Annotated in this window: 79 protein-coding genes and 6 tRNA genes (1 of these 85 running past the window's edge); 41 read left to right on the forward strand and 44 right to left on the reverse strand. The window is 45.0% G+C overall.

Annotated features, from left to right (window positions below; genetic code table 11):
- Both glnS and nagE read right to left on the reverse strand, forming a co-directional pair.
- Positions 1–168 carry the 5' portion of a glutamine--tRNA ligase gene (gene glnS / locus V1U08_RS18985; RefSeq protein ID WP_329346398.1) on the reverse strand. 1,503 nt of this gene lie to the left of the window's left edge, so the window shows 168 of its 1,671 coding nt (coding positions 1–168); its start codon is at positions 166–168; its stop codon lies off the left edge, out of view.
- Between the two features lie 235 nt (positions 169–403).
- A complete protein-coding gene (gene nagE, locus V1U08_RS18990) occupies positions 404–1,975 on the reverse strand; it encodes an N-acetylglucosamine-specific PTS transporter subunit IIBC (RefSeq protein ID WP_014231135.1) in 1,572 nt (523 codons plus the stop codon).
- Positions 1,976–2,467: 492 nt separating this feature from the next.
- Between nagE and nagA the strand changes: the two genes are divergently transcribed.
- The 4 genes from nagA (at position 2,468) to asnB (ending at position 8,468) form a co-directional block, all read left to right on the forward strand.
- Positions 2,468–3,604: an N-acetylglucosamine-6-phosphate deacetylase gene (gene nagA / locus V1U08_RS18995; RefSeq protein ID WP_014231134.1), complete on the forward strand. Its 1,137-nt coding sequence runs from the start codon at positions 2,468–2,470 to the stop codon at positions 3,602–3,604.
- A gap of 2 nt (positions 3,605–3,606) precedes the next feature.
- Positions 3,607–4,821, forward strand: a complete 1,215-nt coding sequence (nagC, locus tag V1U08_RS19000) for a DNA-binding transcriptional regulator NagC (RefSeq protein ID WP_020333369.1) — start codon at positions 3,607–3,609, stop codon at positions 4,819–4,821.
- 163 nt (positions 4,822–4,984) lie between these two features.
- Positions 4,985–6,574, forward strand: coding sequence for a cation:proton antiporter family protein (locus V1U08_RS19005; protein WP_065296489.1), 1,590 nt, complete (start codon positions 4,985–4,987; stop codon positions 6,572–6,574).
- A gap of 229 nt (positions 6,575–6,803) precedes the next feature.
- Positions 6,804–8,468, forward strand: a complete 1,665-nt coding sequence (gene asnB / locus V1U08_RS19010; RefSeq protein WP_065296488.1) for an asparagine synthase B — start codon at positions 6,804–6,806, stop codon at positions 8,466–8,468.
- A gap of 66 nt (positions 8,469–8,534) precedes the next feature.
- Here the strand turns inward: asnB and rfaH are convergent, their stop codons facing one another.
- Entirely contained in the window at positions 8,535–9,035 is a 501-nt protein-coding gene (gene rfaH / locus V1U08_RS19015; RefSeq protein WP_014231130.1) for a transcription/translation regulatory transformer protein RfaH, read from the reverse strand.
- A 327-nt stretch (positions 9,036–9,362) separates the two neighbouring features.
- Here rfaH and V1U08_RS19020 point away from each other — a divergent pair, with 327 nt between their 5' ends.
- A complete protein-coding gene (locus tag V1U08_RS19020; protein WP_330471251.1) occupies positions 9,363–10,751 on the forward strand; it encodes a peptide MFS transporter in 1,389 nt (462 codons plus the stop codon).
- Between the two features lie 67 nt (positions 10,752–10,818).
- Here V1U08_RS19020 and hemH read toward each other — a convergent pair whose 3' ends face one another.
- The 3 genes from hemH to htpG form a co-directional block, all read right to left on the reverse strand.
- Positions 10,819–11,781 (reverse strand): ferrochelatase, encoded by a 963-nt coding sequence (hemH, locus tag V1U08_RS19025; protein ID WP_014231128.1) that lies wholly within the window; start codon positions 11,779–11,781, stop codon positions 10,819–10,821.
- A gap of 163 nt (positions 11,782–11,944) precedes the next feature.
- Complete coding sequence (adk, locus tag V1U08_RS19030) at positions 11,945–12,589, reverse strand: adenylate kinase (RefSeq protein WP_014231127.1); 645 nt, start codon at positions 12,587–12,589, stop codon at positions 11,945–11,947.
- A 317-nt stretch (positions 12,590–12,906) separates the two neighbouring features.
- Complete coding sequence (htpG, locus tag V1U08_RS19035; protein ID WP_065296486.1) at positions 12,907–14,811, reverse strand: molecular chaperone HtpG; 1,905 nt, start codon at positions 14,809–14,811, stop codon at positions 12,907–12,909.
- Between the two features lie 273 nt (positions 14,812–15,084).
- Here htpG and V1U08_RS19040 point away from each other — a divergent pair, with 273 nt between their 5' ends.
- From V1U08_RS19040 to V1U08_RS19055, 4 genes are read left to right on the forward strand one after another with little or no spacing between them, the layout of a single operon-like run.
- Positions 15,085–15,960 carry a transcriptional regulator gene (locus tag V1U08_RS19040; protein WP_330471252.1) on the forward strand — a complete coding sequence of 292 codons (876 nt, stop codon included), beginning with the start codon at positions 15,085–15,087 and terminating at the stop codon, positions 15,958–15,960.
- 12 nt (positions 15,961–15,972) lie between these two features.
- Positions 15,973–16,488, forward strand: a complete 516-nt coding sequence (locus V1U08_RS19045; RefSeq protein WP_014231124.1) for a regulatory protein ToxS — start codon at positions 15,973–15,975, stop codon at positions 16,486–16,488.
- A 42-nt stretch (positions 16,489–16,530) separates the two neighbouring features.
- The gene (locus V1U08_RS19050; RefSeq protein WP_330471253.1) at positions 16,531–17,286 is read left to right on the forward strand and encodes a sulfite exporter TauE/SafE family protein; all 756 of its coding nucleotides are present in this window, start codon (positions 16,531–16,533) and stop codon (positions 17,284–17,286) included.
- Between the two features lie 48 nt (positions 17,287–17,334).
- Entirely contained in the window at positions 17,335–17,613 is a 279-nt protein-coding gene (locus tag V1U08_RS19055) for a SelT/SelW/SelH family protein (RefSeq protein ID WP_020333362.1), read from the forward strand.
- Positions 17,614–17,674: 61 nt separating this feature from the next.
- Here V1U08_RS19055 and yfcE read toward each other — a convergent pair whose 3' ends face one another.
- The 6 genes from yfcE to V1U08_RS19085 all read right to left on the reverse strand — a co-directional run bounded on the left by yfcE (position 17,675) and on the right by V1U08_RS19085 (position 20,896).
- On the reverse strand, positions 17,675–18,220 hold the full coding sequence (yfcE, locus tag V1U08_RS19060) for a phosphodiesterase (protein WP_014231121.1): 546 nt from the start codon (positions 18,218–18,220) through the stop codon (positions 17,675–17,677).
- A gap of 58 nt (positions 18,221–18,278) precedes the next feature.
- The gene (locus V1U08_RS19065) at positions 18,279–18,488 is read right to left on the reverse strand and encodes a hypothetical protein (protein WP_014231120.1); all 210 of its coding nucleotides are present in this window, start codon (positions 18,486–18,488) and stop codon (positions 18,279–18,281) included.
- A 147-nt stretch (positions 18,489–18,635) separates the two neighbouring features.
- Positions 18,636–19,037 carry a CBS domain-containing protein gene (locus V1U08_RS19070; RefSeq protein WP_014231119.1) on the reverse strand — a complete coding sequence of 134 codons (402 nt, stop codon included), beginning with the start codon at positions 19,035–19,037 and terminating at the stop codon, positions 18,636–18,638.
- Positions 19,034–19,384, reverse strand: coding sequence for a P-II family nitrogen regulator (locus V1U08_RS19075; RefSeq protein WP_014231118.1), 351 nt, complete (start codon positions 19,382–19,384; stop codon positions 19,034–19,036). Before V1U08_RS19075 ends, V1U08_RS19070 begins: the two co-directional genes overlap by 4 nt.
- Positions 19,374–20,165, reverse strand: coding sequence for a DUF1538 domain-containing protein (locus V1U08_RS19080; protein ID WP_330471254.1), 792 nt, complete (start codon positions 20,163–20,165; stop codon positions 19,374–19,376). Before V1U08_RS19080 ends, V1U08_RS19075 begins: the two co-directional genes overlap by 11 nt.
- A complete protein-coding gene (locus V1U08_RS19085) occupies positions 20,162–20,896 on the reverse strand; it encodes a DUF1538 domain-containing protein (protein ID WP_014231116.1) in 735 nt (244 codons plus the stop codon). Before V1U08_RS19085 ends, V1U08_RS19080 begins: the two co-directional genes overlap by 4 nt.
- Positions 20,897–21,173: 277 nt before the next feature.
- Between V1U08_RS19085 and V1U08_RS19090 the strand changes: the two genes are divergently transcribed.
- The 6 genes from V1U08_RS19090 (at position 21,174) to V1U08_RS19115 (ending at position 26,601) form a co-directional block, all read left to right on the forward strand.
- The gene (locus tag V1U08_RS19090; RefSeq protein WP_239949879.1) at positions 21,174–22,091 is read left to right on the forward strand and encodes a TIGR01777 family oxidoreductase; all 918 of its coding nucleotides are present in this window, start codon (positions 21,174–21,176) and stop codon (positions 22,089–22,091) included.
- Positions 22,092–22,129: 38 nt separating this feature from the next.
- The gene (locus tag V1U08_RS19095; RefSeq protein ID WP_330471255.1) at positions 22,130–22,957 is read left to right on the forward strand and encodes an SDR family oxidoreductase; all 828 of its coding nucleotides are present in this window, start codon (positions 22,130–22,132) and stop codon (positions 22,955–22,957) included.
- Between the two features lie 488 nt (positions 22,958–23,445).
- Complete coding sequence (locus tag V1U08_RS19100) at positions 23,446–24,300, forward strand: co-chaperone YbbN (protein WP_330471256.1); 855 nt, start codon at positions 23,446–23,448, stop codon at positions 24,298–24,300.
- 156 nt (positions 24,301–24,456) lie between these two features.
- On the forward strand, positions 24,457–25,374 hold the full coding sequence (locus tag V1U08_RS19105; RefSeq protein WP_014231112.1) for an SPFH domain-containing protein: 918 nt from the start codon (positions 24,457–24,459) through the stop codon (positions 25,372–25,374).
- Between the two features lie 9 nt (positions 25,375–25,383).
- Complete coding sequence (locus tag V1U08_RS19110; RefSeq protein WP_330471257.1) at positions 25,384–25,845, forward strand: NfeD family protein; 462 nt, start codon at positions 25,384–25,386, stop codon at positions 25,843–25,845.
- A gap of 582 nt (positions 25,846–26,427) precedes the next feature.
- Positions 26,428–26,601, forward strand: coding sequence for a hypothetical protein (locus tag V1U08_RS19115; protein ID WP_014231110.1), 174 nt, complete (start codon positions 26,428–26,430; stop codon positions 26,599–26,601).
- A gap of 101 nt (positions 26,602–26,702) precedes the next feature.
- On the opposite strand, the gene V1U08_RS19120 is transcribed toward V1U08_RS19115, so the two are convergent.
- The 4 genes from V1U08_RS19120 to zipA form a co-directional block, all read right to left on the reverse strand.
- The gene (locus V1U08_RS19120) at positions 26,703–27,065 is read right to left on the reverse strand and encodes a DUF2799 domain-containing protein (RefSeq protein ID WP_014231109.1); all 363 of its coding nucleotides are present in this window, start codon (positions 27,063–27,065) and stop codon (positions 26,703–26,705) included.
- A gap of 98 nt (positions 27,066–27,163) precedes the next feature.
- Positions 27,164–28,561, reverse strand: a complete 1,398-nt coding sequence (locus V1U08_RS19125) for a multidrug transporter (RefSeq protein ID WP_014231108.1) — start codon at positions 28,559–28,561, stop codon at positions 27,164–27,166.
- A gap of 508 nt (positions 28,562–29,069) precedes the next feature.
- A complete protein-coding gene (gene ligA / locus V1U08_RS19130) occupies positions 29,070–31,082 on the reverse strand; it encodes an NAD-dependent DNA ligase LigA (protein WP_330471258.1) in 2,013 nt (670 codons plus the stop codon).
- An 89-nt stretch (positions 31,083–31,171) separates the two neighbouring features.
- The gene (gene zipA / locus V1U08_RS19135; RefSeq protein ID WP_330471259.1) at positions 31,172–32,113 is read right to left on the reverse strand and encodes a cell division protein ZipA; all 942 of its coding nucleotides are present in this window, start codon (positions 32,111–32,113) and stop codon (positions 31,172–31,174) included.
- 250 nt (positions 32,114–32,363) lie between these two features.
- On the opposite strand from zipA, the gene cysZ reads away from it, so the two are divergent.
- The 5 genes from cysZ to crr all read left to right on the forward strand — a co-directional run bounded on the left by cysZ (position 32,364) and on the right by crr (position 37,292).
- Positions 32,364–33,107 (forward strand): sulfate transporter CysZ, encoded by a 744-nt coding sequence (gene cysZ, locus V1U08_RS19140; RefSeq protein WP_118119745.1) that lies wholly within the window; start codon positions 32,364–32,366, stop codon positions 33,105–33,107.
- 164 nt (positions 33,108–33,271) lie between these two features.
- Positions 33,272–34,240 (forward strand): cysteine synthase A, encoded by a 969-nt coding sequence (gene cysK / locus V1U08_RS19145; RefSeq protein ID WP_061778637.1) that lies wholly within the window; start codon positions 33,272–33,274, stop codon positions 34,238–34,240.
- A gap of 297 nt (positions 34,241–34,537) precedes the next feature.
- On the forward strand, positions 34,538–34,795 hold the full coding sequence (locus V1U08_RS19150; RefSeq protein ID WP_005382043.1) for an HPr family phosphocarrier protein: 258 nt from the start codon (positions 34,538–34,540) through the stop codon (positions 34,793–34,795).
- A gap of 141 nt (positions 34,796–34,936) precedes the next feature.
- Positions 34,937–36,661: a phosphoenolpyruvate-protein phosphotransferase PtsI gene (gene ptsI / locus V1U08_RS19155; RefSeq protein ID WP_330471260.1), complete on the forward strand. Its 1,725-nt coding sequence runs from the start codon at positions 34,937–34,939 to the stop codon at positions 36,659–36,661.
- A gap of 121 nt (positions 36,662–36,782) precedes the next feature.
- Entirely contained in the window at positions 36,783–37,292 is a 510-nt protein-coding gene (gene crr / locus V1U08_RS19160) for a PTS glucose transporter subunit IIA (RefSeq protein ID WP_014231102.1), read from the forward strand.
- Between the two features lie 484 nt (positions 37,293–37,776).
- Here crr and V1U08_RS19165 read toward each other — a convergent pair whose 3' ends face one another.
- From V1U08_RS19165 to V1U08_RS19230, 14 genes are all read right to left on the reverse strand, one after another.
- On the reverse strand, positions 37,777–38,931 hold the full coding sequence (locus V1U08_RS19165; protein WP_330471261.1) for a flagellin: 1,155 nt from the start codon (positions 38,929–38,931) through the stop codon (positions 37,777–37,779).
- A 394-nt stretch (positions 38,932–39,325) separates the two neighbouring features.
- Positions 39,326–40,519, reverse strand: a complete 1,194-nt coding sequence (gene flgL, locus V1U08_RS19170; RefSeq protein WP_065302073.1) for a flagellar hook-associated protein FlgL — start codon at positions 40,517–40,519, stop codon at positions 39,326–39,328.
- A 13-nt stretch (positions 40,520–40,532) separates the two neighbouring features.
- Positions 40,533–42,473, reverse strand: a complete 1,941-nt coding sequence (gene flgK, locus V1U08_RS19175; protein ID WP_065296458.1) for a flagellar hook-associated protein FlgK — start codon at positions 42,471–42,473, stop codon at positions 40,533–40,535.
- Positions 42,474–42,626: 153 nt separating this feature from the next.
- Positions 42,627–43,571: a flagellar assembly peptidoglycan hydrolase FlgJ gene (gene flgJ / locus V1U08_RS19180; protein ID WP_330471262.1), complete on the reverse strand. Its 945-nt coding sequence runs from the start codon at positions 43,569–43,571 to the stop codon at positions 42,627–42,629.
- Between the two features lie 17 nt (positions 43,572–43,588).
- Positions 43,589–44,680, reverse strand: coding sequence for a flagellar basal body P-ring protein FlgI (locus tag V1U08_RS19185; protein WP_020333342.1), 1,092 nt, complete (start codon positions 44,678–44,680; stop codon positions 43,589–43,591).
- 42 nt (positions 44,681–44,722) lie between these two features.
- Positions 44,723–45,499, reverse strand: coding sequence for a flagellar basal body L-ring protein FlgH (gene flgH / locus V1U08_RS19190; protein WP_330471263.1), 777 nt, complete (start codon positions 45,497–45,499; stop codon positions 44,723–44,725).
- A 30-nt stretch (positions 45,500–45,529) separates the two neighbouring features.
- On the reverse strand, positions 45,530–46,318 hold the full coding sequence (flgG, locus tag V1U08_RS19195) for a flagellar basal-body rod protein FlgG (RefSeq protein WP_005382032.1): 789 nt from the start codon (positions 46,316–46,318) through the stop codon (positions 45,530–45,532).
- Positions 46,319–46,336: 18 nt separating this feature from the next.
- Entirely contained in the window at positions 46,337–47,086 is a 750-nt protein-coding gene (gene flgF, locus V1U08_RS19200; protein ID WP_330471264.1) for a flagellar basal-body rod protein FlgF, read from the reverse strand.
- Positions 47,087–47,388: 302 nt separating this feature from the next.
- Positions 47,389–48,720, reverse strand: a complete 1,332-nt coding sequence (gene flgE, locus V1U08_RS19205) for a flagellar hook protein FlgE (protein WP_330471265.1) — start codon at positions 48,718–48,720, stop codon at positions 47,389–47,391.
- Between the two features lie 31 nt (positions 48,721–48,751).
- Positions 48,752–49,459, reverse strand: a complete 708-nt coding sequence (gene flgD, locus V1U08_RS19210) for a flagellar hook assembly protein FlgD (RefSeq protein ID WP_014231093.1) — start codon at positions 49,457–49,459, stop codon at positions 48,752–48,754.
- Positions 49,460–49,476: 17 nt separating this feature from the next.
- Complete coding sequence (flgC, locus tag V1U08_RS19215) at positions 49,477–49,890, reverse strand: flagellar basal body rod protein FlgC (RefSeq protein WP_014231092.1); 414 nt, start codon at positions 49,888–49,890, stop codon at positions 49,477–49,479.
- A 5-nt stretch (positions 49,891–49,895) separates the two neighbouring features.
- Positions 49,896–50,291 carry a flagellar basal body rod protein FlgB gene (flgB, locus tag V1U08_RS19220; protein ID WP_014231091.1) on the reverse strand — a complete coding sequence of 132 codons (396 nt, stop codon included), beginning with the start codon at positions 50,289–50,291 and terminating at the stop codon, positions 49,896–49,898.
- Positions 50,292–50,552: 261 nt separating this feature from the next.
- Positions 50,553–51,380, reverse strand: a complete 828-nt coding sequence (locus tag V1U08_RS19225) for a protein-glutamate O-methyltransferase (protein ID WP_020333339.1) — start codon at positions 51,378–51,380, stop codon at positions 50,553–50,555.
- A gap of 10 nt (positions 51,381–51,390) precedes the next feature.
- On the reverse strand, positions 51,391–52,317 hold the full coding sequence (locus V1U08_RS19230) for a chemotaxis protein (RefSeq protein WP_239949900.1): 927 nt from the start codon (positions 52,315–52,317) through the stop codon (positions 51,391–51,393).
- A gap of 76 nt (positions 52,318–52,393) precedes the next feature.
- Between V1U08_RS19230 and flgA the strand changes: the two genes are divergently transcribed.
- From flgA to V1U08_RS19245, 3 genes are all read left to right on the forward strand, one after another.
- Positions 52,394–53,140 carry a flagellar basal body P-ring formation chaperone FlgA gene (flgA, locus tag V1U08_RS19235; protein ID WP_243976222.1) on the forward strand — a complete coding sequence of 249 codons (747 nt, stop codon included), beginning with the start codon at positions 52,394–52,396 and terminating at the stop codon, positions 53,138–53,140.
- A 123-nt stretch (positions 53,141–53,263) separates the two neighbouring features.
- Positions 53,264–53,581 carry a flagellar biosynthesis anti-sigma factor FlgM gene (gene flgM, locus V1U08_RS19240; protein WP_020333337.1) on the forward strand — a complete coding sequence of 106 codons (318 nt, stop codon included), beginning with the start codon at positions 53,264–53,266 and terminating at the stop codon, positions 53,579–53,581.
- A 26-nt stretch (positions 53,582–53,607) separates the two neighbouring features.
- Positions 53,608–54,033, forward strand: coding sequence for a flagella synthesis protein FlgN (locus V1U08_RS19245; RefSeq protein ID WP_330471266.1), 426 nt, complete (start codon positions 53,608–53,610; stop codon positions 54,031–54,033).
- Positions 54,034–54,145: 112 nt separating this feature from the next.
- Here V1U08_RS19245 and flgP read toward each other — a convergent pair whose 3' ends face one another.
- Both flgP and V1U08_RS19255 read right to left on the reverse strand, forming a co-directional pair.
- Positions 54,146–54,577, reverse strand: coding sequence for a flagellar assembly lipoprotein FlgP (gene flgP / locus V1U08_RS19250; protein WP_330471267.1), 432 nt, complete (start codon positions 54,575–54,577; stop codon positions 54,146–54,148).
- A 9-nt stretch (positions 54,578–54,586) separates the two neighbouring features.
- Positions 54,587–55,225 (reverse strand): FlgO family outer membrane protein, encoded by a 639-nt coding sequence (locus tag V1U08_RS19255; RefSeq protein ID WP_014231084.1) that lies wholly within the window; start codon positions 55,223–55,225, stop codon positions 54,587–54,589.
- A gap of 169 nt (positions 55,226–55,394) precedes the next feature.
- Between V1U08_RS19255 and V1U08_RS19260 the strand changes: the two genes are divergently transcribed.
- From V1U08_RS19260 to V1U08_RS19270, 3 genes are all read left to right on the forward strand, one after another.
- On the forward strand, positions 55,395–56,528 hold the full coding sequence (locus V1U08_RS19260) for a flagellar assembly protein FlgT (protein ID WP_330471268.1): 1,134 nt from the start codon (positions 55,395–55,397) through the stop codon (positions 56,526–56,528).
- A gap of 92 nt (positions 56,529–56,620) precedes the next feature.
- Positions 56,621–56,697, forward strand: a tRNA-Arg gene (locus V1U08_RS19265).
- A 230-nt stretch (positions 56,698–56,927) separates the two neighbouring features.
- Positions 56,928–57,434: a hypothetical protein gene (locus V1U08_RS19270; protein ID WP_014231082.1), complete on the forward strand. Its 507-nt coding sequence runs from the start codon at positions 56,928–56,930 to the stop codon at positions 57,432–57,434.
- Between the two features lie 124 nt (positions 57,435–57,558).
- On the opposite strand, the gene V1U08_RS19275 is transcribed toward V1U08_RS19270, so the two are convergent.
- Both V1U08_RS19275 and gltX read right to left on the reverse strand, forming a co-directional pair.
- A complete protein-coding gene (locus V1U08_RS19275; RefSeq protein WP_330471269.1) occupies positions 57,559–58,509 on the reverse strand; it encodes an OmpA family protein in 951 nt (316 codons plus the stop codon).
- Between the two features lie 621 nt (positions 58,510–59,130).
- A complete protein-coding gene (gene gltX / locus V1U08_RS19280; RefSeq protein WP_330471270.1) occupies positions 59,131–60,558 on the reverse strand; it encodes a glutamate--tRNA ligase in 1,428 nt (475 codons plus the stop codon).
- A gap of 230 nt (positions 60,559–60,788) precedes the next feature.
- Between gltX and V1U08_RS19285 the strand changes: the two genes are divergently transcribed.
- The gene (locus tag V1U08_RS19285; protein WP_330471271.1) at positions 60,789–63,512 is read left to right on the forward strand and encodes a heavy metal translocating P-type ATPase; all 2,724 of its coding nucleotides are present in this window, start codon (positions 60,789–60,791) and stop codon (positions 63,510–63,512) included.
- 21 nt (positions 63,513–63,533) lie between these two features.
- Entirely contained in the window at positions 63,534–63,983 is a 450-nt protein-coding gene (locus tag V1U08_RS19290; RefSeq protein WP_014231078.1) for a DUF411 domain-containing protein, read from the forward strand.
- A 72-nt stretch (positions 63,984–64,055) separates the two neighbouring features.
- Here the strand turns inward: V1U08_RS19290 and V1U08_RS19295 are convergent, their stop codons facing one another.
- Positions 64,056–64,748 (reverse strand): oligogalacturonate-specific porin KdgM family protein, encoded by a 693-nt coding sequence (locus V1U08_RS19295; protein ID WP_014231077.1) that lies wholly within the window; start codon positions 64,746–64,748, stop codon positions 64,056–64,058.
- 585 nt (positions 64,749–65,333) lie between these two features.
- Between V1U08_RS19295 and V1U08_RS19300 the strand changes: the two genes are divergently transcribed.
- The gene (locus V1U08_RS19300; protein WP_330471272.1) at positions 65,334–66,215 is read left to right on the forward strand and encodes a TraB/GumN family protein; all 882 of its coding nucleotides are present in this window, start codon (positions 65,334–65,336) and stop codon (positions 66,213–66,215) included.
- A gap of 296 nt (positions 66,216–66,511) precedes the next feature.
- Here V1U08_RS19300 and V1U08_RS19305 read toward each other — a convergent pair.
- Positions 66,512–66,588: transfer RNA gene (locus V1U08_RS19305), tRNA-Pro, on the reverse strand.
- 354 nt (positions 66,589–66,942) lie between these two features.
- Here V1U08_RS19305 and V1U08_RS19310 point away from each other — a divergent pair.
- From V1U08_RS19310 to rluF, 3 genes are all read left to right on the forward strand, one after another.
- Positions 66,943–67,083 carry a DUF3149 domain-containing protein gene (locus V1U08_RS19310; RefSeq protein WP_014231074.1) on the forward strand — a complete coding sequence of 47 codons (141 nt, stop codon included), beginning with the start codon at positions 66,943–66,945 and terminating at the stop codon, positions 67,081–67,083.
- 131 nt (positions 67,084–67,214) lie between these two features.
- Positions 67,215–67,796: a DNA endonuclease SmrA gene (gene smrA / locus V1U08_RS19315; RefSeq protein WP_065299237.1), complete on the forward strand. Its 582-nt coding sequence runs from the start codon at positions 67,215–67,217 to the stop codon at positions 67,794–67,796.
- A 100-nt stretch (positions 67,797–67,896) separates the two neighbouring features.
- Entirely contained in the window at positions 67,897–68,973 is a 1,077-nt protein-coding gene (rluF, locus tag V1U08_RS19320) for a 23S rRNA pseudouridine(2604) synthase RluF (RefSeq protein ID WP_330471273.1), read from the forward strand.
- Positions 68,974–69,046: 73 nt separating this feature from the next.
- On the opposite strand, the gene ybaK is transcribed toward rluF, so the two are convergent.
- The 8 genes from ybaK to hemA all read right to left on the reverse strand — a co-directional run bounded on the left by ybaK (position 69,047) and on the right by hemA (position 76,921).
- A complete protein-coding gene (gene ybaK / locus V1U08_RS19325; protein ID WP_014231071.1) occupies positions 69,047–69,520 on the reverse strand; it encodes a Cys-tRNA(Pro) deacylase in 474 nt (157 codons plus the stop codon).
- Positions 69,521–69,628: 108 nt separating this feature from the next.
- Complete coding sequence (gene ushA / locus V1U08_RS19330; RefSeq protein ID WP_330471274.1) at positions 69,629–71,311, reverse strand: bifunctional UDP-sugar hydrolase/5'-nucleotidase UshA; 1,683 nt, start codon at positions 71,309–71,311, stop codon at positions 69,629–69,631.
- A gap of 232 nt (positions 71,312–71,543) precedes the next feature.
- Positions 71,544–72,395 carry a 3-deoxy-8-phosphooctulonate synthase gene (kdsA, locus tag V1U08_RS19335; protein WP_005384095.1) on the reverse strand — a complete coding sequence of 284 codons (852 nt, stop codon included), beginning with the start codon at positions 72,393–72,395 and terminating at the stop codon, positions 71,544–71,546.
- 52 nt (positions 72,396–72,447) lie between these two features.
- A complete protein-coding gene (locus V1U08_RS19340) occupies positions 72,448–73,257 on the reverse strand; it encodes a SirB1 family protein (protein WP_330471275.1) in 810 nt (269 codons plus the stop codon).
- 5 nt (positions 73,258–73,262) lie between these two features.
- Positions 73,263–73,646, reverse strand: coding sequence for a SirB2 family protein (locus V1U08_RS19345; protein ID WP_014231068.1), 384 nt, complete (start codon positions 73,644–73,646; stop codon positions 73,263–73,265).
- 36 nt (positions 73,647–73,682) lie between these two features.
- Positions 73,683–74,543, reverse strand: a complete 861-nt coding sequence (gene prmC / locus V1U08_RS19350; protein WP_330471276.1) for a peptide chain release factor N(5)-glutamine methyltransferase — start codon at positions 74,541–74,543, stop codon at positions 73,683–73,685.
- A gap of 3 nt (positions 74,544–74,546) precedes the next feature.
- Positions 74,547–75,635 carry a peptide chain release factor 1 gene (gene prfA, locus V1U08_RS19355; protein WP_014231066.1) on the reverse strand — a complete coding sequence of 363 codons (1,089 nt, stop codon included), beginning with the start codon at positions 75,633–75,635 and terminating at the stop codon, positions 74,547–74,549.
- A 29-nt stretch (positions 75,636–75,664) separates the two neighbouring features.
- A complete protein-coding gene (hemA, locus tag V1U08_RS19360; RefSeq protein WP_330471277.1) occupies positions 75,665–76,921 on the reverse strand; it encodes a glutamyl-tRNA reductase in 1,257 nt (418 codons plus the stop codon).
- Positions 76,922–77,055: 134 nt separating this feature from the next.
- Here hemA and lolB point away from each other — a divergent pair, with 134 nt between their 5' ends.
- The 9 genes from lolB (at position 77,056) to V1U08_RS19405 (ending at position 82,150) form a co-directional block, all read left to right on the forward strand.
- The gene (gene lolB, locus V1U08_RS19365; RefSeq protein WP_239949916.1) at positions 77,056–77,694 is read left to right on the forward strand and encodes a lipoprotein insertase outer membrane protein LolB; all 639 of its coding nucleotides are present in this window, start codon (positions 77,056–77,058) and stop codon (positions 77,692–77,694) included.
- Positions 77,691–78,563, forward strand: a complete 873-nt coding sequence (gene ispE / locus V1U08_RS19370; protein WP_330471278.1) for a 4-(cytidine 5'-diphospho)-2-C-methyl-D-erythritol kinase — start codon at positions 77,691–77,693, stop codon at positions 78,561–78,563. Before lolB ends, ispE begins: the two co-directional genes overlap by 4 nt.
- A gap of 28 nt (positions 78,564–78,591) precedes the next feature.
- The gene (locus V1U08_RS19375) at positions 78,592–79,536 is read left to right on the forward strand and encodes a ribose-phosphate pyrophosphokinase (protein WP_014231062.1); all 945 of its coding nucleotides are present in this window, start codon (positions 78,592–78,594) and stop codon (positions 79,534–79,536) included.
- A 180-nt stretch (positions 79,537–79,716) separates the two neighbouring features.
- A complete protein-coding gene (gene pth / locus V1U08_RS19380) occupies positions 79,717–80,307 on the forward strand; it encodes an aminoacyl-tRNA hydrolase (protein WP_014231061.1) in 591 nt (196 codons plus the stop codon).
- Between the two features lie 10 nt (positions 80,308–80,317).
- Entirely contained in the window at positions 80,318–81,409 is a 1,092-nt protein-coding gene (ychF, locus tag V1U08_RS19385; protein WP_014231060.1) for a redox-regulated ATPase YchF, read from the forward strand.
- 284 nt (positions 81,410–81,693) lie between these two features.
- Positions 81,694–81,770: transfer RNA gene (locus V1U08_RS19390), tRNA-Met, on the forward strand.
- Between the two features lie 38 nt (positions 81,771–81,808).
- Positions 81,809–81,893: transfer RNA gene (locus V1U08_RS19395), tRNA-Leu, on the forward strand.
- Between the two features lie 31 nt (positions 81,894–81,924).
- A tRNA-Gln gene (locus V1U08_RS19400) sits at positions 81,925–81,999 on the forward strand.
- Positions 82,000–82,077: 78 nt separating this feature from the next.
- Positions 82,078–82,150, forward strand: a tRNA-Met gene (locus tag V1U08_RS19405).

Genomic DNA, 82,150 nt, shown 5'->3' on the forward strand with positions numbered 1-82,150 from the left:
CTGAGCAATACCGAAGTTCAAACAGATAGACTTAGCATGACCGATATGCAGGTAGCCATTCGGCTCCGGCGGGAATCGAGTATGCACGCTAGTGTGTTTACCATCCGCTAGATCCTTATCAATGATCTGGCGAATAAAGTTTGATGGACGAGCATCAGCTTCACTCATCTATAGCACCTCAAAATATTAGTATTGTCAGAGAAAACGGCACTCTGCATCCAAGTATGGAAATGCAGAGTGAATTACTTCTAATGATCCACAATTCTAAGCAATTAGACAACAAGAACTCGTGCTAAATCGGCAATATTTATCGAGTTAGCATGAAACCGCAGCAGAATAGAAGCCACAATATAAAAAAAGACCTCCCAAGGGAGGTCTTCTTCGATTCATTCGTACAATGTGATTATGGTAATTTCACATTCGAAAGGTCTTCGTTAGCACCGATTGCTTTCATTTCGCCAGCAACGATTTCTGCTAGAGGACCAAGGATAACTTGAAGGTTGTTCTCACCTAGTTTCACAACACCTTTAGCACCAAGTTTTTTCAGTACAGCTTCATCAGCTACAGAACGGTCTTTCAGAGTCAAACGTAGACGAGTGATACAAGCATCGATTGCCGTTAGGTTCTCGTGGCCACCAAGAGCTTTTAGGTATTGGCGAGCCAAGTCACCGCTCTTCGCTTCACCAGATGGTGCAGCTGCTGTCTCTTCATCACCTTCACGGCCAGGCGATTTCAGGTTGAAAGCGCGGATAGCGAATGTGAAAGTGAAGAAGTATAGAGCACCAAAGCCAAGACCAACTGCACCAAGTAGTAGAGGTTTAGTTGCTAGACCGAAGTTCAACACGTAGTCAATTAGACCAGCAGAGAATGTGAAGCCGTGTAGCGTACCAAGCATGTTAGCAACAACTAGCGACAGACCAGTGAACACTGCGTGAATCGCGTAAAGTGCAGGAGCTAGGAACATGAACATGAACTCTAGTGGCTCTGTGATACCAGTTAGGAATGCACAGAATGCTACTGAGAACAGTGCACCACCAACTTGGCCACGTTTTTCAGCAGGCGCTGCAAAGTACATAGCAAGTGCCGCACCAGGAAGACCGAACATCATGATTGGGAAGAAGCCGTTCATGAATGCGCCAGCACCTTTGTCGCCACCAAAGAAGCGATGTAGGTCACCAGATTTAATTGTCTCTGTCACTTCTTTCACTGTTGCTGTGATTTCAGGTGTTACTGAGTTAGCAAATTCAAATGTGTGAGTTTGACCAACAACAAGCGTCTTAGCTAGAGCTGGGTCTACACAAAGCTGCTGTACTGTAGGCAGAGCTTGACCTGCAGCAGAAGCACCCGCAATTAGGACTTCCTGACATGAACCCATACCGAACCAGAAGAACGAGTTTAGTACGTGGTGTAGACCGACAGGAATCAGCGCACGGTTAAGCGTACCGTATACAAACTGACCGATAGCACCAGATGTAGAGATAGCGTGAGCAAGTGCATCCAGACCGCCTTGGATCGTTGGCCATACAATACCACCAACAGCACCAGCGGCTAGAGCAAAAAGGCCCGCCATAATAGGCACTAGACGTTTACCAGAGAAGAATGCCAACCACTCAGGAAGACGGGTAGCATGAAAAGCATTGTAAGAGTGACCGGCAATGATACCTGCAATGATACCGCCGAAGAATGACATGTTAACTGAAGCATCAATTGTTGACGCTGTAGCAGTGAGTACGAAGTACGCAACCGCACCAGCAAGACCTGCAGCACCTTGGCCGTCTTTTGACAAACCGATAGCGATGCCGAGACCGAACAGTAACGGAAGGTTAGAGAAGATTGAACCACCCGCTTGCGCCATAAACGCAATATCAAGTACATCAGGTTGGCCCAAACGCAATAACAAACCTGCGATTGGCAAGGTCGCGATAGGAAGCATAAGAGCTTTACCCAACTTCTGCGCGTATCCGAGAATATTCACCTTTAGTTCCCCCTATAGGATTAGATGTTATGTTGAATAACTTATTTTAGTCGTTCAATTTAGTCCTCTTCAGTTTATGACATTAATTTTGCTCCGCAAATTAAAAGCTCACTGTTTGTGATCCTAATCACCAGAATTCACCCTAAAAGGAGGTTTTTGCTAGCGGGATCATAAAACTTATTTTATCATACAAAAAAATGGCATTTGCAAGATAACATCCTCGCACTTTATGTAAGGAAGAATCAGTGTTATTTTAGTCTACAGCGAGTAACCACGGTAACTTCGCTCTGAAAAAGAATCAGTAAAAAAGTTCATTTATCATTTTTCAGTCCGTTATAGTTAGTTACTCCACCATGGTCGAAATAAACACAACTTGCCTTATGTAACTCGTTATCTAATTTCTTGGTAAATACTAAGTAACCACATGACTCAAATCGTCATCCTTTAGATAGCATTACAGACATGAATTCTCACTATAAGGACTAGCTGACTATGTACGCGCTAACTAACTGTAAAATCTATACCGGTAGTGATGTTCTACAAGAACATGCGGTCATCATCGAAAACGACCTAATTCAATCCGTTGTACCAGTTGCCGAACTACCGAAAGGCATCGAGGTGAAAGATCTAAATGGTGCGAACCTAAGTCCAGGATTCATTGACCTTCAACTAAACGGTTGTGGCGGCGTTATGTTGAATGACGACATCACACCAAAAACAATGCAAATCATGCATGAGGCAAACCTCAAGTCTGGTTGTACTAGTTACTTGCCGACACTGATTACCTCTTCAGACGAAGACATGCGTGCCGCGATCACGGCAGCTCGCGAATACCACGATAAATACCAAAATCAATCACTAGGTCTACACTTGGAAGGACCGTATCTTAACGTCGCGAAAAAAGGCATCCACAATGTCGACTTTATTCGCACCTCAGATGAAGACATGATTGATCTGATTTGTGCTAATAGTGACATCATCGCGAAGGTGACGCTTGCACCAGAGCAGAATGACCCTGAGCATATTCGACGCTTAAAAGCGGCTGGTGTGGTCGTTTCTATCGGACATACTAACGCTACGTATAAAGAAGCTCGTCAAGGTTTTGAAGCTGGTATTTCCTTTGCGACTCACCTGTTTAATGCGATGACACCGATGGTTGGACGTGAACCTGGAGTGGTTGGTGCAATTTACGATACGCCAGAAGTTTATGCTGGAATTATCGCCGATGGTTTCCACGTAGACTACGCAAACATCAGAATTGCTCATAAAATCAAAGGTGAGAAGCTTGTTTTGGTGACGGATGCCACAGCTCCAGCAGGTGCTAACATTGATCACTTTATTTTTGTCGGTAAGAAAGTATATTACCGAGATGGTAAGTGTGTTGATGAAAATGGCACACTAGGCGGCTCAGCCCTGACTATGATTGAAGCAGTTCAGAATACGGTTGAGCACGCAGGTATCGCTTTAGACGAAGCTCTACGTATGGCCACATTGTATCCAGCAACCGCTATTGGGGTTGAAGATAAACTTGGCCGAATTCGAACAGGCATGGTAGCAAACCTGACTGTTTTCGATCGTGACTTCAATGTAAAAGCGACGGTTGTTAACGGACAATACGAGCACAATTAAGCATGAATGGCGGACAAATTGGTAATGTAGATTTAGTAAAACAGCTTAACAGCGCTGCGGTATACAGGCTGATAGATCAGCAAGGTCCTATCTCCCGTATTCAAGTCGCGGACGTTAGCCAGCTGGCTCCCGCGAGTGTTACCAAAATAACCCGCCAACTTTTAGAGCGTGGCCTGATTAAAGAGGTCGCGCAGCAAGCTTCTACCGGTGGTCGCCGAGCTATCTCACTGACCACTGAAGTAAAACCTTTTCATTCAGTCGCCGTTCGTCTGGGACGTGACTACATTCAGTTCTGCTTGTACGACTTGGGCGGTACCGCACTTGCCGAAGACCAGCATGAACTGCACTACACTAATCAGGAAGACTTGATTGCTGGTTTAATCGATTTACTGAAAAGTTTCATGAATCGCAACCAGGATAAAATCGAGCAGTTAATTGCCATTGGTATTACCCTGCCAGGCTTAGTTAACCCATCTACCGGTGTGGTTGAGTACATGCCAAATACGGATGTTGATAACCTGGCCCTTGGTGAAATTGTTAGCGAGAAGTTTAATACCGCTTGTTTCGTTGGTAACGACGTTCGCGGAATGGCTCTAGCAGAGCACTACTTTGGCGCAAGCCAAGATTGTCAGGATTCAATTCTGGTCAGTGTCCACCGCGGTACAGGTGCAGGTATCATTGTTAATGGTCAGGTGTTTCTTGGCTTTAACCGTAACGTTGGTGAAATTGGTCATATCCAAATCGATCCACTGGGTGAACAGTGTCAATGCGGTAACTTTGGCTGTTTAGAAACGGTTGCTGCAAACCCAGCAATCATCCACCGTGTAAAACAGTTAATCGCACAAGGTTACGAATCTAGCCTAACTGAGCTGGAAAATATCACCATTCAGGATGTGTGCGAACATGCAGTTAACGGTGATGAACTCGCCAAGCAAAGCTTAGTTCGTGTTGGTAACCAGCTAGGTAAAGCGATTGCTATCACCATCAACCTATTTAACCCACAGAAAATTGTTATCGCTGGTGATATTACCGCAGCGCAAGAAATTGTATTCCCGGCCATTAAACGTAACGTTGAAAATCAATCGCTAAAAACGTTCCATAACGCTCTTCCTATTGTTGCCTCACAAATCGACAAGCAGCCAACTATGGGTGCATTCGCCATGATCAAGCGTGCAATGTTAAACGGGGTTTTGTTACAAAAGTTATTGGAAGACTAAGTTTATTCCAACAGTTGAGTTACAATCTCGGGCTGTGTTTGCACAGCCCGTTTTTGCATATCAGGAAACTCAACCCAATTACTGCAAATTAGCCTTGCTCTAAGCGATTTTTCCTGCGCAATTACCTGACAATAATTTACTGGCATAGGTATTACTTATCAGTATGGAAATAATTCTAATAACAACGGCATTTTTGGCTGGCTTCCTTGCGCTAAAGTGCTCACTCCCTCCACTCGTTGGCTTCTTACTCGCAGGATTCGGATTACACGCATTTGGCTACCAAAGTAATGAGCTGATCGTTGACCTAGCCGACCTCGGCGTTACCCTATTATTGTTTACTATCGGCCTAAAACTCGATGTAAAAACGCTGCTATCAAAAGAAATCTGGGGAGGTGCGACCGCACATAACATCCTCTCCACAGCGGTGTTCACCATCACACTCGGTGGTTTAAAACTACTCGGCATTACCTCTATGGCGGGTATGGATCTTGGGCAAATTCTTTTACTGGCGTTTGCTTTGTCATTTTCGAGTACCGTTTTTGCAGTTAAAACACTGCAAGAAAAAGGTGAGATGAGTGCCACTTACGGCACCATCGCGATCGGTATTCTGGTAATGCAAGATATCTTCGCAGTTGTATTTCTGACGGCTTCTACCGGTAAAATTCCTGAATGGTACGCCATAGCACTGTTCGGTCTTCCCCTCCTTCGACCAGTTTTTTACAAATTACTAGACAAAGTAGGCCACGGTGAGATGTTGGTCCTATTCGGTATATTCTTCGCGCTTGTCGTCGGAGCTGGTCTGTTTGAGCTAGTAGGCATGAAGCCAGATCTTGGTGCACTGATTTTAGGCATGTTACTGGCTGGTCACCGAAAAGCCTCTGAGCTCTCAAAATCCCTGTTTAACATGAAAGAGCTCTTCTTAGTTTGCTTCTTCTTAAATATTGGGTTATCGGCATCGCTGAGTTTTACTGGCATCGCACTCGCCATTTTATTTATTCTGCTGCTGCCGATTAAGGGCTTGCTGTACTTTTTAACCATTAACTACTTTAACTTTCGGGTCCGCACTTCATTGCTCGCGTCACTATCCCTGTTTAACTACAGCGAATTTGGCCTGATAGTTGGTGGTCTAGCGTATAAAATGGGCTGGATGCCAAGTGACATGCTCGCTGCCATTGCTGTTGCTGTGTCACTTTCATTTATTATCGCTGCGCCACTAAACCGTTTGAGCAATAAAATCTATCAACACTCAGGCAAGTGGCTACAAGAGACCGCCGCGGAGAAACTGAATCAACGTGATCAGTTAATCAATCCAGGACATGCTCAGGTACTAATCCTTGGTATGGGCCGCATTGGCACGGGTGCTTACGATGAGTTATGCGCTCGTTACGGGAAGATATCGCTTGGGGTCGAAATTCGCGAGGATGGCGCAGTTAAGCACCGTGAAGAAGGTCGTAATGTCATTTCCGGTGACGCAACTGACCCAGATTTTTGGGAACGAATTCTCGATACAGGACACGTCCAGCTGGTGCTATTGGCAATGCCTCACCACCAGGGTAATCAGACCGCATTGGAACAGCTGCAACGCCGTCACTATAAAGGCCAGATAGCCGCAATTGCAGAGTATCCAGACCAACTAGATGGCCTTCTGGAAAACGGCGTACATGCTGCATTCAATATCTATAATGAGGCTGGTAGTGGTTTCGCAAGACATGTTTGTCAGCAATTGCAGCCTAAATTCACACCAATAAAGTAAGCACTCATGTGAATAAGCAATAAAGCCTTCGTTCAAAAAGAAGGCTTTTTTTGTCTTCTTTTTATACCAAACCTTAATTTCATTCATCAAAACGGACGAATAATTAGAAATCATTCACCGGCAAGGGGATTTTATAAATTTTTTCATCACAAAGCGTTGCTTTTTTTACTCAAACTGGCAAATTGAAGCCATACCGATTAGAAATTGTTTAGTTTAAAAAGGAAGTTGTATGTGTTCAGTATTTGGCATTTTAGACATTAAAAGTGACGCAGCAGCGTTACGCCCTATCGCATTAGAAATGTCGAAAAAGCTTCGTCACCGAGGCCCAGACTGGTCTGGTATCTACTCTTCAGATAGAGCGATTCTGGCTCATGAACGCTTGGCAATTGTTGGCCTAAATAGCGGAGCTCAGCCACTGTACAGCCCTGATAATAAGCTAATCCTTGCGGTAAACGGCGAAATCTACAACCACAAAGAGATCCGCGCACGCTACGAAGGCAAATATGAATTCCAAACGGATTCAGATTGTGAAGTTATTCTAGCGCTTTACCAAGACATGGGCGCAGATCTTCTTGAAGAACTGAACGGTATCTTCGCTTTCGTTCTGTACGATGAAGAGAAGGACGAGTATCTGGTTGGCCGTGACCACATCGGTATTATTCCTCTTTACCAAGGTCACGATGAGCACGGTAACTACTACGTGGCTTCTGAGATGAAAGCGCTAGTGCCTGTATGTAAAACAGTGAGCGAATTCCCTCCAGGCAGCCACTACAGCTCTAAAGACGCAGAGCCACAACGCTACTACGTTCGTGACTGGAACGAATACGCTGCAGTTCAAGGGAACAGCACAAGTAAAGAAGAGCTAACTGAAGCGCTTGAAGCAGCAGTTAAACGCCAGCTAATGACTGATGTACCATACGGTGTACTTTTGTCAGGTGGTTTAGACTCTTCTATCACTTCTGCGGTCGCTAAACGTTTTGCGGCGATGCGTATTGAAGATGACGAAAAATCAGAAGCCTGGTGGCCACAACTGCACTCTTTTGCGGTCGGCCTCGAAGGCGCACCAGATTTGAAAGCTGCGCGTGAAGTTGCAGACCAAATCGGTACTGTACACCATGAAATGACTTACACAATTCAGGAAGGTCTTGATGCGATTCGTGATGTGATTTACCACATCGAAACGTATGACGTAACCACAATCCGTGCTTCAACGCCAATGTTCCTGATGGGACGTAAAATCAAAGCGATGGGTATCAAAATGGTACTTTCAGGCGAAGGCGCAGATGAGATCTTTGGTGGTTACCTATACTTCCACAAAGCACCAAACGCGCAAGAGTTCCACGAAGAAACCGTTCGTAAACTGCTTGCTCTAAACATGTTTGACTGTGCTCGTGCAAACAAATCACTTGCAGCATGGGGTGTTGAAGGCCGTGTACCTTTCCTAGATAAAGAGTTCATTGATGTAGCAATGCGTCTGAACCCAGCCGACAAAATGTGTGGCAACGGTAAAATGGAAAAACACATCCTACGTGAGTGTTTTGAACATTACTTACCAGAATCAATCGCTTGGCGCCAAAAAGAGCAGTTCTCTGACGGTGTAGGTTACAGCTGGATTGATACTTTGAAAGAAGTAGCAGAACAGAAAGTAACGGAGCAACAAATGGAAACGGCTAAATTCCGCTTCCCTTACAACACGCCAACCACTAAAGAAGGTTATGTGTACCGTGAAATCTTTGAAGAACTATTCCCACTGCCATCAGCAGCAGAATGTGTTCCGGGCGGCCCATCTGTCGCTTGTTCTTCAGCAAAAGCGATTGAATGGGATGAGTCATTCCAAAACTGTGTAGACCCATCTGGTCGAGCAGTACAGGCCGTTCACAACGACGCTTACTAATTAAAAGACACGAATGAAAAGCAAAAGGGCTGGTTTAACCAGCCCTTTTATTTATATATCAATATGTTATTTTAAATCTAAATCATTATTGTCAATACTGACTGGAACACGTTTGGTAATCATCTGCACGAGCATAATTGAACGCTTCTCCCCATCTTGCTCCTGGAAAATAGCATCAATGCCAGCAAACTGACCACTTTTGACCCGAATCTGATCACCACGCTTGGGCATGCCTTCGCAGGCCACTTTTTCATGAACGCACTTTTCTATTTTCTTCAGTTCAAAAACCAAATCGCCCTGAATTTCTTTTGGCTGAGCGCCAAAGCGGACAAAATCAATAACCCCACGGGTGGAACGAACTGATGTAAAGTTCGGCCCTTCCTCGTAATCAAAACGAGCAAACATATAAGAAGGGAACAGTGGTTCTTCGACTTTCTGTCTTTTACCACGTAATATTTTTTCGACTTCAACAGTCGGATAAAAGCACTCCACCCCTTGATTTTCAAGGTGTTGCTTCGCCCTAACCTGCTCTCCTCGTTTACAATAAAGTAGATACCAACGTTTCATTTTTTACTAGCCATTTATCTTTTTCATGCATCCTAGCATTAAGCCAAAGATGAGTCATGAGCAATTCATTCATCTATATAATTATAAATAAATATCGCTCGCATAACCCAATTTCTCTTTGATGGTTGTATGAATATTACACACAACCAAAAATGAAAAATTAGTTTTAACTACATGCCAATCCTTCAATTATTCCATAAATAAAATTAAAAACAGAGACTTATACAGGTGTAGATGCAATTGTATAAAATTTTTTGTTTGTTAATTGTTAAATTTAAAGGTATATATTTTCCTCGGAAAATGTAACAACTATTATTAAAAGATCCTATGACAAACCAACATCAATATTTTGGCCACCCTCGTGGCTTATTTTTACTGTTCGGCACAGAATTGTGGGAGCGCTTCTCTTACTACGCAATGCGTGCCATTCTCGTACTTTATCTCACAGATACCACAATGAATGGCGGTCTGGGCTGGTCGACTAAAGACGCACTAGACCTATACGGCATTTATACTGGCCTTGTTTACATCACACCTCTGATCGGTGGCTACCTGGCAGATAACTACTTAGGCCAACGCCGCTCCATTTTACTCGGTGGTGCATTAATGGCTATTGGTCAATTTACCTTGGCATTGCCAGCCGATGCACTGGGCCTTGGCTCTCTTCACACCTTTTATTTAGGTCTTGCGCTTCTGATCTCAGGTAACGGCTTGTTTAAGCCGAATATCTCAACGATGGTGGGTGACCTATACAACGAAGGTGACAACCGTCGTGATGGCGCATTTACCATCTTCTACATGGGTATCAACCTTGGCGCTCTGCTCGCTGGTGTCGTTTCTGGCTCGGTGACCAACTCATTCGGTTGGAAAGCTGGTTTCGTTGCTGCAGGCATCGGTATGCTTATGAGCCTTGTGATGCAAATAAGCTTCGCTCAATCCTGGCTAGGTGATGTCGGCCGCGAACCAGCAGCCAAACGCGCACTAGCAAATCAGAAATCAACCAAGAAGCAGCCACTTACTAAAGAAGAAGTGGACCGCATTAAAGTCATTCTGGTCATGAGTCTTTTCACTATCGTATTCTGGGCTGGCTTTGAGCAAGCAGGTGGCCTGATGAATATCTACACTCAGCAATACACTGACCGTATGATTGGCAGCTTCGAAGTTCCTGCGGCTTGGTTCCAGTCACTTAACCCTTTCTTTATTATTACGCTTGCACCTGTGCTTGCGGTACTGTGGGTTAAGCTAGGTAAACGTGAGCCAAATTCACCAGTGAAATTTGCAATGGCGATGTTCTTCCTCGCTCTGGGTTTCCTATGTATGGTTGGTGCGGTACTTGAGCAAGGCGGTGATACCACAGTGAAAACATCAATGCTGTGGTTAGTGGGTGCTTTCTTCTTCCATACACTGGGTGAACTTTGCCTATCTCCAATCGGCTTGTCTCTGGTAACCAAACTTGCGCCTCTGCGTTTGGCATCATTAATGATGGGTGCATGGTTCGGCTGTAATGCGATTGCAAACTACGTAGCTGGCTATGTGGGATCCCATGTTGGTGAGCTAGGTGCGATGGCTATCTTTAGCGGTATCGCAGCGAGTGCGACGGTCAGTGGTCTAATTTTGCTGTTGTTCTCTAATACGCTAGTGCGCTGGATGCACGGTGCTGAAAGTTCAGCGAGCAACGCGGAACAAGTAGAAGAGCAACAAGTACAAGTTGCTTAATACGTCATTCAAACTAAAAAGGGTCGCACTTGCGACCCTTTTTGTTAAGAACATTTCATGACAACGATTATAGCTTATTGCGAACTAACTCCGCCATCATCTCAATATGTCGATCATCATCATTCAGGCAAGGAATGTAATTAAACTGCTCACCGCCTGCTTCTAAGAAAATGTGTTTGTTTTCTCCCGCGATTTCTTCTAGCGTTTCCAAACAATCCGAAGAAAATGCTGGTGTCATTATATCAATCTTTTTAATACCCTTGGCAGGCAACGTTTCCAGAGTTTTATCAGTGTATGGCTGTAACCACTCTTCACGCCCAAAACGGGACTGATAAGCCATCCCTATCTGCGTTTCATTCAACCCAAGAGCTTCACCCAGCAAGCGAGTCGTCGTTTCACAATGTTGAGGATAAATGTCACCGTTATCTGCAAAACGTTTCGGTATGCCGTGATAGGAACATAGCAGATACTCCCCTTGTCCATGTTCAGCCCAATACGCTCTTACGGATTGAGCCAAGGCATCAATGAACATTGGATGGTCGTGATAATCACGAATTAAGCTATATGCCGGTATGACGGGTAATTTCTTAAAAGCTTTGGTTATCCCATCAGACACCGCCGCTGTTGTTGTACCTGAATACTGAGGATACAAAGGCAATACGATGACCTCATCGACCCCTTGCGACAGTAAGGCTTCAAAACCCGCGTGTAAACTTGGATTACCATAAGTCATGCCAAGCTCTACGGGAATATCTAACTGCTTAGCCAGTTTCTTCGCTTGGCGCTTTGAGTACACCATCAGAGGGGAACCCTCTTCCATCCAAACGGACTCATAAAGCTTGGCAACTTTTGGCGCACGTATTGGCAAAATAACCCCGTGCAAAATTGGACACCAAAGCCATCGTGTCATGTCGACCACACGGTGATCATGAAGAAACTGGCTCAAGAAGCGCTTTACAGCAGGAGCAGTTGGTTCGTCAGGTGTACCCAAGTTAACCAGAAGCACACCTTGTTTTTTTATTTTTTGCATAGCGTCCCTTTGTTTCCAGCGTGTACCAATGCCAGCTATTTTAATCAGCAAGAATGATAAGATATGACTGGAATTGGTATCATAAAAATGTATAAAAAAAGCGACCTTACGGTCGCTTAACTATAACAAAATTCTTAAAAATTTTGATAATAGGTATTACCTATTATGCTAATGCCTTCTCGATATCAGCACTTACTTCAGAAACTTGCTTAGTACCATCGAATTTTAGGTACGTAGTTTTACCAGCTTCTGCTTCTTTACCGTAGTAGTTGATAAGTGGCGCAGTTTGCTCATGGTAAACACCTAGACGTGCACGTACTGTTTCTTCTTTGTCGTCATCACGAACAACAAGATCTTCACCAGTTACGTCATCTTTACCTTCCACTTTAGGTGGGTTGTAAACAACGTGGTAAGTACGACCTGAAGGAAGGTGAGCACGACGACCAGCCATACGCTCAACGATCACGTCATCAGCAACGTCGAATTCAATAACGTAATCAACGTCAACACCCATTTCTTTTAGGCCATCAGCCTGAGGGATAGTGCGAGGGAAACCGTCTAGTAGGAAGCCTTTTGCGCAATCGTCTTGAGCGATACGTTCTTTGATAAGGCCAAGGATGATTTCATCAGAAACTAGCTGACCAGCGTCGATAACAGCTTTCGCTTGTTTACCAAGCTCTGTACCTGCTTTGATCGCCGCACGAAGCATATCACCAGTAGAGATTTGTGGAATACCGTATTTATCCATGATGAAGTTTGCTTGTGTGCCTTTACCTGCACCTGGAGCACCTAGAAGAATGATGCGCATGATTTATCCTCTTTAATATTTAAGATTTATACCGAAGCTCACAATAGCCTGCCTACTCAAGTTTCAAACCTAAGAAGCAATCGCAACGATAAGTTTCGGTATAACGTTAGGCGGCAAAAATACACGCCTTGTGACTGACATTCAAGTTACAGATTCTACCACAGGTTATGTGAGCAAAGAGTGAATTAAGACTAAAGAATGTTAACAACCGCATCTTTATGCCACTATTGACTATTAACTCAACACCTACAATGCAAATTTATGCGATAACAAACAAAAAGCTCGCTATACGCGAGCTTTTTAATGTGTATTGACTATTAAACCTTAGTCAAAAGCTGGTTGATCGCACCTAAGAACTGCGCAGGGTCTTCCATTGAACCGCGTTCAGCAAGCATCGCCTGCCCTAAAAGTACCTCAACCCAGCGGCCAAACGCTTCCTCGTCAGCTTCATCAGCCATGCGCTTAACCAGTTCATGCTCCGGGTTGATTTCGAAGATGTACTTCACTTCTGGCACTGCCTGACCTGCTGCCGCAAGAAGCTTCGCCATTTGAGTCCCCATCTCGTAATCATCCGTCACCACAACCGCCGGTGTTGAAGCCAATTTGAACGTTGTGCGAACTTCTTTTACGCGATCGCCTAAGTAAGACTTAGTGCGTTCCACAACCGACTTAAACTCTTCCTCAGTCTCTTTCTGCTTTTCTTTCTCGGCTTCATCTTCGAAGTTGCTCAGATCCAGACCCGCTTTAGTGATTGACTGGAACTGCTTACCGTCAAACTCAGTCAGGTAGTTCATTAACCACTCATCAATGCGGTCGTACATCAGGATAACTTCGATGCCTTTTGCTTTGAACTGCTCTAAGTGCGGGCTGTTTTTCGCTGCGGCGTAGCTGTCTGCTGTCAGGTAGTAGATCTTATCCTGACCTTCTTTCATGCGCTCAACGTAGTCAGCCAGTGCGACAGTTTGCTCAGCAGAGTCAACTTCAGTAGACACGAAACGTAACAGACCAGCGATCTTCTCTTTGTTTGCGAAGTCTTCAGCCGGACCCTCTTTCAGTACAAGGCCAAACTCTTTCCAGAATGACTGGTATTTTTCTGAGTCATTCTTTGCCATGCGCTCTAGCATCGTCAATACGCGCTTGGTACAAGCATTGCGCAATGACTGAGTCACTTTGTTATCTTGCAGAATCTCACGCGATACGTTTAGCGGAAGATCGTTTGAATCTATCAGACCACGCACAAAACGCAGGTAAGACGGCATAAACTGCTCTGCGTCATCCATGATGAATACACGTTGAACATAGAGTTTCAGACCAGATTTATGGTCACGGTTCATCATGTCCCATGGTGCTTTAGACGGGATGTAAAGAAGACTCGTGTAGTCGTTTTTACCTTCAACGCGGTTATGACTCCAGGTCAGTGGGTCCGCAAAGTCATGCGAAACGTGCTTGTAAAACTCTTGATACTCTTCTTCTGAGATATCAGATTTATTGCGAGTCCATAGCGCTTGAGCCTTGTTAATTTGCTCCCACTTTTTCTCGCCAGTTTCATTGCCTTCTTCATCACGTACCGCTGTTTGGATAGAAACCGGGATACCGATATGGTCAGAATACTTACTGATCACTTCGCGCAGACGCCATTCACTCAGGAACTCTTTACCTTCTTCACGCATGTGCAGAATGATGTCGGTACCGCGAGCGTCTTTTACGATGTTTTCAATCGTGTACTCACCTTCACCCGCAGAGTGCCATTGCACGGCCTCTTCTGCTGAAACACCTGCAGCACGAGTGCGTACCGTAACAGCATCTGCCACGATAAACGCAGAATAGAAGCCGACACCAAACTGACCAATCAATTGTGAGTCTTTGCTTTGATCTTCCGACAGTTTTGAGAAGAAATCTGCCGTGCCAGATTTCGCAATAGTACCCAGATGCTCGATCACATCATCACGGCTCATGCCGATACCATTGTCAGAAATCGTTAAGGTATTTGCGCTCTCATCAAATGACAGTTTTACGCCAAGGTCAGCGTTACCCTGATACAAATCTGGGTTAGATAGCGCCTGAAATCGCAATTTGTCTGATGCATCTGATGCGTTAGAAATCAGCTCACGCAAAAAGATCTCTTTGTTGGAATAAAGAGAATGGATCATTAAATGCAGTAGTTGTTTTACTTCTGATTGAAAACCACGAGTTTCTTTATTTTGAGATACAGTTTCGCTCATGTTTGCTCCATAACATCTAATCTAACAAACCATCTCAGGGAGAAAAGTAAACACCTCAACTCCAAGAAATAGCGTTTCTAATATGTCATGTAACATGTGGCTGACAAATGTAAATTCAAGGTCAATCCAACTAAAAACAGTGTTTTTTTACAAAAATTTAATTATCCTACCCGGCTAAAAGCATCTAAAACGTCGTGCATATCCTACGCGCATAGCATGAATTTGTGATATAAATCACCATAATTTCAACATCATCCATCTAAGAAGAACTAAATGACTAGCATTGGCACCAAATTTCTACTTGCTCAAAGGTTTACTTTTGACCCAAATAGTAATTCGCTTGCTGACCAACAAAACGACAACGACGTTGTACGTTTAGGAAGCAACGAAAGTCGCATTCTCCTGATGTTGGCAGAAAGACCCAACGAAGTGTTAACCCGTAACGAACTCCACGAGTTTGTCTGGCGTGAGCAAGGTTTTGAGGTGGATGACTCAAGCCTTACTCAAGCGATCTCTACCCTGCGTAAGATGTTGAAGGACTCAACAAAATCTCCAGAGTATGTAAAAACCGTACCAAAGCGTGGCTACCAGTTAATCTGTTCTGTAGAACGATTGAATCCGCTTTCCTCTGTTGTTAACTCAGACTCTGAAGAGCTAGCTTCAGACGTTGAGCCAGACAAAGCAAAAAGCACGGATATTTCTGAAGAGCCACCAGCAGAGCCGATCTCCGAAACAAAAGTAGAGCACGAGTTTCGTAGTGAACAAGCTCAGGTTCAGCCGCAAAAGAAACCAAATATGTGGTTGCCACGGCTGATTTTATTGGTAGCTATATTGTTTCCAGTTGGCGTACTGCTATTCACGAATCCCGCGGAGTCCCAATTCCGTCAGGTAGATATTTATCAAAATGTACCTGTGCTAACGCCTGTGAATCACCCGCAAATTAATGACTGGTTGCCGTCTATCAAGCAATGTGTGGAACGCTACGTTGACCATCACACAAAAGATTCATTGCCTGTGCAGGTCATCGCAACCGGTGGCCAGAACAACCAACTGGTGCTGAACTATATCCATGACATCGACCACTCTTATGAGAATGTCACTTTGCGTATAGTTTCTGGTCAAAGTGACCCAGCCGATATCTGTAAATAAGGGGAGGCCATTATGAAGATAAAATTTGCATCTGCGGTTTTGGCCGTATCCATGCTTTTCAGTGGCTGGTTATACTGGGGCAGCGACCTCAAAATTGAACAGGTTCTGACCGCAAACGAGTGGCAATCTGCCATGGTGACACTCATTACTGATAAGTTGCCGAATGACACGGTAGGTCCGCTGCGTAAGGTCAATGTCGAGTCCAACGTGAAATATTTGCCTAATGGCGAATACATCCGTGTAGCGAACATTAAGCTTTTTGCCCAAGGCTCTACGGCGGAATCAACCATCAATATCTCAGAGAAAGGTCGCTGGGAAGTGAGCGATAATTACCTGCTCGTTTCACCGTCTGAATTCAAAGACATTTCATCTTCTCAGTCGAGAGACTTCTCTGAAGAACAGCTTCGCTTGATCACTCAAATATTCAGGCTGGATGCCGAGCAAAGCCGCCGTATTGATGTGGTTAACGAGAAAACTCTGTTATTAACTAGCCTGAATCACGGTTCTACGGTACTGTTTAGAAACTGATTTACTGATTAAAGGGGGCGAAATGTCCCCTTTGTTGTGCACATGGACTGGCTAGATACCCTCACGCTCTTTTTGGGCTCTCTTATCGCAAACACGTTAGCGTCACTTTCTGGTGGCGGAGCAGGTTTGTTGCAATTCCCCCTACTGATTTTTTTAGGTTTGCCTTTTTCTGTTGCTCTTGGCACTCATAAAGTCGCGTCCGTTGCCTTAGGTTTAGGCGCAGCCAGTACGCATTTAAAAGCTGGCACAATAAAACTTCCCGTAGCGCTGTATTTAATACTGATCGGCAGTATTGGTGTCATTATTGGCGCTAATATCATCGTTCATATTCCTGATGGTATTGCTGAGAAGATGTTGGGCTCCATGATCCTTGCTTTGGGCATTTACTCACGGCTTAAAAAGCAGTTAGGACAATCTGAGGTGAAGATGCATCGCGATCGAGCCGGTTGGATCGTTGGTGGTTTTGGCATCATGCTGATTGGAATCATTAACGGTTCACTCACCGCTGGTTCTGGACTACTGGTTACTCTATTTTTGGTTCGCTGGTTTGGGTTTGATTATAAACAGGCGGTCGCTTACACCATGATTTGCGTCGGGTTGTTTTGGAATGGCATTGGAGGCGTCGCTGTCGTTCAAGCCGGTGCCCCTATTCACTGGGCATGGTTACCCGTATTGCTATTAAGTTCCTTTTTAGGCGGAAGCTTGGGCGCTTGGGCTGCCACCCGATACAGTAACCGCGTGATAAAAATTGCGTTTGAAATTCTCACCTTTGCCGTTGGGTTTAAGCTGCTGGTTTAATGCCAGGCTTAAGAATTAACGGGCTATTTTAGTTAAAAGGAAAATAAAATGGAAAAAGCTGTGATTAACATCTACTACTGTCGTCAGTGTAATTGGATGTTACGTTCAACCTGGCTTTCGCAAGAGCTGCTGCATACGTTCAGCGAAGAAATCGAATCTGTTACCTTGCATCCAGATACTGGTGGTCGATTCGAAATCTTCTGTAATGGACAGCAAATCTGGGAGCGTAAAAAAGATGGTGGTTTTCCGGAAGCAAAGGTATTGAAACAGAAAGTCAGAGACATTATTGCACCGGACAGAGATCTAGGACATTCGGATACAAAATAAGGGAGTGCTGTACTCCCCTAATCATGTAAACAAAACCATTCTCTCAGTCGGATCTCAAACACTATATCTCTGTCTGAGCCAACACTTCGCCCTCTGGCGTCTGCACTGTCAGTGTCTTCCCATTCATCAAGCCGTAGCTTCGAGGTAAGTCATTGCGCGGAAACGTCATAGAACCAGGGTTGAAGATAGTAACGCCATCTTGTAACTCTGCGACAGGTATGTGAGTGTGACCATGGGCGATCACATCCCCTTCTTTCAGCTCTGGGCGATGGCTACTGTTGTATATATGACCATGGGTTAAAAACAGACGCTGACCGGATTCAAGCAACACCCAAGCATAATCCATCATCATCGGAAAGGTTAATAGCATCTGATCCACTTCACTATCGCAGTTACCTCGAACCGCAATAATCTGCTTACTGTACCGATTTAAAAGCTCAGCCACTTGTGCTGGGTTATAACCTTCTGGAATCGGATTTCTTGGTCCGTGGTAGAGAATGTCTCCCAACAGAACCAAATGATCCGCTCCAGATTCAACAAACAAATCGATGGTTTCTCTCGTCGCAGGTAAAGAGCCATGCAAATCTGAGGCAAAAAATAGTTTCAAAGCATTATCTCCTCATAATAACAGAGGCTATTCTACGCCATTCTTACTACAGCTCAAATTACTGGTTACGAACAAAATCGATCAACATTGGCAGTAAATAAACCCACGCAGCATAACCAGCGCCTACAAGTACCAACAACCAAAAAACCATTGAGATAAACTTCGACTTTGCTAAGTGATTCAGCGGATCCGGCTCCCCACACCCAGGACAGGTATGAGCTCGTTTAGAAATCTGTTTCTCACAGACCGGACAAGCAACTAAAGGCATGATAAAAATCCTCGACTATAAGCGTAAGGCACAAAGGATAAGTGCCAACGGACACATATGCAACATCACAAGTAATCAATGCAATATAGATGGATAACTGTCGCCGATCTGAGAGAAGTAAAGCTGAGCCTCGATTTACCTTTCGACTTAATCTCTTACCATGCCATTGATTACGATATTGTTGTAACTGACCATACCAATCACCTCGCCGTCTTCAATAACCGGAGCGCGACTAATGCCAAACCGTTCAAACAATCTGGCGCAATATTTCACGTTCATGTCCGGCCCAACACACAGAGCTGGCTTGGTCATAATCTCATAAATATTGGTTCGTTGAGGTGCACGGTTATTCGCCAGCACTTTTTTGGCAATATCATTCATTAATACTATGCCGAATTCATCATTGTCATCGCGCTTTTTAACCACCAGCGCTTTCACTTGATATTTTTTGGCTAGTGTAATCCCTTCGTACACCGTCATCAGCCCATCTACCATAACGTAAGTTGCAGCCATGACGTCTCGAACCCGTACTATCGCCTGATTACTCATAACTCGTCCTCTACAACCTTAGCCAATGTCTCTACCTGATGGGCGACGCCGACCGCATCTTCAATATCAATTTGAATCGCAATGCCCTGTCCGGATTCCTTGTCAAATTCACCGACATCGCTGATGGTTTCTAAAATGTGTCGAGAGAGATGCTCCTCGACCACAAACAGCAGAACATCTTTTTGTACTTCCAAGGTCAATCCAAAAAACGTCCGCTTCTGGTTTAACCCTTGCCCTCGAGCATTATTAATTACCGTAGCACCCGTTGCTCCAGCATCCCGAGCAGCATCAAGTACCTTATCTGTTCTGGCATCCTCAACAAACGCAAGTATCAATTTAAAGCGCATTTTCTTCGTCCTCCGAGGTGTCTTTATTAAGCCATTGAGTAATTTGCGCATATCCCATAACGGATATCATCGGAAACAAACTGGCAAAGGCAATCAAACCAAAGCCATCTATCATAGGGTTTCTCCCGGGCACAGTAGACGCCAGGCCTAATCCCAGAGCGGTCACGAGCGGTACAGTAACAGTCGATGTCGTCACACCGCCAGAGTCATAAGCCAAAGGGACGATCATCTGAGGGGCATAAAAGGTCTGGGCGACAACTACGATGTAACCAGCTATGATGTAATAGTGAATAGGGTCCCCGACAACAATCCGGTAACTGCCCAATGCAATACCAATCGCCACACCTAATGCAACCGCGACACGCAGACCATTCACGCTAATACTGCCACCGGAAACTTGATTTGCCTTGATTGCTACCGCAATTAATGACGGCTCTGCAATCGTTGTACTGAAACCAATAAAAAATGCGAAGGTGTACACCCAATAATAGTCGATCCACTCCAGTTGCTGCCCTACTGATACTTTGAACTCTCTGACAAAATCCGGGGTGGTAAGTTGTACCGCCATGGTTTCGCCAAGCGGAAACAATGCCATTTCCAACCCGAGCAAGAACAGGGATAAACCCAAAATAACGTAGGCAAAACCAAACAGCACTTTTCTCAGGTTATTCACCGGACGGCGAAGTACCGCGAGTTGAAAACCAAAAATGATGGCAGCAATTGGGATAACATCGCGAATGGTGGATAGAAGCGTGTCAAAAAAGTGCTCGAACGAAATCATGCCACGACCATCCCATAAACCATGACAAACATCATTGGCAGCAACGATGCAAAAGCAATCAACCCAAATCCATCGACCATGGGGTTGCGTCCTTTAATTGCTGAAGCGAGACCGACTCCGAGCGCGGTCACCAATGGAACGGTGATCGTCGATGTCGTTACTCCTCCCGAGTCGTATGCCACGCCAATAATCGACTCAGGTGCAAACCAAGTTAACACTACGACGCCCACATACCCGCCTATGATCATGTAATGGATAGGCCAGCCTTTCAGAATACGAAGCACACCAACCACAATAGCGATGCCGACAGATAACGCCACTGTTACCCGAAGCCCAGTACCATACTCCTGGATCGCCAACTCCGAGTTGTTAATCATTCCTCCCTCAGCCGCCACCCGAGCCGCTTTATCTGCTACAGCAGTCAGTGCAGGCTCGGCGATTGTGGTGCCAAACCCTAAACAAAACGCGAAGACTAAAAGCCAAAAAACGCTGCCCTTTTTCGCAAACGCCTGAGCCATGCTCTCGCCTATCGGAAAAAGACCAAGCTCTAATCCAAAAATAAAAAACGTCAATCCTAGTACGACGAGCAGTAAACCAAAAAGAATAGATACTAGGTTAGGCAAAGGTTCCTGTAATACCACCAGTTGAAAAAAAGTGATGACAAGAACGATGGGCATCAGATCGCGCGCACTGTTAAGGAGAGCTCGAAAAAGAGCAATAAATGCTTCCATATCTCCTCCTTATTGAATGCTTTTGAGTAATCTAGCGATAATTAACTGAAATGATTTAACCGACTCATATCAGTCTGACATAAAATTCTTGATGCAAATGTGAAGGAACCAATGTCACCAATAACAACTAGTTACAATTTTTCAATATGTGAAGTTGGTGCGGAGCAAAAGCTTTCAAATCGAATGGTGATTTACGGCGAATACACGGGAGAATATGATCATGCAGCAAACAAAGTGACTATAATGTTTTCATGTTTTTGTCATTCAATGAGACGCCATGAAGATATTATTAACAGGCGGAACAGGATTTATTGGCTCTGAGTTGCTCAAGCTACTCACCACTCATCACGTGGTGCTATTAACGCGTTCACCACAAAAAGCGAAACAGCATCTTCAGCATGCTGATGTAGGTAATATTGAATATATAGACTCTCTTGACCAACTTGCCGATCTTAATCACATTGACGCGATCATCAATCTCGCGGGTGAACCAATCGCAGATAAGCGTTGGACTCAAAAACAGAAGGACAAAATTTGTAAAAGTCGCTGGAAAATAACCGAACAAATTGTCGAGCTTATCCATGCGAGCACAAAGCCACCATCCGTGTTCATTAGTGGATCGGCTGTGGGCTATTATGGCGACCAACAAGAGCACCCTTTTGATGAATGCCTTCATGTTAACAGTGAAGCGTTTACGCACCTTGTTTGCGAAAAATGGGAACAGATTGCTAAACGTGCAGAATCCGAGGATACACGAGTGTGTTTATTGCGGACTGGCGTGGTTCTCGGCCCTAACGGTGGCGCTTTGGCAAAAATGTTACTCCCTTATAAGCTAGGATTAGGCGGACCACTTGGAAACGGCAACCAATACCTGCCCTGGATTCATATCCTGGACATGGTGCGTGCCATCATGTATTTACTGAATACCCCTCATGCCCATGGCGCGTTCAACATGTGTGCCCCGCATCCAGTAAGTAATCGTATTTTCAGCGCGACATTAGCAAAAACTCTGAAACGACCGCACATACTGTTCACACCTCAGTGGGTCATGGAGTTGGTGATGGGAGAATCAGCTTGTTTGTTGTTTGACAGCATTAGAGCAAAACCGAAAAAACTGACAGAATTGGATTTCCAGTTCAGCTATTCGAGAATTGAACCCGCACTTAAGCACTTGCTTCATGAGCGAAGCTGTTGAATGATAAACGTTAATATACGTTTATCTGAGCTTAATTTATGAACAAGTCGATTCTTATCACTGGTTGCTCAACCGGTATTGGTTATGTGTGCGCTCATGCCCTGAAAGCACAAGGCTTTAATGTTATTGCCTCGTGTAGAAAACCTGACGATGTCCAGCGACTGCAGGCCGAGGGCTTAACCTGCATACAACTCGACCTCAATGACCCCATCAGCATTACGCAAGGCGCTGAGCAGGCGATAAGTTTAGCTCAGGGGAAACTGTACGCTTTATTTAACAACGGCGCATACGGTCAGCCAGGAGCGTTAGAAGACCTTCCAACCGAAGCGCTCAAAGCTCAATTCCAAACCAACTTTTTCGGCTGGCATCAACTGGTACAAGAGATTCTTCCACACATGCGCGCCCATGACGAAGGCCGCATCATTCAAAACAGCTCAGTACTTGGCTTTGCCGCAATGAAATATCGCGGGGCTTATAATGCGTCAAAGTTTGCTCTGGAAGGTTGGACAGATACCTTAAGACTTGAACTGGCCGACACCAATATCAAAGTTGCGCTTATAGAGCCGGGCCCTATAGAAACTCAATTTAGACAAAATGCGCTTGCCGCCTTTGAAAAGTGGATCGACACAGAATCCAGTCCACATCGCGTCGCCTATGAAGCTCAGAAACAGCGCCTAGATAATGACAAATCAAACAATAAGTTTGTGCTACCAGCAGAAGCATGTATTGAACCGGTCCTACATGCACTCACCAGTGATTCACCCAAAATCCGTTACCGTATTACCACACCAACCAAGCTGTTCGCAGTGTTGAAGCGGGTGTTACCAACTCGACTGCTCGATAAAATTTTGCGACAAGCAGCATAAAATTCTTTTGTCGTAGTGTAATTTCATCGTAACAATGTGATGTCATTATGAACATGTAGGTTAAAAAAACCTCACCTGTTCGAATCAATATCTAGGCAAACCTCACGCCAAAATGAATGCATTTTGTGTACAGGTTTGATTAGATTTGGTATCGCCACCCGATCTGTTTTGTAGCAATACTTTGTTCCAATGCGAGACAATAATGACATTAAATCAGCTTAACTGGCTTAGTGTGGGTGTAGTGGTGACCTTGTTCATCCTATTCTGATACCACACCCTGCATGATAAAAATGATAATCACAGTGCAGGAGTCGCCACTTTAATACGCTATTAGGACAGCGCTGCTTGGGCAGCGTTTTTCCTTTCTACGTAATCTAAATCTCACCAATTCATACATCTCGATCTTATTTAGCGATACTGCTTGATTTTCCACTAAATCAACTCCATATCTACATGCAACGACAAGAAACAAAAGCAAGGATACTCTGATGCAATCCCCATTTATCGTTGAGATCACAGAACAGAACTTTCGCGAAACGCTTGAAGGATCAATGAACACACCCGTTCTGATCCACTTTTGGGCTAATGCTCAGCCAGAAAGCGCACAAATACTCCCTGAGTTACAAACGCTTGCTCAACAGTACAATGGTGCTTTTACCCTTGCTCTACTTAACTGTGAAGACCAGCCAGCCTTAGCGTCTCAGTTTGGCGTTCAGGTACTTCCGACGATTGCATTGTTTATTAATGGTCAAGCTGTCGATGGATTAGGTGGCCCTCAACCGATAGACGCCATCGCAGCCATGCTCCAAAAGCACCTGCCAAGCCCAGATGAGCAACTACTTAAACAAGTTACTGAACTATTGGCACAAGGTAAGCACGCAGAGGCTCTGAGTATCATCCACACACTGCCTGCAGAGCTGCAATCTCGTGGCGATGTCAAACTTGCTACGGCAGATTGCTTGTTGGAAACGAAACAGTTTGATGTTGCTCAAGAGCTATTAGGATCTATTCCACTTGAGTATCAGGATAATTACTACAAGGGCTTAATCGCTAAGCTAGAATTGCATCTTCAAGCGGCTGACAGCCCAGAGCTTCAACGCTTAGAACAAGAGTACGCAGCAAATGCAGACAACCTGGAATTGGCGTGTGAGTTAGCCGTTCAGTACAACCAAGTTGGTCGTGATGAAGAAGCATTAGAACTCCTTTGGAACATTCTTAAGGTGAACTTAGGTGCTCAGGATGGCGAAGTCAAGAAAACCTTTATGGATATTCTTAGCGCGTTAGGTCAAGGAAATGCTTTAGCGGGTAAGTACCGACGTCAACTGTACTCGATTTTATACTAAGTTCGTCAAAATATAGATTTGAGATAAAGGCCGGACTATTTCGGCCTTTATTTTGCCTCACATCAAACTACTTCACCTGTTCTCACTTCTTAAATTGTCTAATCGTGATAAATGAGTAAAAATGAATCAGACTTTATGCATTTAAGGGAATATTCCATGCCAATTGATTCGTTGATTACTATCGGTATTTTTGTTGTCCTTGCCATTATTATTCTTTCATCCGCGATAAAAACCGTTCCTCAGGGGAGCAACTGGACCGTTGAGCGATTTGGACGTTATACCCACACACTCAAACCCGGGTTAAATTTAATCATCCCTTTCATCGATCGTGTTGGTCATAAAATAAGTATGATGGAGCGCGTATTAGATATCCCGGCACAAGAGGTTATTAGTAAAGATAACGCTAATGTCACTATTGATGCCGTCTGTTTCGTACAAGTCGTCGATGCCGCAAAAGCTGCCTATGAAGTTAACGATCTGGAGCATGCGATTAGAAACCTCACTCTTACTAATATTCGTACTGTATTAGGCTCAATGGAACTCGATGAGATGCTAAGCCAGCGCGATATGATCAACTCAAAGCTCCTGCTCATTGTTGACCAGGCTACCAACCCTTGGGGTGTAAAAGTGACGCGTATTGAAATAAAGGATGTACAGCCACCAGCTGATTTGACCGCCGCGATGAACGCCCAAATGAAAGCCGAGCGGAACAAACGCGCAGAAATCCTTGAAGCGGAGGGTGTTCGTCAAGCCGAGATCCTAAAAGCAGAAGGCCACAAGCAATCACAAATACTGAAAGCTGAAGGCGAAAAGCAGTCTGCTATTCTTCATGCAGAAGCTCGTGAACGCGCTGCTCAGGCAGAAGCCAAAGCGACCTACATGGTTTCTGAAGCAATAGCAAAAGGTGACATGCAAGCTGTGAATTACTTTATCGCTCAGGGCTACACAGACGCAATTAAGAGCATTGGACAGGCTGAAAACGGTAAGATCATCATGCTACCTCTGGAAGCAACGGGGCTAATGGGATCCGTTGCAGGTATTGCTGAAATGTTTAAACAACAAAACAAAGAATAAGACCTGCCTATGGATTTTATAAGCTTACTTGATGGGATCACCTTTTGGCATTGGCTCGCACTGGGGTTTGGTCTACTTGCTGTAGAATTACTCGGAACCGCGGGTTATTTTCTCTGGCTTGGTCTGTCTGCCCTGTTGGTTGGTATTTTATTGTCTCTGATACCGATTAGCTGGCAGCTACAATGGTTGTCTTTTGCCACGTTCAGTCTTGTCACCACTTGGTTGTGGTGGCGACGTCAATGGAAAAACGACGAACAAGATGATCTCTCCAGAGATCTAAATCAGAAGTACAAGCAACTGATTGGACAAACTCTCACAATAGACGAAGACTTCTCGGTTGGAGTGAATAGAATCCATGTTGCAGATACCACCTGGTCTGCCCAAAGTGACCAAGCCCTTCCTGCAGGGACCAGAGTAAAAATCGTTGCTGTAAAGGGTATTATTTTAGTCATCGAACCGGTTGATGATTAATTTATGTCAAAATAATGGAGCTTACATGGCTCCATTATTATTCCCCCTCACTACTTCTTTTATTTCATCACCTTAATTTAATTCCCAATAAAAATTAAGTTAAAGGTTACTATTATTATCCTATCTATAAATTAAAAATTAATATTAGTCTATGTTATAAAATCAAATAGATATTAAAGAGTCTCGTAACTATATTTACTCTATTTTAAAATTAAAAAATTAACTAATCATGAATAATTTTTTGATCTTTATTGGTCTACATACATACTTAATGAATAAGCATTGTCATTTAGTGCTTATATTTTAGGTAAGTAAAAGATGTACTATGAAATATGATATTGTTTTAGCTTAACGATGTGTACCACTCGTCACCATGAGCATATACCAATAGCCGTGATAGAAACATCATCACACAAGCACTAGTTCAACCCCTTAATGCAATGGCATGCTTATAGTGAAATACGAATACTTAACATCCTAACGAAGCTATATTCAAGCTTAGTCTTCTTTTAAGAATTAATCTGGTTATAAATTAATAGTATAGAGACGACTCTATACTCATTAATAAGTATGAGGTTTACCATGAAACGAATTATTACTTTAATTTTTGCTTGCTTGGTATTTTCTTCTCCTATTTCGTTAGCTCAAAATGCCGGTCATGTATTTGGTGCAGGTGTAGACTGCACTTTTAGTGACGGCACGGTTAAGCAACTTCCTCGAGAATTGTGCAAGATGTATGGTGGAGTATTTAAATAAAGATGAATGTTAATTATACGAAGTTTATCTGAGAGCAACTAAGGCACTCAGATAAACTTCATCATCCTCGCCAAAAATGCCGCTTCATTGTTAGGAGTAAACTAGAGCTTGTAAAAGTCAGAGCCGATAAAAGCTTCCCAACCTCTCTGCCACTCAGCTTTAATCATGATTTCTTGAGGTTGACCGCTACACTGTCCATCATAGCGGATGCCTTGTCTACCCCTCTCAAAAGCTTTAAACGGGTCACAATACTCCGCTTTACCCGCTTTATAGCCATTTTTATATGACTGCTCATCAAAAGCCACCGACTCTTTGAGCGTCTCTAAAATTCCGTTGTCATACGAGTATCCGTTAGCTCCGAATCGCTCGCCTTGACCATACCAGTATTCTTCGGCTGTTTTAGGATTGCTGCTGCATGCTTGTAGAGTAAGAACTAAGACTGAAACTAAAAGAACTTTCTTCATAAAACCACCTAATTACATAATGAAGAGGTACAGTGAAAAACTGATGGCTAAGAACAAAAAAAGCTGGGCGATTGCCCAGCTTCTCCTTTATTCACTAATTATTTTACGCCGAATGGCATAGTTAGAATTAGTTTAAAGTCTGTCTCATCGTTAAATGCGTTTGAGTATGGCCCCCAATCTGGCGCATCTGAATCATTGTAGAAGTTAGTGTAGTAGAAGCTTATGTTAGCATCTTTAAGCGCGCCACCTTGAATAGCGTAGTTTGCGAAGAAGCTGTATGCGTACTCTACCAACTCATCGTAACCTGAAGCTTTCGCTCCAGCGCCGTATGCACCGCTTAGACCCGCGCTAAACCCGTTACCACCGATGTCAGCAAAGTCACGAGAAGCAGATAGGAAGAACGCGTACTCACCATCGTGGTTAAAGTCAGAACGGTTGTTCCACCAAACGTCGTATGAACCGTTTGAACCACCGTATTGCTCAGTCAGGCGGTAAGCCATGTTACCTACTTGACCACGCTTGTCATCAGAGTCTGCTGATGTGTATGTTGCGTCAGCACGGAAGCTGTATTGACCCATTGATTTAGACGTTAAAAGCGCTACCTGGAATGCAGTGCTGTCGTATTGGTTGTCATCATCAACTACGTACAATTGCGGAGACCAGTATAGACCACCGTCTGTTGTACCTTTCACTTTGAAATGGAAGTTCTTACGGTCGCCATCAGTCAGGGCACCGTAACCTGCGTCAAAAGAGATGCCGTTGTCTAGCGCGTAACGAGCACCGAATGAGTAAGCATCGCCTACGTCTTTACCTGCACCACCCCAGAACGTACCTTCGTTGAACTCGTAAGTTTCTTTGAACCATGGAGCCTTGTATTCATCTGCGTAAACAAAGCCTAAAGCAAGTTTGCCAAAGTTCGCGCCAATTTGACCACCACGGTATGTACCTGGAGCAAATGACCAGTTCACACCTAGCGTGCTAGGAACAGATGGTTGGAAATAACCTAATTTAGCGTTAAAGTTTTCACCGAACTTGAATTTCAGTGCCGCTGACGCGAAAGATACACCGTTGTCAGTTTTGTATGAATCACATGAGTCACCAGCACCGTAAGGAGAATCACAGTCAAAGAAGTTCATTTCGTGTTCAAATGAACCACCTGTATCTTCACCAGCCCACATGTCGAATGTAGAGTAAATTACTGTATCAAAACCGATTGTGTCAGCCACGTAACCAGAGTGGAAGCCGAGGTTGGCAAAAATTGAGCCGTGGTCTAGGTTTGTAACTTTAGAAGTATCATTTCCGTTTGCATCCATACCCGCGCGGTCACGTGCACGCATAAAGAAGTTAACGTTACCGCTGATAGTAGATTCAGAGAAAAACTCTGAAACTGATTCCGCGTAGGCTGGGCCGACTGGGTCTTCAGCCATTGCAGGAGCTGCAACTACTGCCCCCATCATTGCCGCAGTTAGGGCAGATACCTTAAAAAATTTGTCCATGGATAAACTCCTAAAAATAGATATAGCTGTTTTTTTATCTCACCTTTAGTTGGCCGCCGAAGGAGAGAAGTAATTTCGCGGTAAAGCTTCGTTATTTCTAACTGGGCTTTTTTTAGTTCCTGCATACACACCGTGTATAACACGTTATTAAGACTAACTTCGCGACTAAAAACATCCAAATGGAACTTATTTTTTTTCTAAAAAAATATGAGCCACAACAAAGTTCCATATAAGTTATTGATCCAGATCTTACTTTTACAACCCTTACGTCAATAAAGAAAAATAGCCTTATAAATCAATAATATAAATACAAACACAAAACTCAACATGAAGTGCCTCGCAGAGTATGAAACAAAACAATTTCAATCCGCAAAGGGGAGATCTTGATCACTGAAAAGATTAAATCACTCTAATAATAGAAATATTAGAACTTAATAAGAGGCATTAAAAAGCCCCAGAAGCTTAGCTACTGGGGCTTTTTAGAAAGGTATTTAGGTTTTGGCTAAACTTAATTCATTAAGTCGAGTAAGTCTTGTTCGGTTTTAATTTCAATTCCCAAGTCTTGCGCTTTTGCTAATTTAGAACCCGCATTTTCACCTGCGAATAAAATATCCGTTTTCTTCGAAACACTGCCGGTAACTTTAGCACCCAGCGCCTGTAGTGCCTCTTTTGCTTCGGATCGCCCTAGTTGAGAAAGCGTACCAGTTAGTACAACCGTTTTGCCTTCTAACGGCAGTTCAACACCTTGTTCAGGAGCACTAATTTCTGGCCAGTGAATACCTTGCTCTAGTAAGTCTTTCACTACTGCTTGGTTTTGCTCTTCACCAAAGAAGGTGGTGATATGCTTAGCAACAATGACGCCGATGTCCTGAACTTCAATCAACTGTTCTTCTGTCGCAACCTGAATCGCTTCTAGCGTTTTGAAATGCTGCGCTAAGTTAGCGGCTGTCGCTTCGCCGACTTCTCGAATGCCTAGTGAGTATAAAAAGCGAGGTAATGTGGTTAACTTCGACTTGTCTAACGCATTCACAATATTCTGCGCTGATTTTGGCCCCATACGCTCTAAAACCGTCAAAATGCCTGCAGACAACTTAAACAGATCCGCTGGAGTTTCGACCATTTCTCGATCAACAAGCTGTTCTATCACTTTATCGCCAAGACCATCGACATCTAACGCTTTACGCGACACAAAGTGCTTTAGCGCTTGTTTACGTTGAGCTTGGCAAACTAAGCCACCCGTGCAACGTGTTACCGCCTCTCCTTCGATCCGCTCAACATGCGAACCACAAACAGGACACTGAGTTGGAAAAATAATATCTCGCGCTGTTTCTGGTCGACGCTCTTTGATGACAGAAACGACTTGAGGAATAACGTCACCCGCTCGACGAATCACAACGTGATCACCGATCTTAACTTGCAGACGTTCTATCTCATCTGCGTTATGAAGCGTCGCATTACTTACCGTTACCCCGCCAACAAATACAGGCTCTAGTTTAGCAACAGGTGTAATCGCACCAGTACGACCGACTTGGAATTCCACCTCATTCAACGTCGTCATTTCTTCCTGAGCCGGGAATTTGTAGGCAATCGCCCAACGTGGAGCTCTAGCAACAAATCCAAGGCGCTCTTGCACGGCAATATCGTCAATTTTAATGACGACACCATCGATCTCATAAGGAAGGGCATCACGTCGCTGTAAAATATCTTGGTAGTACGCTTTGACATCCGCCAGGCTACCTACACGCTTAGTCTCAGGGCACATTGGCAGCCCCCATGACTTAATTTGCAGAAATCGTTCATAGTGACTAGACGCTAATTCCGCTCCCTGAACAACGCCCACACTGTAGGCATAGAAACTAAGCGGGCGTGAAGCGGTAACACGTGAATCTAACTGACGTAAGCTACCAGCTGCGGCATTACGAGGGTTAACAAAAACTTTGTCTCCCTTTTGACGAGCCAGTTCGTTGAGTTTTTCAAAACCCGCCTTAGGCATGAAAACTTCACCACGAACTTCAAGACGCTCAGGCCAATCATTGCCTCTTAATTTGAGAGGGATGGCGTTGATGGTACGAACGTTTTCAGTAATGTTTTCACCGGTTGTACCGTCACCACGCGTCGCGGCCTGGACGAGAACACCGTTTTCGTACAATAGACTTACTGCTAAGCCATCCAGTTTTGGCTCACAACAGTATTGTTTAACACTTTGATTGCCAACTCTGTCTTGTGCTCGTTTGTGGAAGCTGTCCAGCTCACTGTCGTCAAAGGCATTGTCTAATGACAACATCGGAACTTCATGCTTAACTTCGCTAAATTCAGATAATGGTTTTCCACCAACACGCTGGCTAGGCGAATCTACTGTAACTAGGTCTGGGTGTTGAGCTTCAATATCCAGCAATTCACGCATGAGTCGATCATATTCAGCATCCGGAATCTCTGGGTTATCTTCCACGTAGTAACGAACGGCGTGGTAATGCAACGACTCTTTTAATTCTTCTAGTCGTTGAAGTACTGATTCAGACATATTAAAGCCCCGTGTGTTGTCAATCGATGAGGTTGGGAATCGAAGAAAAAGGGCTCCAATCGGAGCCCTTTTAAAAATTGGTGTTAAGATTATGCGTTCGCCGTCTTAAACTCAACTATTTGACGTCGATAAGCCGCTAATCGGTCAGGAGTCATCAAGTTTCTTTGGTCATCAAGAACATTACCTCCCATGTCGTCAGCAATCTGTTGTGCTGTACGAAGCATCAGGTTGAAGTTCTGTTCCGCTTCACCAAAACAAGGTAGCGTCATAAAGAATGAGATGCCTTTAGTCGTAAACTCCGCAGGGTCTCCATGCTCTAAGGTTCCCGGCTGCATCATATTAGCAACGCTGAACAACACTTTTCCGTTACCCGACAGATCAACGTGTCGATGGAAGATATCCATCTCGCCATAAATTAGGCCATTTTGCTTCATGCTATCAAATAGCTCAGTGCCAACGAATGGTTCTTCACCCGCACAATGCACATTGAGAACAATCACCTGCATTTCTGGCTCAGGTTTAGGCTCTTCTTGCGGCTCAGAAACTGCTGCAGGTTGCTCTGCGACATGCATTTCAGCCTTCGGTTCTTCAAACGCTGAAGGTACCGTTTCCTCAACTACTGGCTGAGCTGGCTCTTGCATCACAGGTTCTTGAACTACGACGTCGTCATCATGACTCTTCTGCGCAACAAATGAAGGGATCTCTTCCGGCTCTTGCTTAAATGGCTTGTCTTCCGGGACACCGCCAAGCAAAGGATCCGCCTCAAACTTCGAATCAAACGCATTGTCCATACCGAAGTCTGGTTCTTTGCGGTCTTTACGAATAATTTCAAAATCGTCTTCAGGAGCAGAGGCGAAGCTTCGCTCTTGCTCTACTGAATCTGCATCCCCTTGGTCAACCTCTAATTTACCCAGAGGCTTGTTACCAAATTTCGCTTTGCCTTCCTTCTTACTGCTCCATAAACCATGAAACAGTAATGCCGCAATGGCTAAAACGCCAACAACAATGAGTACGAATCGCAATTCCTGCATTATTTACTCTCAATATACTTGTTTGTACTACTCGCAGTTCCTTGAGCAGCAACCCAAGTGTAATTATTCTGAATGATACGTTTACTTTACCAAAACTATATGGAGGTTTAGAACAACTTAATGCAAGAAGTTCACTTTTTTGTTGTGATTCTTGCCACGATTCCACTTTACGAGAGGCCTTTTGTTAAGGCATTGAAAGAAAAGTCGCGACAGGTACAATGAGTTTTCTTTCTCTCAACACGAAATGGATATGACGCTAAACAATCAGCCAAGAACCGGATTCGGTTATTTCCTGTATGGAATAAAGCTAGCACTATCTCCAAAGATCAGACGTTTTGTTGTATTACCACTATTAGCGAACGTTCTCCTTGTCGGTGGTGCCATTTTTTATCTGTTCTCTCACCTAAATGTATGGATTGAGAACTGGATTGGTCAATTGCCAGAGTTTCTATCCTGGCTAACTTATGTGCTTTGGCCTCTGCTCGCGCTAACCATACTTGCCACGTTCTCGTATTTCTTTAGTACTTTAGCAAACTTTATCGCCGCGCCGTTCAACGGACTGCTGGCTGAAAAAGTAGAAGAATACCTGACCGGACAAAAAATCAATGATGACGGCTTCACTGCTGTGATTAAAGATGTTCCTCGAGTCTTAGCACGAGAGTGGCGTAAACTGCTTTATGTGCTGCCTAAAGCGATTGGTTTATTTTTGCTACTGTTGATACCCGCGCTCGGTCAAACGGTTGGTCCAATACTTTGGTTTATCTTTACAGCCTGGATGTTAGCTATCCAGTACTGTGATTACCCGTTTGATAACCACAAAATTCCATTCAACGATATGCGTTACAAATTGAAACAAAAACAAGGCAAAGCTTATGGGTTTGGCGTTCTTGTTTCTGTGTTCACCACCATCCCAATTTTGAACCTTATCGTCATGCCCGTTGCGATATGCGGTGCGACTGCAATGTGGGTCGCTGAGTTCAAGCACCAAAGATAAGCTATGCTTTCCCTGAAGCACGGGAAAGGCATCAGCTTTTCCCAGTTCCCTAGCTGAAATCTGGACAACCTAATAAGATATAACTTTTTAATCCTTTTCCCTTTTTTTTAGACCGAATATTCTTCTAACTATATTCACAAAACGTGTAATGAAGGAACATAACTATGAGCAAGATCTACGAAGATAACTCTCTTACTATTGGTAACACTCCCCTAGTTCGCTTAAACAAAGTGAGCAAAGGCAACGTTCTAGCAAAAATCGAAGCGCGTAACCCAAGCTTCAGTGTTAAGTGCCGTATCGGTGCGAACATGATTTGGGATGCAGAGAAGTCAGGTAAGCTTAAGCCAGGCGTAGAGCTAGTAGAACCAACCAGTGGTAACACAGGTATCGCATTAGCGTTCGTAGCAGCGGCTCGCGGTTACAAACTGACTTTGACAATGCCTGAATCTATGAGCCTAGAGCGTCGTAAGCTACTTAAAGCACTTGGTGCAAACCTAGAGCTGACTGAAGCGGCAAAAGGCATGAAAGGTGCGATTGCTAAAGCAGAAGAAATCGTTGCTAGCAACCCAGACAAGTACCTACTTCTTCAACAGTTCAACAACCCAGCGAACCCAGAGATTCACGAGAAGACGACTGGCCCAGAAATCTGGGAAGCAACTGACGGTGAAATCGATGTGCTTGTAGCAGGTGTTGGTACTGGCGGTACGATTACAGGTACAAGCCGTTACATCAAAGGCGAAAAAGGCAAAGCGATTACTTCTGTTGCTGTAGAACCTGCAGAATCACCAGTGATTGCACAAGCGCTAGCAGGCGAAGAAATCCAACCAGCACCACATAAAATTCAAGGTATCGGCGCAGGTTTCATCCCAGGTAACCTAGATTTAGAACTTTTAGACCGCGTTGAGCCAGTGACTTCTGAAGAAGCGATTGAGATGGCTCGCCGTCTAATGGAAGAGGAAGGTATCCTTGCTGGTATCTCTTCTGGTGCGGCAGTAGTAGCAGCGAACCGCATTGCAGAACTTCCTGAATTTGAAGGAAAAACTATCGTAACAATACTACCAAGCTCTGGTGAACGTTACCTAAGTACAGCACTGTTTGCTGGCATCTTTACGGAAAAAGAGAACGAACAGTAATATGTGTTCAAATCAATTTTTCGTCTAAAAAAGCCCCGTTCAGGGGCTTTTTTGTTGATCCCTGCCCCACCTTTGGTAATATCAGGGCGTTTTATTTCTAGCTTCAAAATAAAGAAGCAGAACACAAAAAGGTTTCAAAGTGATTACGCACGCAAACAGTTGCGCAATCGCAAATCTTTTGACTAGTATCAGAACTAACGCGCTTTGAACTCTCCCGTGCTAGCGCACGAGGTATAAAGCAGTTAAGCTCAAACTAGTCACTACTAACAAAAAAATACATTTATTGGGGTATATCACATGTACGAGAAGCAAGTAGAAATCACAGCAGAAAACGGTCTTCACACTCGTCCAGCTGCACAGTTTGTAAAAGAAGCAAAAGCATTCGATGCAGACATCACTGTGACTTCTAACGGTAAAAGCGCTAGCGCGAAGAGCCTATTCAAACTACAAACACTAGGCCTAGTAAAAGGTACTCAAGTAACTATCTCTGCTGAAGGCCCACAAGCTCAACAAGCAGTTGATCACCTAGTTGCTCTAATGGACCAGCTACACTAATCGGTGTCACCTACTCCAAAAGCCATTTTGTGAAAACAAAATGGCTTTGTTGGAAATAGGCTCAAAACTAAGCTAAAACTATTCGTTAGCACACCCATTATTCTCCCGTTTTATAAAGTTGACCAAACTTAAGGTAAGGCTATGATTTCAGGCATCCTAGCATCTCCTGGTATTGCAATCGGTAAAGCACTACTACTTCAAGAAGATGAAATTGTCCTAAACACAAACACTATTTCTGATGATCAAGTAGAAGCTGAAGTTCAGCGTTTCTTCGACGCTCGTGAAAAATCTTCCGCTCAACTAGAAACTATCAAGCAAAAAGCGCTTGAAACGTTTGGTGAAGAAAAAGAAGCGATCTTTGAAGGTCACATCATGCTTCTTGAAGACGAAGAGCTAGAAGAAGAAATCCTAGCACTAATCAAAAACGAAAAGCTGACTGCAGATAACGCTATCCACACCGTTATCGAAGAGCAAGCATGCGCTCTTGAGTCTCTAGACGACGAATACCTGAAAGAACGTGCAACTGACATCCGTGATATCGGTTCTCGTTTTGTTAAGAACGCACTAGGCATCAACATTGTTTCGCTAAGCGACATCAATGAAGAAGTTATCCTGGTTGCTTACGACCTAACTCCATCTGAAACAGCGCAAATTAACCTGGACTACGTTCTTGGTTTTGCTTGTGATATCGGTGGTCGTACTTCGCACACTTCAATCATGGCTCGCTCTCTTGAGCTACCAGCGATCGTTGGTACTAACGACATCACTAAACAAGTTAAGAACGGTGACATGCTGGTTCTTGACGCGATGAACAACAAGATTCTTGTTAACCCATCTGAAGCTGAAGTAGAAGAAGCGAAAGCAGTTAAAGCGGCATTCCTAGCTGAAAAAGAAGAGCTAGCAAAACTGAAAGATCTGCACGCAGAAACGACTGATGGTCACCGTGTAGAAGTTTGCGGCAACATCGGTACAGTTAAAGACTGTGACGGCATCATCCGTAACGGTGGTGAAGGCGTTGGTCTGTACCGTACAGAATTCCTATTTATGGACCGTACTGCGCTACCAACTGAAGACGAACAGTACCAAGCGTACAAAGAAGTTGCGGAAGCAATGAACGGTCAAGCTGTGATCATCCGTACTATGGATATCGGCGGCGACAAAGATCTACCATACATGGATCTACCTCAAGAGATGAACCCGTTCCTGGGCTGGCGTGCAGTACGTATCAGCTTGGATCGTCGTGAAATCCTTCGTGACCAGCTACGTGGTATCCTACGTGCATCTGCACACGGCAAACTACGTATCATGTTCCCAATGATCATCTCTGTTGAAGAAATCCGTGAGCTTAAGAAAGCAATCGAAGAGTACAAAGCAGAACTACGTGCTGAAGGTCATGCTTTCGACGAAAACATCGAAATCGGTGTAATGGTTGAGACTCCAGCAGCAGCTGCAATCGCGCACCACCTAGCGAAAGAAGTGTCATTCTTCTCTATCGGTACTAACGACCTGACTCAGTACACACTAGCGGTTGACCGTGGTAACGAGATGATTTCTCACCTATACAACCCACTATCACCAGCGGTACTAACTGTGATCAAGCAAGTTATTGATGCATCTCACGCTGAAGGTAAATGGACTGGTATGTGTGGTGAGCTTGCAGGTGATGAGCGTGCAACACTGCTACTTCTAGGTATGGGTCTGGATGAGTTCTCTATGAGCGGTATCTCAATCCCTAAAGTGAAGAAAGTTATCCGTAACTCTAACTTCGCAGAAGTGAAAGCAATGGCGGAAGAAGCACTTTCTCTACCAACTGCTGCTGAGATTGAAGCAGTCGTTGAAAAGTTCATTGCTGAGAAAGTTCAGTAATACGTAGTACCAAGTAATTCAATACTTAATGGCCATTAGACGGCGAAAAAAGTCGTCTAATGAGCTATATTGGTATACTATAATTCGACAGAATAAAACTAAACCTTAGGAGCATGACACAATGGGTCTGTTTGACAAACTTAAGAAGCTTGTATCTGATGACAGCGCTGACGCTGGTGCAATCGAAATCATCGCACCACTATCTGGTGAAATCGTAAACATTGAAGATGTGCCAGATGTTGTTTTCGCTGAGAAAATCGTTGGTGACGGTATTGCTATCAAGCCAGCAGGCGACAAAATGGTAGCTCCTGTAAACGGTACTATCGGTAAGATCTTCGAAACTAACCACGCATTCTCTATCGAGTCTGACGACGGTGTTGAGCTTTTCGTTCACTTCGGTATCGATACAGTTGAACTTAAAGGCGAAGGCTTCACACGTATCGCTGAAGAAGGTCAATCAGTTAAAGCTGGCGACACTATCATTGAATTCGATCTAGCTCTTCTTGAAGAGAAAGCGAAATCAACGCTAACTCCAGTTGTTATCTCTAACATGGACGAAATCAAAGAGCTAAACAAGCTTTCTGGTTCTGTAACTGTTGGTGAAACTCCAGTTCTACGTGTAACTAAGTAATTATTACTTAAGTTCAAACACGGATAAACGCTGCCAAATGGCAGCGTTTTTTATTGCCTGCTATTTACGTCAGGTCTGTAACTCCAGACTACTGGAACAGTAAATGGTCAGCTTCTCGCGCTGAGATCAAACTGTAGATATTCATACCCCATAGCCTCCTCCGCAACCTATCACGCTTTAGATTGATATCGCGACTGACAGAGATGTTAACCAGGGAATAATTCGCACTTGTTTTGATTAGACTTAGAAGAGAGGGAAAAGAAAAAGCCCCTTTTCCTTTGAGAGAACTGGGGCTAGGTTGGTTGCCAGAGCCTATGTGGAGATCAAGAGAAATGAACACATTTCCGGCATACCGGGTGCAACTTTACATTGAAAATGATTGGCAGGTGAGAGATGAGAGAGCCGCTCATTCTGTTATAAAGTTGCTTGCCAAAAGCCCATACTCGTATCCACGTCTGGATATGTTGAATACAGGCTCGATAAACTACTGCAATAGTGTCATTGCAGAGTTTGGCAACTGTTTCGCTTGAGCAAGAATCGATGTACCTGCCTGTTGCAAAATTTGTGCTTTAGTCATTTGCGTGGTTTCTTTCGCAAAATCAGTATCTTTAATTCGGCTGTTTGAAGCGTCAACATTTTCCTGGATGTTCGCCAGGTTATTGATACTGTGGCTCAAACGGTTCTGTTTCGCGCCTAAATCAGCACGTTGCGAGTCGACATACTTCAGCGCAGAATCCAATACAGAAATCGCATTTTGAGAGCCCTGAACCGTCGTCATATCAATATCTTGTACCGATGTTCTAACTGGTTCGCTGTTTAAGCCTAACTCAGATGCGAGACCACCGGAGATAGAAATATCGCCTTGAACATTTGGATGAGCCACAAAAATCTGTAGCTCGCCATCTTCGCTCACTGACGCGTTAATCATATCAGACTGGCCGTTGATATACGTCGCAAGCTCTTCAATGTCATCACCCGCTTTAGCCGTAATGCTAATGTCTAGATCATCAACATTTCCGTTCTCATCCTTGCCCATACCCGGCAGGGTAATGTTGAGATCTGCTTTAGTCGGATCGACACTCCAATCTTTGCCCTTACCAGATTCAGAGAAGAAGGTTACGCCACCCATACGCGTATCGTCAGCACGGATACTGGTGAGGCCCATGATCATGGCTTCACCCGAGCTCGCACCTATCTGGAATGCCGCGTCACCAAATGAGCCGTTAAGTAGACGACGGCCACCGAATGAGGTCGTTTCTGCAATTCGGTTTAACTCATCAATCAGAGCTGAAGACTCTTGGTTAATCGCTTGGCGCTCTGCCGGAGAGTTAGTCCCGTTCGATGATTGAATCGCAAGATCGCGCATACGTTGCATCACTGATGAAGCTTCATTCATCGCACCTTCAGCTGTCTGCGCAATCGAAATACCATCGTTCGCGTTACGCATAGCCACATCCAGACCACGAGATTGCGCAGTAAGACGGTTCGAGATCTGTAAACCAGCCGCATCATCTTTCGCACTGTTAATCTTGTGACCTGTAGATAAACGCTCCATCGAAGTATTTAACTCGTCAGTCGCTTTGTTTAAATAACGCTGCGCGGTCATCGCGGAGACGTTAGTACTAACTGTTACAGCCATTTTGCTCTCCTTTTGAGTTCGCAAGCTTTTGCGAAGCGGCCAGCTTTACTCTCATTTGGATAAGCACTGACCGTAAAAATTACCCGCTAAATCTACCTGGATGCAGGGTTTAGAATTTAGAAATCCATACTGACAATCTCAATACAATTTGTATGCCAACTTATGAACCACATAAAAATTAAACAACAATCCAATTTGAAACAATCAGTTACATCAACACAGCAACCAACGCCATCCACCCAATAGCAAATACGAGTCACGTATGTTTGCCGCTTTCGGTAACAATATGCCGCTCAAATACCTTAACGCTGATTGGAAATTTCTCGCACTTAAGGCATGGCACATAAGGCATTAAAAACTTTCCAAACCATTCAGATAAAGCTGAGTATCGCACCTAGATATAATTAAATAACGTCAGGTCTTTGGTTTTACCAAAAGCTTGTTGTGAGGCTTGCAAAGCACGTGAATTCTCACTGAATTCAATCACGGCTTTCGAGTAATCTAAATCTTCAAAATTGCTCTTTGCCTTGGCCAGCGACAGATTAAAGTCTTCGTGGTTTTGCTCCTGAATATCGAGGGTACTTAACCTTGCCCCGACATCGGTGCGCGCCTTGTTGAGATGAATAAACGCCGCCTGAAATTCTTCGGTCATTTGATGTAATTTCGCTGTCGAGGATGTATCCGAAACAGATTGTTCAGACCATGACATGGCTTGCTTAAAGGTGTCGAAAATATTGAAAGATTCACGCTTTTCAATACCAATGCTGTCGCCGGGCGTAATCTGCCCTTTTACATGCATTTTTAACTCTTTGTACTCAATGCCTTTCTCAGGTGAAAATTCATCCGCTTTAACGACCGAACCATTACGCTCTAACTGATAGCCAAACTTACCGTTATTCATATCAACAAATGTCACCCGGTAAGAAGCCGTATCTTCTGTGTCAGCATTGGTAGCTTTGCCTAACAACAACTCTGAACCGTTCTGCAACTCGTAATTCGGCTGATAATCACCAAACGGGTTAGGGATTTCCATAAACAATTTGCTGCCAGGGTCGTTCATCGGCATCTCAAGCATGTTGGATACTTTCATCTTGCGCTGATAGTCATCACCGGCGTACTGCACACTGCCGTCTTTGTCGCGATAAAAAGGCTGACTTTTCGACTTTGTACCGGCAAATACATAATTCCCCGACTCATCTTGCGCATTCACCAAGCTCAGAAAGTTATTGGCAATTTCTTCCAGTTCACGCTTCTTAGCTTGTCTGTCCTCGACAGAGAGCGCACCGTTAATCATTTCCATCGTGAGACGTTTTGATTCGTCTGCGAAACTCTCTGCGTTGGCGATGTTCACTTCGTGGTTTTCTAGTCGGTTACGTACCAAAGTTATCGAGCTTAAATACTGCTGTATTTGCTCTTGCTGCTGACCAATATTCTGAACGTAATGCGCAGCCAAAGGGTCATCACTTGGCTTAAGCAACTTCTTACCCGATGCAAGTTGTTCTTGATTGTGATGAACCTTGTTCTCCTGGCGGCGCAAGTCATTTTGTACGGACTGATAGTTATGGAAACTAGAAATTCGGGTTAACACTTATTTCTTCTCCTTACCTCAGTTGTAAAATGGTGTTGAAGGTATCATTCGCCGCCTGCATCACACGTGACGACGCCATATAAGCCTGCTGAAATTTCATCATGTTGGCGGCTTCTTCATCTAGATTGACGCCAGAAATGGACGCTACACGTTCTTGTGCGGATTCATGTTCCAGCTGAGCAACCGATGCCAAACGGTTAGCCGTTGCCGATTTCAGCCCCACCTCGGTATTTAGATTGTGGTAAACATCAATCAGAGTGCTCGACTTGCCATCCATCATTTTGTCAGTCTGCAACTGCTGCATTTTCCTCAAGTTGCCGTTGCCACCTGGAGACGGTACTAAGTTGGCCGTAAATTTGTCGTTCAGCAGTGCGCCTTCCGTGAGTTCAAAGATCGTTGCATCACCATTTTTATATAACGGATGGCTCTTCGGCACTGAAATTTCGATGATTGGATTGTCTTTCTCCAACGGATAGTCGTAGTTATCGGACAATAAATTGCCTTTGTTATCAGTGATTTTTAGCCACGCTTTGTCGTGTTTTTCATCCGCAGGCTGCACCGTCACCTCAAACTCTCTAACGTCACCGGCTTCATGAATTTTGAATTTGGCGCTGCCTTGAGCAAACGTGGTAGACGCTTCATAGCTTTGCGCCGCAATGGATTTTGCGTCGTTGGTTTCCATTTTTATGATGGCGGCACCGCTGCGGGTAGGACGTAAAAGTACACGTTCGCCAGTGGCAAGGCCTTCACCAATTTGAACGTTCATACCGTCCAACACGAAGGAAGAATCCGACTGATCGATATCCAGCTTAAGCTGCTCACCCTTAGGGGTCGTGACGCTGTACTGGTCGCCATCATAGCGCAACGTATATTCCCCGCCTTTGAGTGCCGAGATATCATCCACATAAACCGCGACTTCTGCCTGAGAGTCAGGCGCGGCGAACACTCGTGATTGTGCGACCAGTTCCGAGTTAATATCGGTAAATACCTCTTTACCAATTTTGCCGTTGAGATCCAAACCTTGGGATTGCAACTGATTCACTTTGTATGAAAAACCGGTAGCCAATCGACCCATCTCATCAAGTAACTGTGGAATGTGCTGGTCACGCATATTGAGAAGAGCACCCATTTTTCCGTCGATGTCGTCTGATTGAATCGCCTTGATGCCGCCACCTTCCACCATCGCCAAACGTCTCTGGAGAACGTCTGGATACCCATCAATCATTTTTAACTGACTGGCTTCGGTGCCTGAGACTAAAGTGTGGCCATTACCAATGTGGACGTTAAACCCTTCCGCATTTTTGCGCGGGGTAACTGTGACCTTGGTGTATTCAGACAGTTCCTTGATCAGCTTCTCATGTTGGTCCATCAGATCATTGTGCGGCCCCGGAGTACGCATCATGAGACGATGAGTATCGCGAATCTCCAGCGCGATCTGGTTAATACGCTCTATCCCCATATCCAACTTTTTGTTGGTTACATCAGACTGTAATCGAACCGTTTCATGGAAATCGTTCAATGTGTCAGAAAAGATCTTTGACTTCTCAAGCACCACTTTACGCGCGCCTAAATCATTTGGAGTGTCAGACATGGTTTTAACCGCATCAAACCATTCATTGAGGTTTTCAGGAATCTTCTTTGAGGCAACCGAGCTCAGCATGCCTGACAGCATGTCGAGATTATCTTGGGTATCGGTTTTGTTGGCATTGTTGGTCGATGCCATATTGAGTTCATTAACGGCAAACTGATCCCAAGAGCGGCGAACATTTTCCACATGCACGCCCATGCCATAAGTGGCTCCGCCAAACTGACGCGGATCGTTAGTGCCTTGAACCACAGACTGACGGCTATAACCCTCTGTATTAACATTAGAAATGTTATGACCAGTGGTATTCAATTGTCTCTGAGCGGTAAGCACACTTTGAGTACCTACATTCAGAAGATCTGACGCCATACATGCCCCCAAAAACGAAAAAATCGGTAAAAGTCCGATTGCCTACACAAACAAAGCAAAAGGTATGCCAAGCAAAGAAACAAGTAGGAACTATCGATAAAATAAAGGCTTGCACAATGGCAAGCCTTAAAGATGAGAAAAAATAACGAGGGACTACATGCTTTCTATTTTCTGCTGCACTTGCAGAACTTTATCCGCGTAGTCAGGATCAGTGGCGTAACCAGCATGTTGAATGTCACGAATGAATAATTCGGAATCGCCACGTCTTTGCAGAGCGACCTCATAACGCGGATTATCGTTTAAGAATCGAACGTAATCGTTGAAGCTGTCTTGGTAGCTTGAGTACGAGCGAAACGCGGCCGTTTCTTTCACTGGCGTATTGTCATGAAACTCTAATGTCTGAGTGGTGACTTTCTCCCCCTGCCAACTGCGATCCGCTTTGATATTAAACAGATTGTTGCTGCTGCCACGTGCGTTCTTAACTACTTTTTGTCCCCAGCCTGTTTCTAACGCGGCTTGAGCAAGAAGCAGAGATGGCTCGACCCCTAACGCTTTAGCTGCCTTTTCTGCATAAGGCATCATTGAACTGACAAAAGATTCTGGAGAGTCAAATCGAGTCGGAGCTTGAATGTTAGCTAGAGTACGGTTTGGACGTTCTAACTCGCCAGATTCAATCAAACGCTGCTCTGTTTCACGTGCTTTTTTCGGGTCAACACGGCGATACTCCACGGCATTATTTGCCGCATCACGCACAGCGGTTTCACTCTTATCGCCGCCCTGTCCTGCTGTCAGCTGAGCGACAATCATATCTGCGAGCCCCATTGAGCCCGAAGCACTCAGTTCACTTGCCATCTGCTCATCCAACATCTGACGGTAAAACTTTTCGTTCTGACTGTTCATGAAGTTCGACTCGAAACCTTCGTTTGCTTCACGCATCGACTTGAGCATCATTGAGGTAAAAATGGATTCGAACTGACGCGCTGCTGCACGCAAGGCTTCCTGCTCACCATCTTTGCCCTCTTTGACGGCTTTTTGTCTTAGAGTATCAAGTGAGCTGATGTCGTGGATAAAGCCGATATCGTTAGGATTCTTAATCATTGCCGCCTCCTAACGACTTAGATGATGATCAACTGGCCTTCAATCGCACCAGCTTGCTTTAATGCCTGCAAAATAGCCATCAAGTCTGAAGGCGCAGCGCCAACTTCATTGACTGCGCGAACCAAATCGTCCAGCGTCAGACCCGGCTCAAACTTGAACATCTTGCCCTGCTCTTCGTTCACTTCAATGTCAGAATCCGGAACAACGACCGTCTGGCCGCCCGAGAAGGCATTCGGTTGACTCACACTGAGGTTTTCTTTAATGGATACCGTCATACCACCGTGCGTCACAGCAGCTGGCTTAAGACGCACATGCTTGCCGACAACGATGGTACCTGTACGGGAATTTACGATGATTTTTGCGGCACTATCCGCTGGGTCGAATTCCAGGTTTTCAATCGCAGACAGAAACGCTACGCGCTGGCTCACATCACGCGGCGCGCGCACACGAACAGATGTCGCATCAACCGGACTCGCCATTTGAGGACCAAGGAAATTATTAACCGCATCAGCCATGCGTTGCGCCGTGGTGAAATCAGACTCTAGCAAGTTGAAAGTGATGTAGTCACCACGGCCAAACGGGTTAGGAATTTCACGCTCTACCGTCGCACCACTAGAGATAAGGCCGACGGTTGGGTTATTACCGACAATCTTTGAGCCATCGGCACCTTCCGCACTGAAGCCACTAACGACCAAATTACCTTGTGCAACGGCATACACCTGGCCATCTAAACCTTTTAAGAAGGTTTGCAGTAACGTGCCACCACGCAGGCTTTTCGCGCTTCCGATGGATGACACCGTGACGTCGACTTGCTGACCTGGCTTAGAAAAAGGCGGCAATGTTGCCGTTACCATCACAGCGGCAACGTTTTTGATTTTTGGCTTGGTACCCGGCGGCAGTTGAATGCCGAAGTTTTGCAGCATGGCCGCGAAGCTTTGTTCCGTAAACGGGTTAGACTCCCCAGTACCCGGCAAGCCTGAAACTAAACCATAACCTACAAGTTGGTTGCTACGTACCCCTGCCACTTGCGCGACGTCTTTGATACGTGCGGCTTGAGCAGCAGTTGAAAACAGCGCAGCGCTCAGTAGGAGTAAAAAGATTTTTTTCATGCTTACCTATCTCTCGCAATTAAATTGCCGCTGTACGGCACCTTAAAGCGCTACATTAAAGAATCGTGCCAAGAAGCCAGGCTCTTGCATATCTTGTTGCAATCCGGTTCCCGAATACTGAATGCGGGCATTCGATACCCGGTTAGAAGCAATCGTATTGTCAAAATTAATGTCGTCAGGGCGAATGGTGCCACTTAAACGAATGTACTCATCGCCCGTATTCAGAGTCATCCACTTCTCGCCACGGATAACCAGATTACCGTTGGCCAGCACTTCAATTACTTCGACAGTAATGTAACCGCTGATGCTGTTACTCTGCTTCGCTGAAGAGTCACCAACAAAGCTGTTACTGCTGTTTAAGTCATAAGAAAAGTTGTAATTGCCGCCGATTTGCAGCTCTTGACCACCGACTGATAACGGGTCCATGGTCGAGTCATTACTTTTCGACAAATCCGCGTTTGCACTCTTAGTCGCGCTCGTGGTTTCATCTAACGTGACAGTGATGATGTCACCAATACCACGAGGTTTGGAGTCGTCGTAAAGATCGGTAATGTGCTCGGGACTGAATAATGACCCTGTTGCCGCAGCATAGTGCTCCGGTTTCTGTTTGGGATGGATTGGAGCCCATGCAGGATCGCCAGCCACCGGATCAGTTCTGCCGCGTAAAGTGTCCACAATGCCGCTGCTGTCTTCTGATTTGTCGCCTTCAACGGCATCAACCACCGTGGTTGCTTGAGAGACTTCATCGTTTTCAATTGGCTCTAGCATGGCACAACCAGACATGGTGCTGATAAGTGCAAGCAGGTAAATACGTTTCATCATAAGATCCTTAATCTCGATGCTTAAGCGTTACAGCTGCTGGTTCACGAAGCTCATCATCTTATCGACGGATGAAATCACTTTAGAGTTCATTTCATACACACGCTGCGCTTCGATCATATTGACCAACTCTTCGGTCACGTTAACGTTCGATGCTTCCAGCATGGATTGGCGAATTTCACCCAAACCGTCCAGCCCTGGTACCCCTTCTTGTGGGTCACCACTCGCGCCAGTCGGCAAATAAAGGTTCTGACCGATTGGCTCTAGACCTCCCGGGTTAACGAAATCGGTAATGGTGAGCTGACCGACGACTTGGTTGTCTTGCTGACCACGAACACGAACTGACACTTCACCGTCCGTACCCACAGTGATTGAGATTGCGTCTTCAGGAATGACGATTTCTGGCTCTACCGGGTAACCAGAGCCTGACGTCACGAGCGTACCTTCACCATTGAGCGTGAATTGACCATTGCGCGTATAACCGATGTTGCCATCCGGCAAAGTCACCTGAAAGAAACCATCGCCTTCCACCATCATATCCAGCGCATTCGTGGTCGTTTGCGCGTTACCATGGGTGTGCACTTTTTGCGTGGCAACCACTTTAGAACCGGCACCCAACATCAAACCACTTGGTAATTCTGTGTTCTGAGAAGACTGACCGCCTGGCTGGTTAATGTTCTGATAAAACAAGTCTTCAAATACGGCACGGCTTTTTTTGTAGCCAACCGTTGAGGCGTTCGCCAGGTTGTTTGAAATCGTTGCGATGTTGGTTTGTTGGGCGTCTAAACCGGTTTTACTAACCCATAGTGCTGGATGCATTGTGAACCTCTAACTCTGTTAACTCATACGAAGCAGTGAATCTGAAGACTTGTCCATCTCTTCAGCGGTGCTCATCATCTTGACTTGCATTTCAAACTGACGCTGAAGGTCAATTAATGCCGTCATTTCACCCACGGCATTGACGTTACTCCCTTCAATAGCACCAGTTTGGATGCCGATGGTTGCGTCTGCTTCGTAAGGCTGGTTTGGAGTTTTATGGCGAAATAAGCCATTGGTGTCTTTAAATAAATTGCGGTCGTCAGTTTTCACAAGCTTGATACGATCAACCTCTTGTAATTCTTCTGCTGGAGCACCTTGTGGAAGTACAGAGATGGTGCCGTCACGACCGATTTCAATTTTAGATAGAGGGATAGGTAAAGTAATCGGGGCGTCATTCTCACCCAATACGGCATGGCCACTCGCATTAGTTAGCAAGCCATTTTGATCGACTTTTAAGTTGCCGTTACGGGTCAACCCTTCTTTGCCCGTGTGGTCTAAAACAGACAACCAACCGCTGCCTTCGATAGTAATATCCAAATCGCGGCCAGTGGTGATCACACTGCCTTGAGCAAAGTTATGTCCCGGACGCTCTGTCATGCTAAACACACGTGAAGGGAGCCCTTCTCCATACGCTTGCATCGAACGAGCCTGTGCCAAATCCGCACGAAAACCCGTGGTGCTCACGTTGGCCAGGTTGTTGGCACGCAATTGCAGAGCCTGCATGTTTTGCTTGGCGCCACTCATTGCGAGAAACAGTGCGCGATCCATAAATTACTCCCTAAAGTCCTCTGTACTTGAGAGTAAAAGCAATACTTATGCCAAAATAAAATACACTTAATATTCAATAAGTTGATTTAAAATCAAACCAGATAAAGGCAAGTTTTCTAGGATAAATCCGGAAAGAGGCAAGTTTTTGATCCTCTGAGCGGCAATGGCGGCAACTAAGCGATCAAATCATACCTAGCCCAAAGTAAAGACTTTTAGGGCTAAGCATCTGATGAGTGTCATAAAGTCATCAAGTGAGCTGCCGAGCAGCGTCACTTGATAAAGCAGATTATCGGGCTCGCGATCTAGCGGATCTGCAGAATATTTTGCTGTAGCTGGTTATGCACTTCTAGCGAACGCGAGTTAGCCTGGAAGTTACGCTGAGCCGAAATCAGATCTACCAGCTCCTGAGTCATGTCAATGTTTGACTGCTCCAGCACACCGTTATTGAGGGTACCAAACGAACCTTTATTGGATTCGCCCCAGATTTTGTCACCAGAGAACTGAGTTGAATCCCATTGAGTGCCGCCTTTCTTATCCAGACCTTGTTCGTTAGGAACACGGACGAGCGCAACGCGGCCCAGGGTAACGTTTTCACCGTTTGAGTATGTGCCCAACACGCTGCCGTTTTCATCAAAGTCAACTTTAGTCAGGAAGCCCGTCGTTGCACCATCTTCATCAAACTTGGTCAGTTCAAATGGCGCCGCAAACTGAGTTGATGCATCCAAACCAAAGTTCAGAGTTTGCATCGGATCAGCGCCGTTAAGGTTGATACCAGCATTTTCTGCCGCCGCACCACCTTCACCAACCGAAGCACCTAACGCCACTGAGCGAATAGGGTTGCCACCGTTTAGGTTCGCCAGAGTACCATCATTGTTGAACCTCATCGTGTGACCAACATGGCCAGATGCGGTTGTTGCATCACCTTGAGCAATGTTAACCGGCTTCTCACCATCTTTGTCCGTTACCGTGTAGTAGGTATTCCAGGTATTCGGCTGAGTCTGGTCTTTCAGGTAGTAAGTGGTCAACTTGTAAGACTGACCCATTGAGTCATATATGGTTGAAGACGTTGAACGGTTATAAGTATCTGGATCAGAAAAATCAAACTGAGTCGGATCTTTCAAATCACCATTAGCAGGTAAGTTTACGCCCACTTCAATGTTCGCCGTTTGTTTTGGCTTACCAAACTCAGCTGGAATATTGATTGGCTGTGGCTCGTAAGATGACACCTCACCAGAGTCTGGATTTACCTCATAACCAAGCAGAAACTCATCGTTCGCCGTTACCATGTAGTTGTCTCTGTTCAAATGGAACGCACCGTTACGTGTCATTTCATTTTGCTGCGGCACGAGACGATCTTTCGCCACAGCGAAGAAGCCCGTTCCTGATACACGCAAATCCATCGGGTTATTGGTGTAAACACTTGAACCTTCGTGGAATTGCTGAGCAACCTGGCCAGCCTGAACACCACCACCTGGTGTGGTTTTGGCGTTGGTAAACAAAGAGTTTGAGTAGACATCCGCAAACTCGGCACGAGACTCTTTAAAGCCATACGTATTGGCGTTCGCAATGTTGTTACTGGTGGTGTTTAAATCCAATTGAGCGGCGGACAAACCGCTTAAAGATACATATGACATTCCAAAGTCTCCTGATCTCGCGTGTTATGCGTTACGCTTTGCCGACTTCCAATACTTCTGCAAGTCGAACTGGCGATTCAAAACCCGCCAGATTAAGTAATACGTTTCCGTCGCCCTTACCGAGTAATACGCTGTTTACATTGGCATAAGTGGAGACTGGGAACTCTTGCGACGCCCCATCAACTAAGCCAGATGCTTTCACTTTGTATTTACCGGCAGGCAATGGGTTCCCGCTTTCATCATTACCGTCCCAGAGTACACGGGTGTCACCAGCTGGTTTCGCCCCGACCTCAAAAGTACGAACCAGTTGGCCAGCCTCGTTTTCGACACGAACAAATAAATTGTCGATAGACTGCGAAAGCTTAACCATGGCTGCCATTGGGGCTTCGTCTTGCTTCACACCCGCAGCGCCTGGGACCAACACATCGCGCCCAACCAGAGAAGAAGCCTGTAATGCTTGGTTCGATGTCATCGACGAGTTCAAACTCTCAAACTGAGTGTTCATTTTGCCGATGCCATCAACGGTCGCAAATGACGCCATCTGCGCGATCATCTGGTCATTACTGACTGGCTTAAACGGGTCCTGCTGAGACAATTGCTTGGTGAGCAAAGATAGGAAGTCTTCCTGTTTCAGGTCCTGCTTACCTGTACTCTCTTCCGCTTTTTTGTTCTCTTGTAGGCTTTTGAGCTGGTCGATGTAGGACAAGCCGCTTTGACCAACGTTGTTAAATCCGGCCATACGCTACCTCCTTATCCTTATTGACCCATCTGCAGCGTACGCAGCAGCATTTGTTTACTTGAATCGGCAACTTGAACATTGGTTTGATATGCGCGAGAAGCCGAAATCATGTTTGCCATTTCTTCCATTACATTAACGTTTGGCTTGTAGATGTAGCCTTGTTCGTTTGCAAGAGGATGATCAGGGTTGTACTCCGCATTTAGCGGTTTATCACTTTCTACAATTCCCAACACTTTTACTGGCACCGTATTACCGTTACGCATGGCGTTACCTAACTCGGCACCAAATACAGCATGACGCGCTTTGTAAGTGTCTTTCGCAGAGCTGCTGACACTATCCGCATTCGCCAGGTTGCTTGAGGTAGTATTCAGACGAACAGACTCAGCGCTCATTGCGGAACCTGTCACATTGAAAACGTTAAATAAGCTCATCTAAATTAATCCCCTTTGATTGCCTTGGTTAAGTTCTTAAATTTGCCACCTAGAAAGTCGAGTGATGCCTGGTGTCTGATTTGGTTCTGCATGAACAGGTTACGTTCTAAATCCAAATCTACCGTATTGCCATCCCCCGTATCAGGTTGGGTAGGAAGACGATATAGCTTGTCCCCTGTCAAAGTTGTAGTGGCAGGAATATGCCGACCATCGGTTCGATTAAGACTAATGCTTGCCCCAGATGTTGCCGCTTGTAATTCCTTTGCAAAGTCTAAACCTCTTGCTTTGTAGCCAGGCGTGTTTGCTTGCGCGATGTTGGTGGAGATCACCTCAGCATTGCGCTCACGTACGCCCACCGTGTGTTGGTGGATGCCTAGTGCATTGTCAAAAGATATAGCCATGTTTGCCTCTACAATTAGAACTGACCGGTATAGATAACTAAAAAGCAATTACTATGCCAAAAACTGGTACACGTTTACGGCTAAAAGTTATCGACGCTTTGAACTGCAATATGCAAGCCAAGGTGATTGATGGAATGTCAGTGTCAATCCACTCGACTTAAGCGTAAAGATACCTTTGTTTGAGGGAGTAGGCAAAAATGAAGGGGAAGATCAGGTATTGGTTTAAGAGAGATCCTAGGTCTTGACCCTAGGATCTTTAAACTATTTCAATTTATAAATGATACCCGGATTACAACGCACCATTTCAAAACGATCCGTCAGCCCGGTTAACGACTCAGATGCCCCCAGCAGTAGATAACCACCCGGATTGAGCTGGTTTGCCATTTGATTGAGTACTTTCGATTTCATCTCCGGTGAGAAGTAAATCAGGACATTACGGCAAAAGATAATGTCAAACTTACCCACCAGCGCGTAGCTGTCGAGCAAGTTTTGCGGGCGAAAGTTGACCAGACGTTTTACATTGTCTTTCACTTTCATGCGTCCATCTCCGTTGTCTTCAAAAAAGACACGACGACGTTCCGGAGAGAGACCACGCCCCAACGCTAAATTGTCATACACGCCAGCGCGACACATCTCCAGCATACTGCTCGAAATGTCGGTTGCGGTGATAGAAACGCTTGGCAACAATCCCGGTTTACGCTGCTGCGTTTCCAAAATCGTCATTGCGATGGAGTACGGTTCTTGACCCGATGAACTGGCGGCTGACCAGATTTTAATTGGGCGTTTGTTTGCCGCGACTTCCGGCAATAATTTCTCCGCTAAAACCGTGAACGGATACGTATCTCGAAACCATAACGTTTCGTTGGTTGTCATCGCATCCACAGCCGCAATACGTAGTTCCCGATTGCGGCCTGAGACCACATCACGCAGCAAATCAGACAACGAAGTGAGCTTAAACTTGGTCACTAACGGACTTAATCGACTGCGCACTAAGTACTGCTTACTATCGCCTAGCACAATGCCACATTGCGCTTCGAGAAAACGGCTAAAGTCACGATACTCTTGATCGCCAATTGTAATAGCAGTCATTCATGTCTCTTTATTGTATTAATGCAGATTTAACCGCGTTACCCAGTTCGTCTGGATTAAATTTCGCAATGAAGGTGTTCGCTCCCACGCGATCAACCATAGCTTGGTTAAATACGCCACTTAAGGAAGAGTGGAGAATAACATAAAGATCTTTCAAATCCGCATTTCTGCGAATTTCAGCGGTTAGGGTGTAGCCGTCCATCTCTGGCATTTCGATATCAGAAATCACCAAAGAAATTTGCTCGTAGATGTCCCCCTCTCGAGCCATCTCAAGCAAGGTATTGTATGCCTCTTTACCATCTTTCACCGACAACACCTCGAAACCGATCGAACGGATAGCTCGCTCGAGTTGTTTACGTGCAACAGTAGAGTCATCGGCAATCATAATACGGCGTACAATTGGTTTCACCTGCTCTGCCTGAGCGATTTCTTCACCAATCGAAGCGTCCATTGTTTCATCCACTGGCGCAATTTCAGCCAAAACTTTTTCTACATCGAGAATTTCAACGAGCTCGTTATCAATGTTGGTTACCGCGGTCAGGTAATGTGCTTTACCCGCGCCTTCCGGAGGCGGCAAAATCGCTTCCCAGTGCATGTTTATAATACGCTCAACCGACGATACTAAGAACGCCTGAATAGAGCGGTTGAACTCCGCAATCACCACAAAGCACTTATCAATTTCCGTGGTTGGGCGGCCACCAATTGCCAGGCTTAAATCAATAACGGATACGGTATGGCCACGAATATGAGCAACACCTTTTACTAACGGATGCAGATTTGGCATTACTGTCAGCTTTGGACATTGCAGCACTTCCCGGACTTTAAATACGTTAATGCCATAACGCTGCCGCCCCATCAATCTAAAGGTCAACAATTCCAATCGGTTCTGACCGACGAGTTGCGTACGCTGATTCACTGAGTCAAGAATCCCCGTCATATGCTCATCTCCATCTCAAACTTTTTGTTTTTAAATGATACTCTACCACTGGCAAGCATTGTTCCAGGGAGACCTTATGGCGTATTTCACTATCACTTCGACTACATTGACTAAAACAATATGTAGATCGGTATTCACAAAGTACGCTAAGGCTATCGGCATTTTGCTCAGTATATTTAGCTTTTTTGTTCATTCAGCCACTGATAATCAGCTCGAACAGATAAAAATGGCAGCAGAACAACATGTTCTAGCCACCGTCGAGCAACCTGCAGGCGGCGAGTTAACCGTCAATGCAGCAAATATCGACTCACGGATTAAAGCTACCGACTGCCCAGAGCCTCTCGACACTTCGGCTTCAACCACCAACAGCACGCGCAGCAATATTAATGTATTGGTTGAATGCTCTGCTGATGACTGGAAAGTCTACGTCCCAGTGCGTATGTCAGTTTCGGTCCCGATGCTTGTCAGTACTCGCCAGCTCGTTCGAGGGGAAATCATCAGTGCTTCAGACGTCACCACGTCAATGATTGAGTTACAACGCTTTCGCAAAGACGGCTTTACCGACCATTCTCAAGTCGTGGGCGCGAAATTAAAGCGTAGTGTTCGCCTTGGAGATGTCGTGGAGCGAAATGATGTGTGCGTGGTGTGTCGTAACGAGAGAGTGACAATTCAAGCGGTAAAAGCGGGGATGACAATCTCGACCCAAGGCACTGCATTGCAAGACGGCGCAGCAGGTGATCAAGTGAGAGTGAAAAATGATAAGTCACAACGTATAATAGAAGGCATAGTGACTGGCATTGCAGAAATCACCGTCAACTTTTGACCTTCGGCGAACAACAGCACGAGATGAAAATCGATCAATAAAAGTGCACAAAATGATTAAAGTTATTTTGGCGTTGGTCGATAGTCTGAGTACCAGTATTACGATACAAGGCAAAGGTAAAACATGGCAGGTATAGACAATATACGTTCAGGTCAGATAATGACGACTAATAAAAGTCGCGCACCTGCACGTAATGAATCGAATGCGACCAACACAACAGATTCGCATAAAGTGTCAGCGCAACAAGATGCAGTATCTTTGAGCCAACAAAGTAAAGACGTCAATAAACTCCAGAAGGATATGGCAGCTTCACCGGCTTATGACACCGCAAAAGTGGCCGCAATCAAAGAAGCAATCGCAAACGGCTCATACAAAGTTGATCCAGAAAAACTGGCCGACAACATGATTAAGCTTGAAAGCGAATTGCAAGGCAAAATCTAACTGACTTAGGCTCAAGGTAAGTATTCATGGCAGCATTAGTCGATCTCGTAAACTTCCAACTAGAAAATGCAAAAGCACTTTCTGTCGTTTTACGTCAGGAAACACAAGCCATCACTGCGCGTGTTTCTGCTGATATCGAAAGTATTGCCAAACAAAAGATGACACTCATTGATCAATTAAAGACGACTGATCAGCGAATCGCCTCTCACCCGCATGTCAATCAGCTTACCGAAGATGAACGCCTAAGTCAGGTTGTAAACCAGATCCAATCTATCGTTATTGATTGCCAACAAGTTAATCAAATGAACGGTGAATCGCTCAATCGAGCGCAGCTGAGCTTCACCAAGCTCAATAACATGCTTCAACGCACCCACGGTAAAGTCGGTATGACTTACAACGCCGGTGGGCAAACTCACACTATTTCGACATTAGGCACCAACATCAAAGCCTGACTTTTCTCTTCGTGATACCCCTATCGTTTAACTACTCTAAGTTTTACGCACAAAAAAACGACCCAATGTTACCAATGAGCCGCTAAAGAGATTATCTGACGTTATTTAGATATCAGAACAGGGTCTGCTGACGCTTCTCAGGTACCTGCTGAACTTCACCATAGTCTCGTAGCTTATCCATTTTGCGGATATCCAGACGAAGCTCTGTTACATAACTGTCTTCGACCAAGTAGCTTCTCACCACTTCCGCGCCGCGAATAACGCCGTCAACCGCACCGGTTGTGCTTTCCGTCCCTAAACGCTGATCTTGCAGCTCTGCTCGGCCACTGACACGCATACCATAGACCTGCTCTGCCAGTTCACGGTAAGCATCAATTTTCGACGCGCGCATTGCTCGAACACGTTTTTCTTCTACAGTGCGACCAGTTTGTTCACTCACGCTGGCATAACCTACGGCAACGAGCAGTTCATCCTGACGCATCTGCTGTAATGGTTGGCACCCCACCAGCACCAAGGCGGCGATAATACATAATAACTTTTTCATGGCTCTGTCCTATGGGCGGAGAATCACAGTGTATGGCTGACGAATTGTTGGATCTGAACGAATCAGCACGCCATCTTGAGTACGAATACTGTTGAGTGTATCTAAGTCGCGGCCAATACGATCCGCAGGCAAAAAGCCCTGTGCCGTTGCTACGACAATTCGGCTTTGCATCCCAACCACGCGGGCGTTTACAAGCACACCACCTTCCTGGCGCAGCATGGTGCCGGTTAACACGTATTGGATTTCCTGCTCTTGAGCGAGATCGCTCCAGTCTCTGCTCAATGCAAAGTCACCTTGTTGAGTGACTTGAATCGAGCCCGTCGTTTTGAAGTCCACCACTTTAAATCCACGACGCTGGAACTGATGGATGAATCCTTCAGATACCGAGTTCCCCAACCAATTGGTTGCATCCATATTCTGTAAATCAACGAATGATGTGATCGCAATAGGCGTACGCGCAGAGACCGCGACGTTAGAAACCATCAACTCTTCCGTCATGCTTTCAATAAAAAAGTCCATCGTATGACGCGGGCTATCCATCAGCATGAACTGACTGCCTGAATAGGGTTCTTTACCATTGTAAATTGGTGAATACGCGCACGATGTCAAAAGCGTCATCATCGATGCGGCAGCAAGCCATTTTTTCATGGATTGATTCTCCAGATAATCTTGGGTGTCACTGTTCCTTGTCATTCATGACAAGAAACGAAATCTTGGAACAGTCTTTGCTTTTCTTTTGCCTGTCCAAACTAGAAAGCGCTACCAAACTTCACTGATGTTTGTTTTAGCAATATTTATACCTGAACGGTTACAAGCCATGAAAAAAATATTAATCAGCGTATTATCAATCACTTTCGTTCTGCTTCTGCCTTTTCGCGCAGTCGCCGCATGGTACGAAGTGACAGGCGTTGCCACGATCGTATCTTCGGACGATGCGGCAAGGCTACACGCCTTAGAGGATGCGCTTTTTAAAGCCGTCAACTTTTCGGGGGCAGATATTGGCAGCATCAGTAATTTAATGCCGCTATTAGAAGAAAACCGCAAAGAGTATCAGTTCACTAACCATGAAGTACGCTACATCCTGGTTGAATCAGAACGAAAGCGAAGTGGTAAGATGGAGATAAAGCTCCGTGTCGACATCTACCCATCGGCAATGGGTTGCCACACGGCTCAATACAAAAAAACCATCCTGGTTGGGAATATTGATGTCGCCTCTCCTCAACAAGCCGTGATGGGACAAATTTATCAAGTTGGTGATGACTTTAGTCACGTTGTGAATCGTCAGCTCGATCAGACCTCGCACAGTTTCGTTTCTGTCGGCACTACCGACTACTCGATTAGCCGCAACTACCCTGCTCGCACTCAGATGATTGCCGAGGACAATGGGGCACAGTACATCATTGGTGGCGTCATTACTGACTTAACCGCGACGATTGAATCTAAAGTACTCAAAGATGACATCATCAACCGGCAGTTTGCCTTAGAGATGAAAGTTTATGATGGTAAAACTGGCCATGAAGTCTTTTATAAAACCTACCGCGAAGTCGCTCGCTGGCCGTTTGCAAAAACCAGTCAGGTCGACACACGAAGCGCGCGATTCTGGGCCTCTACTTATGGTGAAATGATGCTGCGCGTAAGCCGTAACATCATGTTAGATTTGGAATCAGAACTGTCTTGTAAGATAACCTTGCCGGAAGTAGTGGCTGTCTACGGAAACACCGTCACCATGGATTTAGGCCGTATGCACGGTGTTAAAGAGGGCGACAAATTACAATTGTGGCACACCGCATCTTTTATCGATCAAAGTGGTTTACCGCGCAACAAAGTATCGCAAAGTGAAGTGACCTTAACCGTGTCGCGCGTTTATGAACACGAAGCAGAACTGAGCATCGATCAACCCCACCTGTCATCAAGCGTTCAAATTGGCGATGTAATGAACAAGATACTCTAAAAGACAACATTAGGCCTTGAGATATGCGTACTTTTGAATATTATAGATGACGCATCTTATTTGATTATACCAACTGCAGTAGCTGGTATTACGCCCTCATGGCACAGCTGGATAGCGCAGTCCCCTCCTAAGGGACAGGTCGTAGGTTCGAATCCTACTGGGGGCGCCACATCAAAACCTTAGTTCGCGATTGAACTAAGGTTTTTTTCTTTTCCCTTGATCTGACATCACTTGAGACGATTCATTAGAAGCTCACTCAGCGTCTTTTTCTAGAACATTCACTAACGGCACAAAACCAATTTTAAACGCAGCTATTTACAGTTTTATATTTTATGACTTTAATTATTGATGAGTTTTGCTTACCCTTTTTGGCTATTAATAAGAATATTAGTTAGCGCTATGTCTAAGAGCAATTTAATTACAAATACCGGACACCGTTTTATATCCAAAGGCAAAACAGCCTTTAAGATCCACATCCACACCCCAGAGGATACGGTACTTCACCGCTCTGTAGGGTTCGTGCGCATTGGAGAGGAGAAGGGACTAAAGAAAGCCATTAAATTGAGAAATGAATTGGGACAGCAGATGTGGGGCAAGTTTTGGCGGCGCCTTTTGAAAGATCCCTATCTGATGACAAGATTACCGCACAGTGTTGAACCTAAAATCGTTCATAAACCCAATCCAACTCTAGAGAATCCAGACAATCGAGACACTTGTTACATTGCCAAGTGGCGAGAGTTTAACGAACACGGAGAATATAAGTACAAGACGGTTGTGCGCTCAATCAGTAAATACGGCAAGCTTGCCGCATACATGCAAACCAAAAAAGCACTGCTGGAAGCTCACAAGGAAAACCTGGAAATACTTACGTTCATGGGACGCCTAAACAGTATCGATCTTAAATAACCCAATGTACTACGTCATTTTTGAGTGTGACTGTTTTTTGCATCGACAATAGATATAAAAATGCCCCAAAGCGCTAACGCTTTGGGGCATTTAAATTCAGGACTCTATTTGTTTAAATAGTATCTTATTGCTGAACTTGGTATTCAAATTCAGGAACAATCACTTCTACGCGACGGTTTTGTTGACGACCTTCACGCGTTTCGTTTGATGCGATAGGGTTGTTTTCACCTTCACCACGAGCGTGGATGCGTGATGCATCAATGCCTTTTTCTACTAGCGCGTTAGCAACAGATTCTGCGCGTTTCTCAGAAACTTTTTGGTTGTATGATGCAGCGCCAGAAGCATCTGTGTAGCCTACCACTTCAACATTCGCTTGTGGATGCTCGTTTAGGAAAGCAACCAAGTTGTCTAGTTTAGCTGCGCTTTCAGGTTTTAGTGTTGTGCTGTTTAGATCGAAGCCGCCCGTACCGATAGTTTGAGTTTCGAATGTTTTCGTTACAACGACTGGCTCTTCTACAACAACCACTTCTTCAACGATTGGCGCTTCTTCAACAACTGGCTCTTCGCTGCCACCGAACTTGAATGAAACACCTAGGGTCGCTGTATTGCCTGTTGCGCGAACTACATCGTTGTTGATGTCAGTAATAGTTTGGTATTCCGCACGAGCTGTAACATTTTGGCTTAGGTTGAACTCAAGGCCTGCCGCACCAAGGTAAGAGTAATCGTCTTTACCGTCGAACATTACGTAAGCGCCACCCACTTTACCGTAAAGTGCGATGTCTTCAGTAATTGGTAGGCTGAATTTAGGCGCAAGGGTGATAGCTTCTACGTGACCACCGAAAGAGGTGTTATCAAAATCACCAACATTGTCAAAACCTGCTTCAACGGCAATGTAGTCATTGAATTCGTAACCAACAAAAGCACCAAGAGTCGAGTCATCTTTATCGCAAGATTGACCTGCTACACAAGCATCTTCCAACCAAGATTTACCCATTTTACCGCCAACATAAACTTCGGCTTGAGCCGCTGTTGCCATAAGTAAAGATGCTGAAATTACCGCTGCTAGTTTTTTCATTATTGATTCCTATTAAGAATTACTTTTATTAGATCACGAAATGCGTCGCCGACTGACGTTGTATTCCAATTTGATTCATTCCTTGAGCGTATTACCGAAGCCAACTTCGTGCATATGCATGCAAATTATTTATCAAAAGTTGCTCGGGTATCATTCCTGTACAGTATTCGGGACCGTTATTTGGGTCCCACTGACGAGATGAACTATAACGATAAGAAATCTCGAGAAAAATCCCAAAACTGTCAATTTAGTGTCATCAAAACCGCAAACATTATGTGACATAGAGCACCAAAAGCCTATCGTGACAACGACGCAAACGTTTGCGTTAAAAGTCACAACAAAGTAACTAATGCAGATATTTGTCTCACTATTGAGATGCTACTTGGGAAACTTTATAGATAGTAGATATTAATCAGAGGGATAGTTTGAAAATCAGCCATTGAATAAGCACTAAAAATCACGATCTTTAATTACAAAAAATTATCATAAAACAAACATCAACACGCCGACATAGCATGTACATCAGTCAAATCTGTTCACTACTTTCGCTTTTATTACATTCTTTAGACATAAAAAAACCGCGGAAATTACCGCGGTTTTTTGAATATCTATGCAATTGAATTATGCATTAGCTTCACGTTCAGCAATAAACGCTAAGGCCATTTTAATACGAGCAATACAACGCTCTTGACCAATTAGAGCCATAACTGCGTCAACAGATGGAGACTGACCACCGCCTGTTACTGCTACACGTAGCGGCATACCAATTTTACCCATGCCGATTTCTAGCTCTTCGCAAACGGCTGTAATTGCACCATCTTTGATGCTTTCAGTTGTCCACTCAGTTAACGCTTCTGCTTTTGCAAGTGCAAGCTCTAGAGGCTCTTTTGCTACACCACGTAGGTGTTTCTTCGCAGCGCCCGCTTCAAACTCAGAGAAATCTTCGTAGAAGTAGCGAATCTGCTCAGCCAGTTCAACAAGTGTATTACAACGCTCACCAACCAATTTGATCACTTCAGTGATTGCAGGGCCGCTTGTCACGTCCAGCTTCTGTTGGTCTAGGTGCCATTGTAAGTGCTCTGCAACGTACGCTGGATCAGAGCTCTTGATGTAGTGGTTATTTAGCCACTGCAGCTTATCTGTGTTAAATGCAGACGCTGACTTAGATACGGCGTCCAGACTAAACAGATTAATCATTTCTTCTTGAGTGAAGATTTCTTGGTCACCGTGAGACCAACCCAGACGAACAAGGTAGTTGTTTAGGGCAGCTGGTAGGTAACCCATATCGCGGTACTGCATTACCGATACAGCGCCGTGGCGTTTAGACAGTTTCGCACCGTCGTCACCCAGAATCATTGCACAGTGAGCAAATGTAGGTACTGGTGCACCTAGTGCTTCGTAAATGTTGATCTGACGAGGTGTGTTGTTGATGTGATCCTCACCACGAACAACGTGTGTGATGCCCATATCCCAGTCATCAACCACAACACAGAAGTTGTACGTTGGTGAACCATCAGTACGGCGAATGATCAAGTCATCCATCTGCTCGTTACGGATTTCGATACGACCACGGATTTGGTCTTCAAATACAACACTACCCTCTTTCGGGTTGCGGAAACGAATTACGCAAGGATCACCATCTTTCGCCGCATCGTTTGCCGCTTTGATTTTAGGATGGTTAGCATCGTAGCGAGGCATTTCTTTGTTCACTTCTTGCTCTGCACGAATCTCATCCAGTAGCTCTTTAGATGCGTAACATTTGTATGCTTTGTCTTCAGCAACCAGCTTATCAACCATTTCGTTGTAACGGTCAAAACGTTGAGTTTGGTAGTAAGGACCTTCATCCCACTCCAGACCTAGCCATTCCATACCTTCCAGAATCGCATCAACCGCTTCTTTAGAGTTACGCTCAAGGTCTGTATCTTCGATACGCAGAACGAATTCACCACCTTGGTTTTTAGCATATAGCCAAGAATACAGTGCCGTACGCGCACCACCAACGTGTAGATAGCCAGTTGGGCTAGGAGCAAAACGAGTTTTAACCGTCATTTGAGTTCCTTAGGGTTAATGTTCAACGAGAGGGTTCTCGTTGTATTGTCAAGGATAAAAGTGGCGACATTTTACCATCGTAAGTCAATACTACAATCCTTCCGTGTTCATATACCCAAATAACCTCTCGATGCGGGGTTCAACGAAATTCACTTCATTGATAACAAACCTTGACCTTACCCTTGCAGTAAGGTTTAAGCTCACTATATTACGATTAGTGAGGACAAGTTATGAATCAGTTTGTAGTACCGTTATCAGGGCTTAACTGCATGGGTTGTGCAAGGAAAGTTGAGAAAACTTTACATGCAAACCATAGTGTTGAAATCCTCAACTTGTCCCCGACCTCTGTGGAAGTCAAAACCGATGCCTCTTTAAACGAGATTGTTGAGTCTATTGAGTCCTTAGGCTATCAGGCTGGTCACGCCTATGACTTTAACTTGTCCGGATTAAGCTGTGGCGGCTGTGTCAGAAAGCTCTCTACTTTATTAGAGTCAAATGCAGACGTTATCTCATTTGAAGCTTCGACGACGCAATTAAATATCCGAACTCTTCTTTCTGAACAGCAAGTCATCGATCTTGTCGCGAGCTTAGGCTACACCGCGAGTAAAGAAGTCATCACAGGCACCGAAAGTACAGAAGCTAAAAGTGCCGAGCCTGAAGATGAAACCCAACCAGCACAAAGCGAAGCACCAGATAAACCACTGGAAGACATTCCACCAGCCAGCAGCACTCAACTGCAAATGCTAATCCAGGGAATGACCTGCGCAAGTTGCGTTTCTTCAGTCGAAAAAGCATTAACTAAGGTTGAAGGTGTAGAAAAGGCTCAGGTAAATCTTGCTGAACAAAGTGCCTTAGTGTTCGCGATTCAGGATTCAGAAGACTTACACCAAGCGATTGTCGAGTCAGTAAAACAAGCAGGATACCAAGCGGAAATCCTACAAGACGCCGCAACACAACAAGAAAAGCAAGCGCAGCAGCAATTGGCACAGCAAAAACGCTTTAAATTTGATGCCATTGCTGGCTTAGTGGTGGGTGCTCCCTTAATGCTGTGGGGTGTGGCTGGCGGTAACATGATGATTCGCCACACCAGTGATCAGTACATTTGGGGTGCGGTCGGTCTTTTATGTTTGCTGCTTCTGGCAACTGCTGGTCGCCACTTCTTCAGCAACGCTTGGTTAGCGGCGACTCGCAAACGCGCAACCATGGATACACTGGTTGCATTGGGTACAGGTGCAGCTTGGTTCTACTCCATGCTCGTAGTGGTTTTCCCAAATTGGTTCCCGCTCGCATCACGTCACGTCTATTTTGAAGCAAGTGCAATGATCGTTGGTTTGATTTCTCTCGGTCACTATATAGAAGCCAAAGCCAAGGCCAACACGACTCGCTCATTACAAGCTTTAATTAACTTGCAACCACAACAAGCGACGGCTATTACAGAGAAAGGCGATCAGACCATCAGCGTTGAGCAAATAACGCTTGGTATGAAATTAAGAATTAAGCCCGGCGAGAAAGTGCCAGTAGATGGCACCGTACTCGAAGGCGAATCCTATATAGACGAGTCAATGCTAACCGGAGAGCCTGTCCCGGTACTAAAAGGGCTGGATGCAGAAGTCTCTGCTGGTACGCTAAACACCGACGGTAGCTTGGTTATCGCAGCCACTGGCATTGGTGCAAATACGATGCTTGCGCGCATCATTCGTATGGTTAGAACCGCTCAAAGCAGTAAACCTGCCATCGCCAAATTAGCCGACCAAATCTCAGCGGTATTTGTACCTGTCGTGGTTGGTATTGCCTTACTTGCTGCGTTGGTTTGGTTTGCAGTAGGTCCAGAGCCTAAAGCCAGCTACATGCTCGTGGTGACAACAACCGTACTCATCATCGCCTGCCCTTGTGCGCTTGGCTTAGCAACACCACTTTCCGTCACAGTTGGCGTAGGCAAAGCCGCCGAGTTGGGCATTTTAATTAAAGACGCTGATGCACTGCAGTTAGCCAGTAAAGTCGATACGGTCGTCTTCGATAAAACCGGTACGTTGACACAAGGAAAACCATCGGTTCAGCAAGTTTTTACTCACGCGACCAGTCAAGACGAACTGCTTGCTATGGCCTATTCGGCAGAGCGTCAGTCTGAGCATCCACTTGCCAAAGCCGTGTGTGATTTTGCGAAACAACAAGACGCGCGAGAAGTCACGTTAGACAAATTCGAAAACGTCCGTGGACGCGGCATCTTAGCGACTTACCAGGGTAAACCATTGCTGATCGGTTCTTTGCAATTTATGCAAGCCGAGAACATTGACACAAGTAACCTAAAACAAGCGATAGAAGAGAGTGCAAAAAACGCTTGGACGCCTGTCGCTGTAGCTCTGGATAACGAGTTAGTCGGACTCATTGCGATTGCTGACCCAATCAAGTCAGACGCTAAAGAAGCGCTTTCAGCCTTAAAAGCTCAGGGAGTTAAAACCGTGATGTTAACGGGCGATAACCAGCACGTTGCCGATGCGATCGGTAAAGAGCTCGGCATTGATGAAGTGATTGCACAAGTGTTACCAGATGAAAAAGCCCAGCACATCGAGCAACTTCAATCTAAAGGCCATATTGTGGCGATGGTCGGAGACGGCATTAACGATGCGCCTGCTCTTGCGCTTGCCAACCTTGGTATTGCAATGGGAAGTGGCAGTGATGTCGCGATAGAAAGTGCGCAAATGACGATTCTCAACACATCACCAATGGCCGTGGTGCACGCAATAGAGTTGTCGCGCGCTACACTTAAAAACATGAAACAAAACTTGTTTGGTGCCTTTGTTTATAACTCGTTGGGCATACCTGTTGCGGCAGGTGTACTTTACCCAGCATTTGGCTTTTTACTCAGTCCCGTAGTTGCAGGCGCAGCGATGGCACTGTCTTCAATTACTGTCGTTAGTAATGCAAACCGACTACGACTGTTTTCAGTAAAATGACGACTTCTTTCTGAGGGTATTATGAAATTGAAACTTGTAACTTTTGCAATGCTTGCGACCGTATCCGCCAATGTATTGGCAGCCGATGTCATTAACCACAAGTCGCCATATTGTGGCTGTTGTGGTGACTGGACAAAACACATGGAAGAGAACGGCTTTACGGTCGAAGAAAAACTGCATGATGATATGAATGCCATCAAACGCGAATTAGGCATGAAAAACCAACAGCTCTACTCTTGCCATACGGCAGAAATAAACGGTTATCTGTTTGAAGGACACGTGCCAGCAGCAGATATTAAAGCCTTCTTGGAAAACCCTCCGAAGAATGCGAAAGGTCTGACGGTTCCTGGAATGCCAGTAGGCTCCCCAGGTATGGAGTATGGCGATAAAAAGGACAGTTACACCGTTTACGCTTTCAATGAACAAGGTCAGGTTTCGGCCTTTAGTCACCACAAAGGTAACGACAAATAAAATAAAGCCCAGCTCTTAAAACAGATGCTGGGCTTTTTCTTAGCAACTTAATGGACAATTAAGACGAAATCGTTAGAAACCGTAAGAAGCACCAAATACAAAGGCGTTGTTCACTAGGCTGTCTCCATTCGCATTTTCTGCGCCATGAGCCTGAGAGCGAAGTTCAAAGTATGGTTGAACACCTTTACGAGTCCATGTCGCACGGAACTCGTGGTCCATTGTATCGGCATCAATCATGTATACATTGTTGTAGCTTAGCGTCACATCTTCATTCATCACGTAACCGATGCGGTTATCCATGCGGTAGTCCGTATCTGCATCTGCGTCTGTTGCATCAATGTGTGCACGCGTGCGGTTGCTCAGAGAAATACCGTTATCGAAGTTGTAACCAATTTTCACCAGTGGACGGTATTGAATGTTTTCGCCCGCTGAGAACAAGTGTTGGTAACCTGCTGCAACCCAAAGACGATCAGTGATATTAAATGACTGCTCACCCCCTACCGTAATGTAAGGTGTTATATTCCCTGCGCCACCATTTTTACTTTCTAGTTTGCCAAGTTGAATACCATCAAACTCAGTGTAAACCGTAAAGCCACCAAATGAATTATCGAAAGTATGACCAGCTTCGAGTGTAGAAGTCACGTCCGAGCCGTGAATTCGGCCATCATCGTGAAATTGAACGTTACCTGTTACGTAAGAAGAACCAGCAAATGCGCTAGACGCGAAAGCGAGAGAAAGAGCACTCAGTGCAAAAATGTATTTCATAATTACTGCCTTTATTTATTCACGTTATGTGATGGTTCCAGACTCGTAGGTTCCTTTACATAACAAAATTTGGAATCTGCCTTAGTGGGCGGAGGCAATACTGAAACAATTAATTTTCGATGAAAAATAAATCCTTTAAAAAGGTGATCATGTTCAAAACGGGAAACCAGACAATAAATAAAACCCATAAAATACAGTCAATTACAACTGAACTGGAAAATCTTTCAAAAAAACCATATCCGACCTACATCACAACAAACTACATAAATCAGAACTATTTACCAATTAAGATCACATTATTAATTTAAACTTTCACCCCAATCTTTTTTATCAGAGCGAAATAATTAGATTTCGATCACACTTAATTTACGCATAAAAATAAATACCCCATCGCAAAATGGTGAGTTTATCGTGACAATTCTATCTGCCCCCTATTAAGCGGCTCGTATACACACGAGTTATTGAAAACGTGTTCTATGCTCAATATGGCATCTTGCTCCAGTTTCGGTATAAAGTGATGTGCAGATGCGCTTTCAAGATGCTGGATACAAAATGTTATCCGGGATTCAGTTCGAGGATAATAATATGTTCCGCATAATGACCTTTGTATCATCGTTTTTCGTTCTTTTTACTTCCTTTTCGTCTAGCGCTGAGCCACAACATTGGTTAGCCAAAAAAGGCGAGACAGAATATATGATTATCGGCTCAGTACATGTGGGAGATAAAACCATGTATCCCTTGCCTAAAAACCTACTGGAACACCTTAGCGAAAGTTCGGGGCTGATCATTGAAGCGGACGTAAGAAGTAATGAGGGTGCTGTTTACCCGCCAGTGTCTAAGAGAACCAAAACGATACTGAACAAAACGCAGCGTCAACAACTGATCAAAATAGCAAAAGATTTGCAGATACCAGAAACTCAGCTGCTGAATGCCCCACCATGGAATACCGCTCTCACCATCCAACTCGCTTTAGTGAACAAACTGGGGTATGTCTCAACAGAAGGCGTCGATATGCACTTAATTGGCTTGGCCGACAAAAACGGCATTCCTGTCATTTCACTCGAAACCGTACAGTTTCAAATCGATTTAATTACTGGTCAGCCTGATGAAGGTAAAGAAATGCTGCTGTCATCCATCAATGAATATGAAGCAGGAGAAGAGCTCGTCGAATGCCTGATTGAAAGCTGGAAAAGTGGCGATGGTAGCATGTTGGAAGAAGCCTCTTTAACTGACAAAGCAACAGAAGAGTTCAATGAGGCCTTTTTGTATGCACGTAATAAAGACTGGGCAGAAAAGCTCGACATCGGCAGCATACTCCCGCAAAAGCAAGGCCGCTATACCGTTGTGGTTGGCAGCCTGCATCTCGTCGGTAAAGATAACCTAATTGATTTGCTGGCCGAGCGAGGTTTTGAAATTACACCGCTTGGTAAAACACGCAAAGCAAAGTGCAATATCCAACAGATGTAAATACAGATAAGCTCAATGCAAAAAAGGCTCTGTATTTCTGCAGAGCCTTTTTTAGAAAATAATCGATGAAGAGCCATATTCTAACTTCAGGCGAACCCTCACTTTGGTTCGAATCCGTCAGTACGAATTTTATGAACTCTAAAACGACGAAAGCCTGCTTTAAAAGCAGGCTTTCTTAATGTGGTCGGTGAAGAGGAATTCGATCGGACTGGCGTTCCAGCCCACGACCCTATGCTCCAACGCGCATTAAAAATGCAAAAAAGGCTCTGTATTTCTACAGAGCCTTTTTTATAAAATGGTCGGTGAAGAGGGATTCGAACCCCCGACCCTCTGGTCCCAAACCAGATGCGCTACCAAGCTGCGCTATTCACCGAGATGTTGACTTGGAATCTTGCTAAAGCTAGAGGGTGACCCTCTGGTCCGCTATTCCTAAACCCCGAGATGCGCTACTAATCACGCTAATCTTCGAGATGTTTAACTGAGGACTTGTCCCCGTCAACGAGGTGGTATATTACGGATTCTGATCCGAGACGCAAGTGCTTTTTCTAAAAAAACGTAATGTCTTAATCTGTTTGGTGAATAACTGAACACAAGCACGCAAAATGTGACTGACAACCCACAATAAAATACAGTTTATTAACCTCAGCAACATAATTGATCCAGATCAGTGTGCGAAAAAACACCAACAATTAATTTGTGTCTATCGGGAATATCTTGGAGGAAACATATGGACTTTTGGCTTGATCTCCTATTTGGTAATGCAGTAGGTCTATCATCGATGATAGTAATCTTCGGAGCGATCGGTCTAATGTTGTTTTATGGCGGTTTCTTCATGTACAAGATCATGAACGATAAATCTCCTCACTAGATCTCGCTTAGCCCTATAAACGCTTTGCACCGGAGTCGGTTACTTGCCTACTCCGGTTTTTTATTGATCTTTTCCCTCATCTCATTGATATAATCACCTGTACCTATCCTGTTCTTTATGAGATCGCCACTATGTCTCACGATGACGATTTTGAGTTGTTCCAACAAATGATGGGTGATGTAAAGCCAATCACTCAAGACACCGCAGAGCACAAGAAAGTTCACCAAGTAACCGATGCACACCTTGCTAAGCGAGAAGCGGCTATATGGTTAACAGAGGACGACCCAGAGTACCTCTCTCTCGATCATGCAGAAATGCTCAAGCCCGACGACTTTGTCGAGTTCAAACGTGATGGTGTGCAAGACGGCGTATACCGCAAACTACGCTTAGGCAAGTACCCGATTCAGGCACGTTTAGACTTGCACAGAAAAACTCTGAAAGAAGCACGTGATGAAGTCGTAAAATTCCTGAAACAATGTATATCAATGGACATCCGCACGGTTGTCATTGTTCATGGTCGAGGTGAACGGTCTAATCCACCAGCGTTAATGAAGAGCTTCGTCAGCAGTTGGCTACAGCAAATTAAAGAAGTGCAGTGTGTTCACAGTGCGCAGCGCTTTCACGGTGGTAGCGGTGCCGTCTACGTATTGTTAAGAAAGAGCGCAGATAAGAAGCTGGAAAACCGAGAACGCCATCAAAAACGTTTAGGCTAAGTTTCTTGTCGGTGCTAGAATGCCCGACCTTATTTTCCCCTTCGCTAACATTAGCTGGGATACTTTATTCACCGCCGTTGTGAAACGTTAGGAGTACAACATGTCACAAGATAATTCAAAACGCTTAAATAAGTTTATTAGTGAAACAGGCTTTTGTTCACGCCGAGAGGCCGACAGACTGATCGAGCAAGGTCGTGTCACAATTAATGGTAAACAGCCAGAAATGGGGTCAAAAGTCTTACCAGGTGATGATGTTTGTGTGGATGGCAAACCTGTCGCTGCAAAAGAGAAGCCTGTTTATATCGCGTTAAACAAACCGACCGGTATTACCTGTACTACAGAACGTGATGTACCGGGCAACATTGTCGACTTTATTGGACATAAAAAACGCATTTTCCCTATTGGTCGCCTAGATAAACCGTCTGACGGTCTGATCTTTTTGACTAACGACGGTGACATCGTTAACAAAATTCTTCGTGCAGGTAACAACCACGAAAAAGAGTACGTGGTGCGCGTCGATAAACCAATCACTGGCGAGTTTCTTAAACAGATGTCGAGCGGTGTGAAAATCCTCGATACGGTAACGCTTCCTTGTAAAGTGACCAAAGAAACCAAGTTCTCGTTCCGAATTGTGCTGACTCAGGGTTTGAACCGTCAGATCCGCCGTATGTGTGAAGCTCTGGGTTATGAGGTATACAAACTACGTCGCGTGCGTATTATGAACATCTCCCTAGATGGTATTCCGAACGGTAAATGGCGTTACCTGACGGATGCGGAAGTCGCTGAAATCATGGCGATGTGTGATGGTTCGGTTGGTACTGAAGAAGCCTCTAAAGTGGATTCCAAAGGGCGTAACATTCGAAAAGCAACAGACGCTAAACTGTTTGACAGTCGTGACGAAAACCAAGATTCAACCGCTCGTCGTAACCAAAAGCCACGTACATTTCGTGGTAATAATGCCGATGAGTTCCGTCATGCACCTAACTCTAAGAAAGGTCAACAAAGACGACGTCCGGACAATGACAACTCTCGTCCAAACAAAGAGAGCTTTAAAGCGAAAGCGCAGGACTCCGATCGTAAACCGACGAAACAAAAAGTGCGTTACGACAATCCAAACGCGGCTAAGCCATCTCAACCAGTAAAACGTAGTGGCAATACATTAAGCTTGAAAAAATAATTTATCGCAGCATGAAGAACAGAAAGGACGCCAATGCGTCCTTTTTATTTGTCTGTCACTCTTAGGTTGCCACTTATAAACACAAAGGTGCAAATTGACCACGAGTTAAGGTCAGCAAATCTTGTGGGGCCAGCTCTATTTCCAACCCACGCTTACCAGCACTCACACAAACGGTTTCTTGCTCTTTGGCGCTTTCGTGTAAAAAAGTGGGGAGCGCTTTCTTTTGTCCAAGCGGGCTAATACCGCCCACCACATAGCCCGTTGTTTTCTGAGCGATGTCTGGGTCTGCCATGTCCGCCTTCTTTCCCTTTGCCGCTTTTGCTGCCAGTTTAAGATTCAATTTCTGGTCAACAGGAATGATGGCTACTGCAAGATTTCTAGGCTCGCCGTTTAAACAAAACAGCAAGGTTTTAAATACTTTTTTTGGATCTTGTCCCAATACTTCAGCAGCTTCCAAGCCGTAGCTATCGGCTCTTGGATCATGTTCATACTGATGTATGGTATGTGGCACTTTTTTCTTTTTCGCAAGATTAATGGCCGGAGTCATCAAGATTCTCCTTATCAAAATAAAAAACGCAGCTTGCGATAAATGAAGCTGCGTTTTTAGTTAATGATATCAGCGATTTTGAGTCAATCGCTTTTTCGCTATCTGGCGTTATTGATAAATAACATTGTCAGTTGCGTATTTGATTTGCCCGGTAGGTGCGTAACGGTTGACATCGATCGGACTGTGAGACTCGAGATAATCTTTTAATACTTCAGCATCGGTAAAGCCTGTATTCACGTAGCCTGCATGGTTATCAATTTTCGGATAACCATCACCACCCGCCGCGTTATAACTTGGTACGGTAAAACGATAGTTGCCATCCAAGCGAAGCTGTTGGTCACCAATAAAGACGTTGGTCACCTTGCCATTTTCAATAGTCAAAGCGATGCCCGCAAACTGAGCGTAAGCGCCAGAATCAACAGGTTTGGTCGCGACAACATTCAGATAGTCCAGAACTTCTTGGCCCGACATGTCTACGTAAGTCACCATATTGCCGAATGGTTGAACAGTCAGGACGTCTTTATAGGTAATGTCCCCTTTCTCAATCGAATCGCGAACACCACCTGAGTTCATCACCGCAAAGTCTGCTTTGGCGCGTTCCATATGAGCAGTTGCAATCAGACGGCCAAGATTGGTTTGCTTAAATCGCACCACATCACGATCACCTTCCAGCTTGCCATTTGACTCCGCAATTTTTACATTCAGCTGCCCCTGACCTTTCTCTTGATAAGGACGCAGGAATTCCAGCAGCGATTCATCCTGAGCAATTTCATCTTCAACTAAAATGCGCTCTGACTGCCCATTAATTTCCACTTTCTTCTTCAAGTTGACCGGAATAAGGTCGTAACTCACCATCGAAAGCTCACCGTTACGAAACTCGTAATCTGCACGACCGACATACTTACCCCACTCATAGGCTTGAACGATGTAAGTCCCGTTTTGTTGATCTGGCTGGCACTCATCACCCGGCTTGAAGTTTTGCTTCATGACGTTTGGGCCTTCCATACAAACAGGCTCTTGCGAGTGGCCGCCGACAATCATGTCCAAATCACCTTCACTTAAATAACGCGCTAACGCTACATCACCCGGCGCATTAATACCACGGTTGCCGTTTTCATAGTGTCCCATATGAGTGACAGCAAAGATCAAATCAGGATATTCGGTCTTTTTCAGCTCCGCGATCAGTTTTTTCGCTTCCTCTTTTGGATCACGGAAGTCCACTTGACCTATGTATTCAGGGTTACCTAACTTCGCGGTATCTTCTGTTGTCAGACCAATAACCGCAATCTTAATGCCTTGCTTATTGAACATCGCATAAGGCTGGAACATGCGTTTACCGGTTTCTTTCGAATAGATATTGGCGGACAACATTGGGAAAGTCGCCCATTCCTGCTGCTTAAACAAAACGTCTAACGGATTATCAAACTCATGATTGCCGAGTGCCATCGCATCATAGCCAATTTTGCTCATGCCTTTAAAGTCAGGTTCCGCATCTTGTAAATCTGACTCAGGAACACCCGTGTTGATATCACCACCAGAGAGAAGCAAAAGACTTCCCCCCTCCGCTTCTACCTCTTCACGTAAATCATCAATCAGTGTTTTACGTGCTGCCATGCCGTACTCTGCATATTTGTTCTGCCAAAAACGACCATGGTGATCGTTAGTATGCAGTACCGTTAACCGGTATGTGGTATCTGTTTTCCATTCATGGGCGGGTTGGGTTGCACATCCGGCAAGAGTAGCCAGAATGACCGCACTCAAGGCGGTTTTTACCATCAGACGCTGCTTCATTGTTTTACCTTTTCTTTTATGAATCCACTGCTGTTGTACTTTATTAAATACGTTTATCGGCCACTTCACGAAAGTACGAAACGACAAGTGGGCTATTCTAACGTATTGATTTTTAATTATGGCCAATTGTCATCTGATCTCAAATTTAACAATGACAGTTTGAGACTTCGGTTATTCCAGACAAAAAAATAGCCAACACAGAGTTGGCTATTTTCTCGTTTGGTAACATTAATTATTTAATGTCGATGTCCGCAAAGCTCTTGATAAGGTCGTCAAGTGATTTCATTTGCGCCAAGAATGGTTCTAGCTTGTCCAGTGGCAGCGCAGAAGGACCATCACAACGTGCTTGATCTGGGTTCGGGTGGGCTTCGATGAATAAGCCCGCAATGCCTGTTGCAAGGCCTGCTTTTGCCAATTCAACCGTCTGTTCACGACGACCGCCAGATGCCGCGCCTGATGGATCACGCATTTGTAGAGAGTGCGTCACGTCAAAAATGATTGGGCTGCCTTTTGAAGCGTTTTTCATTACGCCAAAACCAAGCATGTCTACCACTAGGTTGTCGTAACCATGGCATGAACCGCGTTCACATAGAATGATTTTATCGTTACCACACTCTGCAAACTTCTCAACGATGTTACCCACCTGACCAGGACTCATGAACTGAGGTTTTTTCACGTTGATAACCGCGCCTGTTTTTGCCATCGCTTCAACAAGGTCAGTCTGACGTGCTAGGAACGCAGGAAGCTGAATAACATCCACAACGTCTGCAACTGGCTGTGCCTGAGCTTCAGTGTGAACATCCGTGATAATTTTCACGCCAAAGGTGTCTTTAAGCTCTTGAAAAATCTTCATACCTTCTTCAAGGCCAGGGCCACGGTATGAATGAACAGAACTGCGGTTTGCTTTGTCGAACGACGCCTTAAATACGTAAGGAATACCCAGTTTTTCAGTTACTTTTACGTAGTGCTCACAGATCTGCATCGCAAGATCACGAGACTCAAGAACGTTCATACCTGCAAATAGGGTGAATGGCTTGTCGTTAGCAACCTGAATGTCGCCAATATTAACGATTTTCTGTTCCATTTTGATTCTCTTTTTCTATTCTCAATAAGCTTCTAATCACTTATCGGTAACATTAGTGAAGTGTGATGTGCTTTTCAGTCATCACGTTTACTTGTGATTTTAGTAGCTCTGACGCCGGATCATCCGGGCACTGGTCAATAAAGTACTGGAAATCAGACGCCGCGACCTGATGGCACTCTAACTGCTGAAAGATAAACCCGCGATCTCGAATCTCATATGGGTCATCTGGTACAAACGTCAGTGCGAGGTTGGTACAACGTAGTGCCAACGTGTAGCGCTCTTCACGTAGCATGGCACTTTTGATCAGCGCAAGCCAACGGCCAATAACTGTCGGATTGTCCGCTTCTTCGAAATGCTCCGGCTTGAGCTGTGCTAGTGGGCCGTCTTGGCCAATTAACCAAGCCTGAAGAATTCGTTCGCCTACGTATTCGCCGTTAAACGGATTAATGTAATCTGGCGTCTTGTGCATCCAATCAATTTTAAGCAAAAACTGCGTTGGAAAAGTTATGCCTTTTAACGGGAAACCGAGCTTGTTACCCAGATACAATAAAATCGAGCCCAAACTGACTGGAATGCCTTTTTTACGCTCTAACACTTTATCGATAAAGCTGTTATCAGAGTTAAAATACTCTTGGTCATCACCTTTAAAGCCCCACTCCTGGAAGAATAGGCGTAAAAACGAATCGAAGCGCTGCTCTTCATTCGTTTCATGAACCAAAGCCACTTCGGCTTCTTGGTACAGGCGTTCCAGCTCTTGTTTTGCCCAATGTACATTCGTCTCAGGATCGACAGACTTGTTAAGCTCTAACGCGCCTTCCACCAACGCCATATTGTCAAAATCTTCGTCAAAAAACTCAACCATGACTGTTACCCAAATAAAGTCGGACTCTTAGACACTGCAATATTAGCGGCCATCACTAACCAGCCTAATGCGCCGAAGAAACCGAAAATTTGTAGTAGTTTGTTTTTGGCTAACTTCAAAGCGAAGAAGCCCAGAGCAATGTACGCTAACACGCAAGTGATCTTGTTGGTTAACCAAGGCGCTGCGTCAGTAAATGGAATGAAGCCAGTGACGAAGATCAGAGCGATACCAGATACGAGTAGCGCAGTATCAACAATATGCGGGAACACTTTCAAAAAACGATTGTTACGTTTTGGCGAGTTCATCATCATCAACACAAAGCGAATCGACAACAATGTCGCACTAAGTGCAATGGTCACGAGGTGAATATGTTTTAGAGCTACGTACATTTTTCTTCTCTTAGTTTAAATTTGCTGACTTTCTCGTTATTGTTCTGCGGCAAAACAACCAAGGGTCACCCGGTCATTGCCAGCGTAATCTTGTTCAGTAACGACGTGTTGATAGCCAAAGCTACACATGATGTCTCTCACAGCTTGCCCCTGATCGTAGCCGTGCTCGAAAACAAGCCAGCCGCCCTCTTCAAGGTACTGACGAGCAACATCAGAGATATGACGAATATCCGCTAACCCACCTTCATCAGCCACAAGTGCAGATTTGGGCTCAAAACGCACATCACCTTGAGCCAAGTGCGGATCTTTCTCATCGATGTACGGGGGATTAGAAACAATAAGAGCAAACTTTGTTCCCGGAGCTACAGGTTCGAACCAACTTCCCTGAGCGAACGTCACATTTTTGATATTGAGTTGCTCAGCATTGTACTCGGCCAACTCTTTCGCTTCTTGCTTAAGATCGACACCCATCACCTGACGATTCGGCATCTCAGAAGCCAAAGCTAAAGCGATGGCACCCGTTCCAGTACCCAAATCTAGAATAGAACCACTCTGCTCAAAGGTTTTATCTAAGGCGACTTCCACCAAGCGCTCGGTATCCGGTCTTGGAATCAAAGTAGAAGGGGAAACTTTCAGTGGCAAAGACCAGAACTCACGCTCACCAATAATATAGGCAACCGGTTCACCCGCTAAACGTCTCTCAAGCAAAGCATCAAACTGCACTTGTTGCTCAGCTTCTAGGATTCGTTCAGGCCAGGTAAGTAGATAACTTCTTGGTTTGACAAGGACATGACAAAGCAGGACTGCCGCATCGAGAGAAGGCGACTCTTTGCCGCCCTCTGTCAGTTTTGCTGTGGCACTTTTCAGTGCTTGCTCAATAGATTGAACTTGAGTCATCGATTAAGCGTTCTCAGCTAGCGCCGCTAGTTGGTCTGCTTGGTGCTCTTGAACAACAGGGTCGATCAAGCTTTGCAGGTCACCTTCCATCACTTCATTCAAACGGTAAACCGTCAGGTTGATGCGATGGTCTGAAACGCGACCTTGAGGGTAGTTGTAAGTGCGAATACGGTCACTACGGTCACCAGAACCTAGCAAGTTACGACGCGTGTCTGACACTTCAGCCGCGCGCTTCGCTTCTTCAGCCTGAATAATACGTGCAGCAAGAACGGCCATCGCTTTCGCTTTGTTTTTGTGCTGTGAACGCTCGTCCTGACACTCTACCACGGTACCCGTTGGTAAGTGGGTAATACGGATTGCAGAATCGGTGGTGTTAACGTGCTGACCACCCGCGCCAGATGCACGGAAAGTATCGATTTTAAGGTCTGCCGCTTTAATCTCTGGGATTTCAGCTTCAGGAATTTCAGCCATAACTGCAACGGTACAAGCAGAAGTATGCACTCGGCCTTGAGATTCAGTTGCTGGAACACGCTGTACACGGTGGCCGCCTGACTCAAATTTCAATACACCGTAAGCACCATCGCCGCTTACTTTGGCAATCATCTCTTTGTAACCGCCGTGCTCAGCTTCATTTGAAGACATCACTTCAATGCGCCAGCCTTTTTTCTCCGCGTACTTGCTGTACATACGGAACAGGTCACCCGCGAAAATACCCGCTTCATCACCACCGGCACCTGCACGAATTTCCAGGAAACAGTTGCGATCGTCGTTTGGATCTTTTGGCAGAAGAAGAATTTGCAGTTCATCAGCAAGGCGCTCGATAGTAGCTTTCGCCTCTTTGATTTCTTCTTGCGCCATTTCACGCATTTCTTCGTCGTCTTCGTTAGCCATCTCTTCAGCGGCGATAAGATCATCTTGCGCTTGTTGATAAGCCTGGAAGCACTTAGTTACTTCTTCTAGCTGAGAGTACTCTTTGGATAGAGCACGGAATTTGTCCTGATCTCCAATTACGTCAGGATCACCAAGAAGATGTTGAACTTCTTCGTAACGTTCTACTAGCGTTTCTAGCTTAGTCAGAATAGAGGCTTTCATAGTGTCGTTTTCTTAATAAAAAGCGTGAGTTATAGATCATCCAAACCGAGTGTTTGGCGGATAATCGTTAATTTTGCTGGTTCGCCTTGCTCCGCTGCACTCTGAAGTGCTCGAGTTGGGGCGTGAATCAGTTTATTGGTGAGTTTATTACTGAGCTCGCGCAGAACTTTTTCCGGGTCTGTGCCAGCCGCCAATGATTGCAGGCTTTTGCTCAATAAATCTTCACGTATATTGTTTGCTGACTCGCGATAATCGCGAATACTGTCGACCGCTTGTAGTGAACGCAACCACGTCATAAACGCAGCACTTTCCTCACTCACAATCGCTTCTGCCTGAATGGCTTCTACTTTTCTCTGCTCAATATTGCTGTCAATAATCGACTGCAGGTCATCAACAGAGTACAGGTAAGCGTCATTAAGCTCACCAACTTGAGGCTCTACGTCGCGCGGTACCGCAATATCAACCAGTAAGATAGGTTGATGACGACGTTTTTTCAGCGCCGTTTCGACCATACCTTTGCCAATAATAGGCAGCGGGCTTGCCGTAGAGCTAATAACAATATCTGCTCTGGCAAGGTGTTCAGGAATTTCGTTTAAGCTGATCACTTCTGCTCCAAACTGGTCCGCTAAGCCTTGTGCGCGCTCTTTGGTGCGGTTAGCCACAATCATTTTAGAGCAGCCGTTAGAGGCTAAGTGCTTGGCAACCAATTCAATGGTTTCTCCCGCGCCAACTAAAAGCACCGTAGAGTCAGACAGTGATTCAAAAATATGTTTCGCCAGTGTACATGCCGCATAGGCCACCGACACGGCATTGCCGCCAATATCCGTCTCTGTACGCACACGTTTCGCAACAGAAAAGGTTTTTTGGAAAAGCTTATCAATCGACGCATCAACCGTTTGGTGTTCACGCGAGTCGGAAAAAGATTGCTTCACTTGTCCTAAAATCTGCGGCTCACCCAATACCAGAGAATCGAGACCGCATGAGACGCGCATTAAGTGCTTGATAGCAGATTGCTCTTCGTGCACATACAAACTCGGCATCAGCTCTTCTCGGCTCACGTCATGAAACTCGACCAGCCAATCGATTAACTTGTTACGTGCCCCTTGCTTTACGTCGCAATACAACTCGGTTCGGTTACAGGTTGAAATAATAACACTGCCGTTTACCGCTTCGTGCTTTCTAAGTTGCTCGAGGGCCGGGCCGAGTTTATCCGGTCCAAACGCCACCTTCTCGCGCAAGTCGACAGACGCTGTATTGTGATTAATTCCAATAGCAAGCAAGGACATCTAACGTGGTATCTCTGAGATCGATTATGAAATAGGTTCAGAATTTTACTGTAAGCACGCATTTATTGAAAGGGCAAGCCGGATTTGTTTTCCTAACTGCGACTTTTCAATGCTATAGTTGTGAGCGAATACCGATGAAACTGATTAATAAGCCATCAAACATGACCTTACGCCCCTTTATAATATTTGTCTTGTCGAGTCTGATACTCGCTGGCTGTAGCTCTGTTCCGGAAAGTATCACCAGCGTGGAATGGCAAACACACGAAAAAAAACTTGAAGCGATTCATGATTTTCAAGTAACTGGCAAACTTGGCTATATTGGGCCAGACCAAAGACAAAATCTTAATTTCTTCTGGAAACACTCAACGGCACTCAGTCAACTGCGTTTGACGACGATTCTTGGTCAAACCGCATTAAACCTAACCATCACTCCAGACGGTGCTACGGTAGAGACTTACGATGACCAGGTGCTTTCTGCGCGTCATGCCAACCAACTAATATTCCAATTGACCGGATTAATGATGCCGGTAGAGCATATGCCTGACTGGCTACTCGGTTTACCAACCAACGCAGACACGTTCAAACTCTCCTCAACCAATACACTGCAAGCCTTGAATAAGCAGATTGGCTTAAACGACTGGAACATCGATTACCAACGCTACAGCGATGTAAAATGGCATGAGCAAGCACTGCCGCTACCAAACCGATTAAAGCTGACTACGTCGGACGTTAAAATAAACCTCCTGATCACCAAATGGAACATCACCCAATGATCGACATTTCAACCCGCTGGCCTTCACCGGCGAAATTGAATCTCTTTCTTTACATCAATGGCCGAACTGAAAACGGTTATCACGAACTCCAAACGCTTTTCCAATTCGTGGATCATGGTGACGAACTCACCATTCAAGCCAATAAAACAGGAAACATCACTCTAACTCCGGAAATTGAAGGTGTTCCTCTTCAAGATAATTTGATTTGGAAGGCCGCGACTGCGCTGCAAGAATACGCACAATGTCATTTAGGTGCGCACATTTATCTTAAAAAAGTTTTGCCGATGGGCGGTGGGATTGGTGGAGGTTCATCGAACGCCGCGACAACTCTGGTGGCACTTAATTACCTTTGGCAACTGAATCTCAGTGATGATGAACTTGCTCAAATTGGCTTGAAACTTGGCGCTGACGTGCCAGTATTTGTACGTGGGTTTGCTGCCTTTGCTGAAGGTGTCGGAGAAAAACTTTCTCCGGCTTATCCGGAAGAAAAGTGGTACCTCGTCGTAAGACCTAACGTCTCGATCGCGACCGTTGACGTATTTCGTCACCCAGATTTAACACGAAACACCGCAAAACGAGATCTAGCCACACTTTTGGACACACCAAACGTAAACGATTGCGAAAAAATTGTCCGAATGCTCTATCCGGAGGTTGATAAGCAACTTTCTTGGCTGCTACAATACGCGCCGTCAAGATTGACTGGGACAGGATCTTGCGTTTTTGCTGAATTTTCGAGCAAATCAGAAGCAGAAACTCTCCTTGCGCAACTCTCTGATGATGTCTCGGCATTTGTCGCTCAAGGGCGCAATATTTCGCCATTAAAAGAGACTCTGGCTGAATACCAATCAGCCACACACCGACCTAATTAAAACTGGACGCAAACCCGAGGTTTCCACCGTGCCTGATATGAAGCTATTTGCTGGTAATGCAACACCTGAACTAGCCCAACGTATTGCTGATCGTCTTTACATCTCTCTTGGTGATGCATCTGTTTCTCGCTTTTCTGATGGCGAAGTTGCAGTTCAAATCAATGAGAATGTTCGTGGTAGCGATGTTTTCATCATTCAATCCACTTGTGCACCGACTAACGACAACCTAATGGAATTGGTTGTTATGATTGATGCAATGCGCCGTGCTTCAGCAGGCCGTATCACTGCAGTTATCCCTTACTTTGGTTACGCTCGTCAAGACCGTCGTGTACGTTCTTCTCGTGTGCCAATTACTGCAAAAGTTGTTGCTGATTTCCTATCTAACGTTGGTGTTGACCGCGTTCTGACTATCGACCTACACGCAGAGCAGATTCAAGGCTTCTTCGATGTACCTGTAGACAACATCTTCGGTACTCCAGTACTACTAGAAGACATGCAAGCTCGTGGCCTGGAAAACCCTGTAGTGGTTTCTCCTGACCTTGGTGGTGTTGTCCGTGCTCGTGCAACGGCAAAAGCGCTAGGTGATATCGATATCGCTATCGTTGATAAGCGTCGTCCACGTGCAAACGTTTCTGAAGTGATGAACCTAATCGGTGATGTTGAAGGTCGCGACTGCGTGATCGTTGATGACATGATCGACACTGGCGGCACACTATGTAAAGCAGCAGAAGCGCTGAAAGAGCGCGGTGCTAAGCGTGTATTCGCTTACGCAACTCACGCTGTATTCTCAGGTAACGCGGCACAAAACATCGGCAACTCTGTACTAGACCAAGTGATCGTAACCGACTCAATCACGATGTCTAAAGAGATGGAAGCGACAGGTAAAGTAACTACACTAAGCCTATCTCGCATGCTGGCTGAAGCGATTCGTCGTATCAGCAACGAAGAGTCAATTTCTGCAATGTTCAACTAATTCGGACATTTCAGTTACACTGATTTTTAAAACACCCCTTTTGGGGTGTTTTTTATTTGTGCGCAGGACACAGCCAATGGTGGCTCATTGAGGAAATGATCAATCTCAACCGAGTTCCCCCACTGTCAGTTTTCTGTGCTATCATACTGCGCTTTTTGAGATTCCAGAGAGATCCTAACCTTGAGTCAACCAATCAAACTTCTCGTTGGTCTTGCTAATCCGGGACCAGAATACGCCAAAACTCGCCATAATGCGGGCGCTTGGGTTGTAGAAGAATTAGCACGCGTTCACAACATTACGCTGAAGAACGAACCAAAGTTCTTCGGATTGACCGGACGTATCATGGTCAACGGACAGGATCTCCGTTTGCTTATCCCAACCACTTTCATGAATCTTTCGGGAAAATCCATCGCCGCGATGGCGAAGTTTTACCAAATAAAACCAGAAGAGATCATGGTTGCTCATGACGAGCTAGACTTACCGCCAGGTGTCGCTAAGTTTAAAAAAGGTGGCGGTCACGGTGGTCACAATGGCCTGCGTGACACAATAAGCAAATTAAGCAACAACAAAGATTTTTATCGTCTTCGTATCGGCATTGGCCATCCGGGACACAAAGATAAAGTGGCAGGTTTTGTACTAGGTAAAGCTCCAGCTAAAGAACAAGAGCTTTTGGACGCCGCGACCGATGAATCGGTACGTTGTCTAGACATTCTGATCAAGGATGGCCTATCAAAAGCACAAAATCGCCTCCACACGTTCAAAGCTGAATAAGGTTACTATCATGGGTTTTAAATGTGGCATCGTTGGTCTACCTAACGTTGGTAAATCAACTCTGTTTAACGCACTAACTAAAGCAGGCATCGAAGCAGCAAACTTCCCGTTCTGTACGATCGAACCAAACACTGGTGTAGTTCCTGTGCCAGATCTACGTCTAGATGCACTAGCAAAGATCGTTAACCCACAGAAAGTGCTGCCTACTACAATGGAATTCGTCGACATCGCCGGTCTGGTAGCGGGCGCATCACGTGGTGAAGGTCTAGGTAACAAATTCCTGGCAAACATCCGTGAAACTGACGCTATCGGTCACGTTGTACGTTGTTTCGAAAACGACAACATCGTTCACGTAGCAGGTAAAGTATCTCCAATTGAAGATATTGAAGTTATCAACCTTGAGCTAGCAATGGCTGACCTTGATTCTTGTGAGCGCGCGATCCAGCGTAACGCAAAGAAAGCAAAAGGCGGTGATAAAGACGCGAAATTCGAGCTAACTGTTCTTGAAAAGCTGCTTCCAGTGCTAACAGAAGGCGGTTCAGCGCGTACCGTTGAGCTTGCTAAAGAAGAGCTAGCTGCAATTGGCTACCTAAACTTCCTGACGCTAAAGCCAACCATGTACATCGCTAACGTGAACGAAGATGGTTTTGAAGACAACGCATACCTAGATGCTGTACGTGAATTTGCAGCAAAAGAAAACAACGTTGTTGTTCCTGTATGTGCGGCAATCGAGTCAGAAATGGCTGAGCTAGAAGATGACGAGCGTGAAGAGTTCCTGGCTGATCTAGGTATCGAAGAACCAGGTCTGAACCGCGTGATTCGCGCAGGTTACGAACTGCTAAACCTACAAACTTACTTTACCGCTGGCGTAAAAGAAGTTCGTGCATGGACAATCCCTGTCGGTGCAACCGCGCCAAAAGCAGCAGCGAAGATCCACACTGACTTTGAAAAAGGCTTCATCCGTGCGGAAGTTGTTGGTTACGACGACTTCATCGAATTCAACGGTGAAAGTGGTGCGAAAGACGCAGGTAAATGGCGTCTAGAAGGTAAAGAATACATCGTAAAAGACGGTGATGTTATTCACTTCCGCTTCAACGTTTAATTAAATGAATAAATTTTAAACACTTCATTTACATAAAAAGCCAGCATGATTGCTGGCTTTTTTTATCCCTTCAACAAAAGACCTGAAGTTAACTACCTAGCTGCAAGCGATTTTTTTTCCAGTTTTAGATCATAAACACGCCTCTTTGTTTAAAAAGGAAGCGAACGAGGTTTTTTCCGAGATTTATTTAAAAAAACTGTTGACGGATCTTACTCAACTTCGCATAATGCGCGCCGTTCCCGACAACAAGGCAACGAAGTGTTGAGAACGAAAAATATGGTTTTGGCTACGTAGCTCAGCTGGTTAGAGCACATCACTCATAATGATGGGGTCACAGGTTCGAATCCCGTCGTAGCCACCATTCCTAAATGCTCTTTGAAAGAGTGATTAGGAATAGATGCGGAAGTGGCGGAATTGGTAGACGCACCAGATTTAGGTTCTGGCGCCGCAAGGTGTGAGAGTTCAAGTCTCTCCTTCCGCACCATATTTTAAGTAGTTGTAAGACTACTGCCTGCAGGTCTATCGCCAAGCGGTAAGGCAGCGGCTTTTGATGCCGCCATTCCCTGGTTCGAATCCAGGTAGACCTGCCACTATTCAAAGTGGAGATTCCTTGATAAAGGGGTTGTCACTTAGAGCGCGAAGGTTTATATTGTCTCGCTCGAAAAGATGGCTACGTAGCTCAGCTGGTTAGAGCACATCACTCATAATGATGGGGTCACAGGTTCGAATCCCGTCGTAGCC

Source organism: Vibrio sp. YYF0003 (genome assembly GCF_036350715.1).
In the GTDB taxonomy this organism is placed as follows: Bacteria; Pseudomonadota; Gammaproteobacteria; order Enterobacterales; family Vibrionaceae; genus Vibrio; species Vibrio natriegens.

Bases quoted from the DNA above. Each gene is read 5' to 3' on its own strand.
- V1U08_RS19050 (WP_330471253.1), top strand. From the start codon at position 16,531: ATGGACTGGCTAGATACCCTCACGCTCTTTTTGGGCTCTCTTATCGCA.
- ispE (WP_330471278.1), top strand. From the start codon at position 77,691: ATGATCGACATTTCAACCCGCTGGCCTTCACCGGCGAAATTGAATCTC.
- V1U08_RS19345 (WP_014231068.1), bottom strand. From the start codon at position 73,646: ATGTACGTAGCTCTAAAACATATTCACCTCGTGACCATTGCACTTAGT.
- rfaH (WP_014231130.1), bottom strand. From the start codon at position 9,035: ATGAAACGTTGGTATCTACTTTATTGTAAACGAGGAGAGCAGGTTAGG.
- V1U08_RS19075 (WP_014231118.1), bottom strand. From the start codon at position 19,384: ATGCGCTTTAAATTGATACTTGCGTTTGTTGAGGATGCCAGAACAGAT.
- V1U08_RS19300 (WP_330471272.1), top strand. From the start codon at position 65,334: ATGTTCCGCATAATGACCTTTGTATCATCGTTTTTCGTTCTTTTTACT.
- cysZ (WP_118119745.1), top strand. From the start codon at position 32,364: ATGACGCTAAACAATCAGCCAAGAACCGGATTCGGTTATTTCCTGTAT.
- prmC (WP_330471276.1), bottom strand. From the start codon at position 74,543: ATGACTCAAGTTCAATCTATTGAGCAAGCACTGAAAAGTGCCACAGCA.
- smrA (WP_065299237.1), top strand. From the start codon at position 67,215: ATGTCTCACGATGACGATTTTGAGTTGTTCCAACAAATGATGGGTGAT.
- flgF (WP_330471264.1), bottom strand. From the start codon at position 47,086: ATGGATCGCGCACTGTTTCTCGCAATGAGTGGCGCCAAGCAAAACATG.
- V1U08_RS19285 (WP_330471271.1), top strand. From the start codon at position 60,789: ATGAATCAGTTTGTAGTACCGTTATCAGGGCTTAACTGCATGGGTTGT.
- adk (WP_014231127.1), bottom strand. From the start codon at position 12,589: ATGCGCATCATTCTTCTAGGTGCTCCAGGTGCAGGTAAAGGCACACAA.
- crr (WP_014231102.1), top strand. From the start codon at position 36,783: ATGGGTCTGTTTGACAAACTTAAGAAGCTTGTATCTGATGACAGCGCT.
- gltX (WP_330471270.1), bottom strand. From the start codon at position 60,558: ATGACGGTTAAAACTCGTTTTGCTCCTAGCCCAACTGGCTATCTACAC.
- ligA (WP_330471258.1), bottom strand. From the start codon at position 31,082: ATGTCTGAATCAGTACTTCAACGACTAGAAGAATTAAAAGAGTCGTTG.
- V1U08_RS19230 (WP_239949900.1), bottom strand. From the start codon at position 52,317: ATGACGGGGATTCTTGACTCAGTGAATCAGCGTACGCAACTCGTCGGT.
- V1U08_RS19150 (WP_005382043.1), top strand. From the start codon at position 34,538: ATGTACGAGAAGCAAGTAGAAATCACAGCAGAAAACGGTCTTCACACT.
- V1U08_RS19065 (WP_014231120.1), bottom strand. From the start codon at position 18,488: ATGCCTTTAGTTGCTTGTCCGGTCTGTGAGAAACAGATTTCTAAACGA.
- V1U08_RS19125 (WP_014231108.1), bottom strand. From the start codon at position 28,561: ATGGACAAATTTTTTAAGGTATCTGCCCTAACTGCGGCAATGATGGGG.
- flgK (WP_065296458.1), bottom strand. From the start codon at position 42,473: ATGGCGTCAGATCTTCTGAATGTAGGTACTCAAAGTGTGCTTACCGCT.
- V1U08_RS19080 (WP_330471254.1), bottom strand. From the start codon at position 20,165: ATGATTTCGTTCGAGCACTTTTTTGACACGCTTCTATCCACCATTCGC.
- V1U08_RS19100 (WP_330471256.1), top strand. From the start codon at position 23,446: ATGCAATCCCCATTTATCGTTGAGATCACAGAACAGAACTTTCGCGAA.
- V1U08_RS19040 (WP_330471252.1), top strand. From the start codon at position 15,085: ATGACTAGCATTGGCACCAAATTTCTACTTGCTCAAAGGTTTACTTTT.
- flgG (WP_005382032.1), bottom strand. From the start codon at position 46,318: ATGCATCCAGCACTATGGGTTAGTAAAACCGGTTTAGACGCCCAACAA.
- V1U08_RS19185 (WP_020333342.1), bottom strand. From the start codon at position 44,680: ATGAAAAAAATCTTTTTACTCCTACTGAGCGCTGCGCTGTTTTCAACT.
- nagC (WP_020333369.1), top strand. From the start codon at position 3,607: ATGAATGGCGGACAAATTGGTAATGTAGATTTAGTAAAACAGCTTAAC.
- V1U08_RS19105 (WP_014231112.1), top strand. From the start codon at position 24,457: ATGCCAATTGATTCGTTGATTACTATCGGTATTTTTGTTGTCCTTGCC.
- V1U08_RS19005 (WP_065296489.1), top strand. From the start codon at position 4,985: ATGGAAATAATTCTAATAACAACGGCATTTTTGGCTGGCTTCCTTGCG.
- hemA (WP_330471277.1), bottom strand. From the start codon at position 76,921: ATGTCCTTGCTTGCTATTGGAATTAATCACAATACAGCGTCTGTCGAC.
- ptsI (WP_330471260.1), top strand. From the start codon at position 34,937: ATGATTTCAGGCATCCTAGCATCTCCTGGTATTGCAATCGGTAAAGCA.
- V1U08_RS19045 (WP_014231124.1), top strand. From the start codon at position 15,973: ATGAAGATAAAATTTGCATCTGCGGTTTTGGCCGTATCCATGCTTTTC.
- V1U08_RS19260 (WP_330471268.1), top strand. From the start codon at position 55,395: ATGAAAAAAATATTAATCAGCGTATTATCAATCACTTTCGTTCTGCTT.
- nagA (WP_014231134.1), top strand. From the start codon at position 2,468: ATGTACGCGCTAACTAACTGTAAAATCTATACCGGTAGTGATGTTCTA.
- asnB (WP_065296488.1), top strand. From the start codon at position 6,804: ATGTGTTCAGTATTTGGCATTTTAGACATTAAAAGTGACGCAGCAGCG.
- V1U08_RS19090 (WP_239949879.1), top strand. From the start codon at position 21,174: ATGAAGATATTATTAACAGGCGGAACAGGATTTATTGGCTCTGAGTTG.
- flgE (WP_330471265.1), bottom strand. From the start codon at position 48,720: ATGTCATATGTATCTTTAAGCGGTTTGTCCGCCGCTCAATTGGATTTA.
- flgH (WP_330471263.1), bottom strand. From the start codon at position 45,499: ATGAAACGTATTTACCTGCTTGCACTTATCAGCACCATGTCTGGTTGT.
- zipA (WP_330471259.1), bottom strand. From the start codon at position 32,113: ATGCAGGAATTGCGATTCGTACTCATTGTTGTTGGCGTTTTAGCCATT.
- flgD (WP_014231093.1), bottom strand. From the start codon at position 49,459: ATGGCCGGATTTAACAACGTTGGTCAAAGCGGCTTGTCCTACATCGAC.
- V1U08_RS19295 (WP_014231077.1), bottom strand. From the start codon at position 64,748: ATGAAATACATTTTTGCACTGAGTGCTCTTTCTCTCGCTTTCGCGTCT.
- flgB (WP_014231091.1), bottom strand. From the start codon at position 50,291: ATGGCTATATCTTTTGACAATGCACTAGGCATCCACCAACACACGGTG.
- V1U08_RS19110 (WP_330471257.1), top strand. From the start codon at position 25,384: ATGGATTTTATAAGCTTACTTGATGGGATCACCTTTTGGCATTGGCTC.
- rluF (WP_330471273.1), top strand. From the start codon at position 67,897: ATGTCACAAGATAATTCAAAACGCTTAAATAAGTTTATTAGTGAAACA.
- V1U08_RS19055 (WP_020333362.1), top strand. From the start codon at position 17,335: ATGGAAAAAGCTGTGATTAACATCTACTACTGTCGTCAGTGTAATTGG.
- hemH (WP_014231128.1), bottom strand. From the start codon at position 11,781: ATGCAAAAAATAAAAAAACAAGGTGTGCTTCTGGTTAACTTGGGTACA.
- V1U08_RS19225 (WP_020333339.1), bottom strand. From the start codon at position 51,380: ATGACTGCTATTACAATTGGCGATCAAGAGTATCGTGACTTTAGCCGT.
- V1U08_RS19115 (WP_014231110.1), top strand. From the start codon at position 26,428: ATGAAACGAATTATTACTTTAATTTTTGCTTGCTTGGTATTTTCTTCT.
- flgJ (WP_330471262.1), bottom strand. From the start codon at position 43,571: ATGATTAAGAATCCTAACGATATCGGCTTTATCCACGACATCAGCTCA.
- V1U08_RS19070 (WP_014231119.1), bottom strand. From the start codon at position 19,037: ATGAGTAATCAGGCGATAGTACGGGTTCGAGACGTCATGGCTGCAACT.
- V1U08_RS19245 (WP_330471266.1), top strand. From the start codon at position 53,608: ATGGCAGCATTAGTCGATCTCGTAAACTTCCAACTAGAAAATGCAAAA.
- V1U08_RS19085 (WP_014231116.1), bottom strand. From the start codon at position 20,896: ATGGAAGCATTTATTGCTCTTTTTCGAGCTCTCCTTAACAGTGCGCGC.
- flgM (WP_020333337.1), top strand. From the start codon at position 53,264: ATGGCAGGTATAGACAATATACGTTCAGGTCAGATAATGACGACTAAT.
- V1U08_RS19165 (WP_330471261.1), bottom strand. From the start codon at position 38,931: ATGGCTGTAACAGTTAGTACTAACGTCTCCGCGATGACCGCGCAGCGT.
- flgP (WP_330471267.1), bottom strand. From the start codon at position 54,577: ATGAAAAAGTTATTATGTATTATCGCCGCCTTGGTGCTGGTGGGGTGC.
- ushA (WP_330471274.1), bottom strand. From the start codon at position 71,311: ATGAAGCAGCGTCTGATGGTAAAAACCGCCTTGAGTGCGGTCATTCTG.
- V1U08_RS19020 (WP_330471251.1), top strand. From the start codon at position 9,363: ATGACAAACCAACATCAATATTTTGGCCACCCTCGTGGCTTATTTTTA.
- V1U08_RS19340 (WP_330471275.1), bottom strand. From the start codon at position 73,257: ATGGTTGAGTTTTTTGACGAAGATTTTGACAATATGGCGTTGGTGGAA.
- V1U08_RS19290 (WP_014231078.1), top strand. From the start codon at position 63,534: ATGAAATTGAAACTTGTAACTTTTGCAATGCTTGCGACCGTATCCGCC.
- lolB (WP_239949916.1), top strand. From the start codon at position 77,056: ATGAAACTGATTAATAAGCCATCAAACATGACCTTACGCCCCTTTATA.
- kdsA (WP_005384095.1), bottom strand. From the start codon at position 72,395: ATGGAACAGAAAATCGTTAATATTGGCGACATTCAGGTTGCTAACGAC.
- flgA (WP_243976222.1), top strand. From the start codon at position 52,394: ATGGCGTATTTCACTATCACTTCGACTACATTGACTAAAACAATATGT.
- flgC (WP_014231092.1), bottom strand. From the start codon at position 49,890: ATGAGCTTATTTAACGTTTTCAATGTGACAGGTTCCGCAATGAGCGCT.
- V1U08_RS19095 (WP_330471255.1), top strand. From the start codon at position 22,130: ATGAACAAGTCGATTCTTATCACTGGTTGCTCAACCGGTATTGGTTAT.
- V1U08_RS19120 (WP_014231109.1), bottom strand. From the start codon at position 27,065: ATGAAGAAAGTTCTTTTAGTTTCAGTCTTAGTTCTTACTCTACAAGCA.
- htpG (WP_065296486.1), bottom strand. From the start codon at position 14,811: ATGAGCGAAACTGTATCTCAAAATAAAGAAACTCGTGGTTTTCAATCA.
- V1U08_RS19275 (WP_330471269.1), bottom strand. From the start codon at position 58,509: ATGAAAAAACTAGCAGCGGTAATTTCAGCATCTTTACTTATGGCAACA.
- ybaK (WP_014231071.1), bottom strand. From the start codon at position 69,520: ATGACTCCGGCCATTAATCTTGCGAAAAAGAAAAAAGTGCCACATACC.
- V1U08_RS19270 (WP_014231082.1), top strand. From the start codon at position 56,928: ATGTCTAAGAGCAATTTAATTACAAATACCGGACACCGTTTTATATCC.
- cysK (WP_061778637.1), top strand. From the start codon at position 33,272: ATGAGCAAGATCTACGAAGATAACTCTCTTACTATTGGTAACACTCCC.
- V1U08_RS19255 (WP_014231084.1), bottom strand. From the start codon at position 55,225: ATGAAAAAATGGCTTGCTGCCGCATCGATGATGACGCTTTTGACATCG.
- prfA (WP_014231066.1), bottom strand. From the start codon at position 75,635: ATGAAAGCCTCTATTCTGACTAAGCTAGAAACGCTAGTAGAACGTTAC.
- ychF (WP_014231060.1), top strand. From the start codon at position 80,318: ATGGGTTTTAAATGTGGCATCGTTGGTCTACCTAACGTTGGTAAATCA.
- V1U08_RS19310 (WP_014231074.1), top strand. From the start codon at position 66,943: ATGGACTTTTGGCTTGATCTCCTATTTGGTAATGCAGTAGGTCTATCA.